Annotated in this window: 108 protein-coding genes and 2 tRNA genes (1 of these 110 running past the window's edge); 75 read left to right on the forward strand and 35 right to left on the reverse strand. The window is 42.2% G+C overall.

Features of this window, described 5'->3' with window-relative positions; genetic code table 11:
- Positions 1-210, forward strand: a 210-nt coding sequence (locus ACTXGH_RS11395) for an EF-Tu C-terminal domain-related protein (RefSeq protein ID WP_459112913.1), incomplete at its 5' end; no start/stop codon positions are given.
- A 120-nt stretch (positions 211-330) separates the two neighbouring features.
- Positions 331-822: a ribosomal protein S18-alanine N-acetyltransferase gene (gene rimI, locus ACTXGH_RS11400; protein WP_439263189.1), complete on the forward strand. Its 492-nt coding sequence runs from the start codon at positions 331-333 to the stop codon at positions 820-822.
- 42 nt (positions 823-864) lie between these two features.
- Here rimI and ACTXGH_RS11405 read toward each other — a convergent pair whose 3' ends face one another.
- Genes ACTXGH_RS11405 through trxB form a run of 3 tightly spaced genes read right to left on the reverse strand, consistent with a single transcriptional unit; the run spans position 865 to position 3,188 of the window.
- A complete protein-coding gene (locus tag ACTXGH_RS11405) occupies positions 865-1,305 on the reverse strand; it encodes a MerR family transcriptional regulator (protein ID WP_299221656.1) in 441 nt (146 codons plus the stop codon).
- 56 nt (positions 1,306-1,361) lie between these two features.
- The gene (gene aat / locus ACTXGH_RS11410; protein ID WP_439296599.1) at positions 1,362-2,153 is read right to left on the reverse strand and encodes a leucyl/phenylalanyl-tRNA--protein transferase; all 792 of its coding nucleotides are present in this window, start codon (positions 2,151-2,153) and stop codon (positions 1,362-1,364) included.
- Positions 2,154-3,188 (reverse strand): thioredoxin-disulfide reductase, encoded by a 1,035-nt coding sequence (gene trxB / locus ACTXGH_RS11415; RefSeq protein ID WP_439296598.1) that lies wholly within the window; start codon positions 3,186-3,188, stop codon positions 2,154-2,156. It abuts the gene before it with no gap.
- Between the two features lie 694 nt (positions 3,189-3,882).
- Between trxB and ACTXGH_RS11420 the strand changes: the two genes are divergently transcribed.
- Together ACTXGH_RS11420 and ACTXGH_RS11425 are read left to right on the forward strand one after the other, a co-directional pair.
- Complete coding sequence (locus tag ACTXGH_RS11420; RefSeq protein ID WP_439263196.1) at positions 3,883-7,239, forward strand: DNA translocase FtsK; 3,357 nt, start codon at positions 3,883-3,885, stop codon at positions 7,237-7,239.
- Between the two features lie 184 nt (positions 7,240-7,423).
- A complete protein-coding gene (locus ACTXGH_RS11425; protein ID WP_439263198.1) occupies positions 7,424-8,917 on the forward strand; it encodes an amidase in 1,494 nt (497 codons plus the stop codon).
- A gap of 31 nt (positions 8,918-8,948) precedes the next feature.
- Here ACTXGH_RS11425 and ACTXGH_RS11430 read toward each other — a convergent pair whose 3' ends face one another.
- From ACTXGH_RS11430 to dapC, 8 genes are all read right to left on the reverse strand, one after another.
- Positions 8,949-9,830: a DODA-type extradiol aromatic ring-opening family dioxygenase gene (locus ACTXGH_RS11430; RefSeq protein WP_439296597.1), complete on the reverse strand. Its 882-nt coding sequence runs from the start codon at positions 9,828-9,830 to the stop codon at positions 8,949-8,951.
- 87 nt (positions 9,831-9,917) lie between these two features.
- The gene (rlmH, locus tag ACTXGH_RS11435; RefSeq protein ID WP_439263202.1) at positions 9,918-10,406 is read right to left on the reverse strand and encodes a 23S rRNA (pseudouridine(1915)-N(3))-methyltransferase RlmH; all 489 of its coding nucleotides are present in this window, start codon (positions 10,404-10,406) and stop codon (positions 9,918-9,920) included.
- Positions 10,407-10,475: 69 nt separating this feature from the next.
- Complete coding sequence (locus ACTXGH_RS11440) at positions 10,476-11,006, reverse strand: DUF421 domain-containing protein (RefSeq protein WP_439263204.1); 531 nt, start codon at positions 11,004-11,006, stop codon at positions 10,476-10,478.
- Positions 11,007-11,140: 134 nt separating this feature from the next.
- Positions 11,141-11,656: an ABZJ_00895 family protein gene (locus ACTXGH_RS11445; RefSeq protein ID WP_439296596.1), complete on the reverse strand. Its 516-nt coding sequence runs from the start codon at positions 11,654-11,656 to the stop codon at positions 11,141-11,143.
- Between the two features lie 116 nt (positions 11,657-11,772).
- Positions 11,773-13,818, reverse strand: a complete 2,046-nt coding sequence (gene dacB, locus ACTXGH_RS11450) for a D-alanyl-D-alanine carboxypeptidase/D-alanyl-D-alanine endopeptidase (protein WP_439296595.1) — start codon at positions 13,816-13,818, stop codon at positions 11,773-11,775.
- A 59-nt stretch (positions 13,819-13,877) separates the two neighbouring features.
- Positions 13,878-14,483 carry a 3'-5' exonuclease gene (locus ACTXGH_RS11455; protein ID WP_439296594.1) on the reverse strand — a complete coding sequence of 202 codons (606 nt, stop codon included), beginning with the start codon at positions 14,481-14,483 and terminating at the stop codon, positions 13,878-13,880.
- A gap of 17 nt (positions 14,484-14,500) precedes the next feature.
- Positions 14,501-16,522: a DUF294 nucleotidyltransferase-like domain-containing protein gene (locus tag ACTXGH_RS11460; RefSeq protein WP_439296593.1), complete on the reverse strand. Its 2,022-nt coding sequence runs from the start codon at positions 16,520-16,522 to the stop codon at positions 14,501-14,503.
- Between the two features lie 220 nt (positions 16,523-16,742).
- Positions 16,743-17,999, reverse strand: coding sequence for a succinyldiaminopimelate transaminase (gene dapC / locus ACTXGH_RS11465; protein ID WP_439296592.1), 1,257 nt, complete (start codon positions 17,997-17,999; stop codon positions 16,743-16,745).
- A gap of 246 nt (positions 18,000-18,245) precedes the next feature.
- On the opposite strand from dapC, the gene ACTXGH_RS11470 reads away from it, so the two are divergent.
- A complete protein-coding gene (locus ACTXGH_RS11470; protein WP_439296591.1) occupies positions 18,246-18,962 on the forward strand; it encodes a hypothetical protein in 717 nt (238 codons plus the stop codon).
- 59 nt (positions 18,963-19,021) lie between these two features.
- On the opposite strand, the gene glnD is transcribed toward ACTXGH_RS11470, so the two are convergent.
- Together glnD and map are read right to left on the reverse strand one after the other, a co-directional pair.
- Positions 19,022-21,751, reverse strand: a complete 2,730-nt coding sequence (gene glnD, locus ACTXGH_RS11475) for a [protein-PII] uridylyltransferase (protein ID WP_439296590.1) — start codon at positions 21,749-21,751, stop codon at positions 19,022-19,024.
- Positions 21,752-22,020: 269 nt separating this feature from the next.
- Positions 22,021-22,812 carry a type I methionyl aminopeptidase gene (gene map, locus ACTXGH_RS11480; RefSeq protein WP_439296604.1) on the reverse strand — a complete coding sequence of 264 codons (792 nt, stop codon included), beginning with the start codon at positions 22,810-22,812 and terminating at the stop codon, positions 22,021-22,023.
- Positions 22,813-23,233: 421 nt separating this feature from the next.
- On the opposite strand from map, the gene ACTXGH_RS11485 reads away from it, so the two are divergent.
- From ACTXGH_RS11485 to ACTXGH_RS11505, 5 genes are all read left to right on the forward strand, one after another.
- Complete coding sequence (locus ACTXGH_RS11485; RefSeq protein ID WP_299221607.1) at positions 23,234-23,722, forward strand: META domain-containing protein; 489 nt, start codon at positions 23,234-23,236, stop codon at positions 23,720-23,722.
- A 283-nt stretch (positions 23,723-24,005) separates the two neighbouring features.
- Positions 24,006-25,025 (forward strand): Xaa-Pro aminopeptidase, encoded by a 1,020-nt coding sequence (locus ACTXGH_RS11490; RefSeq protein ID WP_439296589.1) that lies wholly within the window; start codon positions 24,006-24,008, stop codon positions 25,023-25,025.
- Positions 25,026-25,055: 30 nt separating this feature from the next.
- Complete coding sequence (locus tag ACTXGH_RS11495) at positions 25,056-25,226, forward strand: DUF2256 domain-containing protein (RefSeq protein WP_439296588.1); 171 nt, start codon at positions 25,056-25,058, stop codon at positions 25,224-25,226.
- A 45-nt stretch (positions 25,227-25,271) separates the two neighbouring features.
- Complete coding sequence (locus ACTXGH_RS11500) at positions 25,272-25,415, forward strand: DUF2256 domain-containing protein (RefSeq protein ID WP_439296587.1); 144 nt, start codon at positions 25,272-25,274, stop codon at positions 25,413-25,415.
- Positions 25,416-25,455: 40 nt separating this feature from the next.
- Positions 25,456-26,118, forward strand: a complete 663-nt coding sequence (locus ACTXGH_RS11505) for a class I SAM-dependent methyltransferase (RefSeq protein ID WP_439296586.1) — start codon at positions 25,456-25,458, stop codon at positions 26,116-26,118.
- 121 nt (positions 26,119-26,239) lie between these two features.
- Here ACTXGH_RS11505 and ACTXGH_RS11510 read toward each other — a convergent pair whose 3' ends face one another.
- Entirely contained in the window at positions 26,240-27,037 is a 798-nt protein-coding gene (locus tag ACTXGH_RS11510; protein ID WP_439296585.1) for a hypothetical protein, read from the reverse strand.
- A gap of 900 nt (positions 27,038-27,937) precedes the next feature.
- Here ACTXGH_RS11510 and ACTXGH_RS11515 point away from each other — a divergent pair.
- Both ACTXGH_RS11515 and ACTXGH_RS11520 read left to right on the forward strand, forming a co-directional pair.
- On the forward strand, positions 27,938-29,509 hold the full coding sequence (locus ACTXGH_RS11515; protein WP_439296584.1) for an AAA family ATPase: 1,572 nt from the start codon (positions 27,938-27,940) through the stop codon (positions 29,507-29,509).
- A complete protein-coding gene (locus ACTXGH_RS11520; protein ID WP_439296583.1) occupies positions 29,500-30,960 on the forward strand; it encodes a VWA domain-containing protein in 1,461 nt (486 codons plus the stop codon). Before ACTXGH_RS11515 ends, ACTXGH_RS11520 begins: the two co-directional genes overlap by 10 nt.
- A gap of 179 nt (positions 30,961-31,139) precedes the next feature.
- Here the strand turns inward: ACTXGH_RS11520 and metH are convergent, their stop codons facing one another.
- The gene (gene metH / locus ACTXGH_RS11525; protein WP_439296582.1) at positions 31,140-34,934 is read right to left on the reverse strand and encodes a methionine synthase; all 3,795 of its coding nucleotides are present in this window, start codon (positions 34,932-34,934) and stop codon (positions 31,140-31,142) included.
- 681 nt (positions 34,935-35,615) lie between these two features.
- On the opposite strand from metH, the gene ACTXGH_RS11530 reads away from it, so the two are divergent.
- A complete protein-coding gene (locus tag ACTXGH_RS11530; protein ID WP_439263226.1) occupies positions 35,616-36,203 on the forward strand; it encodes a fasciclin domain-containing protein in 588 nt (195 codons plus the stop codon).
- Between the two features lie 117 nt (positions 36,204-36,320).
- Positions 36,321-36,956, forward strand: coding sequence for a fasciclin domain-containing protein (locus ACTXGH_RS11535; RefSeq protein ID WP_439296581.1), 636 nt, complete (start codon positions 36,321-36,323; stop codon positions 36,954-36,956).
- Positions 36,957-37,188: 232 nt separating this feature from the next.
- Here ACTXGH_RS11535 and ACTXGH_RS11540 read toward each other — a convergent pair whose 3' ends face one another.
- Positions 37,189-38,736: an alanine/glycine:cation symporter family protein gene (locus ACTXGH_RS11540; RefSeq protein WP_439296580.1), complete on the reverse strand. Its 1,548-nt coding sequence runs from the start codon at positions 38,734-38,736 to the stop codon at positions 37,189-37,191.
- 951 nt (positions 38,737-39,687) lie between these two features.
- Between ACTXGH_RS11540 and ACTXGH_RS11545 the strand changes: the two genes are divergently transcribed.
- The 4 genes from ACTXGH_RS11545 to ACTXGH_RS11560 all read left to right on the forward strand — a co-directional run bounded on the left by ACTXGH_RS11545 (position 39,688) and on the right by ACTXGH_RS11560 (position 43,322).
- Complete coding sequence (locus ACTXGH_RS11545) at positions 39,688-40,317, forward strand: LemA family protein (RefSeq protein ID WP_299221580.1); 630 nt, start codon at positions 39,688-39,690, stop codon at positions 40,315-40,317.
- A gap of 154 nt (positions 40,318-40,471) precedes the next feature.
- The gene (locus tag ACTXGH_RS11550) at positions 40,472-41,632 is read left to right on the forward strand and encodes a TPM domain-containing protein (protein ID WP_439296579.1); all 1,161 of its coding nucleotides are present in this window, start codon (positions 40,472-40,474) and stop codon (positions 41,630-41,632) included.
- A 116-nt stretch (positions 41,633-41,748) separates the two neighbouring features.
- The gene (locus ACTXGH_RS11555; protein ID WP_439263230.1) at positions 41,749-42,279 is read left to right on the forward strand and encodes a TPM domain-containing protein; all 531 of its coding nucleotides are present in this window, start codon (positions 41,749-41,751) and stop codon (positions 42,277-42,279) included.
- Positions 42,280-42,323: 44 nt separating this feature from the next.
- Positions 42,324-43,322 carry an adenosine deaminase gene (locus tag ACTXGH_RS11560; protein ID WP_439263231.1) on the forward strand — a complete coding sequence of 333 codons (999 nt, stop codon included), beginning with the start codon at positions 42,324-42,326 and terminating at the stop codon, positions 43,320-43,322.
- Between the two features lie 142 nt (positions 43,323-43,464).
- On the opposite strand, the gene ACTXGH_RS11565 is transcribed toward ACTXGH_RS11560, so the two are convergent.
- Positions 43,465-44,268, reverse strand: a complete 804-nt coding sequence (locus ACTXGH_RS11565; protein ID WP_439263232.1) for an SIR2 family NAD-dependent protein deacylase — start codon at positions 44,266-44,268, stop codon at positions 43,465-43,467.
- Positions 44,269-44,303: 35 nt separating this feature from the next.
- Here ACTXGH_RS11565 and ACTXGH_RS11570 point away from each other — a divergent pair, with 35 nt between their 5' ends.
- Positions 44,304-44,672, forward strand: a complete 369-nt coding sequence (locus tag ACTXGH_RS11570; protein ID WP_439263233.1) for a hypothetical protein — start codon at positions 44,304-44,306, stop codon at positions 44,670-44,672.
- Positions 44,673-45,541: 869 nt separating this feature from the next.
- On the opposite strand, the gene ACTXGH_RS11575 is transcribed toward ACTXGH_RS11570, so the two are convergent.
- The gene (locus tag ACTXGH_RS11575) at positions 45,542-45,937 is read right to left on the reverse strand and encodes a lysozyme inhibitor LprI family protein (protein WP_439296578.1); all 396 of its coding nucleotides are present in this window, start codon (positions 45,935-45,937) and stop codon (positions 45,542-45,544) included.
- 368 nt (positions 45,938-46,305) lie between these two features.
- Between ACTXGH_RS11575 and ACTXGH_RS11580 the strand changes: the two genes are divergently transcribed.
- Both ACTXGH_RS11580 and ACTXGH_RS11585 read left to right on the forward strand, forming a co-directional pair.
- Positions 46,306-48,687, forward strand: coding sequence for a type I restriction-modification system subunit M (locus tag ACTXGH_RS11580; protein WP_439296577.1), 2,382 nt, complete (start codon positions 46,306-46,308; stop codon positions 48,685-48,687).
- Positions 48,687-50,018 carry a restriction endonuclease subunit S gene (locus tag ACTXGH_RS11585; RefSeq protein WP_439296576.1) on the forward strand — a complete coding sequence of 444 codons (1,332 nt, stop codon included), beginning with the start codon at positions 48,687-48,689 and terminating at the stop codon, positions 50,016-50,018. Before ACTXGH_RS11580 ends, ACTXGH_RS11585 begins: the two co-directional genes overlap by 1 nt.
- Positions 50,019-50,183: 165 nt before the next feature.
- Here the strand turns inward: ACTXGH_RS11585 and ACTXGH_RS11590 are convergent, their stop codons facing one another.
- Positions 50,184-50,834 (reverse strand): hypothetical protein, encoded by a 651-nt coding sequence (locus ACTXGH_RS11590; protein WP_439296575.1) that lies wholly within the window; start codon positions 50,832-50,834, stop codon positions 50,184-50,186.
- Positions 50,835-50,987: 153 nt separating this feature from the next.
- Here ACTXGH_RS11590 and ACTXGH_RS11595 point away from each other — a divergent pair, with 153 nt between their 5' ends.
- Entirely contained in the window at positions 50,988-54,281 is a 3,294-nt protein-coding gene (locus ACTXGH_RS11595; protein WP_439296574.1) for a type I restriction endonuclease subunit R, read from the forward strand.
- A 28-nt stretch (positions 54,282-54,309) separates the two neighbouring features.
- On the forward strand, positions 54,310-55,518 hold the full coding sequence (locus ACTXGH_RS11600; RefSeq protein ID WP_439296573.1) for a hypothetical protein: 1,209 nt from the start codon (positions 54,310-54,312) through the stop codon (positions 55,516-55,518).
- Between the two features lie 1,100 nt (positions 55,519-56,618).
- On the opposite strand, the gene ACTXGH_RS11605 is transcribed toward ACTXGH_RS11600, so the two are convergent.
- The 5 genes from ACTXGH_RS11605 to ACTXGH_RS11625 form a co-directional block, all read right to left on the reverse strand.
- The gene (locus tag ACTXGH_RS11605; protein WP_439296572.1) at positions 56,619-59,138 is read right to left on the reverse strand and encodes a DUF927 domain-containing protein; all 2,520 of its coding nucleotides are present in this window, start codon (positions 59,136-59,138) and stop codon (positions 56,619-56,621) included.
- 3 nt (positions 59,139-59,141) lie between these two features.
- On the reverse strand, positions 59,142-59,420 hold the full coding sequence (locus ACTXGH_RS11610) for a helix-turn-helix transcriptional regulator (protein ID WP_439296571.1): 279 nt from the start codon (positions 59,418-59,420) through the stop codon (positions 59,142-59,144).
- A gap of 132 nt (positions 59,421-59,552) precedes the next feature.
- A complete protein-coding gene (locus ACTXGH_RS11615; RefSeq protein ID WP_439296570.1) occupies positions 59,553-60,611 on the reverse strand; it encodes a hypothetical protein in 1,059 nt (352 codons plus the stop codon).
- Between the two features lie 218 nt (positions 60,612-60,829).
- The gene (locus tag ACTXGH_RS11620; RefSeq protein ID WP_439296569.1) at positions 60,830-62,287 is read right to left on the reverse strand and encodes a tyrosine-type recombinase/integrase; all 1,458 of its coding nucleotides are present in this window, start codon (positions 62,285-62,287) and stop codon (positions 60,830-60,832) included.
- Between the two features lie 164 nt (positions 62,288-62,451).
- Positions 62,452-62,528: transfer RNA gene (locus ACTXGH_RS11625), tRNA-Arg, on the reverse strand.
- A 379-nt stretch (positions 62,529-62,907) separates the two neighbouring features.
- Here ACTXGH_RS11625 and ACTXGH_RS11630 point away from each other — a divergent pair.
- The 4 genes from ACTXGH_RS11630 to queF all read left to right on the forward strand — a co-directional run bounded on the left by ACTXGH_RS11630 (position 62,908) and on the right by queF (position 66,572).
- Entirely contained in the window at positions 62,908-63,588 is a 681-nt protein-coding gene (locus tag ACTXGH_RS11630) for a c-type cytochrome (RefSeq protein WP_439296568.1), read from the forward strand.
- Between the two features lie 228 nt (positions 63,589-63,816).
- The gene (locus ACTXGH_RS11635) at positions 63,817-64,779 is read left to right on the forward strand and encodes an ABC transporter ATP-binding protein (protein ID WP_299221560.1); all 963 of its coding nucleotides are present in this window, start codon (positions 63,817-63,819) and stop codon (positions 64,777-64,779) included.
- A gap of 29 nt (positions 64,780-64,808) precedes the next feature.
- Entirely contained in the window at positions 64,809-65,582 is a 774-nt protein-coding gene (locus ACTXGH_RS11640) for an ABC transporter permease (protein ID WP_439263331.1), read from the forward strand.
- A 105-nt stretch (positions 65,583-65,687) separates the two neighbouring features.
- Complete coding sequence (gene queF, locus ACTXGH_RS11645; RefSeq protein ID WP_439263235.1) at positions 65,688-66,572, forward strand: NADPH-dependent 7-cyano-7-deazaguanine reductase QueF; 885 nt, start codon at positions 65,688-65,690, stop codon at positions 66,570-66,572.
- Between the two features lie 119 nt (positions 66,573-66,691).
- Here the strand turns inward: queF and ACTXGH_RS11650 are convergent, their stop codons facing one another.
- Positions 66,692-68,416, reverse strand: a complete 1,725-nt coding sequence (locus tag ACTXGH_RS11650; RefSeq protein WP_439296567.1) for a proline--tRNA ligase — start codon at positions 68,414-68,416, stop codon at positions 66,692-66,694.
- A 544-nt stretch (positions 68,417-68,960) separates the two neighbouring features.
- On the opposite strand from ACTXGH_RS11650, the gene ACTXGH_RS11655 reads away from it, so the two are divergent.
- Positions 68,961-69,722: a DUF4230 domain-containing protein gene (locus ACTXGH_RS11655; RefSeq protein WP_439263237.1), complete on the forward strand. Its 762-nt coding sequence runs from the start codon at positions 68,961-68,963 to the stop codon at positions 69,720-69,722.
- Positions 69,723-69,730: 8 nt separating this feature from the next.
- On the opposite strand, the gene ACTXGH_RS11660 is transcribed toward ACTXGH_RS11655, so the two are convergent.
- Positions 69,731-71,350 carry a cryptochrome/photolyase family protein gene (locus tag ACTXGH_RS11660; protein ID WP_439296566.1) on the reverse strand — a complete coding sequence of 540 codons (1,620 nt, stop codon included), beginning with the start codon at positions 71,348-71,350 and terminating at the stop codon, positions 69,731-69,733.
- A gap of 171 nt (positions 71,351-71,521) precedes the next feature.
- Between ACTXGH_RS11660 and ACTXGH_RS11665 the strand changes: the two genes are divergently transcribed.
- The 10 genes from ACTXGH_RS11665 to ACTXGH_RS11710 all read left to right on the forward strand — a co-directional run bounded on the left by ACTXGH_RS11665 (position 71,522) and on the right by ACTXGH_RS11710 (position 83,935).
- Positions 71,522-72,223, forward strand: a complete 702-nt coding sequence (locus tag ACTXGH_RS11665) for a phosphoribosylanthranilate isomerase (protein WP_439296603.1) — start codon at positions 71,522-71,524, stop codon at positions 72,221-72,223.
- A 150-nt stretch (positions 72,224-72,373) separates the two neighbouring features.
- On the forward strand, positions 72,374-73,648 hold the full coding sequence (trpB, locus tag ACTXGH_RS11670; protein ID WP_439296565.1) for a tryptophan synthase subunit beta: 1,275 nt from the start codon (positions 72,374-72,376) through the stop codon (positions 73,646-73,648).
- A 407-nt stretch (positions 73,649-74,055) separates the two neighbouring features.
- Complete coding sequence (locus tag ACTXGH_RS11675; RefSeq protein ID WP_439296564.1) at positions 74,056-74,826, forward strand: hypothetical protein; 771 nt, start codon at positions 74,056-74,058, stop codon at positions 74,824-74,826.
- 17 nt (positions 74,827-74,843) lie between these two features.
- On the forward strand, positions 74,844-75,668 hold the full coding sequence (gene trpA / locus ACTXGH_RS11680) for a tryptophan synthase subunit alpha (RefSeq protein WP_439296563.1): 825 nt from the start codon (positions 74,844-74,846) through the stop codon (positions 75,666-75,668).
- Between the two features lie 254 nt (positions 75,669-75,922).
- Positions 75,923-76,873, forward strand: coding sequence for an acetyl-CoA carboxylase, carboxyltransferase subunit beta (gene accD / locus ACTXGH_RS11685; RefSeq protein WP_439296602.1), 951 nt, complete (start codon positions 75,923-75,925; stop codon positions 76,871-76,873).
- Between the two features lie 254 nt (positions 76,874-77,127).
- On the forward strand, positions 77,128-78,501 hold the full coding sequence (gene folC, locus ACTXGH_RS11690; protein WP_439296562.1) for a bifunctional tetrahydrofolate synthase/dihydrofolate synthase: 1,374 nt from the start codon (positions 77,128-77,130) through the stop codon (positions 78,499-78,501).
- A gap of 206 nt (positions 78,502-78,707) precedes the next feature.
- Positions 78,708-79,895, forward strand: a complete 1,188-nt coding sequence (locus tag ACTXGH_RS11695; protein WP_439296561.1) for a LysM peptidoglycan-binding domain-containing protein — start codon at positions 78,708-78,710, stop codon at positions 79,893-79,895.
- A 287-nt stretch (positions 79,896-80,182) separates the two neighbouring features.
- The gene (locus ACTXGH_RS11700; RefSeq protein ID WP_439263244.1) at positions 80,183-80,728 is read left to right on the forward strand and encodes a DUF2726 domain-containing protein; all 546 of its coding nucleotides are present in this window, start codon (positions 80,183-80,185) and stop codon (positions 80,726-80,728) included.
- Between the two features lie 288 nt (positions 80,729-81,016).
- The gene (locus tag ACTXGH_RS11705) at positions 81,017-82,540 is read left to right on the forward strand and encodes a hypothetical protein (protein WP_439296560.1); all 1,524 of its coding nucleotides are present in this window, start codon (positions 81,017-81,019) and stop codon (positions 82,538-82,540) included.
- Between the two features lie 177 nt (positions 82,541-82,717).
- Entirely contained in the window at positions 82,718-83,935 is a 1,218-nt protein-coding gene (locus tag ACTXGH_RS11710) for a hypothetical protein (RefSeq protein WP_439296559.1), read from the forward strand.
- A 7-nt stretch (positions 83,936-83,942) separates the two neighbouring features.
- Here the strand turns inward: ACTXGH_RS11710 and ACTXGH_RS11715 are convergent, their stop codons facing one another.
- The gene (locus ACTXGH_RS11715) at positions 83,943-84,905 is read right to left on the reverse strand and encodes a DUF1853 family protein (protein ID WP_439296558.1); all 963 of its coding nucleotides are present in this window, start codon (positions 84,903-84,905) and stop codon (positions 83,943-83,945) included.
- Between the two features lie 153 nt (positions 84,906-85,058).
- Here ACTXGH_RS11715 and ACTXGH_RS11720 point away from each other — a divergent pair, with 153 nt between their 5' ends.
- The gene (locus ACTXGH_RS11720; RefSeq protein WP_439296557.1) at positions 85,059-85,361 is read left to right on the forward strand and encodes a monooxygenase; all 303 of its coding nucleotides are present in this window, start codon (positions 85,059-85,061) and stop codon (positions 85,359-85,361) included.
- Between the two features lie 365 nt (positions 85,362-85,726).
- Here the strand turns inward: ACTXGH_RS11720 and ACTXGH_RS11725 are convergent, their stop codons facing one another.
- From ACTXGH_RS11725 to gatC, 6 genes are all read right to left on the reverse strand, one after another.
- On the reverse strand, positions 85,727-86,527 hold the full coding sequence (locus tag ACTXGH_RS11725; protein WP_439296556.1) for a hypothetical protein: 801 nt from the start codon (positions 86,525-86,527) through the stop codon (positions 85,727-85,729).
- Positions 86,528-86,741: 214 nt separating this feature from the next.
- A tRNA-Pro gene (locus tag ACTXGH_RS11730) sits at positions 86,742-86,818 on the reverse strand.
- A gap of 114 nt (positions 86,819-86,932) precedes the next feature.
- Complete coding sequence (gatB, locus tag ACTXGH_RS11735) at positions 86,933-88,435, reverse strand: Asp-tRNA(Asn)/Glu-tRNA(Gln) amidotransferase subunit GatB (RefSeq protein WP_439296555.1); 1,503 nt, start codon at positions 88,433-88,435, stop codon at positions 86,933-86,935.
- Between the two features lie 376 nt (positions 88,436-88,811).
- Positions 88,812-89,150, reverse strand: a complete 339-nt coding sequence (locus ACTXGH_RS11740) for a hypothetical protein (protein ID WP_439263252.1) — start codon at positions 89,148-89,150, stop codon at positions 88,812-88,814.
- A gap of 80 nt (positions 89,151-89,230) precedes the next feature.
- Positions 89,231-90,727 (reverse strand): Asp-tRNA(Asn)/Glu-tRNA(Gln) amidotransferase subunit GatA, encoded by a 1,497-nt coding sequence (gene gatA / locus ACTXGH_RS11745; protein WP_439296554.1) that lies wholly within the window; start codon positions 90,725-90,727, stop codon positions 89,231-89,233.
- 70 nt (positions 90,728-90,797) lie between these two features.
- Complete coding sequence (gene gatC, locus ACTXGH_RS11750) at positions 90,798-91,112, reverse strand: Asp-tRNA(Asn)/Glu-tRNA(Gln) amidotransferase subunit GatC (RefSeq protein WP_299221490.1); 315 nt, start codon at positions 91,110-91,112, stop codon at positions 90,798-90,800.
- A gap of 512 nt (positions 91,113-91,624) precedes the next feature.
- Between gatC and ACTXGH_RS11755 the strand changes: the two genes are divergently transcribed.
- From ACTXGH_RS11755 to rplQ, 33 genes are all read left to right on the forward strand, one after another.
- Positions 91,625-92,653: a rod shape-determining protein gene (locus ACTXGH_RS11755; RefSeq protein WP_439296553.1), complete on the forward strand. Its 1,029-nt coding sequence runs from the start codon at positions 91,625-91,627 to the stop codon at positions 92,651-92,653.
- 196 nt (positions 92,654-92,849) lie between these two features.
- On the forward strand, positions 92,850-93,716 hold the full coding sequence (mreC, locus tag ACTXGH_RS11760) for a rod shape-determining protein MreC (RefSeq protein ID WP_439296552.1): 867 nt from the start codon (positions 92,850-92,852) through the stop codon (positions 93,714-93,716).
- A 22-nt stretch (positions 93,717-93,738) separates the two neighbouring features.
- On the forward strand, positions 93,739-94,224 hold the full coding sequence (mreD, locus tag ACTXGH_RS11765; RefSeq protein WP_439296551.1) for a rod shape-determining protein MreD: 486 nt from the start codon (positions 93,739-93,741) through the stop codon (positions 94,222-94,224).
- Between the two features lie 74 nt (positions 94,225-94,298).
- Complete coding sequence (locus ACTXGH_RS11770) at positions 94,299-94,982, forward strand: Maf family protein (RefSeq protein WP_439296550.1); 684 nt, start codon at positions 94,299-94,301, stop codon at positions 94,980-94,982.
- Positions 94,983-95,119: 137 nt separating this feature from the next.
- Positions 95,120-96,730 (forward strand): Rne/Rng family ribonuclease, encoded by a 1,611-nt coding sequence (locus ACTXGH_RS11775; protein WP_439296549.1) that lies wholly within the window; start codon positions 95,120-95,122, stop codon positions 96,728-96,730.
- Between the two features lie 389 nt (positions 96,731-97,119).
- Entirely contained in the window at positions 97,120-97,431 is a 312-nt protein-coding gene (gene rpsJ, locus ACTXGH_RS11780; protein WP_010196670.1) for a 30S ribosomal protein S10, read from the forward strand.
- A 49-nt stretch (positions 97,432-97,480) separates the two neighbouring features.
- A complete protein-coding gene (gene rplC / locus ACTXGH_RS11785; RefSeq protein ID WP_058368261.1) occupies positions 97,481-98,119 on the forward strand; it encodes a 50S ribosomal protein L3 in 639 nt (212 codons plus the stop codon).
- Between the two features lie 14 nt (positions 98,120-98,133).
- A complete protein-coding gene (gene rplD / locus ACTXGH_RS11790; RefSeq protein ID WP_299221473.1) occupies positions 98,134-98,736 on the forward strand; it encodes a 50S ribosomal protein L4 in 603 nt (200 codons plus the stop codon).
- A complete protein-coding gene (rplW, locus tag ACTXGH_RS11795) occupies positions 98,733-99,083 on the forward strand; it encodes a 50S ribosomal protein L23 (RefSeq protein ID WP_299221470.1) in 351 nt (116 codons plus the stop codon). The genes rplD and rplW overlap by 4 nt, the downstream gene beginning before the upstream one ends.
- A gap of 11 nt (positions 99,084-99,094) precedes the next feature.
- Positions 99,095-99,925 (forward strand): 50S ribosomal protein L2, encoded by an 831-nt coding sequence (gene rplB, locus ACTXGH_RS11800; protein ID WP_299221467.1) that lies wholly within the window; start codon positions 99,095-99,097, stop codon positions 99,923-99,925.
- A gap of 12 nt (positions 99,926-99,937) precedes the next feature.
- Positions 99,938-100,213: a 30S ribosomal protein S19 gene (gene rpsS / locus ACTXGH_RS11805; protein ID WP_058368265.1), complete on the forward strand. Its 276-nt coding sequence runs from the start codon at positions 99,938-99,940 to the stop codon at positions 100,211-100,213.
- Positions 100,214-100,223: 10 nt separating this feature from the next.
- The gene (rplV, locus tag ACTXGH_RS11810) at positions 100,224-100,553 is read left to right on the forward strand and encodes a 50S ribosomal protein L22 (protein WP_021813373.1); all 330 of its coding nucleotides are present in this window, start codon (positions 100,224-100,226) and stop codon (positions 100,551-100,553) included.
- A 3-nt stretch (positions 100,554-100,556) separates the two neighbouring features.
- The gene (rpsC, locus tag ACTXGH_RS11815; protein WP_075102273.1) at positions 100,557-101,279 is read left to right on the forward strand and encodes a 30S ribosomal protein S3; all 723 of its coding nucleotides are present in this window, start codon (positions 100,557-100,559) and stop codon (positions 101,277-101,279) included.
- 3 nt (positions 101,280-101,282) lie between these two features.
- Positions 101,283-101,696: a 50S ribosomal protein L16 gene (rplP, locus tag ACTXGH_RS11820; RefSeq protein WP_025644399.1), complete on the forward strand. Its 414-nt coding sequence runs from the start codon at positions 101,283-101,285 to the stop codon at positions 101,694-101,696.
- Positions 101,696-101,893, forward strand: coding sequence for a 50S ribosomal protein L29 (rpmC, locus tag ACTXGH_RS11825; RefSeq protein WP_299221463.1), 198 nt, complete (start codon positions 101,696-101,698; stop codon positions 101,891-101,893). Before rplP ends, rpmC begins: the two co-directional genes overlap by 1 nt.
- Complete coding sequence (gene rpsQ, locus ACTXGH_RS11830; RefSeq protein ID WP_021813375.1) at positions 101,890-102,165, forward strand: 30S ribosomal protein S17; 276 nt, start codon at positions 101,890-101,892, stop codon at positions 102,163-102,165. The genes rpmC and rpsQ overlap by 4 nt, the downstream gene beginning before the upstream one ends.
- A gap of 181 nt (positions 102,166-102,346) precedes the next feature.
- The gene (rplN, locus tag ACTXGH_RS11835; protein WP_010196702.1) at positions 102,347-102,715 is read left to right on the forward strand and encodes a 50S ribosomal protein L14; all 369 of its coding nucleotides are present in this window, start codon (positions 102,347-102,349) and stop codon (positions 102,713-102,715) included.
- Positions 102,716-102,723: 8 nt separating this feature from the next.
- Positions 102,724-103,041, forward strand: coding sequence for a 50S ribosomal protein L24 (rplX, locus tag ACTXGH_RS11840; protein ID WP_201605171.1), 318 nt, complete (start codon positions 102,724-102,726; stop codon positions 103,039-103,041).
- 21 nt (positions 103,042-103,062) lie between these two features.
- Positions 103,063-103,599 carry a 50S ribosomal protein L5 gene (gene rplE, locus ACTXGH_RS11845; RefSeq protein ID WP_299221458.1) on the forward strand — a complete coding sequence of 179 codons (537 nt, stop codon included), beginning with the start codon at positions 103,063-103,065 and terminating at the stop codon, positions 103,597-103,599.
- A 12-nt stretch (positions 103,600-103,611) separates the two neighbouring features.
- Positions 103,612-103,917: a 30S ribosomal protein S14 gene (rpsN, locus tag ACTXGH_RS11850; RefSeq protein ID WP_068034613.1), complete on the forward strand. Its 306-nt coding sequence runs from the start codon at positions 103,612-103,614 to the stop codon at positions 103,915-103,917.
- 11 nt (positions 103,918-103,928) lie between these two features.
- Positions 103,929-104,327, forward strand: coding sequence for a 30S ribosomal protein S8 (rpsH, locus tag ACTXGH_RS11855; protein ID WP_058368271.1), 399 nt, complete (start codon positions 103,929-103,931; stop codon positions 104,325-104,327).
- Between the two features lie 205 nt (positions 104,328-104,532).
- A complete protein-coding gene (gene rplF / locus ACTXGH_RS11860) occupies positions 104,533-105,066 on the forward strand; it encodes a 50S ribosomal protein L6 (RefSeq protein WP_299221449.1) in 534 nt (177 codons plus the stop codon).
- Positions 105,067-105,077: 11 nt separating this feature from the next.
- On the forward strand, positions 105,078-105,428 hold the full coding sequence (rplR, locus tag ACTXGH_RS11865) for a 50S ribosomal protein L18 (RefSeq protein WP_068034619.1): 351 nt from the start codon (positions 105,078-105,080) through the stop codon (positions 105,426-105,428).
- A 2-nt stretch (positions 105,429-105,430) separates the two neighbouring features.
- On the forward strand, positions 105,431-105,937 hold the full coding sequence (gene rpsE / locus ACTXGH_RS11870) for a 30S ribosomal protein S5 (protein ID WP_299221442.1): 507 nt from the start codon (positions 105,431-105,433) through the stop codon (positions 105,935-105,937).
- 20 nt (positions 105,938-105,957) lie between these two features.
- Positions 105,958-106,137, forward strand: coding sequence for a 50S ribosomal protein L30 (gene rpmD, locus ACTXGH_RS11875; RefSeq protein WP_010196714.1), 180 nt, complete (start codon positions 105,958-105,960; stop codon positions 106,135-106,137).
- On the forward strand, positions 106,137-106,577 hold the full coding sequence (gene rplO / locus ACTXGH_RS11880; RefSeq protein ID WP_299221439.1) for a 50S ribosomal protein L15: 441 nt from the start codon (positions 106,137-106,139) through the stop codon (positions 106,575-106,577). The genes rpmD and rplO overlap by 1 nt, the downstream gene beginning before the upstream one ends.
- A 19-nt stretch (positions 106,578-106,596) precedes the next feature.
- Positions 106,597-107,928, forward strand: a complete 1,332-nt coding sequence (gene secY, locus ACTXGH_RS11885; RefSeq protein WP_299221673.1) for a preprotein translocase subunit SecY — start codon at positions 106,597-106,599, stop codon at positions 107,926-107,928.
- A 30-nt stretch (positions 107,929-107,958) separates the two neighbouring features.
- Entirely contained in the window at positions 107,959-108,075 is a 117-nt protein-coding gene (gene rpmJ, locus ACTXGH_RS11890; protein WP_010196721.1) for a 50S ribosomal protein L36, read from the forward strand.
- Between the two features lie 252 nt (positions 108,076-108,327).
- Entirely contained in the window at positions 108,328-108,684 is a 357-nt protein-coding gene (gene rpsM / locus ACTXGH_RS11895) for a 30S ribosomal protein S13 (RefSeq protein ID WP_299221435.1), read from the forward strand.
- Positions 108,685-108,704: 20 nt separating this feature from the next.
- A complete protein-coding gene (gene rpsK / locus ACTXGH_RS11900) occupies positions 108,705-109,094 on the forward strand; it encodes a 30S ribosomal protein S11 (RefSeq protein WP_058368279.1) in 390 nt (129 codons plus the stop codon).
- A 48-nt stretch (positions 109,095-109,142) separates the two neighbouring features.
- On the forward strand, positions 109,143-109,784 hold the full coding sequence (rpsD, locus tag ACTXGH_RS11905; RefSeq protein ID WP_010196731.1) for a 30S ribosomal protein S4: 642 nt from the start codon (positions 109,143-109,145) through the stop codon (positions 109,782-109,784).
- A gap of 81 nt (positions 109,785-109,865) precedes the next feature.
- On the forward strand, positions 109,866-110,873 hold the full coding sequence (locus ACTXGH_RS11910; RefSeq protein WP_087040762.1) for a DNA-directed RNA polymerase subunit alpha: 1,008 nt from the start codon (positions 109,866-109,868) through the stop codon (positions 110,871-110,873).
- Positions 110,874-110,892: 19 nt separating this feature from the next.
- The gene (gene rplQ / locus ACTXGH_RS11915) at positions 110,893-111,252 is read left to right on the forward strand and encodes a 50S ribosomal protein L17 (RefSeq protein ID WP_021813387.1); all 360 of its coding nucleotides are present in this window, start codon (positions 110,893-110,895) and stop codon (positions 111,250-111,252) included.
- A 91-nt stretch (positions 111,253-111,343) separates the two neighbouring features.
- Here rplQ and ACTXGH_RS11920 read toward each other — a convergent pair whose 3' ends face one another.
- Together ACTXGH_RS11920 and ACTXGH_RS11925 are read right to left on the reverse strand one after the other, a co-directional pair.
- The gene (locus ACTXGH_RS11920; protein ID WP_439296548.1) at positions 111,344-111,964 is read right to left on the reverse strand and encodes an L-threonylcarbamoyladenylate synthase; all 621 of its coding nucleotides are present in this window, start codon (positions 111,962-111,964) and stop codon (positions 111,344-111,346) included.
- Positions 111,965-112,201: 237 nt separating this feature from the next.
- A complete protein-coding gene (locus tag ACTXGH_RS11925) occupies positions 112,202-112,960 on the reverse strand; it encodes an elongation factor P hydroxylase (protein ID WP_439296547.1) in 759 nt (252 codons plus the stop codon).
- 155 nt (positions 112,961-113,115) lie between these two features.
- Here ACTXGH_RS11925 and ACTXGH_RS11930 point away from each other — a divergent pair, with 155 nt between their 5' ends.
- The 3 genes from ACTXGH_RS11930 to fabD all read left to right on the forward strand — a co-directional run.
- The gene (locus ACTXGH_RS11930; RefSeq protein ID WP_439296546.1) at positions 113,116-113,706 is read left to right on the forward strand and encodes a YceD family protein; all 591 of its coding nucleotides are present in this window, start codon (positions 113,116-113,118) and stop codon (positions 113,704-113,706) included.
- Between the two features lie 357 nt (positions 113,707-114,063).
- Positions 114,064-114,246, forward strand: coding sequence for a 50S ribosomal protein L32 (rpmF, locus tag ACTXGH_RS11935; RefSeq protein WP_058368285.1), 183 nt, complete (start codon positions 114,064-114,066; stop codon positions 114,244-114,246).
- Between the two features lie 416 nt (positions 114,247-114,662).
- Positions 114,663-115,343, forward strand: the 5' portion of a protein-coding gene (gene fabD / locus ACTXGH_RS11940; RefSeq protein ID WP_439296545.1) for an ACP S-malonyltransferase. 288 nt of this gene lie beyond the right edge of the window; only the first 681 of its 969 coding nucleotides appear in the window; it begins with the start codon at positions 114,663-114,665; its stop codon lies off the right edge, out of view.

A 115,343-nucleotide genomic window follows, 5' to 3' on the forward strand; every position in this document is an offset into this window, starting at 1 on the left:
GGCTATCGTCCACAGTTCTACTTCCGTACCACTGACGTCACTGGCGCAATCCAGTTACAAGACGGTACTGAAATGGTTATGCCTGGTGACAACGTTGAGATGGGCGTCGAGCTTATCCACCCAATCGCTATGGACAAAGGTCTTCGCTTTGCAATTCGTGAAGGCGGCCGTACAGTAGGCGCTGGTGTTGTTGCTAACGTTAATGACTAAGAAGACATTGCAAGGTTTGCTGCATTCAGCTTAGTCTGATGAGTGTGAAGCCTTTAGTTAAAAAGCCATCCTTATATAAGGGTGGCTTTTTTTTGATGAAGAGTAAGACGAGGAAGCATAATGGCTACTATAAAAAGTCTGTCAAATCACGATTTAGATTTTGTCACAATAATACAAATGGTAGCGAATATTGAAGCTATGGTGCAGGCGCAAGAGGCGTGGTCGTGTCAAGCAATGGTTGATTTGCTAGAGCAAGATAACAATCATATCCTGATTGCTTATGATAAAGGCAAAGAAGAAAAAATTGCTAGCCATAAAATAGTGGGTTATTGTCTGTATCAGATAGTATTTGAGCAGGCAGAAATTCTACGAATTGGTACTCGTCCTAAGTGTCAACGCCAAGGTATCGCCTCGCAGATTTTTGATAAATTAAATACTGAATTGATAAATAAAGATGTGGAGACGCTACTGTTAGAAGTACGGGCGGACAATGCTCCTGCGATAGCTTTGTATGAACAGCAAGGGTTTTCAATGATTTATAAGCGTCAGGGCTATTATCGTATACCGAATCAGCCAGCAATTGATGCGCTCATCATGCAACGTTTGCTATAGCACTGTGATTTAGTATTGTGAGTTTCGCATTTTTTGAAGAGGTTATAGAGGAGGGGCAGCGTTAGGTATTTTACAGTCTGCGCCATCAATGTTATAAGTACTGTCTGCTTTCATACGTTCAAGTACTTCAATACGCTCAGTGAGTAACTCGACCATACGATTTATATTCGCCTGTTGCTTTTTCACTTGCGTAAGCTTTTGCTGCGTCAGCATCAGTTGATCATCAAGGTTGAGATGCCCATCATAATAGTCATTAAGGCTGTCTTTGATTTCAGTGAGCGTAAAGCCAATAGCTTGAGCGCTTTTGATCAGCTCGATACGTTCAATACACTCTGAATGAAACTCAGTATAGAGACGAGATCCAGCTTGACGCTTACGTGATTTTAGCAGCCCCAATTGATCATAATGGCGTATGGTGTCCTTGGTCGTATTGGCCTGTGTTGCCAATTTTCCAATCAGTAAAAACGATGTATCAGGTGCCATACTAACCTCGTTGACCAACAATTATAAAAGGTTTGTTATTACAATAGCATTTGTTCTCACTTAAGTTGCCATGGCTCTATTGTATCAATTAGCGATACGGATAAGGATTTGTGAGAATCTTTTCGCCATGTGGTTGAACCACTGCCAATCAGCGTATCTAGCTGCGCTAAAAAATTAGGGCGCGGTAAAGTCGTTGCGCCTAAGCTTATTAAATGATCATTTGGCAACTGACAGTCTACAAGTGCGACATTGCTTTGTTCGCACAAACGCATCAAGCCCCAGAATGCAATTTTTGAGGCATTAGAGGCACGGTGAAACATCGACTCACCAAAATAAATACGGCCTATTTTTAACCCATAAAGTCCACCAATGAGCGCGCCTTTCTCATCCCAAACTTCAATACTGTGGGCAAATCCATGAGCATGAAGTGCTGTGTAAGCCTCGATCATTTCCTCATGTATCCAAGTATGCTCACCTTCAGGCAAACCATCACTGCGCGGTAAACTACAGGCATGAATCACATCATCAAACGCCTGATTGAGCGTCAGCTGCCAACGAGTACGGTCTGCTTGCTTGCGTAGCGATTTGCTTGGCTTATAATCGGTCGGCACTATGACGCAACGCGGCTCAGGACACCACCAAGCGATAGGCTCATCTTCGTTAAACCAAGGGAATAATCCCTGCGCGTAGGCGGAAATCAGCGTTTGAGGTGCTAGATCGCCACCTATCGCCACGATACCGATACCATCTGGATCGATAGAAATAGGGTCAGGAAAGTCATAACGCCCAAGACTTTTTAAAGTCTCAGGCGTGATATGACTATCATTTTGTTGAGAGAAGTTGCCCATTTAGGCTTCTTTATCAGCAATTAATGTCGACGCATATGTATGATCGGTGGCGGTCGCTTCTCCGATAGCATCCAAATACTTTTCGGCATCGAGCGCTGCCATACAACCAGTACCAGCAGAAGTAATGGCTTGACGATAGACGTGATCAGCGACGTCACCTGCTGCAAACACCCCTTCGATACTGGTTTGTGTAGCATTACCATTCAAGCCGCTATTGACGATAAGATAGCCATCTTTCATGTCCAACTGATTTTTGAATAAATCAGTATTAGGCTTATGACCGATTGCTACAAACATACCATGACTATCTAACTGTTTGGTACTACCATCAATCATAGATTCAATGATAATGCCGTTGACACCCATATCATCACCAACCACTTCTTGGACTTTATGGTTCCATTCGATTTTCACATTACCATTTTTGGCTTTTTCAAACAGTTTGTCTTGTAGAATTTTTTCAGAACGTAAGCTATCACGGCGATGCACTAATGTGACTTCAGAGGCAATATTTGATAGATATAACGCTTCTTCAACAGCGGTGTTACCACCACCAATCACCGCAACTTTTTGATCTTTATAAAAGAACCCATCGCAGGTTGCACAAGCGGACACGCCCAAACCTTTAAATTTTTGTTCTGATTCTAAACCTAAATACTGCGCTGATGCACCTGTTGAGATAATAAGAGCATCGCAGCTATAGCTGCCGTTGTCGCCAGTCAACTTGAAAGGACGCGTACTTAGATCAACAGCATTGATATGATCGTAGACCAGTTCGGTACCGAAGCGCTCAGCGTGTGCCTTCATACGATCCATCAGTACAGGGCCTGTCAAATCATAAGCATCACCTGGCCAATTATCGACTTCAGTGGTGGTGGTTAATTGTCCGCCTACTTCCATACCAGTAACCATTACTGGCTTTAGGTTGGCACGTGCAGCATAGACGGCGGCAGAGTAACCTGCTGGACCTGAGCCTAAAATGATAAGTTTTTCGTGACGCGTTTCTTGAGTAGCAGTGTTGTTTTCAGTTGACATACTTTTTCCTTGCTAAATTTGATAAACGATGATTATAAAAAACTAGAAATGATTGAGTGATTTTAATGATATGTGATACTAACATAAGGGCCGTTACTAAGAAGTGCAAGTTTGCTAAAACTAATATGGATATTATTACAATTAAAGTATGCTCGCTGTGTTTGTGCAGCTCAATTTTGCACAAGATTTATCTGAGTAGAGCGTTATAATTTTTTACCTCTTTTGTTGAAGGTTAATTATAGTCAATCAATAGTGTTCATAGCTATATTTTTCAATGAGATTGCCTTCGCTATTTTGTTGAGGTCTCTACTTATTTATAAATTCGTTATCGGTGTGTTTTCTTGCACGTTTTATTCATAACATCGTCCCCAATCGAGCTATGTATTTGTTATTATAAGAAGTTATGCTAAACGCCTAGAGTGTGAGTAACATCGGCTAGCGATAGGCAAGCATATTACTAACATAGAGTGCTAAGTACCTATTTTAAATGTTAAACGACGACTTTTACGTCATGTATAGCAATAAGATACCTTATAATAGCTGTTTTATTATAGATGCTTTTTATAGACCCCGTTTATAAAGACTGTTTATAAGTATTTGGCTACGTCAATCTATGTCAGCACTTTATGTCAGCATGATTCAGCTTAATCATGGACTGACGACTATTTAGTATGGATAACAAGGCAGATTTTACGTGATATCAGCACCGCTTATTGAGTATTTAAAAAAAGGGATATTTACCTTTCTTGGGATAATTTTGGCCGTTTATTTGTTCGTTATTTTATCGACCTATACCGGCAATGATCCTAGCTGGTCGCATATTAGCAGTGATATGACGACGATTAATAATATGGGCGGCTCAACAGGCGCATGGTTGTCTGATCTGTTCTATAGCTTTTTTGGCTTTGGCGCTTGGTGGCTACTGGCTTTTTTAATCTATGAATCTATCTTGATTTGGTGGGACAATAAGCCGACGTTTTGGTTGCTACGCTTGGTGGCTTATGTCTTTTTAATACTAAGTAGTAGTGCCTTGTTTGCGCAAATTGTTGCTCTAGTACAGCAAGTTACAGACCCTATTGCATCAGGCCTTGAAGGCGTTGCAGGCGGCATCATCGGGCTTGAGTTGCAAGCACGCCTGACGCAGCTATTATCGCAGTGGGGAAGTGTATTGTTTTTGGCAGGGTTTGTCGGTATCACTGCGACGTTTGCGTTCAATATTCATTGGCATAAGTTATATGGTAAGCTTATCGATTTGTCATGGCTTGGCTCAGGTGTCAAAGATAATAGTGTTCAGCATATCTACAGTCAGCAAGGCTCTGATAATACAGCATCTAACGACGAGGAAAACAGCGCAGCTCATAAGTTAGCTGCCAGTACTAACAACCATACAAGCACTGAACGTAAAGCGAAACAAAGTGCCGATGGCTACGAGCAACTACCCCTCGAGCTACAAACCGCTGGCGTAAGCCATACGCCAGATAATAATAGTCGCTTTAGTCATGCGCTAACGGATTTTTTGGCCAAGTCAGGACTTGGCGCTAGCGTCAAGGCGACTGTTGCAGCCAATGCTGCTGAGTCTGCTACAAATCAGGCTACTATGTATGACAGCTCGCAAGCATCAGCTCCTATATCGAATAACCATACTGAAAACGCTAATAATAAGACACAAGTAGTAGCACCCACTATGCCTACTCGTAAAGTTGAACCTAGCTTTGCATGGAATGATGCTGGTACGGTCGATGATTTATTGGCCACTGAATCTGAGAAAGATCAATACGTATCAACGCCGATGCCCGCTACAGATCCTGTTATATCTGCACCTGTAGAAACTCATGTAGATTTTGAGCAAGCAGTAGAATATGACGATAGAGCGTTTGAAAATAACCAATCTGATGCAATCAAATCTGAACAAATAGATACGACTGCTGCTATTGAACAAACACCCAATTTAGATGCGTTGGCAAATACTTGGCTAGCTGAGAACGAGCCTGCAAAGGCAGATAAAGCATCTTCGTTTGAGCATACCACCTCTGCTGATAACGTCGTCACCGACCATCAAAATCCAATACGCGAAGCCACGAAGAGGGCTGAACATCAAGCTTCACCAGTGGTTGACGAGCAGCCTATAGTTACAGAGTCTGTCGCTAAAGAAGCTGTAGAGAAAAAACCTATATCCAAAGAGACTGTAGCTGAAGAGCTTATAATAAAAGAGAGAGCGGCGGAAACTGACAACGTTGAGGTTAAACGAAAGTTAAACGTACAAGAGCCGGTGATATCGAAAGATATGACCCCGACCAATACGCCACCTGCCAATCCAAAGACGGCGTCAAAAGCTGAGCCGGCGGTAGAAAGCGTTAATCCAAGCGTAAGTGTTGAGCCGATAGCAGCGTCCAAACCAACGATGAGCTTTGCCGTCCCCAAGGGTGATAGTAGTAATCATATTACCGATATGATGCCAGAAGACGATAGTCGTTTGGGCGATACAGATGCGCCAGTCATGCCTGATATCAGTGATGATGCAGCGTTTAGTCAAAAGTCACGCTCAATGCAAACCGCTCAATATCGTGCGCAGCTGACCCCCATTCCAGAGCTGTCTATCTTAGATAAACCAGATCCTGATCGTAAGCCAAGCTATACCATTCAAGAGCTTGAGCAGTTATCAGAGCTATTGGAGATTAAACTACAGGAGTTTAATGTCAAAGCCTCGGTCGTAAATGCGATTCCAGGACCAGTCGTCACGCGCTTTGAAGTAGATTTGGCCGCTGGGGTAAAAGCCAGTAAGGTTACGGGTATTTCACGTGATCTTGCGCGCTCCTTGTCTATGGCGTCATTACGTGTGGTCGAAGTCATTCCAGGTAAGCCTTATATCGGCATCGAAGTGCCGAATAAAAAACGCGAAATGGTGCGTCTGATTGAGCTTTTAAATACTGAAAAATACAAAGACCCTAAAGCGCAAATCAGCATGGCAATGGGTAAAGATATCGGTGGCAATCCTATTATTACTGATCTTGCTCGTGCACCGCATATGTTGGTTGCAGGTACAACAGGTTCTGGTAAGTCAGTATTGGTAAACTCAATGCTGCTCTCGATGCTACTTAAATATACGCCAAATGATTTGCGCCTGATTCTCATTGATCCAAAGCAGCTTGAGCTGGCCAACTATAATGACATTCCACATCTATTAACGCCTGTCGTCACCGATATGACAGAAGCGGCTAGTAGCTTATCTTGGTGTGTGGCTGAGATGGAGCGCCGTTATCAATTAATGAGCTTGCTAAAAGTGCGTAAACTTAATGAGTTTAACAAAAAGGTAATAGCTGCTGAAAAAGCTGGCAAACCGATGCTTGATCCATTATGGCGACCTAACGACAGTGTAAGCATTGACCAAGCACCGAAGCTTAAAACCTTGCCGATGATTGTCATTGTTGCGGATGAGTTTGCCGATATGATTATGCAGGTCGGTAAGCAAGCAGAAGAGCTTATCACGCGTTTGGCTCAAAAATCGCGGGCGGCAGGTATTCATCTTATGCTCGCCACTCAGCGTCCATCGGTCGATGTCATTACTGGTTTGATTAAAGCCAACATTCCAGTACGTGCGGCATTACGGGTTAATTCAAAAGTCGATTCACGGACAATTTTGGATAGCGGCGGGGCAGAAGACATGCTTGGCAACGGTGATATGTTGTTCTTGGGGCCAGGACAGATTGAGCCAGATCGCGTCCACGGGGCGTACGTTAGTGACGAAGAGGTCAACCGTGTGTGCGATGCATGGCGTGAACGCGGTGCACCAGACTATATCGACAACATGGCGGGCAATTTTGAATTGTCGAGCCCTGGCGGTGGTGGTGCTGGTAGTGCATCTGGTGAAGACGACGATCTTTATAATGATGCAGTCGCCTTTATTATGGAGACTCGTAAAGTATCTGCTTCTAGCATTCAACGCAAATTTAGTATCGGTTATAACCGCGCGGCGCGCATCGTCGACTCTATGGAGGAGGCTGGACTGGTCAGCTCCATGGGTAAAAGTGGTAAGCGTGAGTTGCTTATGTAAATACAGGTAAATCTGGCTAATAAAAGAAAAAGCGAGTCGCAATAGTGGCTCGCTTTTTCGTTTTAATAAATAGAGTAATGAACAGAGCAGTACTGATAGGTGTCTATTCGTCTGCTATCTAAACCGATATACTCAATAGGTTTGATGATCATAAGTAAAATTATTTCTAAGCAAGGATGCAAAAATGTTTAAAGAATATACTCAGTACGACGCGCTAGGATTAGCAGAATTGGTCAATTCAGGACAAGTCAGCGCTAAAGAGTTGTTAGATGCTGCCGTCAATCAAGCCAACAAACTCAATCCAAAGCTTAATGCCATTATTCACCGCTTTGATGAGCGTGCCTATGATGCCGCGCAAGCAGGATTACCGAAAGGTGCATTTACTGGTGTCCCTTATCTTCTCAAAGATTTGTCTTTCTATTTCTCTGATGAGCCATTAACGATGGGCAGTCGCAGTGTCAATATCATGACCGATTACGACAGCGAAATTGTCAAACGCATGAAAGCCAGTGGCGTTAATACCTTTGGCAAGACTAATACTCCCGAGTTTGGTCTAATCATTACTACTGAGCCCAAAGCACATGGAGCTACCCACAATCCATTCAAAAAGGGCTATAGCTCTGGTGGCTCATCGGGCGGTAGTGCAGCGGTAGTCGCCAGCGGTATTGTACCGATGGCAGGCGCAGGAGATGGCGGCGGCTCGATACGCTTTCCTGCAGCATGGTGCGGTGCATTTGGCCTTAAACCTAGTCGCGGCCGCAATCCAATTGGTCCTGCATTTGGTGAAGGCTGGGATGGCGCGATCGCCGATCATGCCATCACGCGCACGGTGCGTGATAGTGCAGCGATGCTTGATGCGACGAGTGGTACTGAGGTGGGTGCACCTTATGTGATTGCTCCGCCCAATGGCACATTTTTGCAAGCAGCAATGCGTGCACCTCGTCCGCTGACGATTGCTTTACATCAGCGGCCACTCATTGCCGATACTGTAGTGGATAAAGAGGTGTTGGCTACTCTGGAAAAAACCGCTAAGCAATTGGAGGCTATGGGGCACCGCGTTGTGCCAGCTGAACCAAACATTAATATCGAGAAATTTTGGCATGATTTTATCGTAGTGGTGTGTGCCCATACGGCTTTTACTATCGACGATATTGAGCGCTGCCATGGCAAACAGCATGTGCAAAACCTTGAGCCGCAAACTTACAATATGGCGATGCTTGGCCGCTCATTGTCTGCTGTCGATTTAGTACATGCAAAACACGGCTGGCATAATAGCCAATACCAGACGGGTAGGCTACTTGAGCAATACGATATGATCTTATGTCCCACAGTACCAACGACAGCGGTGAAGCATGGAGTGTTGCCACCAAGCCGAGTAGACGAGATATTAATGAGCACCTCAGGTCTATTAAATAAAGGTATTAATATGGGTAAATATACCTTTAGCTCAGGGATGATTGAGAAGCTTAGCCATCCTGTACTGAGCAAAATGGCGTTTACTTTGCTCGGTAATGTCACAGGCTTACCTGCCATGTCACTGCCACTTGGAATGAGTAAAAAGGGTCTGCCAATTGGCATGCAATTGATCGGTCGTATGAATGATGAGACCACACTACTAAGTTTGGCAGGAGAGATTGAGCGCGCAGGATTATTTACTAAGGCGGCTTTTGAGAAGTAACTATACCAAGTAATAGGGTTGTAGAATTGATCTAGTCAAAGCGATAGATATCCATCCCAAGGCTATGATGCGCCATACTTTCATGCACAACAGACACGCGCTGCGCTGCGCCTAGTGCAAAAAATATCGGTAACAGGTGCTCATCGCTTGGATGGATGTTTTTATAATCAGGATACTGTTGCCAATCTAGCGCCGATGGAATGTCTGTTTTGAGCTGTTGTAACAACCATAGCTTAAAATCTTTGGCGGCAGGATCAATGCTATCAGCCTGCCAGCGTAGCGCTTGCAAATTATGAGTGATATTACCTGAGCCGATAATAAGTATTTGTTGTTCGCGCAGACAAGCAAGCTGCGCACCCAGCTGATAAAGAGACATACTATCATAGTGCTGCGGCAAAGATATCTGTACGATAGGGACATCTGCTTCTGGATACAGATGTTTGAGCGGGGCCCAAACACCATGATCACAGACTCGCATTGGATTGGCACTACAAATGATACCGCGTGCTGTTAGCTGCTGCGCTAAAGACTCAGCTAGCTCAGCATGACCTTGAGCAGGATACTGTAATTCGTGCAATTTAGGATCAAACCCAGAAAAATCATGCCAGGTCTTAGGTTTGGGATTGCTGCTAATCTCAAGCTTGGCAGACAGCCAATGCGCAGACATAATAACGATAGCACGAGGTTTGGGTAAGTTCTGTCCTATTCGAGCAAGGGCGTTCGTGGTCGCAGACTGCTCGATAGCAAGCGTCGGTGCACCATGAGATATAAATAACGCTGGCAGTCTTGCTGCATTATTGAGTCCTGCAGGTGCATCTGCCCAAGCGATAGCCGCACTGATGGGCTCGATCGCTTTAGCATGATCATAAAGATGGTTAGACGGCATAGGTTTTGCAAGTTTCGGATAGCTCATGTACCGTTTATTAGGGCACGTATGGGTTTTTCAATCTTGCGCTGAATTTTCTGATAGATTAGTTTTACGACGCTTGTATAAGCGTCTTTAGTTACCACGGTGATAAGGATGATTGTGGTTGATGCTCATCGCTCGATATAACTGCTCCATCAATACTACTCTTACCAAAGGGTGCGGTAACGTCAGCGCTGACAATGACCATTTTACATCCGCCTGCGCCAACACGTCTTGCGAGACGCCATCTGCCCCGCCGATTACGAACGCAATATCATCGCCTTGCTGCATAGCATCCGCGAGTTTTTCTGCCAGACCTTCTGTCGATAGCATTTTACCTTTAACATCCAGTACCCAAAGCTGTTCACGGGTAGCAGTTGTGTGAGCTGCCAAGATTGTCTGTCCTTCTTGCTCGCGATACTGCGCCAAATTGGCATCAGAAGGGTTCTTGGCTCGTTTGGCTGCGGCCAGCTCAACGATTTCGGTGCTGAGCATAGGCTGGATACGTTTATAATATTCATTAAAGCCGCTTTGTACCCAATTGGGCATTTTATTACCAACGGTTAAGAGCCTTACTTTCATTGCCGCTTGCTCCTTAGTTTTTTGATTTATTTTATAACGACTAAATATAATTTATTCAATCGTCTCTTGTTAATCAGTCAACGGAGATAGTGTCTCAGAGATACTATCTGTATCTTGGTTACTACTGTCTTTAGTGATGACAGTCAGCTTGGCATCAGATTCAAAGACAATCGCTTCAACATCATCCAAGCTCCTTACACCTTCAGAGCGCATGGCACACTCAAGCTCTTGACGGGTTAAGCGTTCAGTACGCATAGCCTCTGGTAAGTATTGTCCTTGATAAAAAACAATACGGGGTTCGGACAAAATAACGTTACTAAATTGTGGTGAAATCGCCGCATATTTGGTCACCAAAAATTGTAGTACATAAAGTACCAAGATTGAGCTAAAGCCTTCGATAAGCGGAATCTCTTTGAGTAAGATAGTACTCGCACCCAGCGAGCCGATCATCACGGTGACGATCCAATCAAAGTTATTTAGCTGTGAGGTAGAGCGTTTGCCTGAGACTTTGGTTGTTATCACAACTAATATATAAACCATGGCTGTGGTTAAAACAATACGTCCAAGCTTATCTATACTGTCAAAAAAGAGCATGTCCATCGTATTTACTCCTATCTATAATACAAAATATTTCAAATTCTTAGATTAATAAAGGCAGTTTAATCCAGCGTAACGGAATTTAAGTATAAATAATGCAGAAAATTTGTAGTACGTTATAGATAGATTGTCAGTCTTTAAGATGATTTTCGTTTTGGATCCAGTAGACGATTTAAGAGTAGGATACTGATTCGCGCACTGATGAAGGTGAGCACCAATATCATGATTAACGCAGAGAGTAGAGGCAGGGGCTGCTGTATAGTCATCTCAAATAATACCTCACGGCTCACCTCATCAAACAGCAAGAACCATATGCCCAAAAAATAAACGGCAGTCAGCAGCCAAACGACAGCCACTCCGCCAAACACTAAACGATTGATCTCATCTCTACCTAGCGCCCGCTTATGATGCTTGATAAATTTATATACCGCAATATAAGCACCGATGATGATAGAGAGCACAGTGACCAAGTGCGAGTTGAGAGTAACTTGAGTTTGGATCATCATAAATACCGTACTGGTAAGAATATAACCAATCGCGAAAAAACCGATATATTGAGCCAGCTTAGGTGAGTCTGATTGAGAGTTTGGCAGTTGATCATTGCGACCTGTCTGGGCAGTAGACTTGCTAAGATTGGTTGTCTTGCGTGACATAAGCTGACCTTTATAAAAATAAAAACGTATAATGGATATAAATGTAGTAAGTAGTCGATAAAAGCAAAACCAGCGCTCTCAAATAGATGCTGTAGAGCTACTTTTTTGATAGAAAATCAGTGCTGCGCAGTCCAGTCGAGCATGGTGTCCAACACCGTTCTAGCATTATAAGCGTTTAGTGCCTGCTCGGTATTGATAAGACCGACGACGACATAATCTTGTCCGGACGCTCCTTTGACATAACCTGCCATCGAGGTGACATTATTTAAAGTGCCCGTTTTTATCCATGCACGACCAATAGCTGCCGACTCAGGTAAACGCTCGCTATGAGCGGCAATAGTACCGCTGACACCCGCGATACCTAGAGAGTTGACATAGGCGTCAAAGCTTGGATGACTATAAGCGTATGTTAACAGCTCGCTTAAGTTGGCCGCTGTGATTGTACAGTCGCGGCAGAGTCCTGAGCCATTGGTCAAGTATGGCGGCGGCGTACTTAGATGAGTTTGCCACCACTGGCTCATGGTTTGTAAGGCAACAGAATAGTCTGTAGCAGTAGGCTTACCAAACTGGTATAAGCTGCTTGTTTGACTGTTTATTATTTTATTATTAGCTGTCTCATCATAAGCTCCTATTGATAGTGCTACTTGCTCAGTCATAACATTATTAGAGAAGTGATTGATGTCATAAATTTGCTGAGTTAAATTTAACGATGGATAACTAACAAGAGGGAGCGGTGATATGGGCAGCGCTGCTAGACCACGTGTTGGTTTTGTATTTTTTGCCGCATCAAAAGGGGTTTCTTGAGTAATGACGTTCCCGCTTAGCGTATTGCCTAGCTCTTGCCATTTGGCAGCAATGACGCGTGCCGAAAAATCTTTGGCATCAGGATACGCGACATAAAAAACATGCTCTTTACAGCTAGTTGGTAGAGTGGTATTTAAGATTAGCTGTTGGGATTGCCACTGCGGCGCTAGGCTATAACGGGCTTGACCACAGTAAGCTGAGCGCGTATTTATCGTATTAGGCAGTTGGTAATTTGCCAGTTGCGGTTTATAAGTCAGCTGCGCTTGTCCCTCATTTAAGGGATAGCTTTTGATGCCGATAGTGCTAAAGTTTACCAAAAAACCATCAGGACTGGCATTATAAGGTCGCAATGGTGCGTTATCAAAGGCCGCAGGATCTTTGCCAACATTTTTAAAAACCCCGCTATCGATAATAATATCACCGCTGATATGACGAATACCTGCTGCTTGCACTTTATAGAGTAGCTGCTGCAAACGCTCATGGGTCATTTTGGGATCGCCACTTCCTTGAATAACCAAGTCACCGAGTAGACGATCGCCGATAATAATACCGGTATGATAGACGCGTGTCTGCCAGACAAAGTTAGCGCCTAGCGTATCTAAAGCAATAAAGCTGGGCACCAGTTTCATCGTACTGGCTGGCGTGCGCGCGATATCTGGTTGATGACTTAATAAAGGTGAAAATGAAATTTTGATCGCGGGCGTAGCAGCGTTAGCACTACTGTCTTTATCAGTACTTACATCAGTACTTACATTGGCATCTTCATCGCTATTAGCATTATTAATAGACGTTGAGTTTACATCGTCTGGGAGTACTGTTGGAATGCTTTCTAGGCTTTGATAAGTATAGGGGTCATCCGTATAAGCGTGTATTTTTTGCTCATGCTTTTTAATCGTGCGCTTCTCAATAGTAGTCAATGTAATCTGCTGACTAGGATCGTTTTTAACATAGTTTGTAGCATGGCTATCAGCATTATTTTTGCCATTATGGTTATTGGTTTGCGCCGTTTTCTGACTGGTGCTATTAGCCTCAGAAGTGTTGCTTGCAAGCTGAGTCTGAGTATCAATATTGCTGTCAACAACCTGTATCGGAGGAGGTAGTCGGCTGGCGTTTTTGTCACCCACTGGGGTGATAATAATACTGATGTCAGCAGCTGTTAACTCTGCTCGCGATAGTGCTGCTTGGATAGCGTCTGGTAGTGCTGCTTGTGCGTGAAGTGGCGTTATGATAGCTGTGGCAAATAGTGCAAGCGTTGATAAGCGTTTGCTAGACTGATTAAGCGGTCGCAAATAAGTGCAAAAAATTTTCAGTTTGGCAATCGTTGTAGGAGGCGTGCAAAGTTTGGAGGTGAGTTGCATGAATGGTCTACCATCAGGTGGCAAAAACCGCCTATAGTAACATGAATCGGTGGCAATCTTTAGCGTACATGTAAAAATGCCATGGCCGTCATGATGGCATCGTTATAAGCATCGTGAGTACCAAGCTCAGGAATATCATAATGCGCTAAGATACTGGTCAGATGCTGCGATTGACCAGAGAGACCTTGGGTTTGGCCGCTCATACGCCGACTATATAAATGCCGCACATCAATGACGTCATTGGGTAAAGTAGTACCCATATAGCGCTTTACCAAAGGGTTTAAGAAGCCAGTATCTATCTTTGGGCAGAATCCAACTATCGGCCGATTATCAATAAACGGTAATAGTAACTCGAGCATCTCATCGTAGCTCATCCCGTTTTCAACGTCAGCAGTACGCAGACCATGAATGACAATGGTATCACGATCAGGCATCACAGGTGGCCTGCAAACCAGATGCATACCATTGCCTGTATCGATAATATTACCGTTGATATGAATCGCTGCTACCGATAATAGGTGATGCCTTTTTGGATTGAGCCCCGTCATCTCACAGTCTATCGCGACCCATTGCTCAGCTATAGGTTTGTCAAACATCGATGCCAGCTCAGGACGCTGCAATTGCGACTTTTGCCACGTAGAAGATAACTGCTTTAACCAACTCATATCAGTCTAACATGCATTTATGATGCCTCTAATTGATAGTGTTGCCGCAGCTGCGTTTTGAAGCTTTTGACCACGGCTAGACACTCTTTTAATAAGTCACGCTCAAGCGCTGATAAGGTAGTCGGGTCGACGTGCCGGGCATACTTATCATTTGTAGAGAGTGCGACGGACAGACGCTGCGCCATAAAAAACTCTAAGGCTTCCGATAAGGTGTCAGCACGCTCTTGGTTTAAAGTGCCAGCTTGTACTAAACCTTTAAGGCGACCTTTAGTGCTAGGCACTTCTAAAATATCATTTTCTAATGCTAAGGTACGGATACCGTGAACCAGTGGAAAGATACCGGCTTTTTTAAGATCAATATCATGTGAGCTGGGTTTACCGCTTAATAACGGTACAAACTTTTGCCACCATTGATTGACATCACCGAACTGGAGCGCTGCCCGTACAAACTGCCGTACGAACATCCGATCTGATTGACGATGCGCCGTTTTTAAATGGTCACGTATATCGTTTAGCAGGGACTCATCGCCGCAGACGTACTCACCATCAAGTATGGCGGATAAGTAAATACTGTGCATCGGATCGGTATTTTTAAACCATAAACTGATCTGGGCTTTAAACGGTTTTAGTGGTTGCCGCCACATTGAGTTATTCATCATGATATTGCCATCACACAGCGGATAACCAAGATCTGCTAAATGATTGTTAAAGATATCAGCAAACTGCGCCAACTTAGGATGAGTAAAGCCATCACGAATGATTAATGCATTGTCTTGGTCGGTACGCATGATTTGCTCACCGCGACCTTCTGAGCCCATTACGATAACGCAGGTATTTTCTACGACCTCATTAGGAACGATGAGCTTCCAAAGCTTAGTAAAGACTTGCGCGTTTAGCGTTTGCACCATGCGGCTAACGACGCCGATTTTGACACCGTTTTGGTGCTGCGAGCGAATATAGCGACCAATGAGCTCGACCGCTGTATCTAGGCTGTTTAAGTCTTTTGCTTGCTCAATTTGAACACTAATAAGCTGTGAGTGGTGACCGAGATAAGCCAAGACATCGCTTTGCCCCAGTACACCGATGACCTGATCTTTATTATCAATAACGGGTAAGCGGTGGATACGGTAGCGAGTCATGGTCATTAGCGCATCGCCAATCTCATTGTCAGCATCGATAGTGCGTAGGTTGAAGCTGGTAAAATGCTGGCAGGGAGTGGTAGCAGGGTCTTGCTGTTCGCTGACCGCACGGCAGATATCAGTATCAGTCAAGATACCTAGCTCATGATCTGAACGGCGGGTAATGCTATGTTCAGTTTCAGTTTCAGTTTCGGGCTTAGAAATATTTTCAGCATTGTTAAGCGTGTTTATGGATTGCTCTAATAAATGATTGATTGGACGTACCAGCACATGCTTCAATCCAGCTTCGGTCATGATACGTGCCGCCTCATGTAGGCTATTATTGGCATCAACAATATGTACGGGCAATAGGGTTACATCAGTGACTGGTTGTAGCATGATTTGCTGCACTTCTTGCTGCGCCGTATAGCTTTCTGCATGCAATCCTAATGCTTGACCTTGCGTACTACGCCTTTGTTGTAGTGCCTTTAGCCGCTCAGGCAATTTGTCTGATAGTAGTTGGCGAACTAGATGATTTTGCGCGCTAATTTTATCGATAGCAGCACCATCAATTTGCAGCAATAAAGTATCTTCGTGAGCCGTATATTGATAAGGCTCAGTACTGCCATCGTTTTGTGCTTTGACAATACGGCCTTGCGATTCGGGCGTGCGGCGACTATCGAACCAGTCGTTGCTATTTAGTTGGTCGGAGTGATTACTACCAAAATAAGAAGCGACAAATTCGCCAGCTAGCGTTTGATCAACTTGTCCTTTTAATACCACAAAAAAATTGTGTAAGTCGTCACTAGTTAAAGATTCATTTGCGCCAAGATAGCGGACTTGGGTGTTTTTTTTGAGGCTTTGACGTTCAGTTGAACGCAATACATCAAATGGAGGCTGGGTAAAATCAAGATGGGGCATGGCATCATCCTTGATAGCGTCGCCAACAAAAGCAGTTTATCATCGTGAGTTTAATGATTAAGTCAAAACTATAAAAATGCTACTCTGCGTAGGCGACTATAGTAAAACGATATTGTCTTACTATAGCACTATCCTGCCATTCATAACATTGTTGTTAATAAGGATATATTTAACTTAAAATTTCTAGTCTTTTATCTTTTCATACTTAGCACATCAACCGTTAACTCACCAGTTTGGCTTGCGCCGTTAACAACTTGCGAATACGCTCAATGGCCTCGCGGCTCTCGTCAACACTAGCAACGAGAGCGATACGGACATAACCTTGACCGGGATTTTTACCATCAACTTCACGTGACAAGTATCGCCCAGCCAGTGCATGAATATTGGCTTGTTCGTACAGTGCTTTGACAAAGACTTCATCATCACCATCAAACAGCTCAGGAACTTTTACCCAAAAATAAAATCCAGCCTCAGGCATACGTAAATCTAGTAGCTCGCCTAACTCTGTCATCCACAGCGCAAACTTTTCTTGATATAGCGCCCGATTGTGCGCCACATGCTTCTCATCTTGCCAAGCGGCAATCGATGCCAACTGATGAGGTATAGGCATCGCACAGCCTTGATAGGTGCGATATTGTAAATAAGATTTTAGAATAGATTGGTCGCCTGCGATAAACCCTGAGCGCAGGCCGGGGAGGTTTGAGCGCTTAGATAGCGAATGAAATACGACGCAGTTTTTAAAATCATTGCGACCAAGTTCGGCACATGCTTGCAGCAGACCAATAGGCGCTTTATCAAAATATAATTCGCTATAGCATTCGTCGCTGGCAATAATAAAGTTATATTGATCTGATAGGCGAATGAGAAACTCCCAGTCCTCCATGGTCATCACTGATCCAGTCGGATTATTTGGACTACAGATAAATAACAGCTGCGTTTGTTGCCAGACAGCTTTAGGTACGGCGCGGTAATTGCCTTTAAAGTCATTGCCTAATACGCAAGGTACAAAGTATGGCGTTGCTTGAGCGAGTATCGCAGCGCCTTCATAAATTTGATAAAAAGGGTTGGGCATGACGACGATAGGATCATAGGGCTTGTTATCTGCATTGTCCATAGCTTGATGAGTAGTATTGTCATTATGATTCACTACCGCTTGTACAAAACTAAAAATCGCTTCACGTGTGCCCATGACCGGCAGTACTTCGGTATTGGCGTCAACATGATGCAAAAAAAACCGCTTCTCAAGCCAATGAGCGATGGTCTGACGCAGCTCAAAGCTGCCGTTAGTGGTCGGATAACGACATAGTTTGTCTAAGTTTTCTTGTAATACGTCCAGCACAAAAGTTGGCGGTTCGTGTTTTGGCTCACCAATTCCAAGCTTAATCTCAGAATAGTCGTTGGCTGGTATGCTGTTAGCTAACAGAGTCGCCATTTTGGCAAACGGATATGGGTGCAAATGCTTTAAGTTGTTATTCATAAGTTTGGTAACTATAATAGGCAGTTGATAATAAATATATAAAGAAAAATTACATTTAGGCAGTGTAGCACTTCTCCTATTTTTTGTCTTTTGCTTCTCGCTCATGTTTACTGCTATTTACTAACGAAATACTTAATAGCAGTTTAATGTTTTAGCTGTTTGTCTTATCACTCATAGCTTATAAATAATAATGATATAAGCAATGACTGCCATTAACTTTGGTAAGTTGTTGTTAGGATGATTGATATGCTTAAAGCTTCTAAGGCCGACCACCTTAATATCGAAGTTATCAATGCCAGTAATAACAATACTGATAATGCTAGCGATGTTGATAACACTAGTGATAATAATGTGCAGCATGCTGGTTTTTGTGAACAATTGAAACTGCGTGAACAGCAATGGTGGCTGGCACGTCAGCGCCTTATAATGCTCGAAGAGCGCTGGATGTTTTGGTTTGGAGATAATAGCCTAATTATGTGGCTATTATGGCAAGTAGTCAGCTATGTAGTCGTCGCTATCGTTCTGATGCTACTTAGCAGTCTATTAAACGTAGAGCTGTATTTTTGGATGTATATGGCTGTATTTGGTGTACAGACTGCATTGTTTGTAGTGATGTTATCGTCTAAAGGGCGTTTGGCAAATCGTTTGCAAAATCGAATTGATATTGCAGACCTTGTACGAGAACAGGCGTTAAATGAGATGTATATATTGGCATCAGATATTATTTTACCTGCTATTCATGCTAGCGCGCCTATCTCTTTACAAACGATTTGTGAGCGTTATAAGTCCCATCTAAAACTGGCTAGCTTGCAACGTCTGCTACAAAAAGAAGTCGAAGCTGGACGTTTGATATTAGGGCAATATCAGATAGAAGCAGAAGTATTGCCACCAGAGATTGCTGACGAAGAGTTGTCACCTTATGCCGACAAAATGATTTATAAAAGCCTGATTCATATGTCTTAGAACCATGCTATTTCATTAGAACCATAGCATTTAAATCGGTTAATAGCAGTCACGCTAGGCTAAGCGTGACTGCTATCTGGTAAGACGCTAATACTAGCAATCAAAGCCGCTTTTAACGTATCAAGTTTGTCTATAGATAATGGCGCATCGTTTTGATCACTGAGATAAAACATGTCTTCTGCGCGCTCACCTAAGGTCGTAATACGAGCCGCATGCACTTCAATTCCTTGCTGCAAAAATACCTGTCCCACTCGTGCCAGTAACCCTGGCTGATCAAGTGTCTGTAAGCTCATGACATGTTGACCTGAAGCCTCATTAAACTCAAAATCAATAATAGTCGGTACATCGAAATGTCTAAGCTGGCGCGGGATACGTTTTTGCGCAAGTTTGGGTGTTGTAGGGTTTTTAAAAGCATCTACTAAACGCTGCTTTAGCTCTTGTTGACTGTCCTCATCTTTTAATAATGTACCGCTACGATCAAGTAGCACATAAGAGTCTAAAGCAAAGTCACGGGTCGCGGTGATGATTCGTGCGTCCAGTACATCAAGACTCATCTGATCAAATACTGCCATGGTGACCGCAAATAAGTTGGCCTGATCTTGGGTATATACAAAGACTTGTACAGCATCTAGCGCCAACTCCCGATGCTCACGTAATACAACTAGTGGCATACTATCAGCATTAGACGCATAGCCGATAGGGGGATGGTTTAAGATGGCTTCAGTATGCCATAAGATGTCTTCTGCAATCTCACGTAAAAAGTATTCATCACCCAACTCATCCCATAACCTAAGCACCTCATCACGATTCATATGCTGATTGTTGGCATTATCAAGCATCGTTAGCGCTTGCTTACGCGTTGCACGAATCATATCTTGACGGTTGGTCGGTGCGTCGATATCAGCACGTAAGATGCGGCGCGTCTGTGAGTATAGTTGTTTCATCAAAGTTGCCCGCCAGCTGTTCCAAAGCTGAGGATTGGTAGCGTTCATATCTGCCACCGTCAATACATACAAATGATTAAGATGAGTGACATTACCGACCAAATCAGCAAAGATAGTCACCACTTCAGGGTCTGAGATGTCCTTTTTTTGTGCAGTCATAGACATTAATAAATGATAGCGTGTGAGCCAGCCTACCAGATGAGCATCGGCTTTACTCATACCATGTGCCAAACAAAACTCAATCGACTCAGTCTCTCCAAGTTGACTATGATTGCCGCCGCGACCTTTGGCAATATCATGGAACATCGCTGCCAAGACCAAAATCTCTTTACGCTCAATGCGCTGAAAGATAGCACTAACCAACGGAAAGTCTTCATAAAAACGCGCGTCGGTAAAGCGGTGTAAAATTCGAATCAAAAATAGCGTGTGCGCATCGACCGTATAACGATGAAATAAGTCGTACTGCATAAGACCGGTCACTTGCGCAAAGGCAGGAATATAGTTACCCAGTACCCCATAGCGATTCATCGCACGCAACCGATGGAACAAATAGTTTTGCTCTTTGATATTTTCTAAAAACAACGCTTGATGTTCAGGATTGTCACGGTAAATCTGATCGATACCGCGCGCGGCAATTTTTAGTGCGCGCAGAGTTCGGGTTCGGATGCTCTTTATCCCGTATTGTCCCATAAGTAAAAACATCTCCAAAATCGCTTCAGGATGCTGAGAAAACACACGATGATGGGAAACGGCAATCTGCTCGCCAACCTGATTAAAAAGCGCGTTTAATGGACGCTTAGTCGGCTGCTCATCATCCGGCAGATGCGGCTCTATGATGGTCTCATAGTAATGATTGATAAGCATCTCAGACAACGTTGATATTTGCATTGCACAGCGATAGTAGTCGCGCATAAAGCGTTCAACCGCGGCGTTAGGCTGATCATCTGGCTGCGACTCATAACCCATCCGCTGCGCGATATCGCGCTGATAGTCAAACAGCAGCTTGTTTTCGTTACGGCCTGTCAGCTCATGTAAATAATGGCGTATCTGCCATAAGTAACTTTCAGCAAAGCTTAGCTCATCGAACTCTTTTTCGGTCACAAAGCCTTGTTGTACCAAATCATAGAGTTTGCTGACTCGAAAGTAGCGCTTGGTCACCCAGCCGACGATATGAATATCACGTAGTCCGCCAGGTGCGGTTTTGATATTAGGCTCAAGATTATACTCGGTGGCGTTATGCCGAATATAACGCACCTTAGCCTCATTGATTTTTACTTCATAAAAATCTTTTTGTGACCATAATTTGTTAACGACATCGACAGGAATGCTCTGTAGCGCTTCATTACCGATTAACAATCGAGCCTCTAGTAACGTACTGGCAACCGTATGATCCGTGGCCGCTTCCAAGCAGTCATCGACACTACGTACCGATAGCGCAGGCTCAAGACCAATATCCCATAACATCGCCACCAGTCTATCAATTTTACTGCTAACATCGGTCTGTAACTTATCAGGTGCTAGCAATAAAATATCGATATCTGAATACAGAGAAAGCTCACCGCGTCCATAGCCGCCAGTTGCAAATAATGCCAAATCTGTCTTGTCTAAATCAAACCACGTAAACAACGCCATCAGCAAACCATCAATAGCATCGCTACGAGCGCCAACCAATTGACGAATATTCGCTCCACGCTCAAGGGCGCGGTTAATATCAGTATTAATTTGGGTCAACCATTTGGGTATACCAAGTAAAGACTTCTCCGTATCAGATGATGAGACCGTATCTGACGCAGGAAAAGAGGGTAGCGGAGTTAGGTTAATAGAAGCAGCATCGAAAGAGAACATGAGCGTTATCCAATCAAGAATTCAGAAATAGAGATTATTAGAAATGAAAAGCAAATAAAAGTATAAAGGTAAAAAAGCAGCAAGCATGATGTTCAACGTGTATCCATCGACTAACAATGATAATAGCCTAAAGACGATGATAGCCTAAAGACGATGATAGCCTAAAGACGATGATAGCCTAAAGACGATGATAGCCTAAAGCCGATGATAGCCTAAAGCCGATAATAATAGTCCAAAAAAAAAGACCGCCTAAGCGATCTTTATTTATATCATTGGGTCAAAAAGCTCAAATCTTCTTCAGGACGCGTGGTAAAGACTTCACAGCCATTATCAGTCACGACCATGGTATGCTCCCATTGGGCAGACAGCTTACGATCTTTAGTAATCGCCGTCCACTCATCCGGTAGGATCTTGGTCTGCCACGTGCCTTGGTTAATCATTGGTTCGATAGTAAAGGTCATGCCAGTCCTAAGCTCAAAGCCTGTGCCTTTTTTGCCATAATGCATGACTTGTGGCTCATGGTGAAACTCATTACTGATACCGTGACCACAGAACTCACGCACGATACTAAAGCGTTCAGGCTCGACCACTTCTTGGATAGCAGCACCAACATCACCCAAGCGCGCGCCATCTTTGACGACACTCATGCCTGCATAAAGCGCGTCTTGTGCCACTTTACAGATACGCTGCGCCATGATGGAGCCATTACCAACGATCCACATTTTTGAGGTATCGCCATAGTAGCCATCTTTAATGACAGTCACATCGATATTAATAATGTCGCCGTCTTTAAGCAATTTGTTTTCGGTTGGGATACCGTGGCACACCACATGATTCACTGAGGTGCAGATTGATTTCGGGAAGCCATTATAATTAAGCGGCGCTGGAATAGCTTGTTGCTCATTAACGATATAATCGTGAGCAATTTGATTGAGCGCCTCGGTACTGATACCGACTCTCACGTGCTCATCAAGCATCACGAGTACATCGCTGGCAAGCTTACCGGCAACGCGCATTTTTTCTATGGCTTCAGGGAACTGGATAAGGGATTTTTTAGTCATCATTGTCGTACTTATAGTTATAGAATGAAAGTAGGGGCATTATAGCATAAATACATGGTTAACGGCCCTACCATAGACGCGAGCGGTCACGGTCTTGCACTGATAAACGCTTGACAGCTTTATATAAAATGCCAAGCGAGTACTGATTTAGAATAATTAAGACTAAATCAGCAGTTAGCAGGTAGGGTATGTCTTGACAAGGTGTATTAGCAAAATAGCTATACAGTGAAACAAATCTAAAAGCAAGGGTGTACGCAATCTTTCATGACAATAATCTGCTCGTCGTGCATAATAGTGTTGATGTTCAGCACATCTATCTAGCAAATTAAATAAGAGCTATTACAAAAGTGCTAGCCTCAAATAACCAATAAAAATATATTGATTATACAAAGGTTTAAATTTATCTATTATAGGAGCTTCTATGAACAGTATGACAAAAGTAATGATGGCGGCAACGCTTACAGTAGGTACACTTGCTGCTGGTTGCCAGACAACCCCTAGTGTCACTGCACCAGTCACGCAACCAATTACTACTAATGCGCTACAAGCACATGATTGGCAACTCGTTGATGCCAAACGTAGCAATGGTGAGAAAGTCACTCAGCTATTCTTTGATCCGTCTAAACCTTTGACCTTAAAGTTTTTTGAAAACGAGGGCAATGACCGTGTCACTTTTGTCAACACTTGTAACAACATGGGTTCTGACTATAGTGTGGTAGATGGTAACGTTGTCCTAGGTAATGTCTTATCTACTATGATGGCATGCCCTGAGCCACAAGCAAGCTTTGATACAGCGACACTTGCAACAGTACAAGGCAAGTACAGCATCAACAATAACGCAAACAATGTACCTATCTTGACTATTCGCAATGCAAACCAGGTGGCTCACTTTAAAGCCATCGCTAAATAGGTAATAACTAAGTACCTAAAATGGTTTGACATGGTTTGTATAAATTATTGTTATTACTATAAAAAAAAGACGAATAATTGTTAATCATAGCGCGCCTCACTATATAATGTAGTGAGGCGTTTTTCTGTGACCTAATTATGTGTCCTAATTATTTTACCTATTGTCTTATTATTTCATCAACGGGTATTTTTCATAGCAGATACATGACACGCTTAGCTACTCAAACGCGTTTTTCGTCTTTTAATTTATTGCTTCTAGCCAGAACCTAACTGAGTACCTCTTTATGCCTACCTCTAGTATTCCTCAACTTCTACACACAAAATACCTTTCTATAACTCAGACGAATATCACTTGCAATATTACGGCGGGTATTGTACTCAGCGTTTTTTTAACGGCTTGTAGCACGTTGCCGATAGACAAAGGCGCGCACACGCTTACTAGCAGTACGATGACAAGTCCACTAACAGCGAAAATGCCAGCGGTAGATCGTGCAGGTCGCATTGCCTACGTGGAAGAACAAGGCGCAGGGTCTACAAAAGTCTCTAGTCTGTACAGCATTTATCCTGACGGTAGCGATAGACAACTCATAGATGAGCTAAGCGGCTATATATATGCACCAGCATGGTCAGCTGATGGGCAGTTATTGGCTTATAGTAAGCAAACCCCGCGACAAAACCCAAAAATCTATATATATGATGTGAGTCGCCAAACGCACAATCTGGTGGTGGGTACTGAGGGTAGCAACCTATCACCGTCATTCTCACCAGATGGCAAAAAGCTGCTCTATAGCTCAACCGTTGGCGGTGACGCAGACATTTATGAGATGCATTTAGATAGTGGTAAAACCAAACAGCTGACCACACTGCCTAGCACCGAGGTGCAGCCAAGCTATGCCAGTGATGGCCAAAGCTTCGTTTACACCAGTGATAAGAAAAACGCTGGACGACCGAGAATATATCGCTATGACTTTGCAACTCGTAACGCCACTCAAATAACGATGAAAGATTATGCTGCCAGTCCGCAGCTCAGCTTTGATGGCCAGCGCCTAGCCTATCTAAACGACCGTCAAGCGGCGATTTTGACGCTAGCAACTGGAGAGATTGTTAAACTTGCAGAGACGGGTCTAGATGAGCCAGCACGTTTTTCACCCTCTGGACAGTATAGTGTTTATCCTACGCGCACCTCACGAGTGGACGGACAAAGCGGTGGTAGCATAGTTATACATTCGCTAGCGGGTCAGACAAGCTATGCCATTAGTAGTAAGGCTGGCGGGGTTGTACGTTCACCTATCTGGGGTCAGTAATCATTCATTATTAACTTTAGGGTAGAGGCTATGGCGCACAAAAAGAAAAACGTACGTAAAAAAGAATGTCCTGTTTGCGAGCGCGAGTTTAGCTGGACTAAAAAACTGGATAAAAACTGGGATAGTATGGTCTATTGCTCAGACCAGTGTCGCCGAGTGAAGAAATATGAAGGGCTAGAGCATCAAAAAGAAGATAAGTAGGCGTTAATAGAAAATGAGAAGTATAGAAGAACGAAGGAGCAGACGATGGCACATAAAAAAGTAAACTTACCACAGAAAATATGCCCCGTCTGCCTGCGGCCATTTACGTGGCGTAAGAAGTGGGAGAAAGATTGGGAGCAGGTGATTTACTGTTCTGAGAAGTGTCGGCGGACTAAAAAGAGCGACTAAAATACAAAGATGTTCATATTTTAATTATAAAGGAATCATCATGAAATCAAAGCCGACCTCTAAGCTCAGCAGTCTCAAAAACGTCTATAATAATAAAGTCTTGCCTGTCCTAATCGACAAAGCCTGTGCATTAGATGTTGTGAGCGAGCAAAGAGCGCTTGTCGTCCCAAAAGCCCACGGCATCGTGCTAGAAGTCGGTGTTGGCAGTGGGCTCAATGCTGAGTTTTACAACCCTCAAACCGTCAAAGAAGTGATAGGCGTCGATCCGCACCTGCATCCATTGGCAGCCAAGCGCTTTTCTAGCGCAGGCATCGACTTTATCTCGCAGCCGCTGTCCGCCGAGATCTTACCCCTTGAGGACAATAGCGTTGACAGTGTCGTCATGACCTTTACCCTATGTTCCATCCCTAATCCTATCCAAGCGCTACACGAGATGAGGCGCGTGCTAAAACCGACTGGCACGCTATATTATGCCGAGCACGGCTTAGCGCCGCAGCCTAAATGGGTGAGCAAAATGCAACAGCTCATCACTCCAGCATGGAAGCCAATAGCGGGCGGCTGTCATCTGGATAGGGATATCGAACAGCTGATCGCGCAAGCGGGGTTTGAGGTCTCGGGTCAGCAAGGATTTACGCAGGGCGTCAATATCGTGGGTTATCACTATTGGGGCGAGGCGACGGTTGCTACTCTCAAGTCGTCATAGACTTAGTTAGCTATACAAGATAATCATCAAAAAAAACTCCTTTTAAGGAGTTTTCTTTTACGAAGTCAAAACTGTAGTACAACTTTTTTGCAGTTAACAAGTTAGGCTTTGCTAAACTTTCTCAAGATGGTCTCGAAAAAGCAAAAGACTCACCGCTATCTATTGAGCCGTTCTGATCGTTATCAGCTTCAATAGTGAGGGCAGTGTCACCAGTCACTCGCGCGTAACGCGTACGCGGTTGTGATAATCCAGTGCCACCGTTATCATCATAGAGCATAGAGGTTGCTAACCGTCCAGTCGTGGGATCAACAGTGTAGTTACCCCATTCCATACCATTTTCGGAGTTATTTACTGAGCCAGCTTTATCCACTTGGACATGGACATAAGTCCCATTATCGAAGAATGCTAATCCGATTAGCTCATCGTCATCAGTATCATCGAAACTCCAAGACCCTAAGATCCCTTCAGGTTGGGTTTTTGAAAACTCATGGCTTTCATCACTGTCGATAATGCCATCATTGTTTTCGTCTACTTCGAGGATCAGCTTGCCGTTAGATACCTGAGCATGGCGATTGACAGAATCTGACAATCCAGAGCTACCATTTTTATCAAAAATAGGCGTAGCAGTTAGTTTGCCTGTACTATTATTGATATTGTAATTACCCCATTCCATACCATTTTCAGGGTCACTTGTAGACTGACTACTATTGACTTGGACCTGTACATAAGTCTCGTCATTCATAAAGACAATCGTTGATAATCCACTACTACTATCGTCATTACTCCACGTTCCAACGATTTCAGTGTCGATATTTGGCTGATTGGGTAGTGGTGAGGTCGACTCATCAGAGTCATCATCACATCCTTGTAAAAAGAATATAGCTGTCATGGCTAGTAGCGTTAATTTGAACGATTTCATTTTTATCTCTCCTTGATTTAAAAATGTAAAATCTCAATTTTTACAACTATTATGCCGATATACCTCCTTGTTTTTAACAGTTTGTAAGGCTCATACTATATAGTAATATTACTAAACAATTTAAATATATTCTTAATTATAAATATACCAAATATCTTTAAGTTAATCTAATCAAACAGCTGTTTTTGTTACATATTTATTAAAATTTAAGTCCTAAAGGTTAGGCTTTAAGTTTAGTACTGATTGAATATGGGCAAGAACTTAACAGCAGCTGCTACTATTTAACTGTCAATGAGTCTTGCAATAGAGTGGATTAAAAACACATGTAACTTTTGAAGTCTATGTTTTTTTAGAGCTCAATAATGTTATTCGGCATATTCAGCTTAAAGCTTCAAAATTAGGTGGTAAAACTTCAAGACAGAACATTCATACCCGTCTAGCAACCAAGCCTTCAGGATGTGTTATTTGGATAATATTTGATGAAGATACTTTAGAGCTATACTCGTTTTACTTTTTCGGATCTGAAGCAGGAAAGCCATTAAGTGGCATAAAAAATGCTAGAACTGCTAAATACGCTAAAGGCAATGCAGAAGGTGTGAAGTATGAGCGACCTAATATCTGTATGCTTAATAAAGGACATTTTGCTCGCCACGATAGTATTGAAGTTTTGTACAATGTTTTATTTTTCGCATAAAAGAAAACTGATCGCTGAAAATCTATCTGTCAGCACTCCTTCACATGGCTTAAGAAAAAATTGGTAGTTAACCAAGCATACAAATGGTAATCAGGGCCCACTCACTCGTGTGGTCAAGTCTGAACTTATCAATTATGTTTGTATATTTGATCGCAACTATAACTTTAAATAACCTTTTAACTCAATTAATGAGACATTGAATAAATATGGCGAATAAGACTCAAAAACCAAAAGATGTAAATTTGAATATCCAGGCACGTATATCACAGTTATTGGAAGAATTAACTGCTGATATGTATGAGCGTAATCAAACCATGGCAATTGCACTGCTAGGTGCTATTACAGGACACAACACCTTCTTATTAGGTCCGCCTGGTACAGCAAAAAGTCTAATATCAAGAAGATTGATAGCTGCTTTTGAATCTCCTAAATATTTTGAATACTTAATGAATCGTTTCAGCACACCAGAAGAGATATTTGGTCCTGTGTCTATCAAAGAGTTAAAGGAAGATCGTTATATTCGTCAAGTTGATGACTATTTACCAACCGCAGACTTCGCATTCCTAGATGAAATTTGGAAGTCTAGCCCAGCAATTTTGAATAATTTATTGACTATTATTAATGAGCATACTTTTAGAAATGGTAAAGAGATAATCCAAGTACCCTTAAAGTCTTTGATTGCCGCCTCTAACGAAGTACCGCCACCAAACCAAGGGTTAGAAGCACTTTATGACCGTTTTGTGATTCGGTTATTTGTACCACCTATCGAACAAGAAGAGAACTTTAATCATCTAATTAATAGCAAACCTAGTTCGGAAAATTCATGTATTAGTCCGGAGTTAATTATTAACTATGATGAAATGCAGGAATGGCGTGACAAGCTACACTTAGTAACTTTAAGCGATGATACCTTGTTAGTGATCAAATACATACGGCAACAACTAATCTCGCAGTCAAAAAAGCTAGACGTTTATGTATCTGATCGACGTTGGCAACGAGCAGCAATACTGCTTAAAGCTTCTGCTTTTTGTAATGGGCGTACTGAAACGAACCATAGCGACGCGCTACTGCTTAAATATTGTCTGTGGACGACTACTGAAAATCGAGAAGCGGTACAAGAGATTGTGACGAGTGCAATTGAAAATTGTGGTTTTGATACTGATATTAATCTAGCCAAACTAGATAAAGAAAAGGATAAACTTGACCTTGAAATAAATGAAGAGCTTTATCATTCAGAAGATATTTATGATGTCATACAGCTAAATGATGGTAGAGATTATTTTAAGTTTAACGCAGTATTTAAACGAAGAGGATATGAAAATTATTCTGACTATGATAAAGAATTTGAACTTTATATACCTTTTGAGAATTTTAAAACAAAAGACATTTTTCATTTAGTTGACAAAGCCGGAAATATACAGAGTAGTATTCAAGGTTCATTTAAAGGCCAAGGTAGTTGTGAGGTAACTCTAAGTTCAAATGTTCATAACAATGTAACCTTTAGACCGAATGTTTTATTTAATAAAGGTGATAAAAAGAAAGACATAAACGAAAGGCTAGTTAGCTCACTAGCAGATTCTATAAAAGATATTCGCCAACAACTAATCGAAGTTTCAAAACAAGTTGAAGGAAAATCTACTGAATATAAGCAACACCTTGCCAGTCCATTTGTTACCAAGGAAGAAATTAGCGTTGCTATAACAGGTGTTACCAAACAGAAAGACCAAATTCAGTTGCGAATTGCGGACTGTGAACGTCTGGAGGCGCTATGTCGCTAAACTTCTCGACCTACGGTAAAAATGTCATTGAAGAAGCTGTCAAAAAGCAATATGAACATTTATACAGTCAGGATAATATATCCCGACAGGTCACTACCCAAATAGAGGATTGGCAATATAAAGCTAAATTAGAAATTTTACAACGAGACATATTTTCTGAACATCAGAGCAAATTAACCCAGTGGATTGACTATTATGCCAAAGATTCAGATGAGTTGAACCCGAAAGCTGTCGAAGAGTATCTAAGTTTCTGCTCAGAAGTAGGTGTTCCCGCAAACTTATCTTATTGGAAGAAAGCTTTAAAAGAGAACAAAGAGACTTCAAAGCAAATAAGTGACAAAAAGCCCCATTTTCAACTCCTTTTAAATGAATGGCAAAAGCACCTCGATGTTGCCCAAGCACGTTGGCAATTAGAAGAACTGCAAGCACGCCGCGACCAGTTTTTAGAGCAGTTAATTGAATGGATGGAGTTAATAAAACAGCTGGACCAAAACCTATGTGAATTCGGATTTGAATTAGGTATTTGGTTTGATGATAGTTTAGGTAGCTTAAGTAAACAGAATATTGATGTTCTCAAGCGTTGGTTAAGTTACTTACAAAATGATGGTGGCGTTAAGAAAATAGCGGACTTATTGGGTAAAATGCGCCAAATAGAACACACAAGTGAAATAGAGCGTGTACAGCAAACTATCGAGTTACAAACACCAGTCGTCGATACCAATTCGAAAGAAGAGATTATTGGTTTACGTCTAGCCAAAGATTTAGAGCATGCACTACCGTCTGAACTTGCTTTAATGTCAGACCCAGATACAGCAATTCTTTTTGATTTAAAGTATCTAGAAGCGAAATTGCTTTGCTTTGAGTTACAAGGGCTGACATATCAGAATACAGAAGTAGAAATAACTGTTGAAGTAGAAAAAGAGACAGAAGAAAAGCTAGGTCCGATGATACTATGTGTTGATACAAGTGGTTCCATGCAAGGTACACCAGAAAGCATTGCAAAAGCAGTTACTCTTTTCTTGGGGATTAAAGCTAAAAACCAAAATAGACCATGTTTTGTTATTAATTTTTCTACTAATATAGAAACGTTTGAAGTAACTGGTGCAACAGGTATAGCTGAATTGACAGGTTTCCTTAGTCAATCATTTCACGGGGGTACGGATGTTGCTCCAGCACTTCGTTATGCGATAAAACTATTAGAAACTGAAAAGTATGAAAAATCAGATGTATTAGTAATATCTGATTTCGTGATGAGCGACTTGCCAGAAAGCTTATTGAAAGATTTAGAGCAACAAAAATTGAATGGCAATCAGTTTAATTCATTAGTGATAGGTAATCTTTTTATGTATAACCGCGTAGAAAATTATTTTGATAATGAGTTTATATATAACCCCAACTCGCATCAAATACAGGAATTACTTCAATTTACTGCGCTGCAGAAGAGTAGGTAACTTCTAATATTGCTGAATTCTTTCGCTAAAAAAATCAGCTAGGTAGATTTTTAGCAGCAAGAAAGAGATGTGACGGTTAAACACAATTGTCTCGAATGTATAAGCAGATAGAAGCAAAAGCGGAATCAATTATAAAAATCAATCCCGCATAAAATTTTCTCTAAAAAATCTAACCAACTCTACAAATTCGGATTTAACCACTTCTCAGCAGTCTTGATATCCCAATTCTTACGGATAGCATAATCCTCCAACTGGTCGCGGTCGATTTTACCGACGTTAAAGTACTCACTGTCAGGATGCGAGTAATAAAAGCCACTGACCGAGGAAGCAGGCCACATTGCAAAGCTTTCAGTTAGCGTTGTGCCGATAGCGTCCACTGTACCCAGCCAATCAAACAGTTTGCCTTTTTCGGTATGTTCAGGGCAGGCAGGATAGCCGGGAGCAGGACGGATACCAACGTATTTTTCTTTAATCAGCTCCTCATTACTGAGCGTCTCATCAGCCTGATAGCCCCAATAGTCTTTACGGATCCGCTCGTGCAAGTGCTCAGCAAAGGCTTCGGCCAAGCGATCAGATAGTGCCTGCACCATGATAGCGTTATAGTCATCGCCTGCGGCTTTGTACTTTTCAGCGAGTGCTTCAGTACCGACGATGGAAACGGTAAAGCCGCCGATATGATCGGTGTGCGTGTCTGATGGTGAGATAAAGTCCGCCAAGCTAAAGTTTGGCTTACCGCTGGCTTTGTCCGACTGTTGGCGCAAGTGCTCAAAGGTATGCGTTGGCTGTCCGCCGTCTTCCAGCGCTTTATCATAAACGGTGACAGTATCTGCACCAGTACGCTTGGCTGGCATGATTTTAAACACGCCTTTAGCGACGATTAACTTCTCATCGATCATTTTTTGCATTAAGTCATTGGCATTGTCAAACAAATCGCGCGCCGCTTCGCCAACGACCTCATCTTGCAAGATTTTAGGGTATTTGCCTGTCAGTCCCCAAGAGATAAAGAACGGCGTCCAGTCGATATAAGGCAGCAAGGTTGCGATCGGATAATCATCAAGTATCACTTGGCCAAGTTTACTGGGCGCAGGCGGCACATAGTTGTCCCAGTCATAGTCAAAGCCAAGCTTGATAGCATCCGCATAAGATATCTTGGCCGCTTTGGGCTGACGCTTGGCCAGACGCTCGCGTACCTTGATATACTCTTCGCGGGTCTCATCGATAAGACCTTGACGATTTTCCTTAGAGAGCAGTTTGGTGACCACGCCGACCGAGCGTGAGGCGTCCGAGACATAGATGACCGCATTGTTTTGATACTGCGGTTCGACTTTTACCGCCGTATGCGCCTTGGAGGTGGTGGCACCGCCGATCATCAGTGGCAGCGTTATGCCGCGCTCTTGCATCTGTTTGGCGACATAGACCATCTCATCAAGGCTAGGGGTAATCAGTCCTGATAAGCCGATAATATCGACTTTCTCGCTAATAGCGGTATCGAGGATTTTTTCGCACGGCACCATCACGCCAAGGTCAAGGATGTCATAGCCATTACAGCCAAGTACCACGCCGACGATGTTTTTGCCGATGTCATGTACATCCCCCTTAACGGTTGCCATCAGGATCTTACCTTTGACTTCGCCCTCGACCTTTTCTGCTTCGATATACGGATTGAGCCAAGCGACCGATTGTTTCATGACGCGTGCCGACTTGACCACTTGCGGTAAAAACATTTTACCCGAGCCAAATAAGTCACCGACGATGTTCATGCCATCCATCAGTGGCCCTTCGATGACCTCTAGTGGTTTGGGATATTTCTCCCATGCTTCTTTGGTATCGGCTTCGATAAAGGTGGTGATGCCTTTGACCAGTGCATGGGCGATGCGCTCTTCAACCGTGCCCTCACGCCAGCTCATATCGACGGTGCTGTCTTTTTTCTTGCCGCCATCTTGATAACTCTCAGCGATAGTCATCAGGCGTTCGGTAGCATCCTGACCTGTCTCGCCTTGATTGCGATTAAGCATGACATCCTCGATCGCCTCGCGCGCCTCGACAGGGATGTCATCATAGACTTCAAGCATCGACGGGTTGACGATACCCATGGTTAAGCCGTTTTTGATCGCATGATAAAGAAATACTGAGTTAATCGCTTCACGAATCGGGTTACCACGGAAGCTAAATGAGACGTTGGAGACGCCGCCTGACACCATGGCATTGGGCAGATTTTCGGTTATCCATTTCGTCGCGTTAATAAAGTCAGCGCCGTAATTGTTGTGCTCGGTGATACCAGTTGCGACTGCAAAGATATTGGGGTCAAAGATAATGTCCTCAGATGGGAAGCCGACCTCATCAACGAGTACGTCATAGCTGCGCTGACAGATCTGAATTTTGCGCTCATAGGTGTCAGCTTGCCCATCTTCATCAAACGCCATAACGATGACTGCTGCCCCGTAGCGCATACAGAGCTTGGCATGACGCACGAACTCATCGTAGCCTTCTTTTAGGGAGATAGAGTTGACGACCGATTTGCCCTGAATACGTTTAAGCCCTTCTTCGATGATGTCCCATTTTGAGGAGTCCATCATGAGCGGTACACGGCTGATATCTGGCTCACCTGAGACCAAATTGACAAAATGAATCATCGCCTGTTTGGAGTCGAGCATGCCTTCGTCCATATTAATATCGACGATTTGCGCGCCGCCCTCGACCTGATCGCGCGCGACATCGAGGGCTTCGGTATAAGCTTCGGTTTTGATTAGGCGCAAAAATTTCTTGGAGCCAGTGACGTTGGTACGCTCACCGACGTTGACAAACAGACTGTCAGCGGTGATGGTAAACGGCTCAAGTCCAGACAGACGGCAGGCAGGCACAATCTCTGGTATCTTGCGCGGCGAGTAGTTTGCCACCATATTAGCGATTTGGCGAATATGCTCAGGTGTGGTACCGCAGCAGCCGCCGACGATGTTTAAGATGCCCGCTTTCGCAAAACCTTCTAGCAGAGCGGCGGTTTCTTTAGCAGTTTCATCATATTCACCAAACTCATTGGGCAAGCCTGCATTTGGATGCGCTGAGACATAAGTGTCAGCGATGTTTGAGAGCGTCTGAATATGCGGGCGCAGCGCATCAGCACCGAGCGCGCAGTTAAAGCCAACAGATAACGGCTTGGCGTGACGGATAGAGTTATAAAACGCCTCAGCCGTCTGACCAGATAGGGTACGGCCTGAGGCATCTGTGATCGTCCCCGATATCATAATTGGTAATTCAAAACCAATATCGTCAAACACGCCTGTGATGGCAAATATCGCTGCTTTAGCGTTTAACGTATCAAAGATGGTTTCAATTAAGATGATATCGACGCCGCCTTCTATTAATGTCAGCGTCGCTTCACGGTAGTTGAGTACCAGCTCATCAAAGGTAATGTTACGAAAGGCGGGGTCGTTGACATCAGGCGATAGCGAACAGGTGCGAGAGGTGGGCCCGATGACCCCTGCGACAAAGCGCGGCTTATCAGGGGTTTTAGCGGTAAATTCATCAGCAGCTTCACGAGCAATCTTGGCAGCGGTCTTGTTTAGCTCTGGCACCAGATATTCCATATCATAGTCAGACATCGACAAACGCGTGCCGTTAAAGCTATTGGTCTCGATAATATCAGCGCCCGCTGCAAGATGATCGTGATGAATGTCACGTATCATCTGCGGCTGCGTGAGTACCAGCAGGTCATTGTTGCCGCGTACGTCTTGCTCGATATCAGCGAAGCGCTCACCGCGATAGTCCGCCTCCTCAAGCTTATAGGTCTGAATCTGTGTCCCCATCGCGCCATCTAACATCAAAATACGCGACTTCATTTGCTCAGTAATACGTACGCGAGCGGTTAGCTGCTGTTCTTTAAAAGGAAAGCTGGCAGGCGGTGTTAGGACAAAGCCGTCCGCTGCTTGTAGGTGATTGGTTGGCAAAGAAGTTTGTGAGGCTGTCTGTTGAGTCATAGGTACACTGCTTGTATCGTAATTATCATAAAAAAAAGAGAAAAAGAAAAATTCATAAACTATAGAAAATAAGAAAGCACAAATCTGCAATATTCTAGCATGAAAAATATGGCGCCTATCAGTATGTTTTTATTGATATTCAACAATAAAAATGAGGGTTTTGTCAGCTAAATCTAAGAGTGTTTATCACACCAAAGTCATGCTTAAAGGTCATCTTATATCCTTTTGTATGAATACAAGGCAGCTTTACTATCTATTGATTCTGTAAAGTATTCCATCACTAAATTAAAAAATAAGCCATGCAAGAAAACTGACAAAACTTACAAGGGGATGACAAAAAATAGCGCAAATGCAGATAGTTAAAGTTGTATGCCATGCTAACTTTAGCTTCGTAAGGTTTGGTTGCCCGTAAGTATAGCCTATAAGCTCTCGGATGATAATGGTGAACTATTATACTAAGCGGTGTACATATTATTTCTAACATTCAGACGCATGTATACGTGTATTAATACATGACTGTATAGCGTGATTCTTTAAAGAGTTAGTTAAATAGATGGTTAAACTGTGTAGATAGTAAGTCATCATGTATAAGTTGATTTATCAAAACCTTACCTTTAAAAAGCACCATTCATAATTTTTAAATTCGCAATCAGGATAGACTTCAATATCAAGGATATGAATATGAAACTTACTAAACTTGCTACTATCGGCACATTAGCTGTATCAATTGCTGGCTTAAGCGCTTGTAACAACATGATGCCAGCTAAAGAAGCAACGATGCCAGCAAAACAGGCACAGGCACAACAAGCTCAGCAAGCAACTACTCAAAGTGAAGCGGTAGCTGCAATGAATGTGGTACAAGTGGCTCAAAGCAGTCCTGAATTTTCGACCTTGGTTGAAGCGGTACAAGCTGCTGGTATAGCTGGTCCGTTATCTAATCCCGATGCAAACCTTACCATCCTTGCACCAACTAATGCAGCGTTTGCTGAAGCCTTGCAAGAAACTGGCATGACTAAAGAGCAGCTTTTTGCGAACAAGCCAGCTTTAACTAAGATTTTGGGCTACCACGTAATCAATGGTCCAGCACCTGTATATGCCAAAGATGTGCAGCCAGGTAACGTTATGATGCTCAGCAAAGACACATTGATGATTACACCTGAAGGCAAACTGATGGATGAGAGTGGTCGTACTGCTAATATCTTGCAAACAGACATCGCAGCTAGCAATGGTGTCGTACATGTTATCGATAAAGTACTGTTACCGCAGTAAATAAGACACGTATTCGTTTTTTTATTCCCTGCTTTAAAACTTTATTCCATGCATTAAATACAATGCATATAGCAATGAATAAGAAACCATCTGCTTAATTTTTATAAGGATAGACCCATGTTAAAAAAGACTTTATTATCTCTAGCAATCGCCGCATCGGCCGTATCTTTGGTAGCTTGTAATGATGCAGAGACAGTTGCAGAACCTACTGAGGCCGAAATGACAACTGAACCGATGGTTGAACCTGAACCAATGGTTGAAACTGAGACAATGGAAGAGCCTGAAGTCATCGCGGATCCTGAGGTAACGACTGAAGAAAGTACTGCCACGCAAAATATCGTTGAACTTGCTTCTGACAACAATGATTTAACCATTTTAACAGCAGCACTTGAAGCTTCTGGTCTGGATCAAACTCTAATGGATTCAGGCAGTGAGTTCACTGTATTCGCGCCTACAGACGCTGCATTCGCTGATGCATTGACGAAGCTTGATGTCACCAAAGAAGAGCTATTGGCTGATAAAGACATGTTGACCAATGTACTGTCATATCATGTTATTCCAAGTATGATAGTAAAATCTGCCGATATTCCTTACGGTACAGATATCGAGACAGTAAATGGCCAAGCGTTTTCTATTAGCGAAGCCAATGTTATCACAGATGCTAGCGGCAACACGTCCAATATTACTCAACCAGACGTAATGGCAACCAATGGGGTTGTTCATGTGGTTGATACAGTATTAATGCCTAAATAACAGGTTGTTATTAAAAATAGTATGATTTGAACCCCCTTTAATGTTTAAGACTAAAACCCAGCCAAGCGTGCTGGGTTTTTATTGGATTAAAGACTGTCTGTGCATATTATCAACGCTAGTAATTGCCAGTAATTGATAGGGCATAATGAAGCGCATAAAAAAGCCTGAGACCATTGCCTCAGGCTTTTTATATTATATTAGTACACTATAACTATAACTGCTCTAAAGAGTCTTATTTAGGCTCTTTATGTAGAGGACTTTCAGCCATTCTTTGTTGCTCTTTTAAATGGCGTGCTTCCCAATATGGCGCATTCTTAATACCGTATTTTGCAGGATCAAAGCTATAGCGCTTAACACCCGCTTTACGCTGTGCTTCATAGTCTTTGAGCATGGTAAGTGTTGGACGTGCAACGATAAAGATAACAAGAATACCAACGATATTAAGCCATGCCATCAGACCAACACCGATATCACCGATAGCCCAAATATAACCAGCTGAGTTTAGACCACCATAAGCAACCATTGCCATGATGAGGATTTTAACTAAGAATAAACCCGTTCTGTTTGCGTTACGACCCAAAAAGCGAGTCAAATAAGCCACGTTTACTTCAGCAATATAGTAGTAAGCCAAAATAGTGGTAAAGGCAAAGAAGAATACTGCGACAGCAATGAAAGTATCACCGAATGAGCCGTATACTGATTCCATCGCCATTTGCGTAAAGGCAGGCGCGTTAATTTCAGTAGTCGCTGCTACGTTTTGAACGATGAACTGACCATCAGGTAGCGTACCTTGGATATTATAAGTACCCATCGTGAGAATCATAAAGGCCGTAGCAGAACATACTAAGATAGTATCGACATAGACTGAGAATGCCTGTACCAAACCTTGCTGTGATGGATGCTGAACTTCAGCTGCCGCTGCTGCATGAGGACCGGTACCTTGACCTGCTTCGTTTGAGTAAATACCACGCTTAACCCCCCAACCGATTGCGGCACCAAAACCTGCTTGAGCGGTAAAGGCGTCACCGACGATCATACCAAAGACTTGAGGAATCATATCAAAGTTTGTAAACATGATAATCAAGGCTAAGACAATATAACCTAGTGCCATGAAAGGAACTGCAAACTCAGTAAAGGTTGCAATACGCTTAATACCACCAAAAATGATAATACCTAGTACGATTAGGATGATTACTAACGCTACCAAACGCATAGAGCCAACTTCTAGGCTCCCGATGTTCATGATAGTGCCTTCACCCATTACCTGTGCAAATGCACTGATAACACCGTTTGCTTGTACACCCGGTAAAAACATACCGCAAGCTAAGATAGAAGAGATTGCAAAAAGGATTCCGTACCATTTTTGACCAAGTGCACGCTCAAAGTAATACGCCGGGCCACCGCGATATTCGCCAGTCACCACATCTTTTTCTTTATAGATCTGCGCGAGTGTCGATTCAACATAAGCAGTAGATGCTCCTAAGAACGCCACAATCCACATCCAAAATACGGCACCAGGACCACCGAAGCCAATGGCAGCAGCAACACCTGCGATGTTACCCATACCCACGCGGCCTGCGAGTGAGACAGCTAACGCCTGAAAAGATGAGATACCCTGTTCACTAGATTTACCCGTAAACAGTAGTTTTATCATTTCACTGAACAAACGCACTTGTACAAAGCGCGTCATAATAGAATAAAACAGACCTGCGCCCAAACACAAGTAGATCAGAGCCGGGCTCCAAATAATTCCGTTTACTAAATTGACTAAACTTTCCATATTATGTCTTCCTCAAACGTCCTTAAAATAGCGATAAAGGATATTAAACATTGTACTAAACTAAGGCTTAATATCTTTTTAACCGCTTAGGATGGATTGTAAATGTCTGTATTTATCCGCTTGGCTTATCAAGTAACACAAACAGTGTTAATAGATCCTAGCTGCGGTCGCAAGTCCTTTTGCCTTTCTGGTTGTCACAATATTATGACATATAACGCAGTAAGAATAGGTAGGTAAAGAATAGACCAGCGGATAAAACAAATAATTATTATAATCAAATACGTATCAATTAATAATCTGATGGTATTCAACCATTTACGTTATTCTTGTTTGCTAACAGCTTACAAACTTATAGTACACGAACATGAACCTTAGATTATCGTTAGACATTTTAGTAAATGCTAAATGATAACAGTAAGAGAGCCGTTCAATAGCTATAATATTTGTCACCAAAATAAAAACGATTTTTTGTTTTATACTGCGCTAATATCAAATAAATAACAACTCCACTACCGAATGTATGCAAACCATACGGTTAAGTAACTGCAATTTGCCACAATTTCTTTATAATTACTAGATTTTTTTTTGAATTGTCCGTGTATGTAATTTTCAATAATTGTTTGCTAAATCGATATAAGTCTATTAAATGTATTGTTAGATAGTGTCATACTAGGATTTGAGGACCTTTTATCAACTGCTTACATACTGTTATCGATATTGTAGAAATTGATTAGGTCGTAATAAAAATAAAGGTAGAATAGTAAATTGACGCATAATAAAAAAGTCAGCAGTCCTATTTTGCGGTTGTGTTTTAGTAACGATGAATTGTAAAAAAGCGGCTATGTCGCCATTATTAGCAGCACAATTAAAGACAATCCTTTGTCTGTGACATTACAAGTTATTATTTAGCATAAATGGCTAAGCAGTTAATTATTATTAGGAGAATTAGAGATGACGCGTAAATCTATTATAAAACCTATGTTGTTATCAGCAGTATTGGCAACCTCAACCGTAGGTTTGTCAGGCTGTGGTTATAACAATTTGCAATCACAAGATGAGCAAGTCACAGCAGCTTGGTCAGAAGTAGTCAACCAATATCAGCGCCGTTCGGATCTGGTGCCAAACTTGGTGAAAGTTGTGCAACAATATGCAGACCAAGAGCAAGAGGTGTTCACTCAGGTGGCAGAAGCGCGTTCGCGTGCAGGTAGCATTAATATAACGCCAGAAGTACTCAATGACCCACAAGCGATGGAACGTTATGCTGAAGCCCAAGCTCAGATGGGGGGAGCATTGTCACGTCTGATGGCAGTGTCCGAACGTTACCCTGAGCTCAAATCCGACGCTTTGTTTCAAGACTTGCAGGCACAGTTAGAAGGGACTGAAAACCGTATTACAGTAGCTCGTAATCGTTATATTCAAGAAGTGCAAGGCTACAATACAACGGTACGACAATTCCCAACTAATATCACAGCCAAAGTGTTCGGTATGGATACTAAGCCGAACTTTACTGTTGCTAATGAAGAAGAGATCTCGACCGCACCTACGGTTGATTTTGGAGATGATGAAGCTACTGCACAATAAAGCCAGCGTTTTGGGTCAAAAAGCGGCGTTTAGTAGTAGCTTTACTCGCTATCTATGATTAGTCGCTACTAACAAAGGCGTGAAAAAAGACTCCTATTTATAATAAGTCATAATTTCGTTCAGCAAGCGTGTCACTAAAGGTGGTATAGATTAGATGAAGAATTCAAAAGCAATCGTCTCGGCATTATTATTAACACTCAGCGCGGGCAATACAACGCTGCTGCATGCTGCGCCGGATGATGCTAATGTTGCGACAGCTGAGAGTGCGACCGATGCGCAAATGCAGAACCGTAGCGTTGAGGACTTAGTAGCGATCGCTAAAGCTGGCGAGGCGAATGAAGCCATCAATGATGCGGTACTTGGTAACGACGCTATTGGAGGCACCATACTTGGTAATGAGGCTATCAATCCAAATGCTGCCAATGATGAAGCCATAGCAGAGTCTCAGGCCACTGCACAGCCACCTGTGCAATCTGATGCGGCTAATGTTGATGCTGATAAGCTCATATTAAATCAACCAGTCGTTGATCAAGCAAATATACTAAATCCGCAAGAGAAACAGCGTTTAGAGACCCAGCTTAGGAATATCTACCAGCAAGGTCTAGCTCAAGCAGCAATCGTCATCGTGCCTAGCACGAATGGCTTGCCGATATTTGATTATGCTTTACAGGTTGCTAATAAGTGGGAGCTTGGGGAGGAGGACATTGATGACGGCTTACTGATTGTGGTAGCAGTCAATGATCGTGACATGTATATCTTAACGGGTTATGGGTTAGAAGGCGTGTTGCCCGATGCGGCGGTCAATCGTATTATCCGTGAGGATGTTACGCCACTATTCAAGCAAAACAACTATGGATCTGGGTTATTGGCAGGTGTTGGTGCACTTGAAGCTCGACTCACTGCTGATCCTGAAGTGCTGGCTCGTGCCGATGCCCAAGCCGCAGAACGTACCGCTCAACAAGGTTCAGATGAACCATCAACACCTGTCTTTTTGTTCATCATGGCGATGATTTTTGGTAAGTTTATTACTAGTATTTTTGGACGAGTATTTGGCTCTATCTTAACGGCTGGTGGTTTCTTTGCTGGTTCTTTAGCATTGGGTGGCGGATTCTTTATGACTGTCATTATGGCCATCTTTATCTGGATGTTCTTAATTGCTAGAGGTTCAGGCGGCGGTGGTCGTGGTGGACGCGGCGGCGGCGGTTTAATTTTCTTACCTGGACTTGGTGGCGGCGGCGGCGGTGGCTTTGGTGGTGGCGGCTTCGGCGGCGGCGGTGGCGGCTTTGGTGGTGGCGGTGCTGGTGGATCGTGGTAAGCCAACCATCATCATAACAATCGATTCGTAGAATTAAATATTAAGAACATTGCTTTTATAATTTGTTTGATAATGTATTAGACGACAATGAGCAATCGCCTACTTGAGGAAACATTATGGCACAAAACAACTTACCTTCATCAGAGGCAAGTTTTGCTCGCTGGTGGCGTCAAGTCTTGTTTGTTCCGATGCTAAACAGCAAATGGCTAACAGCAGAGGTTAAGGCCCGTTTAACAGCGAAAGTGACAGAAGCAGAGCAAGGTCATCGTGGCGAAGTTTTTTTGGTTATAGAAAACCATCTACCCATTCAAGAAGCTTACAGCATCAACTGCCGTGAGCGTGCTATCGATTTGTTTAGCGAATACCGTGTATGGGATACTGAAGAAAACACGGGGGTCTTGGTTTATGTCAACATCTGTGAGCATAAGCTGGAAATTGTCGCAGATCGTGGTATTAGCGCTCATGTCAGTCCTACAGTATGGCGTGCGATGTGTGACAAAGCAGTGACGGGCATTGCCAACAAAAAGTCAGAAGAAAGCTTAAGTGATCTACTAGACGAGATAGGACAACTATTGCGTCAGTATTACCACTTAGAGCATGACCCAGCAGGTAATGAGCTGTCTGATACGGTAGTCTTTTTAAAGTAGCTTCCACAAAGTTATAGATAAGCAATTAAAGATAAGGAAATACTATGATTGATCTCATAAAAAAACTACCAAAGGCTGAATTGCATCTACATATTGAAGGTTCATTAGAGCCTGAGCTTATGTTTAGGCTGGCTAAAAAAAACAACATAGATATTCCTTATAAAGACATAGAGGACGTACGTAACGCTTATAATTTCACCAATCTACAGACTTTTTTAGATATTTATTACGCTGGTGCCAATGTACTTATCACAAGAGACGATTTTTATGATTTGACTTGGGAGTATATTTTAAAATGTGTTGAAGACAATGTTATTCATACTGAGATATTCTTTGACCCTCAGACGCATACGGCAAGGGGCATCGCTTTTGAAACTGTAATCACTGGCATAAAAGAAGCGCTGGCTGATGCCAAAGAAAGATACGGCATTACTTCTGGTATTATCATGTGTTTTTTACGTCATTTATCACAGCAAGATGCTTTTGATACGTTAGAGGAGGCGATGGCATTTAAGGAGGATATCATTGGCGTTGGTCTTGATTCTTCAGAGCTTGGTAACCCGCCATCGAAATTTACAGAAGTATTTGAAAAGGCAAAAGAAGCGGGGTTTAGGTTAGTCGCCCATGCAGGCGAAGAAGGTGACTTTTCTTATATTTATGAGGCTTTAGATTTACTAGGTATCGATAGAATAGACCACGGCGTGCAGTCGATTCATAGTGATACGCTTATGCAGCGGCTAAAAGAAGAGCAAATACCGCTTACGGTTTGCCCAAACTCAAATATTGAATTAAAAGTGTTTGAGGACTACAAAGCGCACAATATCAAAGAGCTTTTAGATTATGGTCTAAATGTGAGCGTCAATTCAGATGACCCAGCCTATTTTAAAGGTTATATTAACCAAAATTTTATCAACTTGTGTGACAACTTACCATTAACAGAAAACGATATTGTCACTTTGGTAAAAAACTCTTTTAGATCATCTTTCATAGATGATGACCTAAAACAAGCATACTTGGCTAAAGTGGATCGTGCATTGCAGTAATTTTTTAATTGTAGTAATTGTTCAGGGGCAGCTCAAAACTTAATTACCTATATAAAGCATTTGGCTATTATTGATACCGCACGTATTTTGTCAGTAAATGAACGCTTTGCTTTAGATAAATGCTTTGCCTTTTGTACAGCGATTACGTGAGAGCAGTCACTTTTTGCATTAATAAAGGCATTATCATGCCGGCGTTTGCAGCCAATGTGATATCCACGATGGTATTAGGCGTTGGATTTGGGTTTATCTCAATGACTGTTGCACCATTTTGCTGAGCTAATTGTGCCAGACCTGCAGCAGGGTATACCAAGCTTGACGTACCAATACTGATGAATACATCGCAATTGGCGGCAGCATCTTCAGCCGTTTGCCATGCTCCTATAGGTAGCGCCTCACCAAACCAGACGATATCAGGTCTGATATAACCATCACACTGTTGGCATGTTATTAATCTATCATCGAAACTGATGGCTTTTTTACTACTATCTAAAGCTGCTGATTCATTTTGATAAGGTGTACCACAGTCGTGACAGCGATTACGCCACAGATGACCATGTAGATGAATGGCCTCACTACCAGCTTGCTCATGTAAATCATCGACGTTTTGTGTGACCAACGTAAAGTGCTGTTTGTGGTTTTTGGCGTCTTGTTGCCATTGGGCAAGCGCATAGTGAGCAGGATTGGGTTTTTTGTCATGCACCAGTTGTCTGCGCCATTGATACCACGACCATACCAAATGTGGGTCTCGAGCAAAGGCAGTGGGGCTTGCCAAATCCTCTGCTCGATAATGTTCCCAGAGACCAGTTTGCTTATCACGGAAAGTTGGAATGCCACTTTCTGCTGATACGCCTGCACCAGTTAGAATACAGATCTGTGGTCGAACCGCTAGCAATTTAGCAGCCCGATGTACTTCTGCTATTAGTTTTGGCGATAATTCTGCTACCATGACTTAACCCTTGCTAATAATGGATATACTTTTCTATGATAGACGGAATTTGGTGGCTTGTCATATTGCTAGCAGTCATTACAGTACTATGGCTGATAGCACATTTACGTAGTAATAAAGTTGATCCCAAAAATGGAGCACACGTATCAGCGGGTAAGAAGCCATTAACAAATGATAGCTTACAAAAGACAGCTGTTTTAATTAAAAAACACTTTCCTAATTATAGTACCAGCAGAAGAGCTAAGCATTTGCTAATTACCAAAGAGAATAAAAAGATTGCAATAATTACCATAGATAATAGTATCGCAGCTGGTGAGCGCCGCTTAGGAGAGGTGCCTATTATCAATTATCATCGAGTACCGAGTCGAGCCCAGCTTAGTACTGACTTGCAAAAAGTATGTTGAGTTCAACAAACCAGCTACTTATCGCGTTGCCATCAGCCAAACAACAACCATTCCCCAGAATACAGACCCTACTGATAATGCTGCCATATAAAATACACTCATTACGTCTCCTAGACTTAACTCATACTATATTAAAAGTTATAAACCGCTGGCTCGTTTGAACCTATCTTAAACATGCAATTAACGAGCCAAAAACATTCTGTACTTGAATCTATATTTGGTTACTAGAATATTGCTATATATTCACTTAATTACATATAGTTACATAAATACCTAATAAGCAATAATACTTATGTTGCTTTTAAAATGTAAGTATTATTTTTGATAAAAGTAGTTTTTTTGTAAAGATTAAGCGAAGAAAGCAAAAAGGCGTATTTTTGCCATAAAGTAGCTTGCTCAAAAGAAAGGTTTAGGAGTGATAAAAGAGAAGGGTAGGTTTAGAGTAAACAGTTATTTGATAAGAAAGTTTTGGAAATGCCAGACACAGCATTATAGCTAAACCAAAATAGATAAGTTGGCTCAGTGGGATATACTTTAAAGTAATAGATTGATTACAATGATTGGTGCGCTCGGCGGGAGTCAATCAAATAGACCTAATCCTTTAATATCAAGGTTTATAACAATGTTGTAAATTAATTTAACAACAGATTTAACAACATTTCGTTATCGCTAAGATTGTTTTTCGCTGTTTATGCAAAGCAAGTTTGGTTACAAAGATTATGCTCAACGTGCCAGCCAATCACTAATAATTTTTTCTATCTGATACTTTTTTGCATAGAGTTGAATTGCTATTGACTGCACGTGTTCAAATAATGCTGTACTAAGTTAAGCGTTTTTTACGAATTTTTTTGTGGCTGGCGGGGGTGATTCTATCTTTGGATATTGTAAATCTCTTTTTGCAGCTCAATACGCCTCTGATAAGTGTAATTCGTTAAGCACGAGGTGTGTTCAATAGCGTGCATACTACCGCCTACCAACTCACGGGAGGTAAAATTGCAGGATTTATCCCTAAAATCAATCCATGCTAACTGAGCTTGCTTGAGATTGTTTTTTTCGGTTCTATCGAGCATACCTCTTAGCGTTTTATATGTACTGTTAAGTTTACTGTCCTCATAATCTAAGTTCTTACTGGTACAGTTATTCAAATCAATGGTTGTATATTCACCATCGCAAAATTCGATAGGTGCAGCGCTAACATTACCGATAGCGCCTACCAGCAAACTAACTCCAATACCTATATTAACCAAACCTGCATATAACCGCATGTGCAAACCTCTAACTCGATAAAATTTGATTAATTGTATCATTGTCGGTAATCAAAATAGTCAATTAATTTTATCTTTAAATGGTAACTTTAAAATTACCCTATTCCTAAGTTTTCATTTCCTGCTATCTACTGATACTAAAATCAACTTGCAATTTTCTTCCATGGGGTTGAATTGCGGAGCGCGTCGTACAGTAAGCTTTTATACGATGAAATTCATTAGCCTTCCAACAAATCTCACATTCAGACTTGCCGAGTAATGTCGAATACCCTTATGATGGTTGTACTTTGTCTAAGATGAGTCATCACCTCATCGTTGATAGACGATCTACACCTTATATCCCTGCTCAATAACCAAAAGATACTCCCATGACCAAAAACTTCTCTCAAACAGCGGCTTTCATCTGGTCTGTCGCTGATCTATTACGCGGCGACTTTAAGCAATCTCAATATGGCCGCATCATTCTGCCATTTACGCTACTGCGCCGCTTAGAGTGTGTGTTAGAAGAGACCAAAGCCGCTGTCGTTGCGGAAAACCAGCGTATCGCTGATATGGGTCTGTTTGAGGAGGCGCAAGAGAAGTTCTTGATACGTGCCAGCAAACGACCTTTTTACAATACCTCGCCGATGGATCTCAGCAAGATGGGTCAAAGCGATATCAAAGATAACTTAAACACTTATGTGCAATCCTTCTCTAAAGACGCGCGTGAGATATTTGAGCATTTCAAATTTGAAGAGTTTGTCGGTCAGTTGGCTGATGCCAACCTGCTATATAAAGTAGTGCAGAGATTTTCCAATACGGATCTTAGCCCCGAGGCGATATCCAATCATGAAATGGGCTTTGTCTTTGAAGAGTTGATTCGCCGCTTTGCTGAAAGCTCGAACGAGACTGCAGGGGAGCATTTTACCCCGCGCGATATCGTACGTCTGACAACCTCACTCGTATTTATGGAAGATGATGATGCCCTAACCAAAGACGGCATTATTCGCACCATTTATGACCCGACAGCGGGGACGGGCGGCTTCCTATCCTCTGGTATGGAATACGTGTTAGAGCTCAACCCTGACGCCGTGATGCGTACCTATGGACAAGAGCTCAACCCTGAGTCTTATGCCATCTGTAAAGCCGATATGCTGATCAAAGGGCAAGAGGTGAACAACATTAAGCTGGGCAATACCTTATCCAGTGATCAGCTGGCAGGTGAGCAGTTCGACTATATGCTATCGAATCCGCCGTTTGGAGTGGACTGGAAAAAGATATCAGGTGAGATCAAAGACGAGCACGAGCAAAAAGGCTTTGATGGTCGCTTTGGCGCGGGCTTGCCACGGGTGTCTGACGGCTCGCTGTTATTCTTGATGCACTTATTAAGCAAGATGCGTCCTATCGTTAATAATGAGCAGAATTATGAGCAAGCGACAGCCAATAGCAATCAGGGTAGCCGTATCGGCATCATCCTAAATGGTTCACCGTTGTTCACGGGCGGCGCAGGTAGTGGTGAGAGTGAGATCCGCCGTTATATCCTTGAGGCCGATTTACTAGAGGCCATTATCGCCCTGCCTACTGATATGTTCTATAACACGGGTATTGCGACCTATGTCTGGGTACTCAGCAATAAAAAAGCGGATGAGCGCCGTGGCAAGGTGCAATTAATCGATGGTAGTAACCTATATAGCAAGATGCGTAAATCGCTTGGCTCAAAACGTAATGAGATGAGCGATGACGATATCAAGACCATTATTCGCAGCTTTGGTGACTTCGAAGTGGTTGACGCGCGCGTGCTCGATAAGCCTGAAGAGGCAAAGTCTAACCGTGGCCGTCAGTCGGCTAATCCTAAAGCCGAACCTGCTAAAACCTTTGCCAGTAAGATATTTGCCACCCATGAGTTTGGCTATCGCCGTATCACGATTGAGCGTCCGCTTCGTCTATCGGCTCAGCTATCTGACGATTCTATCGAAACCCTACGTTATGCACCTAAGCCTTTTGATATGGTCATGCCAGCGCTGTATGAGAAGTTTGGTAGTAACTGGACGACTGATAGCGACAGTAATGACAGCAGTAAAAGCTATGGCGACTTATCAGCGGTCACCTTAGAAGCGCGCGCTATGATCAAGGCCGACTTTAGCGAGCTAAAAGAAAAGCAAATCAAAGACGTGCTTGATGCCAAACTTTGGCAGGATCAGCTTGAGATTATGAATAAAGCCAAAGCCTTGCAGGCGGCTATCGGAGAAAACCAATTCGATGATTTTAATGAGTTTGAAAAAGTGCTCAAACAAGCGTTAAAAGACGCTGATGTCAGCTTAGATACTAAAGAGAAAAAGCAGCTGATGGATGCCATCACATGGAAAAATCCTGAAGCAGAACCCGTCATCAAAAAAGCGATCAAGGTTGCCAATCCGCTCTATGGTGCGTTTAGTTATACTGACCCTGCCAGCAAGACCAAAATAGTAGAGTTTCAAACCGATAGTGATTTACGTGATTATGAAAACGTACCGCTGAATCCTAAAGCAACGACGACTGAGCTGATTGAAAGTTACTTCGCCCGCGAAGTGCAGCCGCATGTGCCTGATGCGTGGATTAATAGCGACAAGAAAGATGCTATAGATGAAGAGATTGGCATCGTGGGCTTTGAGATACCGTTTAACCGTCATTTCTATGTGTATGAGCCACCGCGTCCGCTTGCTGATATCGATGCAGACTTGGATGCTGTTAGCACTGAGATTATGAAGTTATTGGGTGAGGTGCATTCGTAATGGCTGAATTGATAATGAAGTATCAGCAATATGCAGAATATAAGGATTCAGGGGTTGAGTGGTTGGGGAAAGTTCCTAAAGATTGGTCTACTATAAGTTTAAAAAGAAAAGCTTCATTCATTACTGGAATGACACCATCTACAGCTATTAGCGCATATTACTCTGATGATGTGACGATATATGAATGGGTGCGACCAGAAGATATAAAAGAAAACACCGAAAAAGTTTGCGGAACAAAATATTTAACTGAACTTGGTTGGCAAACACAAAGAAAAGTTGCTAAAAACTCTGTCTTATTGTGCTGTATCGGGACGATTGGTAAGGCTGGATATGCATCTAAAACTGTTACGACTAATCAGCAAATTACCGCTGTCAGCTTTAAAGATAATTCAAAATATAATTATTATTTATTACTTGCAGCTAGAAACGAACTAGAGCAGATGGCTACTGGTAATGTAGTTAAAATTCTAAACTCGGAAAGATTAGGGCAATTATCTATTCCAAAAGTTGATTTATATCAAGCAAACCAAATCGCCAAATTTCTCGACCACGAAACCGCCCAAATCGATACCTTAATCGAAAAGCAGCAAACCCTTATCCAGCTGCTAAAAGAAAAGCGCCAAGCGGTGATTAGTCATGCGGTCACTAAAGGCTTAAACCCTAATGCACCGATGAAAGATTCGGGCGTTGAATGGTTGGGGGAAGTGCCAGAGCATTGGGAGGTTTCAAAGCTTAAATTTGAAAGTGAGATTATTGACTGCCGTAATAAGACTCCTGAGTATTTTGAAAATGGTGAGTACTTTGTAGTTAGAACAACTAATGTGAGGCATCAAAAGTTAAATTTTAATGGCGCTTTGTACACAGATAAAAAGAATTTTGATATATGGACACAAAGAGGAGTACCGCCAGCTGGCTCTATTTTTTTCACTCGTGAAGCACCTACGGGTGAAGTTTGTCTAGTACCAGAAAATTTGAAGTTTTGTATGGGTCAGAGAATGATGAACTTCATTGCTCATGATAAAAGCTATACAAACTACCTTTTCGATTATTTAATTTCAGATTGTCTTGATAGGTATATTAATAGCGTCTCACATGGAAGTACTGTAAGCCATTTGAGAGTTGAACAAGTTCAAAACATTCCTGTGCTAGTTCCTCCCTTAGATGAGATTGCACAAATTCATAATCATATAGAGAAGTTGAAATTAAGCTTTGACGATATTGAGCTAAATGCTAAAAAAGCCATTCAACTCATGCAAGAACGTCGCACCGCTTTAATCTCTGCTGCTGTCACGGGTAAGATTAATGTTCGGGGCTGGGTTGCGCCTGAGTAGGCTCTGTTCCATCACACTAATTCACTATTTAGGTTTGAAAGATATAAGCTACAGCATAAGCATACATAAACTCTTAAAATGGTATTGTTTAGCTTTGATAATGGGGCTAAATCGCAACTGCAAGGTGATAAGTTTGAGTATTGTTAAGTTAGCAAGTTTTTAAAGTTATTCTGATTTATAAGCACAATGCTCATTGAACCACTCAAACTGTTCTTTTTCAATTATCACATAAATATCTTTAGCACCAATAAATTCCAAGAATCTAGTTCTATGACGCCCGTTTTCAAAATCAATATTAAATTCAGATGAGTCGAAAACTTTCAATTCATTATCATTGATAAGAGTTGTTATCTCGAATCCTTTAGAACTGTCAGATTTATTAAAGCCAATCACAGGCATCATCATAGGAGTTGGGTCTTTACTAGAGTTATGATCGTGATACAACCAAATATGTCTGTCAGTGTATTGAGTTGAGTTTTTGAACTCTTCGCCTGCTTTATACTTTTTATGAAAATCTTTTTTGATCTCAGTTATTTCGTACTTTTTTAGGCGTGTTCTACGAAATATAGAACGTATAAATTCCCAAAGGCTGAATTGATTGAATTCTTTTTTTTCTTTCGGGTTCATGCCAGTATGCATTTCATTCTTATCGATAAATGAAGGTATGCACCCTGTTTGAAACCTCCAGAAAGTAATGATTTTATTCAAGTCAGCATGAAATATCATACGTTTATCTGAAAGTTTATGTGGATTAGGGAACATTCTAGGCTTTATGCCTTTATATTCAGGTAGTGATTGAACTATGTACTGGCTCATAAAACTCTCTTTACATAAGTATAATTTCAAAGTATAGATTAATAATGACCAATAAGATTTCGGTTTGCAAGATACAGCAGGAACTATTATAGCTTTAGGGTGCATAAAATACCCCCTAAGCAAATAAATCAAATCACTAATAAGAATAACACTATGACTCAGACCAGCACTGCTACTAACGCACACAACGTCACCTACGAATCTGTCTTCCAAGCCGATATTGTCAATCAGATGCAGGCGCACGGCTGGCAATTAGGCAGTCCTAGCGACTATACGGCTGAGACTGCGCTATATGAGCAAGACGTACTAGACTTTGTGCAGACCACCCAGCCGCAGGAATGGGAGAAGTTCTGCCGTACCTTTCCTATCGACTCAGAGCGTCACTTTATCGAAGCCCTAGTTAAGCAGCTTAATAAGGCAGACGCGCACGCCACCGATAGAGCCTCGCGCACTTATGGCACCTTAGGTGTATTGCGTCATGGGCTTAAGATTCGTAACGCACGTTTTAGCTTATGTCAGTTCAAACCTGAGCATAGCCTCAACCCTGAGACCATGGCACGCTATAAGGCCAATATCTGCCGTGTGGTGCCTGAAGTGGTGTATAGCCCTCATACCAGCCTTAAAGACGGCGCTGACACTAACGGCAAAGTCGCTAAGCGTAACCGTATCGATATCGTGCTATTCGTTAATGGCTTGCCCGTCACCACGATGGAGCTAAAGTCCGAGTTTAAGCAAGCGGTACAAAATGCCATTACTCAGTACAAGAAGACACGCCTGCCAAAAGACCCTGATACTAAAAAACCTGAGCCACTGCTGACGTTTAAACGCGGCGCATTGGTGCATTTTGCCGTCAGTCAGTATGAGGTCTATATGACCACGAAGCTGGCAGGTGACAGTACTTACTTCTTACCCTTTAACAAAGGCACCAGCGAGGGCGGTGCGGGTAATGACGTGCCAGCCGATCCCAATCGCTATGCCACAGATTACCTATGGAATGAAGTGCTGACGCCAGATAATCTATTGGCCATTCTCGGCCACTTTATGCACTTGCAGATCGAAGAGGAAGAGGACGCAATCGGGCGCAAGTCCAAACGTGAGACCATGATGTTCCCGCGCTATCATCAGTGGGATGTGGTGACCAAGCTGGTCGATGCGGCCATTACTGAGGGCGCAGGTCAAAAGTATTTGATTCAGCATAGTGCTGGCTCGGGTAAGTCTAACTCTATCGCATGGACAGCGCACCAGCTATCCACCTTATACAACAGTGACGGCGATAAGCAGTTTGACTCGGTCATTGTGATTACCGATCGCACTGTACTGGACGACCAACTACAAGATACTATTTATCAGTTTGAACATGCTGATGGCGTAGTTGGCAAAATTAACCGTAAAGAAGGTGACGGCTCAAAGTCTGAGCAGCTTGCCGAAGCACTGGTCAACTCCCAGCCGATTATTATCGTCACTATTCAGACCTTTCCGTTTGTGCTTAAAGCCATTGAAGACTCTAGCGTCTTAAAATCACGCCGCTACGCCATTATCGCCGATGAAGCGCACTCATCACAGACAGGCTCTACCGCACGTCAGCTCAAAGAAGTGCTGGTCTCAGGCGATATAGAGAGTAATACAGATGAGGATAAGCCGCTCTCTAGTGAGGATGTTTTGGACGCCACGCTTGCCGCGCGCCGTAGCAGTCCGAATCTAAGCTATTACGCCTTTACCGCCACGCCTAAGCCAAAAACCATCGAGCTGTTTGGCCGTCTGCCCAATCCTGACTTGCCCGCCGCTAGCGATAACCTGCCAGCCGCTTATCATGTCTATTCTATGCGCCAAGCCATTGAAGAAGGCTTTATCTTAGATGTACTGAAGAACTACACCAACTACAAAGTGATGTATCAGCTCACCCAAAAGCTGGCTAGCGATGACGATGAAGTCGATGCCCGCCGCGCGAAGATTAAGCTGAATAACTGGGTGCGACTGCACGAGCACAATATCGCGCAGAAAGTTAAGATCATCATTGAGCACTTTAACGACAACATAAAAGGCTTACTCGGCGGCCAAGCCAAAGCCATGGTCGTGACAGGTTCACGTAAAGAAGCGGTACGCTACAAGCTGGCCTTTGATAAATATATCAGTGATTACAGTTACCGCGGTATCAATGCCATGGTCGCCTTCTCAGGTGAAGTGACCTTTAACGATAATGATCCTGATAGCGGCGCATTACTTGGCGAAAAATTTACTGAGCATAATATGAATATCGGTCTCAAAGGCCGTGATATGCGTAAAGCCTTTGACACTGATGATTATCAAGTGATGCTGGTGGCCAATAAGTTCCAGACAGGCTTTGACCAGCCCAAACTATGCGCCATGTACGTCGATAAGAAGCTGACAGGCGTGGACTGCGTACAGACCCTCTCACGGCTGAATCGTACCTATAAGGGCAAAGCAGAGAGCGGTACCTTTGTGCTCGACTTCTTTAATGATCCTGAAGATATTCTTGATGCCTTCCAGCCATACTATGAGACCGCAACCTTAGTGGATGTGTCTGATCCTGATCAGGTGTATGATCTGTATGAGAAGCTACGCGCCAGTGGTATCTTCTTATGGCATGAGGTCGAGCAGTTCGTTGATGCTTTCTACAGCAAGAATAAGTCTAACGCTGCCATTAGTAACATCTGCAAACCAGCGGTTGAGCGTTGGCAGAAGCGCTATAAGCTAGCACGCGAGCAAGCCCAGCACGCCAAGATGATACTTGAGCAAACTAAAGATACTGGCAATGTGGTACTGATGACCAATGCCGAGAATGACTATAAAGGTTTTAAGGCTGATCAAGATGCGTTAGAGATCTTTAAAAAGGACTTAGGTACATTTACCCGTCAATATGAGTTTATGTCGCAAATCGTGGACTATGACGATAAAGAGTTGGAAAAGCTGAGCTTATACGCCCGTAACCTGCGGCCATTATTACGCGAAAGTGTGGACAATGAAGATGATATTGATCTAACCAACATCGCTATGAGTCATTACCGCGTCTCAAAGCTGCACCAGCAGGATCTAAAGCTACAGGAGGGTAGTGGTGAGTTAGAAGCTGGCGGTGGTAGCGGTACAGCAAAGCCAAAGGATCAGAAAGAAGAGCTGTTATCAAAGGTCATTAATCGATTAAATGAAGTGTTTGCAGGCGAGGACTTTACCGATAAAGACATGATCAACTTCCAAAATACGATTTGGGATAAAGTGACTGAAAATGAGATCGTGGTAAAGCAGTTTAGTAATAACAGTACCGATCAGATTATGCTGGGTGGTTATCCTGATGCGGCGATGGATGCGTTATTTGAGAGCCAAGAGGCGTATGAGGGCATGACTATGCACTTATTGTCTAATCCTGATCAGTTTAAGAAGTTTATTCGACTGATGCTTGATACGAAGTTGGGTAATGAGGTTTCAGGCTAGGTTATACAGATAATATAGGTTACATGGCATGACGGATAAGAATATCAATCTTTATGATACTGAAGAGGAACAGCTACGTTATAACGTGAGTATGCTGCCAACCCATTTGTTGATGAAAGGTTTACCTGAAGGCAAAATTTTATTGAGAAAGCTGACAAAAGGGCTTTCTAAGATACCTAAAAAGCAGAAGGTACAGATTGCGAATATATTTGATAATTTAGCTACGACGCAGGAAAAAGGAAGTGTTAAACCAGAAGATATAAGCTTAGAGGATGGAGAGCTATCTGAACATCCATATGAGTCATTGGTACGTATGCTTGGTGCTGAAACATCTACCTACTTACTTGAGCATGCTAAGGTCGTAGACTCGTGTCTAAACCTAAAGCTTAATGATCAACTTATTATAAATTTCAAAACCTATTTGTCTGATACATTCAATTACGAGGATGACGCTCTCAACGTCGATATGCCAGTAGAGGAGTTCTATTTATATTTGGTTTTGAGTTTTATTGCTCATCTGGATGCATGTATTCACCATGCGGCCTATTCAAAGGTTATTAAACCTATTAGTTTAGGCTGGTTATTTATGCAGAAGCTAAATCCAGATAAGTGGCATTATGACTCAACGAGTAAAAAATATAACTTAATCAATAAAAATGGTAGCCCGTTTACTTGCACTTCGCGCTCTTTTATTCATTTATTACTTACGGTCTTGTATTTTCAAAAGCATGGCACAATGCCTACAAGTCTATATGGTATTCGAGGCAAGATTGACTGGAGGGTAGAAGATGAGGAGGGTAAGCTAGATGAGTTTATCTATAAAAAAAGTGAGCGCGATAGTAAACGTAATTGGCTCAGTCTTGAAGACGTCTTTTGGTTAGTTGGTATGAAGGATTCTGCAAAGGATGAACCGAATGAAGTGTTGATTAACTGGCAACAATCATTTGTTAAGCACATAAAGACTGAAGATATTGATGACCTGAAAGGACTACCGCCTAGTGCTGAAGCCATCATCTGGTTTGTCTATGCCTTTTTCCAGAACACATTTGAGAAAACAGATAAGCAAAATAAAAAGCATAATAAACGAAGATGCATTATCCATTATGATTATTACGACTTGTGGGAGTCTATGACTGCATATTATGAGTCTAAGGTAAGTGAAGGCTTAAAAGTAGAACGTACTGAGTGGCCAGATTATTTAAAAAAACAAGCCACATGTATTGAACGCATGACTTGATTTTCGTGCCATCAATTAAGACTATTATTTACTCGGCGGATTATTATCTCGTCCACCACCTGATGGATTACCTGTCTGGCTTGGCCAGCCTGCACCTTGACCGCCATTATTCATATAAACTTTCATAGTTATTACTCCGTTAAAGATTTAGTTTGTATAGCCAGTTACTTACTGCCTATAACCATTATATTAACGAGTAATAAAAGTTGAATCTCCCCCCAAAACGTGAATTTTAGAAAAAATTTCTAGTTAACTGAAAAAAATCTCAAGAATTAAAGAGATAACCCGATTACCAATTTCTGCTTCCTCTTGATTCCTTTTTTCTCCTCTGATTACGCTGTATCCATTACAAGACAAGCGATTGCCGTGATTCCAATATTTTAAAGAATACGTTTTTTGATTCCAAATCTTCTTAATTCCATGGTTTTGATTCCAGTTCTATTGTAGATTGAATCGTCCAGACTTTATCAGAGATAGATTTACTTGAGTCGGTTATTTTATTAGTGTACAGAATAGATAAACATCAGAACCTTCTATAACTATGATGGATCATATCTTATGGTCATACATTTCTCAGAATGTTAAGTCTTCGGCAATCCTAGGGTAGCTCCCATTGTAAGTAATATATATTTAGGTAATTAAATCCTTTTTTCCTGCTTCCTCTTGCTTCCATTTTTCTTCTTTGATTCCGCTGTATCTACTGCATACTAAGCGATTGCCGTGAACCCAATATTTCAAAAAATTCACTTCTTGCTTCCACGGTCTTGCTTCCTGATTTATAGGGTCGAAGATAGTAAGTAAAGGCTGTTAAGAGGGGTAATCCAAGTTTGGATTAGGGTCTGCTTCTCAATAAATTTATCTCTTAATACAATATTGCATGTTCACAAGTACATTCTCATTAAGATAAAAGGCAGACGATAAACGCCTACCTTTAATTATTTTTGCTGTACTTGAGTTTTTTGCATGGGACAAGCGGGACAGACGGGACATCCCCCGTACTTATTAGTTTTCAGCCGTCCCGTTATCGTTTTTCACAAAGGGACAAGTGGGACAGAAAAGCTAAAATGTAAAACCCTGTCCCGTTCGTCCCGTTACGTTTTTTAGCAATGGGACGGCGTAATTCCTTGCTGCATATAGTCTGTCCCGTTCGTCCCGTCTGTCCCGCTCTTTTCCATAGGGTCATAAGAAAGTATGTTAGCAGTAACCGCATAAACAGATGGACGTTGCTTGCCACTAAATAAAGTATCAGGCGCTTTGTAGGTTTTACGGTCACTTTGATTGAGTAGCAACAAGTTCGCTTCCTTTAACACTTCTAAGACTTTCTTTTTGCTAAAAGGCGCACATACGCTGTTAAAAGTTTCTTTGGAAAAGTAATAGTCCCCTGTGTCCATATTGCGATAGCCTACGCGGTTGGGGGTTTTCTCCTCAAAGTCTAAGCGAGTATTTCTATAGCAAGGCTGAAAGCGACTTGATCCATGCTGTTCAATAAATGACTTAATATGCTCTATGATTTGGCGTTGCTCATGCTCACCATCACGCCCGTAGTTATCAAGCCAATTACCTAAGCATGTCATTACGGCTGTGGTTGCTTGTTCTGCTTGCCAACCTGTTATACCTGCACGGGTTGCCATTTCACCAGCTGTTGCCACGATAGCGAACCGTTTAGCCACTCTATGCGCTTGCGGTGCAAGGTCGCTATACTTACTCATAAAGTCATCTACAAGCTGTTTAGCGGTGGCTGTGGTCGCTGCCTTGTCAGTGGTGATATGTTCTAGCCACGCTATGCCAGCTGATCCATAGTAAGTTTGTGATAGCTCATTGATTTTATCCGCTTGCGCTGCGCCCGTGTCTGCCAGTACCAAACTATCAAACATTCTTAAATCATTGCCAGCACCAGCATCAGCGTCTATATGCGCGACTCGAACTTCCACCCCTGCATTAGTCTTTTTCCCTACTTGCGCCATTTCTTGCTGTATCGTCTTTTCACCAGTTGATAAAAAGATAATGCGCCATGTTTTGGCTATGCGGTTATGTCCAGTGGTGGTACTTCTGCCTTTACCTGTACCATTACCCAACATATAAATAATATTGCCTAATATTGTTGGGTTGCCCTCACTGACTTCATCGAGTGGTAAAAAGCTGTCGTTGTACTCGCTTGCTGTGCCCTCTAGTGCGTTATCAGTGCTGCGCCATGTCTTAGTATAGCTTTCAGGCTTGCCCCATACACTAGACGCTACTTTAAGCGATAACGACTTACCCATAGTGCTTGAGCCTATAATATGAAAACCGCCCCCATCACTGCCTAATAGCTCTAGTAATTGACCTGCAAACGCGCAAGCAATAGAGAACACAAAACGGCTTTGTTCTGCCAGTGGTTTGCATAACTCATCACGCCACTGTGCTAGCTCTCCTTGCTGATCTAATGTGCTGTTAATGCTGTTTGCAGACTGATAGACGATAAGCTGCTTACCATCGCTGCCTATGGTTCTGTCATGTAATATATATTGCTCACCATGCCAGCCTAGTTTATCCACGCATAACGCCCGTTTGTGAATAGGGTAGTCTTGAATGTAAGTGTCTAAGTAGCTGCGCTGTTTGGGGTTGGTGGTAATGTTCAAGCCTTGACTAGCCAGCTCACGGCGGTATTCCCTTGCATCGCCTTGCAGTAGTGATAACGGCATGGACCATGTATGCAATACGCTGTCATCATCGCGCCACTGTAATAACCGCCCCCATGTGGTGCTGCCTGTGTCCCGTGTCTTGGCGATAATCTCAATCGGTGAACAAACAAATGCCTTAGACTTGAAAGTAATGTTTGCTGGATCATCATCGTTATACTTCACGAAAAACAGTCCATCGTGATAAAGCTCAAAACGTCCATCTCTATAGATCATCGGTTCATTCAGCTGGGGATCATCTCGCCATTCAGGATAGTAGGCAGTATCTTGTAAATTGATTAGCTGGGTGTCACTGTCTGCCAATATCACCTCATAGCTGTCATCTTGTAGCATGGTGACGATATGAGCCACCGTAACCAATGCTTGCGCCTTTACACCTGCCAATAGGTTTATTAATCCCTTGTCATCAAGTGTCATCGGTACAGTTATTTGTGATCCGCTACTCCAGTGCTGCACCATCTGCTTAAAACACTGCCTAGTTTTTTGAGGGCTAACAATGATTGTTTTATCACTGCCCATCAGGTAGCTGTAAACCTCGATACCATCATCTAGATCATTAAAAGCTATCATCTCATTGGCTTTGTTTGGCTCACCAATGACGATAGCGCCATAACCTGTAGGATCAATGACAATGGGCTTTGCTTTGCTGTTTGGTGTGTAGAACACTGCGCCTACTATAACGCCTTGTTTGTCGGTCAATGCTAAGCCTATGGTATTGGCTGTCGGTTCGGTTTTGCCAATTTGCTCACCATAATATATAGTAGTGTCACCTGTAACGAATAACAGCCGTTCAGGTTCTAGCATGTCATTGAGTTTGATTAACAAAGGATCGCCTGCCAGCTGCTCCCTTGTGCTTGGTTTATAGCCTTGCAAGATAGTATCAACGCCCGTGTTTACAGCACGGGCTTTTTCTTGGCCATTATTTTGTTTTGAAGTAGTCATAATTTATACCTCACTATTTTTAGTAGTAATATGACTTTCTAACCACTGATTGATATCAGACAAGCGCCATAAACTAGCCCGTCCGATTTTTACGGGTGCTGGGAATTTGCCTTCATTAATTAGATGGTAGATGTGCTTAGCGCTAAAACCAGTAATACCGCGTTTAGCGGATTTGGCTGTGACAGTGCGCTGTTGTCCTGAACGGGTAGTATAAGTCTTGGCTTTACGCTCAGGTTGATTGGCAAGGTCTGTCATTCTTAAATATTGATCGACTAAGGTCATAATAATTCACTCCATAGCGGTTAAAGGAATGGGCGGTAATGCCCTGCTATGAAGTGAATGTTAAGGGGTGGGGGTTTATAAGAAAATTCCCGCAACCTAGGCTTATATAGATTAACCTAAGTTAGTATATATTTATGATGACGGTCTACCTGATTCGCTAGCGTGTTTAGGTATAAAGCTCAACCAGCTTTTTAAAGACTCTTTCTTGTCAGGAAGCATGTCTCGATAATCTGTATCGACTAAATAATTCCATATTAATTCACACATTTCACCAATTCGAATTTTTTTATCATGGTCTTTTGACCATAAATATTGCGCATGGGCATCAGCAACTAGTTTTGCTTTTAATAGTTTTGGGCTAACGCCTCTCCTTTTAAATTCCGATTCAGATTTTTCTATAGGCTTTTGGTGTTTAATAATATAGTTTTCTAGTTTTTCTAAATCTCTGTGTAAGATTAGAATTTCATCACGTTTCACTTCTAGGTTTAATACAATCGTATCTTTGTTATTATAAAAATGATTAGAACCTTCATAACCTTCAATTTGGTAATCGTCGAAATGATAATGTTCTAATACGTTCAAGTTTATTCTTTTTAATGCTTTTTCAATTCCGAATTCATCAATATGTTCTTTCGGTAGAATTGGTGAGTAACAGCTTCGAATTACTTTAATTTGACTAAAGTCATAGTCTTCATCATTATAATTTCTAGGTATATTCCGAGGTCTGAGAAATTTTTCTACATTACTAGGGTCAGCGTTAAGTTTATCGTGTGATAACAATCCTTCGATATCTTCCCATTTATCATTAATTTCAGCCCGGTTTAAAAATAGAAGTTGACCTTTTACTCTCTTACTTATCCTAATAAATAAACCAAGTGTTTCACAATGAACTGAAGGCAAGAAGTCACAGTAAATTAGATAAGAGTCTATATGATTAGCATAAACCTCAAAGTCTTCATTTCCTTCATTTAAACTATCGAGTATATCTGAGCCGTCTAAATAATGAGTTCCTAATAAAAAGAAACCTTTCCCATATATATAGGCATCTAAATCAAACTCGTAAATTCTTTTGAGTAACTTTTTGGGTGTAACGCTATCAGTTTTATACTTTCTATTTAAGTATTCACTAGCCTCTTGCAAGCTATAATATTCTGCTGTGTCAAAACTTAAAGCTATATCATCGTTACTCATATTCGCACCCTTACACCCCTAAAACAAAATAGGAGCAAGGCGCTGACAGCTAAGGGTGCGGTTGCTATCGTTCGGGTAATTAGTCCTAGCCTTGCAATTGGTTATGACAACGATTGACGCTATCATGTTCGGTTTTGTCAGTTCTGGCAGTGCCGTTTTGACATATATTTATATTTTTACAGCTAGAAGCTGGCGCCTCATGTTGTTAAAAGGTGTTGTTAAAGCTGCTCGGCAAGTTTGGCTAGTACCTCTTTTGATGCGCTTTGTGCCTGTAAGCTCTTTATCAATATGTCTTTGTCATGCAGCGCTATATCGGTGGCTTGCTCGTTGCGACTATTCATTTCTTTAGCGACTTGTTCAGGGGTCAGTAAGTCGAAGCTCACTGCCTTGCCAGCGCGTAGATCATCTAAATGGTTTGCCCAGCGGTTCATCATCATTTGGCGCTCAGCTAAATGCTCTGATAAGTCGTAGCGTCTTCTCACGCTCGATTGTTCTAAGTGGGCGAGTTGTATCTCAATCAAACTTTCAGAAAATTGCAGCTCATACAGACCCGTGCTAGCAAGCTGCCTAAAGCCGTGACCTGTCATTTTAGGGTAGGGATCGCCTGTATAGCCCATGCGCTGTAATGCTTGATTGAACCACGCTTCACTATAGGTCTTGTTCGACTCAAAGTTATAGAACACATAGCCTGTCTGCTCTGTTAAGGGGCGCATACGTTCGATGATTGCCATAGCTTGCGGGGATAGCGGGATAATATGGTCTTGGCGCATTTTCATCTTAGCGGCTGGTATGCGCCATACGCTTTTATGATAATCAATCTCTGACCACTCAAAGTATCTAAGCTCTTTAGTACGTACAAAACACAGCGTCATCAGCTGTAACCCTGCTACGGTCTGTACGTGGGCGTTTGGGTGGTTGTTAATGTACTGATCAATATTGCGGAGTAGGTCGGGGAATTGGTGCTGCTCTACCGCCCTCATGCGTTCGGCTTTGTGCGGTCTGAGTGCCTTATTGCGTCCAGTGGCGATATTAGTTATATCATAGCCTAGCGTATTGATAGCATACTCAAAGATGGAGCTAATCAGTCCCATACACTTATGCGCGGTTTCTGAGGTATGTTTGCCTTGCTGCTCAAAGCTGGCTTGAATGGCAAGTCCTGTCTTAATGATATCTTGCGCGGTGATAGCCCCAATAGGGTACGTGCCTAAGTGCTTTAAGATATGGTTATTTAAAAATCCTTGCAGCTTTTGCACATTCTTGGCTGTGGTCTTAGATTTTTCATCAAGATAGCTTTTAGCAATGACTTTAAATAAGTCCTTTTGTTCAAAGTTGTTCTTCTCAATGCTTTTGTGTTCGGTGGGGTCGATACCGTCAGCCAATAATACTTTTGCTTTATTACGTTCGATACGCGCTTGCTTTAGCGATACTTGCGGCTTGAATGATGAATCGATCACTTGCTTTGATGATTTATAGATACCAATTTGGTAGGTTTTTTGTTTAGGCTTAATATCTTTATCCGATTGATAGCGGTACGACATTTGCCAAAATAGTGAGCCGTTGGGGTGTTGTATCAGATATAAGCTATTACCATCACTGTGACGGGTGACTTTGTCAGGTGCTGACTGGTTAGCTATGGACTTCACGCGATTGTCAGTTAATAGATGATCTTTTCTCATATTCATAGCAGCCGTAAAAGACGTTAAATGTTTTAACAACAAATTTAACAACATTTTATAGGTGCTACTAGGTAATGACAAGTAATATTAAAAGACTTAATATATTGCTATTAAAGGGTTGTAGAGGTTTTAGGTAATGCTAGGGAAGGCTATAATACGATGATTGGTGCGCTCGGCGGGAATCGAACCCACGACCCTCGGCTTCGGAAACCGATACTCTATCCAACTGAGCTACGAGCGCATATGATGAATTGACTGCTATGTAAAACGAGTCAAGTCACTGCATGTATAAAACTGCATGCATGAAGTAAACTTGCAGTATAAGTCGTCGAAAAATAAAGACCGCTTAGTCTAACAAATAAAAGTAGTAAAGCCAATAAATGAAACGAGCTCTGAAGATTATTTAATAAATAGTAAGATAGTCAGCAAACAGGCATGGCAATTGGTATACCTTTTCCCTTATAATGTTAGGGAAAATTTATATTCATAATCACCGATTACAAGTACGCTTGCCTTTGGAATGGTTGTTTGCCATTGATAACTAGATACTGTCAAAGGAAGATAGACAGAATGTCCAAGTCGTGCCAGCACTTGTATACGTAAATAAGAGAACGTGACGAATGAGAAAAGTAGTTATGTTATCGGCAGCTGCCATTCTAGGAATCGCTAGTATCGCAGTGAGCCAAGCTGAAGACGTTGCAGATACATCTGTAACGGTATCTGACGTAGCAGAAGCGCAAGAAGTGGTTGAAGATGCGCCTCAACAGCTAGGTGACGAGCCACAAGCTGCCGCTAATACTACAAGCGATACTGCTCCTGTTGATGGTGCTCTACCTGCAGATGCTACGACTGAAGAGGGCGCAGCAACAGAAGAAACAGCGCAAGCAGCTCCTGCGGCTAATGAAGAGCCGATTCCTGAGGATACACCGCAAGTGCAAAAGCTCATTGCTTTATATCCCAATCTGATAGCCCGTATTCAACCAGTTGCTAAAGTCTGTTTTGAAGACGATGAGGTTTGTGATGTGACAGCCCGTTCTTCTGGTCCAGCAGCTGGCGATGGCCCTCGTGATGGTAAAGCGGTATATAACGCAGTATGTCAGACTTGCCATGCATCAGGACTGCTTGGTTCACCTATACTAGGTGATGCAGGTGCTTGGGGGCCACGTATAGCAAAAGGTACAGATACTTTATATACACATGCTATTAATGGCTTTAATGCTATGCCTGCTAAAGGTGGGGCCGATATTCCTGATGAAGAAGTCCAAAATGCTGTGGATTATATGGTAGGGGAAGCCAGCTAGTCTGCGTAGGTATACGCGACAAAGAGTGGTTTTGTAATTACCGCCTTGATATGTCTTATATAAGATTGTAAAACGTCTATTTCGCTGATTGAGATAGACGTTTTTTTATGATTGACGAAAGATGAGATCAATAATGTCGTTATATATTGCTATAGTTGAAATCTACTTATAGCAACCTCACATTAAGGCATTACAACGTTTATTTTATAAATTTATAAAGAGGTATTCATGTCTGAGGTACCAGCGCTTTCTATCCAAAATCTATCCAAAACCTATGATAATGGGTTTTCGGCCCTAAAAGATGTCAGCCTAACGGTGCCACAAGGTGGGTTTTTTGCTTTGCTTGGACCAAACGGTGCGGGCAAGTCAACGATGATTGGCATTATTAGCTCCTTATTTAAACCAACAACTGGTAGCGTCAATATCTTTGGTACTGACCTTTTAACCGACCCCTCCGTTGCAAAGCAATATCTTGGTGTGGTACCGCAAGAATTCAATTTTAACCAGTTTGAAAAAGTACAAGATATTTTAATTACTCAGGCCGGTTACTTTGGTATCCCAGCTAAGGAAGCACGACCACGGGCGAAACGACTGTTGACGGCGCTTGGCTTATGGGACAAGCGTGACAATAAGTCGCGCGAGCTATCAGGCGGTATGAAACGCCGTTTGATGATCGCACGAGCACTCATTCATAAACCAAAACTGTTGATTCTTGATGAGCCGACTGCTGGGGTAGATATTGAGCTGCGCCGCTCTATGTGGGAATTTATGCAGCAGATTAATATTGAAGAAAATACGACCATCATTTTGACTACGCATTATCTTGAAGAAGCTGAGCAGTTGTGTAAGCGCATTGCAATTTTAGATCATGGTGAAATCCGCATTAACACAGAAATGAAAAACCTATTGGCGCAGTTGTCAGTTGAAACCTTTGTACTCGATTTGGATACGCCGCTTACTCGTGAATTAAAATTAATAGATGTAACGGGTATAACACAACCAGATGATCAGACAATTGAAGTTACGCTCACTGAAGGTGAGTCATTAAACAATGTCTTTAGTCAATTGTCCGATCAAGGCATCACTGTCGCTAGTATGCGTACTAAAGCCAACCGCTTAGAAGAGTTGTTTATGCGCTTAGTTGACAAAAATATTCAAAGTGCAGACAGCATGAAGGAGGCAGGGTTATGAGTCAAGAAGCCTTAGATCATAATAAAGCAATGTCATGGAGCAAAAAGTGGATTTCTTTTCGTACCATATGGTTAAAAGAGGTACGCCGAATTTTACGCATTTGGCCTCAGACATTGTTGCCGCCAGTTATCACAATGAGCCTGTATTTTGTCATTTTTGGTAAGATGATTGGCTCGCGCGTGGGGGAGATGGGCGGTGTGCCGTATATGCAGTTTATCGTTCCCGGTCTGATTATGATGTCGATTATTACCAATAGCTACTCTAACGTCGTCTCAAGCTTTTTTAGTGCCAAATTTACGGCTAGTATTGAGGAGCTACTCGTTTCACCCGTCTCTAAGCACTCTATTTTGATGGGTTATATTAGCGGTGGTATCTTTCGCGGACTGGCAATCGGTATTATTGTCTCGATAGTGGCGTTGTTTTTTACAGACCTTGGTATTGAGCATTTATTCGTGACGATATTTACGGTATTGGGTACATCCATTTTGTTTTCGCTTGGTGGTTTTATCAACGCCGTATTCGCGCGCTCGTTTGATGATATCTCTATCATTCCAAGCTTTGTATTGACTCCGCTTACTTATCTTGGCGGTGTGTTTTATTCGATGGAGAATTTGTCTCCATTTTGGCAAAACGTTTCGTTATTAAATCCCATCGTTTATATGGTGAACTCGTTCCGCTACGGTATTTTGGGATATTCAGATGTCAATGTTTGGTATTCGATGGTCGCGATTTTTGTATTCTGCGCGATATTTTATACCATTGCCTATCGCTTACTCAGTAATGGATCGCGCGTGCGCTTGTAAACCTTATTATCTAAAAAGTGGCACTTTAAAAGATAGCGTGATTGTTATTTTGGTACATTGTCATCTTGGACATAAATTATTAACGGTTTAATATCAGGAAGTTAAATGAGTATTCACGGTATTTTAGGTGAACAAACCACCGACTACCCAACTGAGTATAGTCCAGAGACACTATATCCCATTGCTCGTCGTATGGGACGTGATGCAATTGGCTGGCATGATGATAAGTTGGCAGTTGGTGTAGATTGGTGGCATGCTTTTGAGATGTCTTGGTTAAACCTGCAAGGTATCTCTCAAGTTGCCATCGCCCGCTTTGGTATTCCTGCCAGCTCACCATTCATTGTCGAATCAAAATCACTTAAATTGTACCTAAACAGCATTAACTTTACCGAATTTGCCAGCTGGAACGACGTACAAGCGTTGATTGCTAAAGATTTATCAGCATGCGTGCAAGCTGAAGTACAGGTTGAGTTGTTTGGCTTAGAGGGTGGTTTGGATGATAAAACGACAGGTTTGTTGATTTCTCGGCCTGATGGTGTTTGCATTGATGAAGCACTAGCAGGCAACATGGACAAAGTTGCATTAACTGAACATCCTGATGCGTCATTGCTGAGTGAAAACGAAGTAGAAGCGAGCAGTGAAAGCGTGGCAAGTGATGGTACTCAGCCGTATACCTTTTATTCTAATCTACTGCGTAGTAATTGTCCGGTGACCAATCAACCAGATTGGGGAACTCTGTCTGTATCGATTACTACTGACAAATTTTTTAATAATGCGAATATGCTGCGTTATATATTGAGCTTCCGTCAGCACAATGGCTTCCATGAGCAATGTGTCGAACAGATATTCGCTGATTTGAGTGAATGTTATAAACCAAGAGAGCTGATGGTTCGTGCTTGGTATACGCGCCGCGGTGGTATCGATATCAATCCTTGCCGCGTCAGTGACATAGGTTTATTACCTAAACCAAGTCGTTTGATTCGTCAGTAATTGATAGGGTTGGTTTTGTATAATTTAGATTATATAGCCGACCTACTATAAAATAAAAAAAGCGCCTATTTCATCAAGTGAAATAGGCACTTTTTTTAGTACATTTTTTATCAGAAAAACTACTTGCTACTTACTTTTGCCATAACTTCTTCGCGGCTTAGCATTTGCTTTTCTGTCTCGCGGCGATTGACATATTCGTACTTACCTTCAGCCAAGTTACGGTCCGAGACCACGATACGATGCGGGATACCAATTAGCTCAAGATCGGCAAATTTGACCCCAGGGCGCTCGTTGCGGTCATCAAGTAACACATTAATGCCTTGAGCCTTTAATTCGTCATACAGAGCTGTTGCCGTTTGCATGACGGTTTCTTCTTTCGACTTCATCGGAATGATGGCCACTTCAAAAGGTGCAATTGAGTCATCAACTGATGGCGTTTTTGGCCACATGATACCGTTCTCATCGTTGTTCTGCTCGATGGCAGCAGCGATGATACGACTAACGCCAATACCATAGCAACCCATCATAAGGGTAACTGGCTTACCATCTTCACCAGATACGGTAGCATTCATCGCTTGGGAGTACTTGTCACCCAATTGAAAAATATGACCAACTTCGATACCGCGTTTGATTTTTAGTGTGCCTTTGCCATCAGGAGAGGGGTCTCCTTCTTGCACATTACGCACATCTACAATGCGTGTGATACGTGCATCACGTGCCCAGTTCATGCCGACGGTATGTTTATCTACTTTATTAGCACCTGTCACAAAGTCTGACAAGGTCGCCGCCGAGCGATCGACAAAGACTGGCATATCCAAATCAACACCGATAAAGCCTTTGTGTAGACCCGCTGCTTTGAGCTCTTCATCAGAGGCCAAAGTTAGTGGCACGTTGGCTTCTTCGATTTTCTCAGCTTTGATAGTGTTCAACTGATGATCACCACGTAGTACGACAGCGATGAGCTGCGGTGTATCATCTTCTTTATGACCATGAACGATTAAGGTTTTAACCGTATCGGCAAGCGGGATATCCAAGTGTTCAGCGACCATCTTACAAGTGGTCATGCCTTCGGTGAGCACGTCTTCGCGCTCTTGCTTTGGCGGTTGGCGTTCAGCCATATTGAATGATATAGATTCGGCAAGCTCAACGTTGGCAGCATAGTCTGAGGAATCAGAAAAAGCGATATCATCTTCGCCACTATCGGCTAGCACATGGAACTCATGCGAGGCAAAGCCACCGATAGAGCCTGTATCTGCCTGTACCGCACGGAAGTCTAAGCCTAAGCGGGTAAAGATACGCGTATAAGCCTCATACATATCATGATAAGTCTTAGCGAGCGAAACTTGATCGACATGGAACGAGTAAGCATCTTTCATAGTAAATTCGCGCGCACGCATCACGCCAAAGCGGGGACGAATCTCATCACGGAACTTGCCTTGAATCTGAAAAAAGGTGATTGGCAGCTGTTTGTAACTACGCAGTTCACCTTGTGCAAGGTTAGTGATGACCTCTTCGTGCGTTGGGCCAAGCACGAAATCACGATCGTGACGATCTTTGAAGCGCAATAGCTCTGGTCCATAGTCGTCGAAGCGACCAGTAGTTTCCCATAACTCAGCTGGCTGGGTCATGGGCATAAGAACCTCTTGAGCCCCAATATTTTGCATCTCTTCACGGACGATACGCTCAACTTTTTGTAAAATGCGTAGCCCCATAGGCAGCCAGATATATAATCCAGAAGCAATTTTACGAATAAGGCCGGCACGCACCATCAATTGGCTTGAAGCGATATCGGCGTCACTTGGGGTCTCTTTTAGAGTGGCGAACAAGAATTGACTGGCTTTCATAAATAAAGCGGAACCTTATCAACGATAAAATAAATAATAAATAAGGCGCTGAGCGTTAGATAGCTGCTACAAGCTTGCCTTTAATATATAACCTGATATAACTAATGATTTGATCGACGTGACAGTGTATAAATTAGCAATTTATAGTCAAGCTTTTTGTTCAAAACCTATCTAAAAACAGGCTAATGTCAGGTAGTCTATATACGTTGACATTTCATCGATGCAATCAGACTATGTTAGGTAAAGTTTGCCTCATACGCAATGACTTTTTGTCTTTTACAATAGAACGCTATACAAACTTCAATATAGGACAAAAAATGAAGCAAATATCTGATAGTTTTAGTATTCGTCGTCGGTGAGAATTGTAGTAAGTCTAAAAGCGGTTGAGTTTGTAAAATTGTGGACTAAGCAATTGTGTAGAAGATTAGTAGCTAATACTTGAAGTCATTTTGAAAAGCGTCATTTATGCTATAGAGCCGTGCTTAATTTAGCATTTGTAAATAACGTCTTTTGAGTGCCGTTAACAATATAAAAGGTAGCGCATATGACAACTTCTGATAATCGTACACCTAGTAATGCTCGCGACAATATTAGTAAGCGCCCTAAACCAAAACAGCCTACTGGAATAGCGACATGGATATTGTTAATTATTAGTTTTACGGCCTTAGCTTTTGCTGTTTATACTATTAATGAGCGGACGGTAGAAGAACCGATTGAAACCGTCACTCGTGAAGGTGTGGTGACGCAGATTCAACAGTTAAATCGGTTGCAGACCGTAGCTTTTAGCGTGGATACAGTGATTACCAGTGAGCGACAGGGCAGCTGGATGAAACTTTGGCAAGATGAGCAAAAAGGCTTGTTTATTGCTCGTGGTCGGGTAGATGCGGGTATAGATTTGAGCGCGTTGACGCCTGAGATGGTACAAGTCGTACAGCTTGAAGAGTCTAACGTAGGTGAAGATGAAGCACAGACGGCGAGCGACAATAATACCGCGATGATGCCGCAAATCAACATTACCTTACCGCCATCAGAGATATTTTCAGTGTATCTAGACGACTTGGAAATCTATGACTGGCAAACAGGTGCTTTTGGTTTGATGCAGGTTGATCCTAAGATACTCGCGCAAGCACAGACAATGGCAAAAAAAGAAGTGCTGGAGCGTGCGTGCCGAGGTGATGTGATGAATATGGCGCTAAAAAATGCCCAAATGCAGCTGCAACAATTGTTTGCGATGACTGGCGCAGTGGTGACTGTGACCACACAAGGAGCAGGGGCTTGCCGACTGCCAGTCACTACCAATAGCTAAGCTAATATTTATTCTTTTTTGAATTCGGCAATAGCCAGCTTGCGTGCCGATTTATGCTCGACCATCGGCGCAGGGTAGTCAATATCGGCAAACTTGCCACCTTTTGCCAATTCTTTGCGCATCTTGTCTTCGCTATGCAAGATGCTAGTAGGAATATCTTCTAACTCTGGTAGCCAAGTTTTAATAAACAATGCTTTAGAGTCATGCGTATTGGCTTGGCTAAAGGGATTCATAATACGAAAGTAGGGCGCTGAGTCGGTGCCTGTTGACGCGCTCCACTGCCAACCGCCGTTATTGGACGCAAAATCCCCGTCAATGAGCTGCTGCATAAAGTAGCGCTCTCCTAAGCGCCAATCAATCAGCAAGTCTTTGGTCAAAAACATGGCGGTGACCATGCGCAGTCGATTGTGCATAAACCCCGTCGCATTTAAGCAGCGCATCGCTGCATCGACTAATGGTACGCCTGTTTTACCAGTGCACCATGTCTCAAAATCATCGCTATCGTATGACCAATTGATCTTGTTATCTGTTTCTTCTTTATAAGCCTTGTGACAGACAAGTGCTGGTTTGTCCACTAGTACATGACGATAAAAATCTCGCCATGCAAGCTCGCTTATCCAGCGATTGATGTCTTCATTATCGCCATCATTACCGTGTAGCTTTTCTTGTGCTTTACTTGCTTGTAGATAGCAAAATCTAGGACTGATAGACCCTATAGTAAGATAAGCCGATAGCTGACTGGTTGCATGTAAATGGGGGACATCACGGCTGACATCATAGTTATTTATATCATTAGCGACAAATTCTTTTAAACGCTGACAAGCAGCATCTTCACCAGCAGGATAAGCGTCTCTTGCCTGGTCAATCTGGGCTGTCATATTGATATGTTGTAATGACTTGTTCTTTTCTAGTGTTTGCTTGTAGTCACTGAGCATTTTTTTACTTAGTGCTTCGATATCATCGACTGTATTGGCAAACGTTTGCGATGATTTTAGTTTGATTTTATAGTCGCTATCCACTGCGGGTGCTTCATGCATTTGAATGGTACTAACGTCTAACGTATGTCGCCATTTCTTATAAAATGGCGTAAAGACTTTATACATGCTGTCGCCATCATTGGTCGTAATGCTTTGCGGTGGCAAAATGCATTGGTCATGCCAGCGGACGAACTCGATATTATCTTTTGCAAGTTGCTTACTCAATTGCTCATCACGATCAATCTCATTGCCTTCGTACTCATGATTGGCCATGATGCAACTGATTTCATTATCTTTGCATAAGGTTGTGAGCGTTTCTATACAGTCAGTAAAGCTTGGACAGATTTGCACGGTTAAAGTGATGTTCAGTTGCGACTGCAGGTCCTTTGCTAGGATAGGTAGCGTGCGGGCAATATGGTCGACTTGCACAAGGGACGTATCATGTTCTTGCCACTGCTCAGGCGTCAAAAAGAATACGGCAGACACCGAGGCGTTTTCTTCCTTTGCACGTTCGCACAGCGCTGCTAGAGCGGTATTGTCATGGATACGAAGGTCACGACGAAACCACATCAAGTAATGCGGTGGATTTTTGCTAGTAGCATTGTCGTCAGTATTAGTATTATTCGCCGCTGTCTGTGCAGTCTTAGACATCAAGGTATCCCTATATCAATCAATCGCAATCGTAAACGAAACTAAGGATAAAAGTATGCTAGGATAAGTTTTTGGATGCAATGGCTTTGCCGTTTGGTTAACAAAACCTCATCACATCTAACGATTTAACTTTAGCCTGAACCTGTCTGATACCGCTATAATCGGTGTCATATTCAGCACCATGAAACGCAAGGTCACAAAATGCACGTTAAGTTTTGCGGGTTTACTCAGCTTAATGATATACAGACTGCGGCACAATTAGGTGCAGACGCAGTGGGTTTGGTGTTTTATCCACCAAGCCCCCGCGCGGTCACAATAGAGCAAGCGCAAATTCTGAGCGCTGCTGTACCTGCTTTTGTCAGCGTGGTGGCATTGGTAGTCAATATGTCCAAAGATGAGCTGATCAATTTAGCAAATGACGTCTCTTTTGATATTATCCAGTTCCATGGCGATGAAACGCCTGAGCAGTGTGAGCAGCTGGCAAGTACGGTCAATAAGCGCTGGATCAGAGCATTGCGCGTTAATGCTGATACGGATAGTGCTGCTAGTGTCAGTGCTCAGATTGACGAATTTGCAGCAGCAGGGGCGAGTAGCATCTTATTAGATGCCTACCATCAGCATAAGTATGGCGGTACAGGCGCACGTTTTGACTGGAACCTCATTCCACATGACAGCGCACTGCCGATTGTGTTGGCTGGTGGACTTGATGCCGATAATGTGGCCGCTACATTAGATTTGCCTATTTATGGTGTCGATGTGAGTGGTGGTATCGAGATCGATAAAGGTAAAAAAGATGCTGCCAAAATGCGTGCCTTTATGAAAGCGGTCAAGCGCGATCGATGGCAAAACGCTACGGTCACTGGCGCCATTTAAGTGGGTTTGTATCAAGTTGTTTGCTATACATACTCTGCTTAGTTAATCGTTATTCCGATTTTTCTGCTTAAATCTTATTAGATTGTTATCCCTTTTATTATCTTCTTTATAGTTATCTAAAAAATACCACTTATTACAGTAGGAATTATCATGAGTCATGTCGCGAACAAAGATTTATCTGCTACCGCACAATCTGTAAATACTTTTACCAATCCTGAAAATGTACAGGATTTTAACCAGTATCCTGATGCACGCGGACATTTCGGTGTACATGGGGGGCGTTTTGTCTCTGAGACGCTAATGGCTGCCCTAGAAGAGCTAGAAACGCTTTATACCAAAGTCAAAGCAGATCCAGCGTTCTGGGAGGAGTATCACAACGATTTGGTGAATTATGTCGGTCGCCCAACGCCGCTGTATCATGCTAAGCGTTTGAGTGACGAGATTGGCGGTGCGCAAATTTACTTCAAACGTGAAGACCTAAACCATACAGGCGCGCATAAAGTCAATAACACCATTGGTCAGGCGCTGCTTGCCAAAATGTGTGGCAAAAAACGTATTATCGCTGAGACTGGTGCAGGACAGCACGGCGTGGCAACGGCGACGATTGCCGCACGCTTGGGGCTAGAGTGTATCGTCTATATGGGGGCTGACGATGTCGAGCGTCAAAAGATGAATGTCTATCGTATGCGCTTGCTTGGTGCAACGGTTGTGCCAGTCACTTCTGGCTCACGCACGCTCAAAGACGCGATGAATGAAGCCATGCGCGACTGGGTGACCAATGTCGATAGCACTTATTATATTATCGGTACGGTTGCAGGCCCACATCCATATCCGTTACTGGTACGTGATTTTCAAGCGATTATTGGTAAAGAAGCGCGTATTCAGCATTTAGAAAAAACAGGCAAATTACCGGATGCGTTGGTTGCATGTGTCGGTGGTGGCTCGAACGCTATTGGTTTATTCTTTGATTTCCTAAACGATACTGAAGTCAAAATGTATGGCGTGGAAGCGACAGGTGATGGTATCGAATCAGGTCGTCATTCAGCACCATTAGCTGCTGGTCGTATCGGTGTACTACATGGCAACCGTACCTACCTGATGGCAGATGATGAAGGTCAAATTCAAGAGACGCATTCTATTTCAGCTGGACTTGATTATCCTGGTGTCGGTCCTGAGCACAGCTTCTTAAAAGATATGAAACGTGTTGAGTATGTTGGTTGTACTGATAAAGAGTCGTTAGAAGGCTTTCATGAAACCACGCGTAAAGAAGGTATTATCCCTGCGCTCGAATCTGCCCATGCTGTTGCCTATGCGCTTAAGCTGGCTAAAACCATGACCCCTGATCAAACGATTATTGTCAATATGTCAGGTCGCGGTGATAAAGATTTGCATTCGGTAATGAAGGCGGAAGGAATTGAGTTGTAGTACATCCTACAGTTTAATATATAGAACAAATCTAATTCTACAGATTAAACCTCTTGTATAAGTAGTGGCTAAGCATTGAAGCTTCGTTCATGAAGCTCAATCAGTTAGCAATTTTACAAGAGGTCTATTATATTTACTTCAATGACCTGTATACACTGCAATAATATGAGAGTTGCTAAGTTTTTTGAATGTTAATGTTGTTTACTTTAGGAAATAACAATGCAGGACTTTTTGTATTTTATAAGTTCGAATATATCTGATATTCCTTTATTTGCGTTAATAGGAGTAATAATTACTCTTGTTGTTTTTGTTCTTTCTATTCGTAGTAGAAGTAATGAATTTATTGATTTGTTTTTTCTAAAAGATAGTTCGTTGAAGGACAAAAAAATGACTCTGTAAATATTGAGTTGAATAAAAAATATAAGGAGTTAGTAGACGAGTACAAAGGTATAAATCTAAAGATTAACAAACTTGAAAATACATCTAGTAGTGCTGAATTAGATAAAAATTTAGAGGGTTTAATAAATAGTTATTATGATTCACCAGAAAAAGTTAATACAATACTTTCTAAAACTATAAATGATAATATAAGTGATAATTTTAAAAAGTATTATAAAGATTTTGACAGTAAGGGTTTTATAAATTCTGAGTTTATAAAATATGAGAATTATATTGCAGAAAATGATAATGAAAATCTACTGGAAATACAGAAACAAGAGTATAAATCCGCATTTAGCCTAAGAAATAAAATGATTAATCTTTTTTCGTTTTCTGTCTTTGCTATGATACTATCTTTTTTCCTGCTAATCTTTCTAAAAAGTGATGTGTTTTCAATACAAAAATATATAGTAGTTATAAGTCTATTTTTAAGCTTAGGTTTTTTTGTCATATACATTATTAAATCTTCAAACAGTAGGACTTCTACACTTATGTCTATTTATGAAAATCAAAGAAATTATCAGAATATAATTAACTTGATTTCTAAGTTGGATATTGAAAATGGAATAACTGATAATGATCTAGAGATCATAAAAATGATGTCAATAAATTACAGTGGAAGAGAGAAAAGAGTATCACACCCTTATGAAATTATACTTAAAGGTCTCAGTAATTCAAACATTCAATTTAACGGTGGCAAGATGTCACTTGATAAAAATTCAGAGACCAAAGAAAATTAATAGTTATAGGAAATAATATGACCCGAATTGAAAGCACATTTAAAACCTTAAAATCACAGAATAAAAAAGCTCTGATTCCTTATGTAATGGCAGGCGATCCAACACCTGATAGCTTTGTTGGCTTACTACATGACTTAGTCAAGCATGGTGCCGATATGATTGAAGTTGGATTACCATTTTCTGACCCAATGGCTGATGGTCCAACTGTTGCATTGGCTGGCGAGCGCGCATTGGCAGCTGGTACCAGTACTCGTGACGCATTAAAAATGGTTGCAGAGTTCCGTCAAACAGATACGCAGACACCAATCATTCTAATGGGTTATCTCAATCCTGTTGAAATCATCGGCTATGACAATTTTGTCGCATTGTGTGAGCAATCAGGCGTTGATGGCTTATTGATGGTAGATTTGCCACCAGCAGAGGCGGGCAGCTTCACTCAGCATTTGACTGAGCATGCGATGAATGAGATTTTCTTGCTATCGCCAACCACTTTGCCTGAGCGCCGTGAGCAAGTCTTGACTCATTGTGGCGGCTATATTTATTATGTATCACTAAAAGGCGTGACGGGCTCAGCCACACTAGATACTGACGATGTAGCGACTCAAGTTCAAGCGATTAAAGCAGAGACCGATTTGCCAGTATGCGTCGGTTTTGGTATCCGTGATGGTGCGTCTGCCAAAGCGATCGGTACTCATGCAGATGGCGTCATCGTCGGTAGTGCATTGGTACAGAACTTTGCCGATATCGATGCCAATGATGCCACCGCTGTGGCGACAGCTCAGCAAAAAATCATGGCAAAAATGGATGAGCTACGCGGTGCATTAGACAGTTTGAGTGCCTAAGTAATGATGACAATAACAGTAAATCACTTTGCTATATTTAGTTTACGTGTGTAAACTAACATGATGTATAATTTGTTACAATTACTCGATTTATTCAGCTTATTGTTTATCATGACATAGATAATAGTAATGCGAATAAGCTACCGTGTTAGTCATAACGGCTCATGTTATGGCTGTATTTGCTTCCTAGACTAGACAACAATTAAACTCTTAAGGACAAGTAGATGAGCAAGCTTGCCGATAAGCCTTCAACAATGGCGAATAATATGACTGATACTATAAAAAAACCTAAAACTCAAAGTGATGATGCTAGCCCTCCTACAGATAACTCTCAAGCTGGTCAATCATGGTTTGATCGCCCAGTACCGGGTATCAAGCAGCAATTAACCGCTACGCTGACTGCAGTGGAAACCGAGCCGTCTACAGAATGTACCAATTGTCATTCAATGATTACCAATACAGCACTGATTTTTAACTGTTATGTCTGCCCGCACTGTGATCATCATCTACCAATGACTGCGCGTGAACGTCTACAGTGGTTTTTGGATCAAGTAGATGGAGAGCTTGGACAAGAATTTAGCGCCAAAGACCCTCTTGGGTTTGTAGATAGCAAACCATACCCCCAGCGCATGACTGAGGCTAAGACTAAGACTGGCGAGACAGAAGCTCTAATTGTTTTGCATGGTAAGTTACGCAACCTTGATGTGGTTGCTTGCGCCTTTGATTTTCGCTTTATGGGTGGTTCTATGGGATCGGTCGTTGGCGATCGGTTTGTACAAGCTGCTGAAAAAGCACTCAAAGACAAAAAACCTTTAGTATGTTTTGCAGCCTCAGGTGGCGCGCGTATGCAAGAGGGTTTACTGTCCTTAATGCAGATGGCACGTACTGCCGCTGCTGTTGAACGCCTAAGAATTGCTGGCGTTCCTTATATTGTGGTACTGACCAATCCAGTTTATGGCGGGGTGACCGCTTCTCTTGCCATGCTTGGTGATGTTCATCTGGCGGAGCCAAAAGCGATGATTGGTTTTGCAGGTAAGCGCGTGATCGAGCAAACGGTGCGCGAGACGTTAGAAGAGCCGTTTCAGCGTGCTGAGTTTTTGTTAGAGCATGGCGTGGTTGATGAAGTGGTACATCGTCATCAGATGATTGATACCATTTATCGTCTGCTAGCTAAGCTTACGCATACGGATAATGTAGACGCCTAAATTGTGTGAGTACTTAAGTTTTTGTATGTCGCATGTTTGGCTTACCCTTTAAATAGCATTTATCGTCATTGATGATAAATGCTATTTTTAATTTTTGGGGTTTGAATATGGTCGATTTCAAATAAGGCGCATACATTAGATATCAGTCCTGCCGTATCATTTTTATACTGAACTCATTATATGGTTATAAGCATTGTATAATGACGCTTTTGGCAGCTGTATATCTTGGCTGCTTTTTACTTTAAGGTGTTTTTATGTCCTCATCGAATCACGCTACTACCGTGACCAGTCCAACGGCACAATCAAGCTTGACTGCATGGCTAGATTATATGCAGCAGATTCATGTTTCTGCTATTGATATGGGATTATCACGTGTATTGCCAGTGGCTAATTATTTGGGCGTGGTGCAATCAGCAAAAGACGATGCCTTTGTCTTCACTGTCGCAGGCACCAATGGTAAAGGCTCAACGACTGCCGTTATCAGCGATGTGTGCCGCGCAGCTGGTTACAAAACCGCGTTATATCAATCGCCGCATCTGGTTGATTTTAATGAGCGCGTGCGTATCGATGGTCAGATGGCAAGCGATCAGACCTTGATTGCTGCTTTCGAGAAGGTTGAGCAGGCACGGCTTGCTTGTGATTTAACGTTATCGTTTTTTGAGATAACGACTTTGGCAGCGCTTTTGATTTTTGCTGAAGCTGATTGTGATGTGTGGGTGCTAGAAGTGGGATTGGGCGGCCGCTTGGATGTGACCAACATCATTGATGCAGATTTAGCCGTGATTACCAATATTGGCATCGATCATGTAGATTGGCTTGGCGATAATGTTGATGCTATAGGCTTTGAAAAGGCGGGCATTTTACGTGATGGTATTCCATTAATTTTTGGTGCAACTGACATGCCCGCCAGCGTGCAACAAAAAATCGATGATCATAATGTTGTCTGTTACCAAGCGGGACGCGATTTTAGCTATCGCGTGCCAGATATAGAAACGGATATAGTCACTAGCGCTGCCACGTGGCAATATAGCAATGCTGCTATAACTTTGCAGCTGCCACAACCCAAGCTATCATTGGTAAATACTGCCAATGCGCTATCCGCGGTGCTGGCAAGTCCACTTGATATCGGTATTGACGCTATCAAAACCGCACTACAGACAGTCAAGCTTGCCGGACGCTTTGATTATCGTCAAATGGTTGATCGCCAGTGGCTGTTTGATGTGGCACACAATGAGCAGGGCGTGACGTTTTTATTAAATCAGCTCAAGCCATTATGGCAACAGCATCTAGCGGTCTTAAATGATGGACAAATGGCTTCTATTAAGCTGCTGTTTTCTATGCTTGCAGATAAAGATATTGAGATGGTGGTCGAGCATTTAACGCAAGCCAAATTACCCATTACGGATTGGTATATTGCAGAGATTGATCATCCTCGTGCAGCGAGTATGGAGGAGTTGCAAGCGGCATTGGCTGCATACGTAGAAGATACTGCTATACATGTTTATACTGATTTACAACAGGCCACGCAAGCGGTAATCGAAGACAGTGGAGCGCAAGAATTAATTGTAGTATGTGGCTCCTTTCATACCATCGGTGAAGCGCTTACTACCCTCGATGTAAACGAATAATTATAATCTCCTAAAGCTGATTGACGTCCAAAAATTGCATTAACAGATGCCTGATAGCAGACAGCGTGAAAAATATGTTTTATAATCAAAGCGTTTTATAAACATGACACAATTTTTGCAGTAATTTTTGCAGTAAAGTAAGATGACGATATAGACTGGTCATGCCTAGCCATCAACCTTATTAACCAACTAAGAGACGTAAACGGATGAATTTTTCGAGACAAGCCTTATTGGGCATCGGGATGATTATAGGCGGTAGCGTCATGCTATACGCCATGGTGCAACAAATCGGTACTAATGATAAGCCAGCAACGCCCGCTGCTATCGTCGAAAAATCATCAACTGAACAAACAACTGTAGAACCATTAACCACAGATATCGAAACTGAAAAACGTATCTTGGCACAAAAGCAAAAAGAACGTGCGGCTCGTGTTGCAGAACAAGAGAAGCGCGCTCAGCAGTTTTTGGCAGAGCAGGAGAGTGCAGAAGCAAAGGCACTGGCGAAATCTCGCGCAGAAAACCAGCAGTATGTTGCCAACGCTATGCCAGCAGAGGATGAGGATACGAAAGTAGAAAATAGCTCAACAGTTACAACACCAACTGTGCAAGCGCGTACTGATGCCACAACAAACACAACCAATGAAGAAAAACAAAAAGCTCAAGCGGCTGAGAAAGAAGAAGCCAAAAAAGCTGCTCAACAGGCCGAAGCAAAAAAATTAGCAGATAACGAAAAGCGAGCTGAAGCAAAAGAGCAAGCTGAAGCTCAGGCTAAAAAAGAAGCAGAAGCAGAAGCTAAGAAAAAAGCTGATGCTAAGAAAAAGGCAGAAGCACAAGCAGCAGCCAAACAGCAGAAGCAGGCTGAAGAGCAAGCCACCAAAACAGCTGCACCGACAGCCTCTACAGATTATACTGTCAAAAGAGGTGATGGTTTAATCAAACTAGCACGCCAGTATAATGTGCCAGTTGAAGCTCTGGCTCAAGCCAACGATATATCCTCATCTACTTCATTACAAGTCGGACAAGAGCTAACTATTCCATCACGTAAGCAGGTTGAGCGCCTAGAGCGTGAAGCAGCTGCCGCTAAAAAGTCCGCTGATGCCAAACGAGAAGCTCAACAAAAGCTACGCGAAGCGCGTAAAGAAGTTCGAGAAACTGATGCAAAAGGCAGCTTCGGGGTACAAGTCGCTTTGGCAAGCAATCAGTCTTCAGCTGATGAAGTAGCCAAAAAGTTTAAAGCTGCCGGCTATCAAGTCAAAACCAGTGTTACTAGTCGCGGTGTACGCGTCATCGTCGGCCCTGAGCGCGGAAAAGTAGCTGCATTGGCACTAAAGGATAAGATTAATACAGATTCTCAAGTTGACACCTCAGGAGCGTGGGTACTGTATTGGCGTTAAATTTTCGATAGATTTTATTGAATATAAAAGCTGGTTAATATACTAGATTTTGATAATACCTTTACTCACATAACATTCAAAACACGACACCTGCTGTCGTGTTTTTTTAATTTATAAATTGTAACTAATTATTAGCTCAGATAGTATTGCTTAGATAATATAAGCCCTATTTATGGCTCATTTACTTTTCTCTGTAGAACGTGTTAGCCAATAGTGGTTGCTACGTTACGATTGACTATTTAGAAACCTCTAAAGTTAATCGTTTTAAAACTTTATAAGGTGTGATTATGTCGTTTGGCATTGTGTTCTTGGTATTAGCCGTAGGTTTTTTGGGGTTCATTGTCTTACCAAAGCTATTATCAAGACATCAAGCTCATAAAAATACCGAACCTAATCCAGCTCCTGTACGCGGTGACGACCTGGCTATTTGGCCGTTTGCACCGATGCCTATCATGACAGATACTGAGGTCATATTTTTTCAAAAGCTCAAAAACGCACTGCCTGAATATCATATATTTGTACAAGTTCAACTTTCTCGTATCATCAATGCTGATAGTGAAGAAGCCTCTGAGCGTAGCTTTTGGTTCAACCGTATCTGCCGTCAAAGTGTCGATTATGTTATTACTGATATCGATGCGCAGACGACATTGGTTGCCATCGAGCTTGACGACTGGACGCATACTAGTAAATCAAGACAAAAGGCTGATGACAAAAAGGACAAAGCGCTAGCAAGCGCAGGGATCCCGATTGTCAGGTTTCATGCTGAGCGCATACCAAGTGTCGATATACTGAGATACGAGCTGATGCAGGTTATTGAAACTTATGAAGCGTAATACTATTGCTAATTCATTGACTGTCAGTTCATCAGAGTCAGGTACTGCTTGTATCTGGCTTCTTTTTATTATGAAACCCATAGACTTCTTTGCCAACGTTTGAATATCTTTTACAATACAACGGATTATTGTATGGACTTGGGCAGTAAATAATTATACTATTCCATTATTGATTAGTGAACATAAGTTTTGATTGAAGTTTTGTTAGTGTTAAGTCGGTCAATCATCTATTCAAATCACATTTACTGTCATTACCTCAACTAGGTCTTACCAATAAAGGATTGTTTTATGAAGTTTTTTAAACTGACTGCGCTAGCATTCGCCAGCACTTTAGCATTAGCAGGGTGCGGTAGCGATAGTGACAATACTAGCACTACGGCCTCTAACAATAATGGCTCAGCTGTACCTTCTAAGCCTCCTGTAAACAATAAATTGTCTGAGCTTGAGCAAGCTAAAAGCATCATCAATACTGCAAAGCAGTTTATTTTAGATAACAAAGCAATCGAAGATGCTTATGAAGACGCTAGTGAGATTTTGACCGAACAGCAGCAAGCCCGAGTAAACCTAACCTTTGATATCGCTGAAGGTTTACATGGGTATATGAAAGAGAATTCAATAGCAAAATTGGATGCAGCAGATGTTGCTTACTTAAGGGATAATGGCGATCTGCAAGAAGTAATAGATAACAACTTAGAAAGCGATTTTTATTGGGACAGATTTTATAATAATAAGCTACAGCCAAGCGATGATTTTCTTGCAACGCTTGATGCCAATGGCAAATTCAAACTATCTGGTACTACGCTTGTGAATAGTGAACGTTTGGAACATAACTATAATCCGCTAACCAATGATATAGACACAACAGTAACCAAAGATTCTTTCAAGATAACCTACGATAAATTTGAAAACTCATTGGCTTCTAATACCAGTACTGATGATTTTACAGGCCGTTATGGCTTCAATCGTCTTGGCATTGGTTCAAAAGCGGACGCTGTCGTTTTGAGCTCAACTTCACAAGGCGCAACGGTTAATGCGCAATTCAGTGATAAAGTCTTGGTTAATGATGAGTTTGATATAAATGATGTCAATAGAGCCGGCATTACTTTAGAAAAAGCGGTCATTAAACTGGATAATGTAAAACTTAAAGCTAACGATAGTATCATTGAAGCCCGTGACGTTGAGCTAGGGTTTTTAGATATGAGTCGCAAGCTTGCTGATGGCACCTTGGTGGTCAGAACTTTGCCAACCGCTATTAAGCTGACGGGCGAATTACTCAAAGAAAAGCCTGCAACAGATGTCGCCATTTCGCTAAACGCGGTTGCTAATGAAACCGATATCAAAAACGTCATCAAAGTGACCCAAGAAGGTAATATTGAAGAGGCTGCTGGTAAGTTCGTTGGAGTAGAAATTGTCATGTCTCTTAAGGGTAACGTGACAAAAGAGACTGCGACTTCGACTGCAATTATACCTTTAGATATTCAAGCGAACCTAAAACGTACAGCGCGTGATGTGGTAGAACTGCAAGGTTTGAAAGCAAGCGTAGACGGTAAAAGTCTGTACGTGACAGGTAAAACCATCTTGGACACTCAATATAATATCAGTTGCAAGTGTACACAGCTTGATATTACCCAAAATAATGCCGCCATTAAGCTAAAATTCGATGTCGATAATAAATTCATCATACAAGACCCCAAAACTGGTAAATTTGCTGATATCAAGGTCAATGGTAAAGTCTTTGGTGAGCTATTACAGAACAACGGTACAGTAAGCGCCAAATTTAAAGACAACAGATTTATTCCTCTAGGCCAGTGATGATATGTATTTGAGATATTGATCATGGACAAAAAGAGACAGCTAGCCCTGTCTCTTTTTTGTGCTTTTTAATTTATGGAAGAAGATTGTGCTTTTTTGCGCCCATTCATTCATATGCCATTTATACAAAGTTTTCTTTCACCTCAATCTATCAAGTCTTCTCAGGTACACGATCAAATGGTCACTATCACACGCAATATATTGATTATTATAAGTACAGGTATTTCAATCTCTGCTATCGCGCAAGAGCCGTCAGTAACTTATCAACTTACTGGTGATGACTTCATTTTAGAGAAAAACCTAATGCCATCTTTAGTGTCTACGCCATTGATAGCTTCTAAGAAGCCAGACACACAAATTGATTGGATAGTGATGGCGAGTGCTCATAGTCCAGCGCAGCCTATTGCAGCTTTTATCAAGGATTGGGATGCGCCGTTAGAGTCTGGTACCCATGCTTACGCGCAGGGGCGCGCGTCACTCAATGTACGCCCAGCTGACAGTCCGATCAGCTATGGTTTGGCATGGCGTTATGACTATTTGATGACCTTTAATCAAGAAACCGCAGACTTATATTGGCAGTATCAAAACAACCAGCTCCCCAATCAAAATCAAACTTATGCTTTAGAGTTAGAGGCACAGCATAATGAACGTGTTGGCGCAAACGTAGGTTTTGCTCAGCAATTAACGCCCAATTGGCAGCTGACCACTTATGCCAACATTTGGAAAGGTTTGCATTTGCTTGACGGTGAAGCTAGCGGCAGTATTACATCACAAGCATACCCTGCTGGCGAAACAGTTAGAAATATAGACCGTCTAAATAGAACGAATACTTATGTAGATTATTATTACGATGAGCCAGCACTTGGGGAGGAGGATCTAAACTGGCATCCCAACAAACCAACGGGTTATGGTTATTCGTTAGATATGAATTTGACAGGCGCATTAACCGATCGTACGCAGTTATCTATCCGTGGTTACGATATTCTGGGACGTATGCATTGGAAAGACACGCCTAGTACGCAATATGTACTAGATTATGATGCCAATAGACGACCCGTAGATATGACCGAAGGTCAACTCGACATTGATGATATTACGCAAACATTGCCATGGCGCGTGGAAGGTAGTCTCATACATCAGCTAAACCCTCAATGGCAGCTCGGTGTCCATGGTCAAGTGAATGATATCCAAGGCTTATATCAGTTGTCAGCAGGCTATCAAACCAATGAAGATTACTATCCACTCACTATTACTGGTTTAATAGAGCCGCAAACACAAGCGTTGGGACTTGCTGTAGATAGTCAGTATGGTGGTATCAAGTTACTCACCGATAGTCTTGACTCAGAAAAAGCCCAGCGCAGTGAGGTTAGCTTATATGGACGTTACTCATGGTAGGTTAACATTAAGTATCATCCAGTTTAGGGTCACGCTGCTTGGGATAAATGACTATCGGCTTATCACCTTCAAAGTATAGCCCTGTTCTAGGTAGCGTATCGTCTGGCCACACTATCTGGGGCTTCTGACCATCGTAGCTGTCATAAAAGCTGCGTTTCGTAAACCATTCGATATAATTTGCGCGTCGAAGGCTCGTCATATCAATTGTCGTTAGATTATCCTTATCCCATTTATCGCACCATTCATGCATAGGAAAGCTTGGTGAAAGCCAATCAGGATAAATAAAATCAGTCGTATTGATGGGTAAAAAGAACCGTCCTTTTATAACACCATAACGCTTATCAATTTTGACTTGTCCATGATCCCTAGTATCTACCCATATAGTACGAAATTGTTTGGTCTGCATATGGGTCATTTTGCGCTGTAGATTGTCGTTTGAGTTAATCCCAACCCAATTTTCGGGCGCAAAAGGGGCTGATCCCATAAAAAACTTAATGGCCAGTTCCCAATGTTCAGTGACTGTCTCCTTGTGGTTGTATAAAATCAAATCAAGCTCGCCAGAGGTTTGTTTGCCATTAAATAGCTGTACATTACTAGCGAGTGTCTCGTATGGATGCAACTGACGCGCAAAACCATCTGCTAACCAAAAAGATAATAATCCCTCAAAGTGAAAACCCAAACGATTGGGACTGGGTCGTGTCAGTAGATAGCGCGTTAGCTCCTGATAAGCATTGGTGGTATCAAGCTCTTCTAAACGCTGCTGATATGCGTCAAACTGCTGCTGCCAAAAGCTGGCACTGTGTACCGATACTGTATGAGTGTTCTGATAGGGTGCAAAATCCAGCCATCCTGTCAATACATTGGGGCACGCCAGCACATAAGCCAAATCACGCACATAAGGACGCTGGTACGCTTCCCAAGGCGCAGGATTTGTAAGTGTGGACAATGAATGAGCGATAGGCTCGGACATAGAATAAACCGAAGTAAGTTGTAGAGCATTTACCCTAACTGCTCGCTTGGCAAAAGTCTATAGTCAATCGTACTATGTTAAGATTGAACGTATCTAGCAGCGTAGCCTCTGTCGATCATAAAACAAGCTATCAAAGATAATGAGGATTAAACTATGAAATACCTTTTGCAAATCGACTTCCCTTATAGCGGCCCTTTTGGCGATAAGTTCTTTGAATCTATGCAAGAGCTTGCTAAAGATATCGCAAACGAGCAAGGTTTAGTCTATAAGCTATGGACAGAAAACGAAGAGACGCAAGAAGCGGGCGGTATTTATGTGTTTGATAATTTAGATGACGCCAATCGATACCTTGCTAAACATACTGAGCGTTTAGAGTCGTTTGGCTTCACTGATATTAAGTCTAAAGCTTTTAAAATTAATGAAGCGCTGAGTAAGATTACGAAAGCGTCTTTTTAGTAATGAATCGATAGTAGTTAGTATAAAAAAAGCTAGTTATTGGGTTCAATGGCTGGCTTTTTTGTTGTGTCTTCTATACTTAGAGCATGATATTAATCATATAAAAGTTAAGCTGAATATCTGGTGCATTTGATAATAAAGGTACTAAGATAATGATCAAAAATTTTAATATAACAAACGACCATTTGGGTAGTTTGTTGAATAGCTTTTGGACTGATAGTTTTGTGCTGATTGAAACTTTAGCTTTTTCTAAGCGTGTCATTTTTATAGCTCCATAATTTACCGTAACTTGATTGCTACGGCTTATGGTTGCTAGTTTATGAAGTAAGGTCATTCGATAGTTCTATATAGAAAATGGCAAAGTTCTATAGAACTTCATCAGCTTTCTTTAGCCATTTTGCAATGAAGTCTTTACCTAGAGTTAGACCTAGTCCCTCAGCTTTTGCTATGATTTCTTTATTAATAGTGCCATGAGGATTTTCCAGTTCTTGTTTATCATAACTTGCCAGTTTGAGAAGGGTCGCTATTAATGTTGCCATAGAATTAATAGTTTTATGATGTGTTGGCTCGTCATCAGGAGATTCGTTTGGCTCAATCGCCTCGACATCTGAATAATATCCATTTTTATCAATCATGTTTATCAGATCCAAAACACAAAATTTAATATCGCTTTCACTAAAATACGGTTCTATAATCTCATCTTTTGGATTTTCAGTAGATAATAAAATATGGTCAGCTACATATAGAGGTGTTCTCCTGAATATATCCCCTTTTGAGTTTGATCCTCGATTCGGTAGAGAGTAGTCAGGTATGATTTGATAATCTACTAAATTCTGAATAATGAACCGTCTGTGTGTTATTATGTTTTTAGAATTCATAATAGCTTCACCATGTAAAATATAAAAATATCCTTTAACATGATTTGATTGTGCTGAGTACTCTAGACCTCCTGACCATTCGTTTATGTTTTCAAAATCTTCAGGGTAGGGTGAATATAGTTTGTTTCTCCATGTTGAGCCATAACCATCAAAATAAATTATAGGCTGTAGCTCCTTTTTTATTACGAGATCAAATAAGTTACCCTTATCAAAAAAAGGTACTTTCGTTACCTCTTTGATAAATTTAACAGTGTCTTCAATATTTAAATAATCACTAAGACTTTTCATAATTCACACCTCTACACACCATTAAATCAAAGTAGATATAAGACAAGCCAACCTAAAACTATATGGATGACTGGCTTTCGATTGTTCATCATGTCTTACAGAATTTTCATTATTTTTTTCTCTATCAATTATCATATAATCACCATCCAAATTTAGCACAAAAAAAGCCAACCATTGAAAACAATGATTGGCTTTTCTCTATTACTACTATGTTTGGTCGGAACGGCAGGATTTGAACCTGCGACCACCACACCCCCAGTGTGGTGCGCTACCAGACTGCGCTACGCCCCGAATGACTGACTATTTTACGCAAAATTAGGCATATTGCAAGAGCTATTTGTTTTGCTTAAAATTTACAACACATTTCTACGTACCATAGTTAGTATGACAGATTGGCCATTCGTCTTAATCCAGCAGCTCTTTTAAAATCTGATTGACTTGCTGTGGGTTGGCACTACCGCGACTGGCTTTCATGACTTGACCGACCAGACCATTAAAGGCTTTTTGCTTACCGCCTTTATACTCATCTACCATCGTTTGATTGTTTGCAATGACGTCTTCAACCATGGCCTTAATGGCGCCCGTATCGGTTTCTTGCTTAAGTCCTTTTTCTTCGATGATTTTATCTGCTGCGTCATCATCGTTGCCACCTTCGCGTTCATATAAGGCACTAAAGACTTTCTTAGCCAATTTGCCAGATAGAGTGTCGTCTTTGATACGCTCCAGCATACCAGCCAATTGCTTAGCGCTGATAGGGGAGTCAACGATGTCTTTATCATCTTTATTCAATGCACCCAGCAGCTCGCCCATGACCCAGTTGCCGGCCATCTTCGCATCTTGCTGCCCGATCTCTGCGACTACATCTTCAAAATAATCGGCAAGCTGGCGGCTACCGGTCAATATACGAGCATCGTACTCTGACAGACCGAGCGCCTCTTCAAAACGCGCACGTCGAGCAACAGGTAGCTCAGGCATTGCCGCTTTAATCTCATCAATCGTATGCTGCTCAATACGTACTGGCAGCAAGTCAGGGTCAGGGAAGTAGCGATAGTCGTTGGCGTCCTCTTTGGTACGCATGGTACGCGTTTCATCGCGCTCTGGATCATAGAGCATCGTTGCTTGCACGACTTGACCGCCATCCTCGATGATATCGATTTGACGCTCGATTTCGCGATTGATGGCACGTTCGATAAAGCGGAACGAGTTTAGGTTTTTCAGCTCAGTTCGTGTGCCAAGCTCGTCGCCTGGTTTACGCACAGAGACGTTACAGTCACAGCGAAATGAGCCTTCTGCCATAACAGCATCTGAGATGCCAAGCCACGTAACCAGCTGATGAATGGCTTTTATATAAGCAAGTGCTTCGTGAGCAGAGCGCATGTCTGGCTCAGAGACAATTTCGACCAGCGGCGTACCCGCACGGTTTAGATCGACGCCCGTCATACCATCGACAGCATCATGTACGGATTTACCAGCGTCTTCTTCTAAATGCGCGCGTGTGATACCCATGCGTTTTGGGTACTCGTTTTTCTCGCCTTCATTCACCACCACATCGATATAACCTTTGCCAACGATAGGGTGGACCATCTGGGTAATCTGGTAGCCTTTAGGTAAATCAGGGTAAAAATAGTTTTTGCGATCAAAAGTGTTGAATAACCCCAGCTCAGCATTGACACCAATGCCAAATTTTAGGGCACGATCGACCACTCCAGCATTTAAAACTGGCAAAACACCAGGCAGACCCAAATCGACGATGCTGGCCTGGCTATTTGGCTCATGACCGAAGTCGGTCGGTGCGCTCGAGAATAACTTGCTTTCGGTATTTAGCTGACAATGAATCTCAATCCCGATCACCACCTCGTAACCATCGACGAGCAATTCTTTGCGAACTGCAAATTCTGTCATTTCCATTATAAAATCCTATCAAAAATTAAAATAAATAATCGTTAAGCTATAAAGTTATAGTCGTGACTTACTATCATTATTTGCAATAAATTTTTTGTAGCTTATCCTGCTTTTCGCTACTCTTTGCTACAAAATTTACGATAATACAAAACCCCTTAAGCTCGAACAAAACAGTGCTTCGCTTTTCCTCAATCGAGGCTAAACGATCTTGTTATGGCAGACTTCACTATTCTCTAGTACCAATAATTAGCGCTCGTAAATCAAGCCATTCATCTTTAGGAAGCGTAGGGAACACTTTACAGTTCTCACCCCCATTTCCGTCTTTTTATAATGGCTATAATAGTGTGCGAAAACCAGACTGTAACTGCTTAAATAGCAAGCTTTAGTGATGGTTCTGCATCTGCGTATAGGTATCTGCAAATATCTCACTACTCCCGCCACTTTGATAAAAAGCAGAAATAACATAGCTCATCAAAATTCTAAACTTACCTTGACTGTACAAGCTACTTACCAAAGGTTCAGCTTGCTTAGCATCCCCCTCAATAAAGCCGTAAGGGGCAATAATCTTTTCAAACTTATCGTAAAACGTCTGAAAAAAACTTGGCGTGTCCTCAAAGTTTTCATCAAAAAAGGTTTCTAAGTTTTTAAGATCTGTCTTTAAAGTCAGAGCTTGATTATCATCTAAGCGATAGTCTTGCTTCATCATGTTAAGAAAACTCATTGTATATCTCCAGTGAAGCTAAAAGTGGAGTCAAATTTTTGCGCATATTATACGGTAAGTTATTTGACTATAACGGAGTATTAAACCGCCTTCTCGGCGATAGCAGAAGATTGCAAATGGTGATCTGTATGCTGCTGAAATAAATGAGCGGTAGCCAACAGCTTACTTTCTTGCCAATATTGACCAATTAATTGCAAGCCAATAGGTAAGCCCTCTGAGGTCAAACCAACTGGCTGACTGAGTGCAGGTAGACCGGCCAAGTTAACCGCGATAGTGTAGACATCACCTAAGTACATTGTTGCAGGATCAAGGTCTTCACTAAGTTTGTAAGCTGCCGTTGGGGAGGTTGGGCTGGCAATCACATCACAATCGGCAAATGCTTCATCGAAATCTTGTACGATTAAGCGGCGTATTCTTTGTGCTTTTGTATAATAAGCATCAAAATAACCTGCAGACAATGCATAGGTACCTGTCAAGATACGACGTTGTACTTCAGGACCAAAACCTTCAGAGCGTGAGCGTGTATATAGATCGACTAGATCGGTTGGGTTTTCACAGCGATAGCCAAAGCGTACGCCATCGAAGCGTGAGAGGTTAGATGATGCTTCGGCAGGCGCTAGCATGTAGTAGGTGGCAAGGGTGATCTCAGGATCAGTAATGTTCACCTCTACAATGGTTGCGCCCAGATCTTCATACTGTTTGAGAGCCGCACGGACCGCTTGTTCGACCTCGCTATCAAGCCCTTCACTGAAATATTCTTTTGCGACACCGATACGTAGACCATCAAAGGGCTTGTCACCGGCGGCTGCCTCTGCATCATTAAGGTCTTGTACGTAATCGGGCATATCATACTTGATAGAGGTTGCATCACGCGGATCATGACCGATCATCGGCTGTAGTAGATACGCGCAGTCTTTAGCGCTCTTACCCATGCTACCGGCTTGGTCAAGACTTGAGGCATAGGCGATCATACCGAAGCGCGATACACGGCCATAAGTGGGCTTGATACCTGTCAAGCCGCAAAATGATGCAGGCTGACGAATAGAGCCTCCAGTATCACTACCTGTTGCGACTGGCACAAAACCTGCGGCGACAGCGGCAGCACTACCACCAGATGAGCCGCCAGGGACACGCTCTAGGTTCCAGGGGTTTTGTACCGTGCCATAGTAAGAGCTACTGTTGTCTGAGCCCATTGCAAACTCGTCCATATTGAGCTTACCTAAGCTAATCATGCCCGCTTTATCGATATTGGAGACGATAGTGGCGTTATAAGGTGAGACAAAGTTGTGTAGCATTTTTGAGCCACAAGTCGTCAGCACGCCTTGGGTACAAAAGATGTCTTTATGCGCCATTGGCACCCCAAGCAGACGTCTTTTATCGCCTTGTGCTCGCATCTCATCAGCTGCCTGTGCTTGGGCGCGTGCTGTCTCAGAGGTTCGTGTGATAAAACTATTAATCTTGCCATCTAGCGCGTCAATGCGCTTGATATAATGGTCAGTCAGCTCAAGGCTGCTAAATTGTTTGTCTTGTAAGCCTGTGACAAGCTGCTGGGTACTCAATAGATGAAGTTCAGACATAAGGTGTCGTCCGTCAAAATGTTAATAGCATAAAATGTAAGAAAATAAACGTAAATATCAGTACAGCGGACTATTCAATGACCTGTGGTACCAGATATAGTCCATCTTCTACAGCGGGCGCAACTGACTGATTACGTGCACGATTGATATCGTGTTTTGCCACGTCAGTGCGCAACTCTTGGCAAGCCTCATGAATATTTGATAGAGGTTTGACACCATCTGTATCGACGTTACCAAGGGTTTGCATAAGGGTTAGCACCTTACTGATATCGTCAGCGTAACTGCTCGCCGTACTTGCATCGACACCTAAACGGGCCAAATTGGCAACTTCTAAAATTTCTTCACGACTAACATTGCTGTCGGACGTTGCAGGTTGCTGTGACATAATTTCTCCAGTTAAAGACAGTTTTTGTTAGAGTAGGTATATGACTACTAAAATAATATCGTATATAGAGTAAGTTTATTATAAAGCATCTGGCCTAAGTTTACAGAGCGCTGTGTTAGATTGCTGCATAATCACAAACAACTGGTACTGTGACGATACAGTTATTGATTTATTTTCAATTGCCTAACAATTAACTTGCTAAATACGGTAAAGTAGCCGCACATTGTTTGGCGAAAGTACGATATAGCGATAAACGCTATTGAAAAATCACTTAATTGATTTATTAGGGTCTATTTTTTGATTAAATAATACTTACTTTACAGTGTAAATAACGATGTTTTTTTGAGACTAAATCGGTATAATTTATCTCACTTTTAGTTTCTAGTCAGTATTGCATGATTCAAACCTATCGCAAAGATACGTTTTTGTTTGTTTGAGTCTTTAACCGCTCTCTACTTGATACTAATAAGCATCGCCTCAGTCATCTCATTTGTAAGCCGCTGGATATATTAATGAACCCGTTTGGATTTTTATCGAATAATATCGCTATCGACCTTGGTACTGCGAACACCTTAATTTTTATTCCTAATAAAGGGGTAGTGCTCGATGAGCCTACGGTGGTCGCCTTACGTAGCAACCGTACGCAAAACCCGACCGTCGCTGCTGTTGGTCTTGATGCCAAGCAAATGCTTGGACGTACTCCTGCCAATATTACTGCCATTCGTCCATTAAAAGACGGGGTCATCGCTGACTTTGAAGTCACCCAAAAGATGCTAAAGCATTTTATTGCCAAAGTAAAAGCCAAACGTTTTATGGCACAGCCCAATGTCGTGGTTTGCGTACCCTGTAAGTCGACTTTGGTTGAGCGAAAGGCTATTCGTGAAGCAGTGTCATCAGCGGGCGCTAACAAAGTACTGCTATTAGAAGAGCCGATGGCCGCAGCTATCGGTGCAGGAATGCCGGTTCATGAGGCCAGTGGTTCGATGGTCGTCGATATCGGTGGCGGTACCACTGAGATTGCTGTTATCGCACTGTCTGGCTGTGTGTATGCCGAGTCGATCCGCATTGGCGGTGATATGTTTGATGACGCGATTATTACTCATGTACGCCGTACCCATGGTTGTGTGATTGGTGAGACAACCGCCGAACGTATCAAACAAGAAGTGGGCTCAGCGCTTAACGAAGAGAGCAACTTAGAAGTAGAAGTCCGTGGCCGTAGTATGGCAGAAGGCGTACCTAAGACATTTAGCGTCAATTCAGAAGAAATCCAAAAAGCATTAAGCGATCCGCTAAGTGGTATCGTCAGTGCAGTAAAAGCTGCACTTGAACAAACCCCACCTGAGTTGTCATCGGATATCGCCGAGCGCGGTATTGTCCTAACTGGGGGTGGTGCATTATTACGTGATTTGGATAAGCTTATTTCAAAAGAGACTGGTCTACCAGTTACTGTTGCAGAAGACCCACTTACTTGTGTCAGTCGTGGTGGCGGTATTGCGCTTGATTTTATTAATAACAAAAGCTTAAATATGATTTTTGTATAAAGCTTTTATAAGCGCTTTGGTTACTTGCAATAGTGATTCTGGTCACTTGTAGATAATAAACCTAGGCTAAAATGAATAACTGAACAAAGGCGGTCAATATGGCTGCCTTTGTTGTATCAACAACTAGCATACGCCGTTATGTTCGCGCATAATAGCTTTATACCCCGCGCTGGGTACCGATCAAATTAGATGCCCTATGATCCCAAGTATTTTTGCTCGTCAGCCACTCGCACTTCGTAGGACTGCTATTGTATTAATAGTGGCGTTAATTATCATGTGGTTTGATAGCAAAAATCCGGAGTTGTTTAAACCTGTCCGTAGTATTAGTCATGCTGCCATGCAGCCTATCTATGAATTTTCTTTATTACCAAGCTATGCTGAACACTGGGCACGCGGTAGCATACAATCAAAAGAAGCTTTACGCCGCCAAAACGTACAATTAAAATCACAACTGATTCATGCAAAAGCAAAGCTTCAGCAGCAAGATTATATCTTGGCGCAAAATGCCCGCTTACAAGGTATCTTATCAACGACCAAGCCTGATTTGTTTGATTTAAATTTAGCACAAGTGATTGGCACCGATACCAATTTACTCAAACAGATCGTAGTGCTTAATAAAGGCGCGCAAGATGGTGTTCAAGTGGGGCAAACGGTGATTGATGAAAATGGTATTTTAGGGCAAATTATCAATGTCTATCCCAATACCAGCCGCTTGTTACTCATCACAGACGAACAGCAATCAGTTGCCGTAACCATCAAGCGTACTGGTCAACGTGCCATTGTCACAGGTGCAGGTATTCCAACCTCACTGAGCCTTAATTACGTATTCAAAACCTCGGATGTACGTATTGGCGACGAGCTAGTATCTTCCGGTTTAGGCGGCCGTATTCCAGCGGGCTATCGTGTCGGCCGTATTACCCGCATCACAGACACTCAAGCCGACAATTTTAGAACGATTGAGGTATCACCTGCTGCCAACTTTGTTGATAATGCTTATGTGCTTATCTTACAAGATAAGGTGACGTATATTGACACCGAATTACCACTACCTGCCAGTCGTTAATCAATCGTTAAGGCAAGCATTCATGGCACTTTCAAACTCTGAGCATTCATCTAGTAAGATGCTTATCGCAATCATATTGAGTTTTGTGGTTGCCTCATCACCTAGTGTCTATCCACTAAGCCCAAGCATGGCAGCTTTACGTCCCATGATCTTAATGATGGTATTAATATTTTGGTTGTTGTTTCAGCCGCGATATGTTGGAGTCTTTACCGCTTTTATGGTTGGTATTATTGCTGACTTGTTGATGGATACTCATCTTGGACAGCAAGCATTTGCAGCAGTCGTCATGGTGTTGGCACTTAGGGTTTGCAGTCTTCAAGTTAAGCAGTTAAATACATTTAGCGCCTGGTTTTTAGCAGCTATTGGGATGATTGTTTTTCAGCTTACTCTGTGGACATTACAACTGATGACCCAAAGTTTATTCATCGCACAGTCAGGATTGTCTTTGTTGATGAGCATCTTAAGCTGGCCTCTCATACTGTTAATATTGCGTGGATTTACGCGTTAGATGATTCATACGTCAGTTTTTGCACAGCATTTAATTCAAGAATAGTAAGTCCTGACAATAATAAGAGGGTAGTAATGACTATTATATTGGCGTCTGGTTCGCCGCGTCGTCGTAAGCTTCTGACCGATGCCAAGCTCGAGCTTGAAGTCATGAGCGTTGATATTGATGAGACTCCCAACGACAATGAATCTCCAAAAGAGTATATTCAACGCATGATTGCGGCCAAGGCTGACGCAGCTATCGTGCAACTAAAGACAAATTATCATCATGACTCTTTCAAATCATGCAAACTTGCCACATCATTTATTGTTCTAACAGCTGATACTATCGGTGTATTACCTGATGGTCACACAGTTCTTGTCAAGCCCGCAGATCGCGCTCATGCCTACCGCATGTGGCAGCAAATGTCTGATAGCTCTCATCAAGTATGGACTGCCGTACAAGCAACCTTAGTATCATTCACTGACGAAGTAAAAGAGCTAAACGATAGACCATTAAAAGCTGTCTGGCAAAAACAAATCATTGAATCGACAGATGTCACCTTTGTTCCTTTAACACAAAATATGATGCGTGTTTATTGGGACAGTGGCGAGCCCGCTGACAAGGCAGGGGGGTATGCTATTCAAGGTTTAGCGGCTGCTTGGGTGATACGTATCAATGGTAGCTATACCAATGTCGTGGGCTTACCGTTGGCGCAAACGTTAGCATTAATCGATGAAGCAGCTAAGGTCCAAAAATCTAAGAATAAACAAACATAAAGACTGTTTATAAGGTAAACGTGAAAGTAAGCAGTCACATAATGACACGGCAGGGTAGTGGGCAGCATGATGGGACATTTGTTAGACTGTGATTTCAATATTAATAAGTACCATAAGTAATAAATAAGAGAAAAAATATGTCTGAAGAGCTGCTAATGAATATCAGCCCAATGGAATGCCGCGTGGCTGTTCTAGATAATGGCGTGCTCGGTGAGATTTATATAGAGCGCCATCATAAATTGGGTTTGGTTGGTAATATTTATCTGGGAACGGTTGTCCGCGTGTTGCCTGGTATGCAGGCGGCATTTGTTGATATCGGTCAATCACGAACCGCATTTTTACATGTTAATGATATGCAACGTGAGCCGCGCCCAGTCGTCGAAAATAAAAATACCATAGTTGACGATGATAACCATAAACAAACTGCCGCTACGGGGGCTAGTCCAGTTGCAGATACTATGGAAGGCTTGGCCGTCACGCCACCTGTGGTCAGAACGCGCAGTACAGAGGTGATTCCTTTTACTAAAACACTTATCCAGCATCGTCTGCACGAAGGTCAACGTATCCTTGTACAAGTAACCAAAGATCAGCTAGGGAGTAAAGGTGCACGCTTGACTACCAATATCTCATTACCATCACGGTATCTTGTGTATTTGCCATCAAGCGATCATGTTGGCATCTCTCAACGTATTGATAGTGAAGATGAGCGTACTCGCTTAAAGACTGAGCTGACAAGTTTGATGCAGACAGTCAGTTTAAAGGGTGGGTTGATCGCTCGTACCGCTGCTGAGCGCGTACCTGTGAACAAACTTGAAGAAGATATTTATTACCTTGTCCAGCTGTGGCGAACCATTTGTGCGCGTCGTCAAGAGATAAATCATCATCAAAGCTCTGAGCTTATTTATCAAGAGTTATCGTTACCACTGCGCTCGATACGTGACTTGGTTCATGCTGATACTGAAAAAGTCATTATCGATAATGCGCAAGTTTATGAGCAAGTACGATATTTTGCCAAAGAGTTTGTGCCTTTTGTATATGAGCGAATTGTACATTATACCGCCGAGCCAGCGTTGTTCGACGTGCACCGTGTCGAGGACGACCTACGCGATGCCTTAAAACGCCGTGTCGATCTAAAATCTGGTGGTTATCTTATCATTGATCAGACAGAGGCAATGACCACCATCGATGTCAACACCGGCTCTTTCGTTGGCGGGCGCTCACTAGAAGATACTGTCTACAAGACCAACCTTGAAGCCACGCATGCCATTGCTCGCCAACTGCGTCTGCGTAATTTAGGTGGTATTATTATACTAGACTTCATTGATATGTTAGAACAAGAACATAAAAATGATGTATTAACAAGTCTGCAAGAACAACTAGCACAAGACTATGCTAAAACCAATATCACTCAAGTGAGTGAGCTTGGGTTGGTTGAGATGACACGTAAGCGTACGCGTGAGTCTTTAGGCCAGCAACTGTGTGAGCCTTGTTCAACTTGTCAAGGTCGTGGGTTTGTCAAAACAGCTGAAACGGTTTGTTTTGAGATATTTCGTGAAATGATGCGCTGTGCTCGTACTTATAATTCACCAAAGAAGTTTACCGTCGTGGCTCATGCTGCAGTTATTGATTTATTGCTAACCTCAGAAGCAGATACCGTTGCAGATCTTGAGTATTTGTTAGGACGAGTGATTACATTTGAAGTAGAAAACCTATATACCCAAGAACAATATGATATTGTTTTAGATTGAATATGGTTTAAAGTAAGACTTCATTTTCCCATAATTTGAAAACGCTGCTTTCTTAAGAGGCCTTTTTACAAGAGACTTGCAATCAGATAAATACTCTGTATAATACACACCACTGAATTATATACGCGCAGCTAATAAAACAGCCAGCGCTATGACAGCTAGAGCATCGTTTCTAGCACTATTTCATTATGCCTTTGCTGACCTCTACATGAATAGGAGAGTTGGCGGGGCTTTAAACTATTTTGCTTTTAGCACGCTATAAGTTCCGCTAAAGAACTCATTCTGGTTAAGAACAGAAGGCCGCTTTAAGTGAATATTTAACCAAACGGCTTTTTCTCATTTACTTGCAAAGCAAGAATGACAAAAGCACATATTAGGAGCTTGCTGGCATGGCTAACCAGAGAATCCGTATCCGTCTTAAGTCTTTTGATCATCGTTTGATTGATCAATCTGCACAAGAGATCGTTGATACTGCAAAGCGCACCGGTGCGCAAGTTTGTGGTCCTGTACCGTTGCCGACTCGCATTGAGCGCTTCAACGTTCTAACTTCGCCACACGTCAATAAAGACGCACGTGATCAGTACGAAATCCGTACTCATAAGCGTATGGTTGACATTGTTCAGCCTACTGACAAAACTGTGGATGCGTTAATGAAGTTAGACTTAGCGGCGGGCGTTGACGTTCAAATTGCTTTGGGTTAATGCATATTAAACGCCCAACTCATTAATATAAGATATAAAGAGGTCTAAAATGGCGATCGGTTTAGTCGGTAAAAAATGCGGCATGACCCGTATCTTCACTGAAACAGGTGCCTCTATCCCTGTAACAGTGATTGAGGTTAGTGCAAACCGCATTACTCAATTAAAAAATACTGATGTAGATGGCTATCAAGCCATTCAAATCACCACAGGTACTCGTCGTGACAGCCGCGTAACAGCCGCACAGAAAGGTCACTTCGCAAAAGCTGGCGTCAAAGCTGGTCGTGGTGTTTGGGAATTTCGTGCCAATGATAGCGATCTTGAAGGTCGTGAGATTGGTGGTGAGATCCTAGCTGACTTGTTCGAACAAGGTCAGATGGTTGATGTCACAGGACAGAGTAAAGGTAAAGGCTTTCAAGGCGGCGTAAAGCGTCACAACTTTAGCATGCAAGATGCCACTCATGGTAACTCAGTATCTCATCGTGCCCTTGGTTCAACTGGTCAAAACCAGTCACCAGGTAAAGTATTCAAAGGCAAAAAGATGCCAGGTCAGATGGGTAACAAACGTGTCACCGTTCAAGGCCTAGAAGTGGTTTCGGTTGATGCCGAAAAAGGGTTACTTGTCATCAAGGGTGCTATCCCAGGTGCCACCGGTGGCGACGTTATCGTACGTCCGTCAATCAAAGCCTAAGCAAGGGGATTAACGTGGATTTAAAAACAGTTACAGGTGCGGCGGTTGAGCTTTCTGATACGGCTTTTGGTCGTGAATTCAACGAAGCATTAGTGCATCAAGTCGTCACTGCATATCTTGCAGGTGCTCGTCAAGGTACACGTGCGCAAAAGACCCGTGCCGAAGTTTCTGGCGGTGGTATTAAGCCATGGCGCCAAAAAGGTACTGGTCGCGCTCGTGCAGGTTCTATTCGTAGCCCAATCTGGCGTTCTGGTGGTCGTGCATTCGCGGCAAAACCACAAGACTGGTCACAGAAAGTTAACCGCAAAATGTATCGCGGTGCTATGCAGTGCATCCTAGCCGAATTGGTACGTCAAGAGCGTCTGATTTTGGTTGAAGAGTTGACTTTGTCTGCACCTAAGACCAAAGAGCTGATCGCAAAGTTAAGTGATTTGAATGCACCTCGTGCACTTATCGTTACTAAAGAAGTTGACGAAAACTTATACTTAGCTGCTCGCAATATCCCACATGTCAATGTACTTGGTACATCTGAAGTGGATCCAGTGAGTTTGATTGCTTTTGATAAAGTGATCATGTCAGTTGAAGCTGCGAAACAATTTGAGGAAGCACTAGCATGAATAACGCAAGACTTTATCAGGTCTTAAGAGGGCCTGTCTTCTCAGAAAAATCTCAAATGCTTGGTGACTCACTTGGTGTACAGGTATTTAAAGTTGACTCTAATGCTACTAAGCTTGAAGTCAAAAAAGCAGTTGAGTTGATGTTTGAAGGTGTTGAAGTTACTAAAGTGAACACTTTGAATGTTAAAGGTAAGACAAAGCGTTTTGGTAAAAGCATCGGCCGTCGTAATGACTTTAAAAAAGCCTATGTTACCTTAAAAGCTGGTCAAGATGTACAAATGGCTGATGCTGGTGAAGAAGTTGCAAGCGCGACTGACTCTACTAGTGAAACAGCGAACAACGAATAAGGATTACAATCATGCCTATCGTAAAAGCAAAGCCAACATCACCAGGCCGTCGTTTTGTTGAAAAAGTGGTGCATCCACACCTTTACAAAGGTCGTCCTTATGCAGCACTTGTCGAATCAAAAAGTAAGTCAGGTGGTCGTAATAACAATGGTCGCATAACGACTCGTCACGTTGGCGGTGGTCATAAGCATCATTATCGTATTATTGACTTTAAGCGTACTAAAGACAATATTCCAGCTACTGTAGAGCGTATCGAATACGATCCTAACCGTACTGCACATATTGCATTACTAAAATACGCTGATGGCGAACGTCGTTACATCATCGCTGCTAAAAAACAAGCAGTCGGTGACACTGTAATGTCAGGTGAAACTTCACCAATTCGTCCAGGTAACTGCCTACCGCTTAAAAACATCCCATTGGGTACTGTGATTCACAATATCGAGCTTAAAATCGGTAAAGGTGCACAGATGGCTCGTTCTGCGGGTGCTAGTGTTCAGTTGCTAGGTCGTGATGGTATTTATGCGATTCTTCGTCTACGTTCTGGTGAAACTCGCCGTGTACACGTTAATTGCCGTGCAGTTATCGGTGAAGTCTCTAACACTGAAAACAACCTGAAATCACTTGGTAAAGCTGGTGCTTCACGTTGGCGCGGTGTTCGTCCTACGGTTCGTGGTGTTGCAATGAACCCGGTTGATCACCCACATGGTGGTGGTGAAGGTCGTAATAAAGGTCGCCATCCAACCAGCCCTTGGGGTCAGAAGTCTAAAGGACTGAAAACGCGTCACAATAAGCGTACTGACAGTATGATCATTCGTCGCCGTCGCGCCAAGAAGAAATAAAGGAAGAATCTCATGCCTCGTTCATTGAAAAAAGGTCCATTCATAGACGCGCATCTGTTTGCTAAAGTTGAGAATGCTATTGACACCAACTCACGCAAACCCATTAAAACTTGGTCGCGCCGCTCGATGATTCTGCCACAAATGGTTGGCCTAACTTTGTCTGTTCACAATGGCCGTACTCATGTACCGGTTATCGTGAGTGAGCAGATGGTTGGTCATAAACTAGGTGAATTTGCCCCGACTCGTACGTATCGTGGTCACGGCATTGACAAAAAAGCTAAGAGATAAGGTGCTTACCATGGAAGTAACTGCAAAATTACGCGGTGCCGCCATATCGGCACAAAAAGTTAGACTCGTTGCTGATGAAGTTCGCGGCAAATCTATTGAGCGTGCTTTGGATATCCTAACGTATAGCAATAAAAAAGGCGCTGTGTTTGTTAAGAAATGCCTTAACTCAGCCATCGCCAATGCCGAACATAATCATGGCTTAGATATTGATGACTTAAAAGTCGCCACTATCTACGTTGATGAAGGCATTACGCTAAAGCGTATCCTACCACGTGCCAAAGGTCGTGCTGATCGTATCAGTAAGCGTACCTGTCACATCACTATAAAGGTAGGAGAATAAGTTATGGGTCAAAAAGTACATCCAATCGGAATTCGTCTTGGTGTTGTCAAAAAGCATAACGCAAACTGGTATGCTAACCCTAAACAATACTCAGAATACCTAATTAACGACATTCAAGTTCGTGAATATCTACGCAAAAAGCTAGACAACGCGATGATCAGCAACATTATGATCGAGCGTCCTACTGGTGCTGCTAAGATTACCATTGCTACAGCACGTCCTGGTATTGTTATCGGTAAAAAAGGCGAGGATATTGAAAGACTTCAAAAAGAGTTGACCAAAATTATGGGCGTACCTGCCCAGGTCAATATTGAAGAAATCACATCGCCTGATCTTGATGCACGTTTGGTAGCAGATGGTATTGGTAGCCAGCTTGAGCGCCGTGTTATGTTCCGTCGTGCGATGAAGCGCGCTGTACAAAACAGCATGCGTTCTGGTGCTAAAGGTATTAAAGTTGAGCTGTCTGGCCGTCTTGGCGGTGCTGAGATTGCTCGTACTGAATGGTACCGTGAAGGTCGTGTGCCATTGCATACACTCCGTGCTGATATTGACTATGCGTCAATTCGTGCAGAGACAACTTACGGCACCATTGGTGTTAAAGTTTGGATTTTCCGCGGAGAGATCCTTGACGGTATGAACAGCGTTTATAATCCCGTCAATGAAGAGAAACCTCGTGCGCCAAAACGCCGTGGTCGTGGAAACCGTCGAAACTCAGACAGAGGTTAAACTATGTTACAGCCAAAACGTACCAAGTTTCGTAAAATGCACAAAGGTCGTAACACAGGGCTCGCTCATCGTGGAAGCACCGTTGCATTCGGACAAATTGGTCTAAAATCATTGACGCGTGGTCGTATGACAGCCCGTCAAATCGAAGCAGCACGTCGTACTATTACACGTAAAATTAAGCGTGGTGGTAAAATTTGGATTCGTGTATTCCCAGACAAACCAATTACTAATAAGCCATTAGAAGTACGTATGGGTAAAGGTAAAGGTCCAGTCGAGTATTGGGTATGCGAAATCAAGCCTGGTAAAGTGCTATATGAAATCGAAGGGGTCTCAGAAGAGCTTGCTCGCGATGCCTTAACGCTTGCTGCAGCAAAGTTGCCCTTTAAAACTACCATTGTTAAGCGGACGATAATGTAATGAAGATCAGTGAATTACGTGATAAATCATTAGAAGAACTGACCCAGTTACTTGATGAAAAGCAACTTGATGCTTTCCGTATTCGTATGGCTAAAGCAACTGGACAGTTGGGTAATACCCATGAAGTCAAAGGCAATCGTCGTACGATTGCTCAGATTCAGACTTTGATTAACGAGAAACAACGAGGCGACTCATGAGCGATAACAATCAAACAGCTACTAATGCTAGCGTATTGACAGGACGAGTTGTCAGCGACAAGATGGACAAGTCCATCACGGTTTTGATTGAGCGTCTGGTTCGTCATCCTTTGTATGGCAAACAGCTTCGTCGTTCTACAAAGATCAAAGCCCATGATGAGAATAATGTTTGCCAACAAGGCGACCTTGTCCGCATCAAAGAAACGCGTCCAATCTCAAAAACTAAGTCTTGGACTTTAGTTGATGTGGTTGAAAAAGTAGAAAAAATCTAAGTAAATTGCATTAAAGGCCAGAAGCTGTTAAAATAGCCGCCTTTTTAAGGATGCTGATTGCGCCCGTCGTATATCACTCACATTAAGAGTTAGGTGCGGTTATTTACATTAAAATGCCGTCTACTCATACTGTGCTAGCGGCAGCAACTGGTTTTTTTGCTCATACGTGTGGAGTAACGCTATGATTCAGGTTGAGTCAATGCTGGAAGTTGCAGACAATAGCGGTGCAAGGCGAGTTCAGTGCATTAAAGTACTGGGTGGATCTCATCGTCGTTATGCATCAGTTGGCGACATTATTAAAGTAACGGTTAAAGAAGCCATTCCTCGTGGTCGTGTTAAAAAAGGCGACGTGATGAATGCAGTAGTTGTACGTACCAAAAAAGGCGTTCGTCGTCCTGATGGTTCAGTTCTACGTTTTGATGACAATGCTGCGGTATTGTTGAACCAAAACAAAGCACCGATTGCAACTCGTATTTTTGGACCGGTAACTCGTGAACTACGTGGTGATCAGTTTATGAAAATTGTATCACTAGCACCAGAAGTATTGTGAGGTAATCCATGTCAAAATTACGTAAAGGCGATACAGTTATCGTGATTGCTGGGAAAGATAAAGGCAAGCAAGGTACTGTACAAGCTGTAAAAAACGATCGTATTAAAGTAGAAGGCATTAACATTGTCACTAAACATCAGAAGCCAAATCAGGCGACTGGCGTTGAAGGTGGCATCGTTAAGCAAGAAGCTTTTTTGCATATTTCAAATGTCGCAATTTTAAATGCGCAAACCCAAAAAGCAGACCGTATTACTTATCAATTCGGCGAAGACGGCAAAAAACAACGCGTCTATCGTTCGAATGGTGAAGTAGTGGCGACTGCGTAAGACACTAAGGGTGTAATGGTAATGGCAAGATTAAAATCTTTATATAACGATAAACTAAAGCAGCAAATCAAAGAAGAGCTTGGTTTAGACAATGTGATGCAAGTGCCTAAAATCACTAAAGTCACACTTAATATGGGCGTTGGTGGCGCATCTCAGGACAAGAAATTGCTTGAAGGTGCTGTCGCTGATATGACTGCAATTGCTGGTCAAAAGCCTGTTGTCACCAAAGCGCGTAAATCAGTTGCTGGCTTTAAAATTCGTGAAGAATGGCCGATTGGCTGTAAAGTAACGCTACGCGGTGAGCAAATGTACGAATTTTTAGATCGTCTGATTGCCATTGCAATTCCTCGTATTCGCGATTTCCGTGGTTTTTCACCTAAAGCCTTTGACGGACGTGGTAACTACTCACTGGGTATTAAAGAACAAATCGTATTCCCAGAAGTAGACTTTGATAAGATTGATCGTATTCGTGGTATGGATGTGACTATCACTACGTCAGCTGGTACTGATGAAGAAGGTCGTGCGTTACTTAAAGCATTCGGCTTCCCATTTAAATAAGGTAAAGACGTTATGGCAAAAAAGAGCATGATTAACCGCGAATTAAAGCGCGAAAAAATGGTTGCTAAATATGCTGAAAAGCGTATTAAGTTAAAAGAAACCATCAGTGATATGACTGCAAGCGACGAAGAACGTATGGATGCGATGTTAGAGCTACAAGCTTTACCGCGCAATTCATCACCAGTTCGTCTGCGCAATCGTTGTGCTATCACCGGTCGTCCTCATGGCTACTTCCGTAAGTTTGGCTTATCACGTAATATGTTACGTGAGCGAGTCATGCAAGGCGATGTGCCTGGTGTTCGTAAAGCAAGCTGGTAAGGGGTAATTACATGAGTATGCAAGATACCGTTGGAGATATGCTAACCCGTATCCGTAACGCACAAATGGCTAATAAAGTATCCGTAGCGATGCCAAGCTCAAAACTACGTAAATCGATTGCTGATTTATTGGTTAATGAAGGTTATGTAGCGAGTGCTGTTGTTACTGAAGAAGACAACAACAAAGCGACACTTACTATTGAACTAAAATACTTCGAAGGCCGCGCTGTCATCGAAACTATTCAACGTTATAGTCGTCCTGGTTTGCGCCAGCATCGCGGCAAAGACGCTATCCCTACTGTTAAGCAAGGTATGGGTGTTGCTATCGTATCAACCAGCCAAGGTATCATGAGCGATCGTGCTGCTCGCGCTGCTGGTATTGGTGGCGAAATCGTTGCGTTTGTTGCATAAAACAACGTGATGAGAAGTCCTACTTGAATCCTATTTGGTTTGATTATCTTGTTAAAGATGATCTAAACCAAGAATAAGTTAGATATCCGAAAATTTTACAAAAATTGGATGATGTTTAGCTGGATCAATTATGCTAAACTAGCAGGCTTTTTAGTCTGTTAGTTTTTTCGCTAATATAAGTTTTAATTTTTCAAGGAATATTCCTATGTCTCGTGTGGCTAAAGCCCCAGTGACGCTACCTAGCGGTGTAAGCGTTACTTTGAACGATCGGCAGGTCGAAGTTAAAGGCAAGAATGGCTCCATGTCTTTACGCCTGCATGAATTGGTCGAGCTGAACCAGGAAGATGATAATATCATTCTCTCACCTACAGTCGATTCAAAAGAAGCTATGATGCATACTGGTACTATGCGCGCCTTACTTAACAATTATGTTATAGGTGTCAATGAAGGGTTCGAGAAACGCCTTCAACTGATCGGTGTCGGTTATCGTGCACAAGCGTCTGGTAGCAAAGTAACCCTTAATGTTGGTTACTCGCATCCAGTAGAATACACGTTACCTGAAGGTGTATCAGCTGAAACCCCAACGCAAACTGAAATTGTTTTGAAATCAAACAATAAGCAGCAGCTTGGTCAAGCAGCCGCCAACATCCGTGGTTTCCGCCCACCAGAGCCTTACAAAGGTAAAGGTATTCGTTATAGCGACGAGCATGTGGTTCGTAAAGAAGCTAAGAAAAAATAAGGTGAGTTGAAATGTTTGATAAAAAAGCAGCTCGTCTGCGTCGAGCTAAAAAAACCCGCGCGCATATCCGTTTTTTAGGCGTTCATCGTCTAACGGTTAACCGCACGCCGAAGCACATATATGCCCAGATTATCTCTCCTAACGGTGGTGAAGTGATTGCTCAGGCATCTACCTTGGACGGCAGTTTGCGCTCGGGCGCAACTGGTAACGCTGATGCAGCGACGTCTGTAGGCCAAATGATCGCAGAACGCGCAAAAGCAGCTGGTATTACTAAAGTTGCCTTTGACCGTAGTGGTTTTAAATATCATGGTCGAGTGAAAGCTTTAGCTGAAGCAGCTCGCGAAAATGGATTGGAGTTTTAATCATGGCGAGAAATGATAAAAATGAACAGACCGATGGTCTAGTAGAACGTTTGGTAACTGTTGATCGCGTTGCAAAAGTTGTTAAAGGTGGTCGTATTTTCTCATTTACTGCATTAACTGTAGTGGGTGATGGTAATGGTCGCGTTGGTTTTGGTCGTGGTAAAGCACGTGAAGTACCGGCTGCCATTCAAAAAGCGCTAGAAGCTGCTAAACGTAATATGATTACTGTTGAGCTTAATGAAGCGACTTTGTATCATCCGATTAAAGCACGTCATGGTGCAAGTAAAGTTTATATGCAGCCTGCATCTGAAGGTACTGGCGTAATCGCTGGTGGTGCAATGCGTGCAGTACTAGAAGTTGCGGGTGTCAAAGATGTTTTGACCAAATGTTATGGTTCTACCAATACTGCTAACGTTGTTCGTGCAACGTTTAACGGTTTACGTGATATGTCAACTCCAGAAAAGATGGCAGCAAAACGTGGTAAATCTGTAGACGAAATCTTGGGTTAACTTAAACTAGGTGAGTTACGATGAAAAAAATGAAAGTCACTCAATTTAAATCGGGTGCCCATCGCCTAAAGAGCCACAAAGCGAGCTTGAAAGGATTGGGTTTACGCCGTATTAACCATACTGTTGAAGTAGAAGATACTCCTTCAACTCGTGGTATGGTCAATCGCGTCAACTACATGGTAAAAGTGGAGGAAGCGTAATGGGACTTAGATTAAATGAATTATCACCTGGTGTTGGTGCAAAGAAAACTGCCCAACGTCGAGGTCGTGGTATCGGTTCAGGTCTTGGTAAGACTGGTGGTCGCGGTGTAAAAGGACAAAAATCACGTTCAGGTTCTAGCATTCGCTCAGGATTTGAAGGTGGTCAGATGCCTTTGTATCGCCGTCTACCAAAATTTGGTTTTACCAGTAAAATGGCAATGACGACTGCTGAAGTCCGTTTGTCTGAACTGAATAAAATCGAAGGTGATGTAGTTAGCCTAGAAACTCTTAAGGCTGCTAACCTTATTCGTCGCGATATGAAGCGTGCTCGTATCATGCTATCAGGCGAAGTTACTAAAGCTTATACCTTTAAAGGTATCAAAGTAACTAAAGGCGCTAAGCAAGCAATCGAAGCTGCTGGTGGTAGCATCGAGGAGTAGTAACGTGTCAAAACAATCAATGTCATCGTCTGGTATACCGCTTAATCCATTTGCTTTCATACGTAAATATGATGAGCTTTGGACACGCTTATTATTCTTAATCGGCGCATTGATTGTTTATCGTTTAGGGTCGCATATTCCAGTACCGGGTATTAATCCGGTTAATTTAGCTGATCTATTCTCGCGTAACGAAAACACCATATTAAGCATGTTTAATATGTTCTCGGGTGGTGCGCTTGAACGTATGTCTATTATGGCACTTGGTATTATGCCATACATTTCGGCGTCAATTATTGTACAGATGATGTCTGCTGTAGTGCCATCGCTTGAAGCGCTTAAGAAAGAAGGTGAAGCAGGACGACGTAAGCTAAATAAGTATACCCGCCAAGGAACACTTGCTTTAGCTTTAGTACAGTCGTTGGGAATGTGTGCTGGCTTAATCAGTCAAAATTTAACATTATCTACTGGTCTTACCTTTTATATTCCTGCAGTTACTTCGTTAGTAGCAGGCGCTATGTTTTTAATGTGGCTCGGTGAGCAGATTACAGAACGTGGTGTAGGTAACGGTATCTCAATGTTGATTTTTGCGAGTATTGTTGCCGGAACTCCTGGAATGATTTCGCAGTCTATTGAACAGGTCAATCAAGGCCAAATGAACTTGATTGTGCTATTTATTTTTGTAGTACTAGGGGTCGCGGTTACTGCTGGTATCGTTTATATCGAACGAGCTCAGCGCCGAGTACCTGTGAACTATGCTCAAAAGCAGCAGCAAGGCCGCAAAATTTATGCTCAGCAGCAATCACATTTGCCACTGAAAATAAACATGGCAGGTGTTATTCCTGCTATTTTTGCTAGCTCATTATTGTTGTTTCCAGCCAGTTTAGGACAGTGGGTAGGTCATTCGACTGATCCTACCTTCACTCAGAAAATTCTACAAAATATGGCATTGGTATTGTCTCCAGGACAACCTTTATATTTAGTTCTTTTCGGTGCGATGATTATATTCTTCTGTTATTTTTATACAGCATTAGTATTTAGTCCACGCGAAGTTGCAGAAAACCTTAAACGTAGTGGTGCGTATATTCCAGGTATTCGACCAGGACAGCAAACACAGCGTTACCTCGATCATGTATTAAATCGATTAACTTTTATCGGTGCGATATACATGACGGTTATTTGTTTAATGCCAATGGTCATCCAATCATCATTTGGAGTACCATTTAATCTTGGCGGTACATCGTTACTGATTATGGTGGTTGTAGTTATGGATTTCATATCGCAAATTCAAGCGCATTTGATGACCCATCAATATCATGATCAGACGTTAATTCAGTCGCCTACTCAATCTTAAAGAGTAGTGTGATATTTCAAGGAGCATGCTATGAAAGTTCAAGCATCAGTTAAAAAGATTTGTGGTAGCTGTAAGGTTGTACGCCGTAAAGGTCGTGTCCATATCATTTGCACAGCAGAACCACGCCACAAGCAGCGTCAAGGTTAATAGATAGTAGTATAGGTGAACATACCTTAACTATAAACAAAATTAATACTTGAATTATAACGGCGGATGCGATATCATCCGCCACTTGCCGTAGTTTATGCTAACTCATTTATTAACCTAATTTATAAATAAACTTGTTATCAAGTTAAAATGTTAATAGTGGCGTAAAAGAATTAGTATTAACAGCAATAAATCTGAGAAATGATGTTTATTTACGAATAAAGCTCGTTTTTCTTTAATGGAGAGAAATCAATGGCTCGTATTGCCGGTGTAAACATTCCGGATAATAAGCATGCTGTTATTTCACTAACTTATATCTTTGGTGTAGGTCGTACCACTGCTCAGAAAATCTTAGAAGCAGTTGGCATTGCCCCTACTACTAAAGTTAATCAGTTAGATGATACACAGTTAGATGCTATCCGTGCACAAGTTGCAAATTACACGACTGAAGGTGATCTTCGTCGTGAAGTGTCAATGAATATCAAGCGTTTGGTAGATCTTGGTTGTTACCGTGGCATTCGCCATCGTCGTAACTTACCTGTTCGCGGTCAAAATACCAAGAACAACGCTCGTACTCGTAAGGGTCCGACACGCCCTCTCAAAAGATAATTAACTTAGGAAGCTAAAAGATGGCTAAAGACACTCGTAGTCGCAAAAAAGTGACTCGTCGTTCAGTATCGGAGGGCGTAGCCCATATCCATGCGTCTTTTAATAACACCATTGTTACGATTACCGATCGTCAAGGTAATGCATTGGCTTGGGCCACTTCAGGTGGACAAGGCTTCCGTGGTTCACGTAAATCTACACCATTTGCAGCGCAGGTTGCAGCTGAAGTCGCTGGTAAAGCGGCTCAAGAATATGGTGTTAAGAATATCGATGTTTTGGTCAAAGGACCAGGACCGGGTCGTGAGTCTGCGGTAAGAGCACTAGGTGCATTGGGCTATAAAGTTAACAGCATCTCTGATGTAACCCCAATCCCACACAATGGTTGCCGTGCGCCGAAAAAGCGCCGCGTCTAATATTAAAGACGAAGCTTTTTATTATAAGAGCTTATAGGAGACATAACAATGGCCCGCTATATTGGACCAAAACTCAAATTATCACGTCGTGAAGGTACAGACTTAGGCCTTAAGTCTGGTGTTAAACCATACGATGTAAAAACAAAGAAAGCTGGACGTCCACCAGGTCAACACGGTGTAAGCCGTAATAAGACTTCAGAATATGCTTTACAGCTGCGTGAAAAGCAGAAAGTTAAACGTATTTATGGTGTATTAGAGCGTCAGTTTGCTAATTACTATAAAGAAGCTGCACGTAAGCGTGGTGCTACTGGTGAAAACCTACTAGCTATGCTAGAAAGTCGTTTAGACAACGTAGTATATCGCATGGGCTTTGGCTCAACTCGCGCTGAAGCACGTCAGCTAGTCAGTCACCGTACTGTTATGGTAAAAAAAGCTGGTCGTGATGAGTTTGTTCGTGTGAACATTCCGTCAATTCAGCTTCAAGATGGTGATGTCATCGCTATCCAAGAGAAGTCTCGCGAACAGTTGCGTATCAAAAACGCTATCGAGTTAGCGACACAACGTGGCATTCCAGAATGGCTAGATGTTGATCACAGTAAATTACAAGGTACTTTTAAACAAGCACCTGATCGCATTGATCTACCTGCTGAAATCAACGAAAGCTTGATCGTTGAGCTATACTCTAAGTAAATGACGTAACGCTCAGCATCATAATAATGATGTTGAGCAGTCAACGTTAATTAAACCAGTTTAATAAATCGAGGTGACATCATGATGCTAAATGCAACTGAGTTTCTAACGCCGAATGCCATTAATGTGGATACGGTTAATGAAACGATTGCGAAAGTCACGCTCGAACCGTTAGAACGTGGCTTTGGGCATACTCTAGGTAATGCTCTGCGTCGCATCTTATTATCTTCATTACCTGGCGCTGCAGTCATTGAAGCTGAGATTGATGGTGTTGACCATGAATACTCAACGCTTGAAGGACTACAAGAAGACGTGCTTGATTTGCTTTTGAACTTGAAGGGCTTAGCAATTACGCTTCATGACCAAAATGAAGTATTCTTGACCTTGGATAAACAAGGTCCAGGCACTATTACTGCTGCAGACATCGCACTACCGCATAACGTAGACATTATCAATCCAGAGTTGGTGTTGGGTACGTTGAGTGATCGTGGTCATCTTAAGATGCGTTTGCGTGTAGTAATGGGTCGTGGATATGAGCCAGCAAATCAGCGCCGTGAAGATGGTGATACTAAAGCAATTGGACGCTTGAAGCTTGATGCAAGCTTTAGTCCTGTGCTACGTGTTGCTTATCAAGTTGAGAACGCTCGCGTAGAGCAGCGTACTGATCTTGATCGTCTTATCGTTGAGCTTGAAACCAATGGCACTATAGATCCAGAAGAAGCAATTCGTAAAGCAGCTACTATTTTACAACAACAGATTTCTATCTTCGTTGATCTAGAAGCTGAAGAAGCGCCTGAGCCTGTGAAAGAAAAAGAAGAGGTTGATCCAGTGCTTTTACGCCCTGTGGATGATCTTGAACTAACGGTTCGCTCAGCCAACTGCTTGAAAGCTGAAAACATTTACTATATCGGTGATTTGGTACAACGTTCAGAGACTGAACTATTAAAAACCCCAAATCTTGGTAAGAAGTCATTAACAGAAATCAAAGACGTACTAGCGTCTAAAGATTTAGAGCTTGGTATGCGTCTAGACAACTGGCCGCCAGCTGATTTACGTGTTGATGATCGCTTTTCTTATCGTAGCCGTTAAACTTTAAGGATATTTGACTATGCGCCATCGTAAGAGTGGAGTCAAGCTGGGTCGTACCGGCAGTCATCGTAAGGCAATGTTTCAGAACATGACTAACTCATTATTTGAGCATGAACTGATTAAAACAACTTTACCAAAAGCAAAAGAATTACGCCGCGTCGCTGAACCATTAATCACTATGGCTAAAGAAGACAGCGTTGCTAATCGCCGTTTAGCATTTAGCCGTATGCGTAGCAAAGCTATGGTAGGCAAACTATTTGGTACGTTAGGTCCTCGTTATCAGACGCGTCCAGGTGGCTATTTGCGTATTGTAAAATGCGGTTACCGTGATGGTGACAATGCACCAATGGCTTATGTAGAATTGGTTGATCGTGACTAATTTTATATGCTGATTAAATTTATAAAAAAGGCTCCAATTGAATTGGAGCCTTTTTTACATCTGTAGATTAGTTAACTATCGTATTAGCTGGTTAAAGTAACAATGACTCGACATCGGCAGCGCCTTGTCTAATAATTTCAGGCTGGCTGCTAGTCATGTCAACGATAGTTGTTAGCTTAGTAGTTTTAATACCTGCATTAATAAGTGCATCAATTTGATTACCTAGCAGCTCTTCAATCTCAAAAGGATCATCTAAGATATCGTCGCGATCAGGTAAGATTAGCGAGCTAGTCAGGATGGGTTCATCCATCGCTTCTAATAACGCTTGAGCAATAGGATTGCTAGGCACTCGAATACCAATGGTTTTTTTCTTAGCATGCGCTAATTTCTTTGGCACATCTTTGGTAGCATTTAAGATGAAAGTAATTGGGGCCGGTGTATGTGCTTTTAGTTGTTTAAATTGTATGTTATCCACCGTCGCATAATTCGCGATTTCGCTCAGATCACGGCAAAGTAAGGTAAATTGATGCTTATCATCAAGTTCGCGTATCATTTTTAACTTTTCTAGCGCGTCTCTTGCTCCTAAGCGACAACCAAAAGCATAACTAGTATCAGTTGGATAGATAATTAATTGATCTTTTCGCAATAGGTCAGCAGCTTGTTCAATAAGGCGTGGCTGCGGATTATCAGGATGAATGTAGAATATTTCCATAGTGGTTCCTTATTTTATAATTATTAATTTTTAGTTGAGAAAACTTTTTCATTAATTAATTAAACATGGTTCAATCGCTAAATATATCAGAATATTTATTCTAATGATAAAGTAGGTTGATATCCTTAACAATAGTACTTAAGTTATCAGTATAGCTTAAAGCGGATATAGGTTTAATGACAAGGCGTTACCAACCGTAGAAAAACGTTAATAAGTAGGGAGGCTAAGTAAGTCACATTAAGTGCTGATTTCAGATGAAGACGTCTTACAAACGCTAAGTAATGCAGCTAATAAAGTCTTAGCATCACGTGGTAAAGTATGAGGTTCGGCGACGTACTCTTTAGCTTGCACATATACATCATAAGCAAATGTACTCCCACTGGTATCAAAGTCAGCAGATAGGTTGTCTTGTGAGACTTGAAACTGTCGCCCACAAGCTAAAGTAAATAAACACTCCAATGCTTGAGGTTTTATTTCTACACGCTCAAATGCTTGTTGCTGAGCAGCTGATCTACCATCTGGGGCATACCAGTAGCCAAAGTCAGATAGACGTCTACGAGCTTCACCAGCCACGCACCAATGACTAATCTCGTGCAAGGCGCTTGCAAAAAACCCATGAGCGAACTCAATACGTGCAAGTTGTTCTCCTTGGATAGGAAAATACTCTGGTTCTTGTTTACCACGTACCAGCTCTACTTTTTGTTCTAAGAACAAAGTGTTGAATAATGAAATTAGCCAATTAGTAAGGTTATATTCAGAGTCTTTAAAAGTATCTGGCGAGCTTATAAAGGTATTATTATCTATTTGATAGCCAGCGTTCATACTAGTTAGCAACTGCCATTTTTGCTGTGAACTTATCAAATAACTTGTAAGCTTATTTCGATAAGTGTTTTCATCAGTTAAATTCTCTAGTGCCATCAGTTTATTTAAAAGAGTGATAGAATCAGCAGTAGTCAATACTGTAGAAAAATCAATGTGTTTAGACTGAGTATTCATAGATAAGCAGATTTATTAAATAAGTAAAAATATATTTTTGAAAAATTTTTTTAATTGGTATCAAAAATCGTAACATACTAGCGCTAGCGTCATATTGGGCTTTCCGTTAGTATGTCATGCAATATTATACACCGTTTTGAACCACGAGGCGCCATATGTCAAGTACTTCAAAGAATCCTGAATCTATTCAAAGTCATGAAAATAGCACAGTTACATCTGCAAATATGCCAGAGCAAATCTCTTTAGATAAATGGGCAGATAGCGGGTTTGATTGGCAGGGTGAGGTTGCGCCTGCAAGGTTTGAACGTTTAGCTAAACTTTTAACAGATGAGCGTGAACAACCAAAATTGAGCTTGGATGCTAATTTATACCGTCATAATAATGTTTTACATTTCGCTTTTAAATTGACAGGAAAAATATGGTTGACCTGTCAGCGTTGTTTACAACCTGTTGAAACTGATCTTACAGATAACTACGACATTGCTTTGCTTGATGATGAAGATCAAGTACGTTTGATTGATAATGAGCAAGACTATTTACTGCTAGATGAGATTATTACTGAGCAAACGTCAGAGCGTTTTTTACCTTTTAAAAAATTGATAGAAGATGAGATTTTATTAAAGACACCATTGGCACCAAAACATGACGATTGTGAAATGGTGGTTGAACAGTTTGGTGATATACCTGAAGAAGAAGAGAGTGAAAACCCTTTTGCAGCGCTAGCTGCGCTAAAAGGTAAATTATAGTAATTATTATATAAGAACATCAGGTAGTATAAAGCACCAACCATATTAACTAAGTTATCTTGATTATTTTCTTATCAACAATATTTTTATCGTCTTTATGTACAAGAGTGAAAGTCAGTACTTTATTATTTGTCTAAACATGCGTATAATGTCCGGTTTATTGCATTCTGGCAACGTACTATATGTGATTAAAGATTAACCAAATTATCCATAGATTTTATATTTAGTTAGTGTTTGATGCATATCGTAAAATATTTGATGATGCGTAAGACTTAGGTTGTTGTGATTATATAGCCTCTGTCAGTATCGATTAAAGCTGAATTCTAAGCTTGTCCCTTTAAGTATAGGAGCTATATCATGGCTGTTCAAAAGAGTCGTAAAAGCCGTTCTCGTCGTGACATGCGCCGTTCACACCACCATATGAGCGTGGCTGAGCTAAGCGTAGATGCGACCACTGGTGAAAAACATCGTCGTCATCATATGACTAAAGATGGTTTTTATCGTGGCCGTCAATTGTTTAAAGTTAGTCAAGAAGCTTAAATCATTGTCTGTTTGGTAGTTGATATACGGTGGTGGTAATATTTCCAACTATTTACTGCTACTTAGTACATACATTATCAAACAATATGTATTGAGCTTACAAAAACCAAGTTATTTTGCTATCGCATATAGGGTAGCTGGATAGCTTGGTTTTTTATTATGCGTGATTTTTGAGTCTATGCCCGTTAGCAAGCGCTTATAACGATGGTTTGATAGCCATAAAAGTTTCGTTGATAGTATTTTTAATGATTCATTCAGTTTGTTTTATTGTGATTTCATGACTCGCTATAATAATTATGCAGAGCAGTGTATAGTTTGTAATAATTCGCTGTGATAAGCGACATATTAGAATTTTATTTTATAATTATCCTCAGTCTATTTTAAGAATATTTTCAATTACTTAAGGAATATTGGCTATGGCATCTGCACCTGATACAGTAACAACCTCAACCCATCGTATTGCAGTAATCTTTCCTGGACAAGGAGCACAGGCAGTCAATATGACTGCTGAGCTTGCAGAAATATACCCACAAATACAAGATACTTTTGCTGAAGCTAGCAAGGCTTTAGGCGAAGATTTATGGGCAATATGTCAAAATGAAGAACAATTAAATCAGACTCAGTATACTCAGCCTGCACTATTAACAGCGAGTATTGCTATCTGGCGCATCCTGCAAGATAAGCTAAATAAAGCACCTCTTTATTTAGCAGGTCATTCGTTAGGTGAGTATAGTGCTCTTTGTGCTGCCGGTGTTATATCGTTAACTGATGCTGTGCAACTGGTACATAAGCGTGGCAAACTGATGCAGGAGGCTGTAGCTGATATTGATACAGCAATGGCAGCAGTATTGGGGCTTGAGGATAATCGTGTTGAAACGTTATGCGAGCAAGCGACTGAACATGTTGATGGTGCTGTTGTGGGTGCTGCTAATTTTAACAGTCCCGGTCAAGTTGTCATATCTGGTAATGCCGCTGGAGTAACAGCTGTGATTGATAAGGTACAAAATACGGGTAAAAAAGCGATTCCTCTAAAGGTTAGTGTGCCATCACACTGTGCATTGATGGAGCCAGCGAGCCAAACGTTGGCAGAAGAGTTG

Origin of the sequence: Psychrobacter sp. 1Y10 (assembly GCF_052259005.1) — a bacterium.
Lineage (GTDB): Bacteria > Pseudomonadota > Gammaproteobacteria > Pseudomonadales > Moraxellaceae > Psychrobacter > Psychrobacter saeujeotis.

Coding starts and splice junctions, on each gene's coding strand:
- ACTXGH_RS11565 (WP_439263232.1), bottom strand. CDS start 44,268: ATGGTAGCAGAATTATCGCCAAAACTAATAGCAGAAGTACATCGGGCT.
- folC (WP_439296562.1), top strand. CDS start 77,128: ATGTCCTCATCGAATCACGCTACTACCGTGACCAGTCCAACGGCACAA.
- rimI (WP_439263189.1), top strand. CDS start 331: ATGGCTACTATAAAAAGTCTGTCAAATCACGATTTAGATTTTGTCACA.
- rpsN (WP_068034613.1), top strand. CDS start 103,612: ATGGCAAAAAAGAGCATGATTAACCGCGAATTAAAGCGCGAAAAAATG.
- ACTXGH_RS11720 (WP_439296557.1), top strand. CDS start 85,059: ATGAAATACCTTTTGCAAATCGACTTCCCTTATAGCGGCCCTTTTGGC.
- rpsQ (WP_021813375.1), top strand. CDS start 101,890: ATGAGCGATAACAATCAAACAGCTACTAATGCTAGCGTATTGACAGGA.
- ACTXGH_RS11710 (WP_439296559.1), top strand. CDS start 82,718: ATGGTCACTATCACACGCAATATATTGATTATTATAAGTACAGGTATT.
- rplO (WP_299221439.1), top strand. CDS start 106,137: ATGGGACTTAGATTAAATGAATTATCACCTGGTGTTGGTGCAAAGAAA.
- ACTXGH_RS11660 (WP_439296566.1), bottom strand. CDS start 71,350: ATGTCTAAGACTGCACAGACAGCGGCGAATAATACTAATACTGACGAC.
- rplW (WP_299221470.1), top strand. CDS start 98,733: ATGAATAACGCAAGACTTTATCAGGTCTTAAGAGGGCCTGTCTTCTCA.
- ACTXGH_RS11640 (WP_439263331.1), top strand. CDS start 64,809: ATGTCATGGAGCAAAAAGTGGATTTCTTTTCGTACCATATGGTTAAAA.
- ACTXGH_RS11595 (WP_439296574.1), top strand. CDS start 50,988: ATGACTCAGACCAGCACTGCTACTAACGCACACAACGTCACCTACGAA.
- ACTXGH_RS11740 (WP_439263252.1), bottom strand. CDS start 89,150: ATGAGTTTTCTTAACATGATGAAGCAAGACTATCGCTTAGATGATAAT.
- rplX (WP_201605171.1), top strand. CDS start 102,724: ATGTCAAAATTACGTAAAGGCGATACAGTTATCGTGATTGCTGGGAAA.
- rpsM (WP_299221435.1), top strand. CDS start 108,328: ATGGCTCGTATTGCCGGTGTAAACATTCCGGATAATAAGCATGCTGTT.
- ACTXGH_RS11755 (WP_439296553.1), top strand. CDS start 91,625: ATGAACCCGTTTGGATTTTTATCGAATAATATCGCTATCGACCTTGGT.
- ACTXGH_RS11430 (WP_439296597.1), bottom strand. CDS start 9,830: ATGAGCTATCCGAAACTTGCAAAACCTATGCCGTCTAACCATCTTTAT.
- ACTXGH_RS11610 (WP_439296571.1), bottom strand. CDS start 59,420: ATGACCTTAGTCGATCAATATTTAAGAATGACAGACCTTGCCAATCAA.
- ACTXGH_RS11700 (WP_439263244.1), top strand. CDS start 80,183: ATGTCGTTTGGCATTGTGTTCTTGGTATTAGCCGTAGGTTTTTTGGGG.
- ACTXGH_RS11550 (WP_439296579.1), top strand. CDS start 40,472: ATGAAGAATTCAAAAGCAATCGTCTCGGCATTATTATTAACACTCAGC.
- ACTXGH_RS11545 (WP_299221580.1), top strand. CDS start 39,688: ATGACGCGTAAATCTATTATAAAACCTATGTTGTTATCAGCAGTATTG.
- rplV (WP_021813373.1), top strand. CDS start 100,224: ATGGAAGTAACTGCAAAATTACGCGGTGCCGCCATATCGGCACAAAAA.
- ACTXGH_RS11460 (WP_439296593.1), bottom strand. CDS start 16,522: ATGCCCCATCTTGATTTTACCCAGCCTCCATTTGATGTATTGCGTTCA.
- ACTXGH_RS11405 (WP_299221656.1), bottom strand. CDS start 1,305: ATGGCACCTGATACATCGTTTTTACTGATTGGAAAATTGGCAACACAG.
- ACTXGH_RS11620 (WP_439296569.1), bottom strand. CDS start 62,287: ATGAGAAAAGATCATCTATTAACTGACAATCGCGTGAAGTCCATAGCT.
- ACTXGH_RS11515 (WP_439296584.1), top strand. CDS start 27,938: ATGGCGAATAAGACTCAAAAACCAAAAGATGTAAATTTGAATATCCAG.
- rplB (WP_299221467.1), top strand. CDS start 99,095: ATGCCTATCGTAAAAGCAAAGCCAACATCACCAGGCCGTCGTTTTGTT.
- map (WP_439296604.1), bottom strand. CDS start 22,812: ATGACTAAAAAATCCCTTATCCAGTTCCCTGAAGCCATAGAAAAAATG.
- ACTXGH_RS11770 (WP_439296550.1), top strand. CDS start 94,299: ATGACTATTATATTGGCGTCTGGTTCGCCGCGTCGTCGTAAGCTTCTG.
- ACTXGH_RS11535 (WP_439296581.1), top strand. CDS start 36,321: ATGTTAAAAAAGACTTTATTATCTCTAGCAATCGCCGCATCGGCCGTA.
- ACTXGH_RS11705 (WP_439296560.1), top strand. CDS start 81,017: ATGAAGTTTTTTAAACTGACTGCGCTAGCATTCGCCAGCACTTTAGCA.
- ACTXGH_RS11440 (WP_439263204.1), bottom strand. CDS start 11,006: ATGGACATGCTCTTTTTTGACAGTATAGATAAGCTTGGACGTATTGTT.
- ACTXGH_RS11635 (WP_299221560.1), top strand. CDS start 63,817: ATGTCTGAGGTACCAGCGCTTTCTATCCAAAATCTATCCAAAACCTAT.
- trxB (WP_439296598.1), bottom strand. CDS start 3,188: ATGTCAACTGAAAACAACACTGCTACTCAAGAAACGCGTCACGAAAAA.
- ACTXGH_RS11505 (WP_439296586.1), top strand. CDS start 25,456: ATGAAATCAAAGCCGACCTCTAAGCTCAGCAGTCTCAAAAACGTCTAT.
- ACTXGH_RS11655 (WP_439263237.1), top strand. CDS start 68,961: ATGACAACTTCTGATAATCGTACACCTAGTAATGCTCGCGACAATATT.
- ACTXGH_RS11630 (WP_439296568.1), top strand. CDS start 62,908: ATGAGAAAAGTAGTTATGTTATCGGCAGCTGCCATTCTAGGAATCGCT.
- ACTXGH_RS11715 (WP_439296558.1), bottom strand. CDS start 84,905: ATGTCCGAGCCTATCGCTCATTCATTGTCCACACTTACAAATCCTGCG.
- rpsJ (WP_010196670.1), top strand. CDS start 97,120: ATGGCTAACCAGAGAATCCGTATCCGTCTTAAGTCTTTTGATCATCGT.
- ACTXGH_RS11615 (WP_439296570.1), bottom strand. CDS start 60,611: ATGAGTAACGATGATATAGCTTTAAGTTTTGACACAGCAGAATATTAT.
- rpmD (WP_010196714.1), top strand. CDS start 105,958: ATGAAAAAAATGAAAGTCACTCAATTTAAATCGGGTGCCCATCGCCTA.
- rplR (WP_068034619.1), top strand. CDS start 105,078: ATGTTTGATAAAAAAGCAGCTCGTCTGCGTCGAGCTAAAAAAACCCGC.
- ACTXGH_RS11445 (WP_439296596.1), bottom strand. CDS start 11,656: ATGTCACGCAAGACAACCAATCTTAGCAAGTCTACTGCCCAGACAGGT.
- ACTXGH_RS11500 (WP_439296587.1), top strand. CDS start 25,272: ATGGCACATAAAAAAGTAAACTTACCACAGAAAATATGCCCCGTCTGC.
- ACTXGH_RS11585 (WP_439296576.1), top strand. CDS start 48,687: ATGGCTGAATTGATAATGAAGTATCAGCAATATGCAGAATATAAGGAT.
- rpsC (WP_075102273.1), top strand. CDS start 100,557: ATGGGTCAAAAAGTACATCCAATCGGAATTCGTCTTGGTGTTGTCAAA.
- rplC (WP_058368261.1), top strand. CDS start 97,481: ATGGCGATCGGTTTAGTCGGTAAAAAATGCGGCATGACCCGTATCTTC.
- rpmJ (WP_010196721.1), top strand. CDS start 107,959: ATGAAAGTTCAAGCATCAGTTAAAAAGATTTGTGGTAGCTGTAAGGTT.
- ACTXGH_RS11605 (WP_439296572.1), bottom strand. CDS start 59,138: ATGACTACTTCAAAACAAAATAATGGCCAAGAAAAAGCCCGTGCTGTA.
- dapC (WP_439296592.1), bottom strand. CDS start 17,999: ATGAATAACAACTTAAAGCATTTGCACCCATATCCGTTTGCCAAAATG.
- ACTXGH_RS11425 (WP_439263198.1), top strand. CDS start 7,424: ATGTTTAAAGAATATACTCAGTACGACGCGCTAGGATTAGCAGAATTG.
- gatB (WP_439296555.1), bottom strand. CDS start 88,435: ATGGAAATGACAGAATTTGCAGTTCGCAAAGAATTGCTCGTCGATGGT.
- ACTXGH_RS11520 (WP_439296583.1), top strand. CDS start 29,500: ATGTCGCTAAACTTCTCGACCTACGGTAAAAATGTCATTGAAGAAGCT.
- ACTXGH_RS11470 (WP_439296591.1), top strand. CDS start 18,246: ATGCTTAAAGCTTCTAAGGCCGACCACCTTAATATCGAAGTTATCAAT.
- rpmF (WP_058368285.1), top strand. CDS start 114,064: ATGGCTGTTCAAAAGAGTCGTAAAAGCCGTTCTCGTCGTGACATGCGC.
- gatA (WP_439296554.1), bottom strand. CDS start 90,727: ATGTCTGAACTTCATCTATTGAGTACCCAGCAGCTTGTCACAGGCTTA.
- accD (WP_439296602.1), top strand. CDS start 75,923: ATGGCGAATAATATGACTGATACTATAAAAAAACCTAAAACTCAAAGT.
- ACTXGH_RS11490 (WP_439296589.1), top strand. CDS start 24,006: ATGCCTACCTCTAGTATTCCTCAACTTCTACACACAAAATACCTTTCT.
- mreC (WP_439296552.1), top strand. CDS start 92,850: ATGATCCCAAGTATTTTTGCTCGTCAGCCACTCGCACTTCGTAGGACT.
- rplE (WP_299221458.1), top strand. CDS start 103,063: ATGGCAAGATTAAAATCTTTATATAACGATAAACTAAAGCAGCAAATC.
- ACTXGH_RS11650 (WP_439296567.1), bottom strand. CDS start 68,416: ATGAAAGCCAGTCAATTCTTGTTCGCCACTCTAAAAGAGACCCCAAGT.
- rplN (WP_010196702.1), top strand. CDS start 102,347: ATGATTCAGGTTGAGTCAATGCTGGAAGTTGCAGACAATAGCGGTGCA.
- secY (WP_299221673.1), top strand. CDS start 106,597: ATGTCATCGTCTGGTATACCGCTTAATCCATTTGCTTTCATACGTAAA.
- ACTXGH_RS11530 (WP_439263226.1), top strand. CDS start 35,616: ATGAAACTTACTAAACTTGCTACTATCGGCACATTAGCTGTATCAATT.
- rplP (WP_025644399.1), top strand. CDS start 101,283: ATGTTACAGCCAAAACGTACCAAGTTTCGTAAAATGCACAAAGGTCGT.
- ACTXGH_RS11600 (WP_439296573.1), top strand. CDS start 54,310: ATGACGGATAAGAATATCAATCTTTATGATACTGAAGAGGAACAGCTA.
- ACTXGH_RS11910 (WP_087040762.1), top strand. CDS start 109,866: ATGATGCTAAATGCAACTGAGTTTCTAACGCCGAATGCCATTAATGTG.
- rpsK (WP_058368279.1), top strand. CDS start 108,705: ATGGCTAAAGACACTCGTAGTCGCAAAAAAGTGACTCGTCGTTCAGTA.
- ACTXGH_RS11570 (WP_439263233.1), top strand. CDS start 44,304: ATGATAGACGGAATTTGGTGGCTTGTCATATTGCTAGCAGTCATTACA.
- glnD (WP_439296590.1), bottom strand. CDS start 21,751: ATGTTCTCTTTCGATGCTGCTTCTATTAACCTAACTCCGCTACCCTCT.
- rpsH (WP_058368271.1), top strand. CDS start 103,929: ATGAGTATGCAAGATACCGTTGGAGATATGCTAACCCGTATCCGTAAC.
- rpsD (WP_010196731.1), top strand. CDS start 109,143: ATGGCCCGCTATATTGGACCAAAACTCAAATTATCACGTCGTGAAGGT.
- rlmH (WP_439263202.1), bottom strand. CDS start 10,406: ATGAAAGTAAGGCTCTTAACCGTTGGTAATAAAATGCCCAATTGGGTA.
- mreD (WP_439296551.1), top strand. CDS start 93,739: ATGGCACTTTCAAACTCTGAGCATTCATCTAGTAAGATGCTTATCGCA.
- trpB (WP_439296565.1), top strand. CDS start 72,374: ATGAGTCATGTCGCGAACAAAGATTTATCTGCTACCGCACAATCTGTA.
- ACTXGH_RS11510 (WP_439296585.1), bottom strand. CDS start 27,037: ATGAAATCGTTCAAATTAACGCTACTAGCCATGACAGCTATATTCTTT.
- queF (WP_439263235.1), top strand. CDS start 65,688: ATGAGTATTCACGGTATTTTAGGTGAACAAACCACCGACTACCCAACT.
- ACTXGH_RS11575 (WP_439296578.1), bottom strand. CDS start 45,937: ATGCGGTTATATGCAGGTTTGGTTAATATAGGTATTGGAGTTAGTTTG.
- metH (WP_439296582.1), bottom strand. CDS start 34,934: ATGACTCAACAGACAGCCTCACAAACTTCTTTGCCAACCAATCACCTA.
- ACTXGH_RS11555 (WP_439263230.1), top strand. CDS start 41,749: ATGGCACAAAACAACTTACCTTCATCAGAGGCAAGTTTTGCTCGCTGG.
- ACTXGH_RS11775 (WP_439296549.1), top strand. CDS start 95,120: ATGTCTGAAGAGCTGCTAATGAATATCAGCCCAATGGAATGCCGCGTG.
- ACTXGH_RS11920 (WP_439296548.1), bottom strand. CDS start 111,964: ATGGAAATATTCTACATTCATCCTGATAATCCGCAGCCACGCCTTATT.
- rplQ (WP_021813387.1), top strand. CDS start 110,893: ATGCGCCATCGTAAGAGTGGAGTCAAGCTGGGTCGTACCGGCAGTCAT.
- ACTXGH_RS11695 (WP_439296561.1), top strand. CDS start 78,708: ATGAATTTTTCGAGACAAGCCTTATTGGGCATCGGGATGATTATAGGC.
- ACTXGH_RS11925 (WP_439296547.1), bottom strand. CDS start 112,960: ATGAATACTCAGTCTAAACACATTGATTTTTCTACAGTATTGACTACT.
- aat (WP_439296599.1), bottom strand. CDS start 2,153: ATGGGCAACTTCTCTCAACAAAATGATAGTCATATCACGCCTGAGACT.
- rpmC (WP_299221463.1), top strand. CDS start 101,696: ATGAAGATCAGTGAATTACGTGATAAATCATTAGAAGAACTGACCCAG.
- ACTXGH_RS11485 (WP_299221607.1), top strand. CDS start 23,234: ATGAACAGTATGACAAAAGTAATGATGGCGGCAACGCTTACAGTAGGT.
- ACTXGH_RS11455 (WP_439296594.1), bottom strand. CDS start 14,483: ATGAGTTGGTTAAAGCAGTTATCTTCTACGTGGCAAAAGTCGCAATTG.
- dacB (WP_439296595.1), bottom strand. CDS start 13,818: ATGCAACTCACCTCCAAACTTTGCACGCCTCCTACAACGATTGCCAAA.
- rplF (WP_299221449.1), top strand. CDS start 104,533: ATGTCTCGTGTGGCTAAAGCCCCAGTGACGCTACCTAGCGGTGTAAGC.
- rpsE (WP_299221442.1), top strand. CDS start 105,431: ATGGCGAGAAATGATAAAAATGAACAGACCGATGGTCTAGTAGAACGT.
- ACTXGH_RS11725 (WP_439296556.1), bottom strand. CDS start 86,527: ATGAAAAGTCTTAGTGATTATTTAAATATTGAAGACACTGTTAAATTT.
- ACTXGH_RS11540 (WP_439296580.1), bottom strand. CDS start 38,736: ATGGAAAGTTTAGTCAATTTAGTAAACGGAATTATTTGGAGCCCGGCT.
- ACTXGH_RS11560 (WP_439263231.1), top strand. CDS start 42,324: ATGATTGATCTCATAAAAAAACTACCAAAGGCTGAATTGCATCTACAT.
- ACTXGH_RS11580 (WP_439296577.1), top strand. CDS start 46,306: ATGACCAAAAACTTCTCTCAAACAGCGGCTTTCATCTGGTCTGTCGCT.
- ACTXGH_RS11495 (WP_439296588.1), top strand. CDS start 25,056: ATGGCGCACAAAAAGAAAAACGTACGTAAAAAAGAATGTCCTGTTTGC.
- ACTXGH_RS11930 (WP_439296546.1), top strand. CDS start 113,116: ATGTCAAGTACTTCAAAGAATCCTGAATCTATTCAAAGTCATGAAAAT.
- rpsS (WP_058368265.1), top strand. CDS start 99,938: ATGCCTCGTTCATTGAAAAAAGGTCCATTCATAGACGCGCATCTGTTT.
- ACTXGH_RS11590 (WP_439296575.1), bottom strand. CDS start 50,834: ATGAGCCAGTACATAGTTCAATCACTACCTGAATATAAAGGCATAAAG.
- trpA (WP_439296563.1), top strand. CDS start 74,844: ATGACCCGAATTGAAAGCACATTTAAAACCTTAAAATCACAGAATAAA.
- gatC (WP_299221490.1), bottom strand. CDS start 91,112: ATGTCACAGCAACCTGCAACGTCCGACAGCAATGTTAGTCGTGAAGAA.